The organism is Flavobacterium granuli (assembly GCF_031456055.1).
In the GTDB taxonomy this organism is placed as follows: domain Bacteria; phylum Bacteroidota; class Bacteroidia; order Flavobacteriales; family Flavobacteriaceae; genus Flavobacterium; species Flavobacterium granuli_A.
The window spans coordinates 57,672-173,014 of the sequence record NZ_JAVDTX010000005.1 but is presented as its reverse complement, the minus strand read 5'-3'; the positions used below and the strand labels follow the sequence as shown (position 1 = coordinate 173,014).

105 protein-coding genes (2 of these 105 cut by a window edge) are annotated in these 115,343 nt (G+C 33.1%); 74 read left to right on the top strand and 31 right to left on the bottom strand.

The genetic code is table 11. From position 1 onward, the window contains the following. On the bottom strand, window positions 1–267 hold the 5' portion of the coding sequence (locus J2W95_RS11740; protein ID WP_310007185.1) for a helix-turn-helix transcriptional regulator. Its footprint begins 69 nt before the window's first position; only the first 267 of its 336 coding nucleotides appear in the window; its start codon is at window positions 265–267; the stop codon falls past the left edge of the window. Window positions 268–521: 254 nt separating this feature from the next. Here J2W95_RS11740 and J2W95_RS11735 point away from each other — a divergent pair, with 254 nt between their 5' ends. From J2W95_RS11735 to J2W95_RS11700, 8 genes are all read left to right on the top strand, one after another. Continuing rightward, the gene (locus tag J2W95_RS11735; protein WP_310007183.1) at window positions 522–869 is read left to right on the top strand and encodes a hypothetical protein; all 348 of its coding nucleotides are present in this window, start codon (window positions 522–524) and stop codon (window positions 867–869) included. 218 nt (window positions 870–1,087) lie between these two features. Further along, on the top strand, window positions 1,088–1,951 hold the full coding sequence (locus J2W95_RS11730; protein WP_310007182.1) for a hypothetical protein: 864 nt from the start codon (window positions 1,088–1,090) through the stop codon (window positions 1,949–1,951). Window positions 1,952–2,118: 167 nt separating this feature from the next. Beyond that, window positions 2,119–3,708 carry a DUF6734 family protein gene (locus J2W95_RS11725; RefSeq protein ID WP_310007180.1) on the top strand — a complete coding sequence of 530 codons (1,590 nt, stop codon included), beginning with the start codon at window positions 2,119–2,121 and terminating at the stop codon, window positions 3,706–3,708. A gap of 25 nt (window positions 3,709–3,733) precedes the next feature. Next, entirely contained in the window at window positions 3,734–5,938 is a 2,205-nt protein-coding gene (locus tag J2W95_RS11720; protein ID WP_310007178.1) for a peptidase domain-containing ABC transporter, read from the top strand. A gap of 37 nt (window positions 5,939–5,975) precedes the next feature. Beyond that, complete coding sequence (locus tag J2W95_RS11715; protein ID WP_310007176.1) at window positions 5,976–7,256, top strand: HlyD family secretion protein; 1,281 nt, start codon at window positions 5,976–5,978, stop codon at window positions 7,254–7,256. A gap of 781 nt (window positions 7,257–8,037) precedes the next feature. Beyond that, a complete protein-coding gene (locus J2W95_RS11710) occupies window positions 8,038–10,065 on the top strand; it encodes a reverse transcriptase family protein (protein WP_310007174.1) in 2,028 nt (675 codons plus the stop codon). Beyond that, the gene (locus J2W95_RS11705; RefSeq protein WP_310007172.1) at window positions 10,065–10,769 is read left to right on the top strand and encodes a hypothetical protein; all 705 of its coding nucleotides are present in this window, start codon (window positions 10,065–10,067) and stop codon (window positions 10,767–10,769) included. The genes J2W95_RS11710 and J2W95_RS11705 overlap by 1 nt, the downstream gene beginning before the upstream one ends. Further along, window positions 10,762–12,447, top strand: coding sequence for a DNA-binding transcriptional response regulator (locus J2W95_RS11700; RefSeq protein ID WP_310007170.1), 1,686 nt, complete (start codon window positions 10,762–10,764; stop codon window positions 12,445–12,447). Before J2W95_RS11705 ends, J2W95_RS11700 begins: the two co-directional genes overlap by 8 nt. Window positions 12,448–12,732: 285 nt before the next feature. Here the strand turns inward: J2W95_RS11700 and J2W95_RS11695 are convergent, their stop codons facing one another. After that, window positions 12,733–13,776 (bottom strand): hypothetical protein, encoded by a 1,044-nt coding sequence (locus J2W95_RS11695; protein ID WP_310007168.1) that lies wholly within the window; start codon window positions 13,774–13,776, stop codon window positions 12,733–12,735. A gap of 387 nt (window positions 13,777–14,163) precedes the next feature. Here J2W95_RS11695 and J2W95_RS11690 point away from each other — a divergent pair, with 387 nt between their 5' ends. After that, window positions 14,164–14,385, top strand: coding sequence for a hypothetical protein (locus J2W95_RS11690; protein ID WP_310007166.1), 222 nt, complete (start codon window positions 14,164–14,166; stop codon window positions 14,383–14,385). A gap of 652 nt (window positions 14,386–15,037) precedes the next feature. On the opposite strand, the gene J2W95_RS11685 is transcribed toward J2W95_RS11690, so the two are convergent. Together J2W95_RS11685 and J2W95_RS11680 are read right to left on the bottom strand one after the other, a co-directional pair. Then, on the bottom strand, window positions 15,038–15,739 hold the full coding sequence (locus J2W95_RS11685) for a hypothetical protein (protein ID WP_310007164.1): 702 nt from the start codon (window positions 15,737–15,739) through the stop codon (window positions 15,038–15,040). Continuing rightward, window positions 15,723–16,355 (bottom strand): RNA polymerase sigma factor, encoded by a 633-nt coding sequence (locus J2W95_RS11680; protein WP_310007162.1) that lies wholly within the window; start codon window positions 16,353–16,355, stop codon window positions 15,723–15,725. The genes J2W95_RS11685 and J2W95_RS11680 overlap by 17 nt, the downstream gene beginning before the upstream one ends. Before the next feature lie 94 nt (window positions 16,356–16,449). On the opposite strand from J2W95_RS11680, the gene J2W95_RS11675 reads away from it, so the two are divergent. Genes J2W95_RS11675 through J2W95_RS11660 form a run of 4 tightly spaced genes read left to right on the top strand, consistent with a single transcriptional unit; the run spans window position 16,450 to window position 19,508 of the window. Then, window positions 16,450–16,803 (top strand): DUF2604 domain-containing protein, encoded by a 354-nt coding sequence (locus J2W95_RS11675; protein WP_310007160.1) that lies wholly within the window; start codon window positions 16,450–16,452, stop codon window positions 16,801–16,803. Further along, window positions 16,793–17,452: a putative metal-binding protein gene (locus tag J2W95_RS11670; protein WP_310007159.1), complete on the top strand. Its 660-nt coding sequence runs from the start codon at window positions 16,793–16,795 to the stop codon at window positions 17,450–17,452. The genes J2W95_RS11675 and J2W95_RS11670 overlap by 11 nt, the downstream gene beginning before the upstream one ends. Before the next feature lie 29 nt (window positions 17,453–17,481). Continuing rightward, window positions 17,482–18,000, top strand: a complete 519-nt coding sequence (locus J2W95_RS11665; RefSeq protein WP_310007157.1) for a hypothetical protein — start codon at window positions 17,482–17,484, stop codon at window positions 17,998–18,000. Beyond that, complete coding sequence (locus tag J2W95_RS11660) at window positions 17,991–19,508, top strand: E2 ligase fold family C protein (RefSeq protein WP_310007155.1); 1,518 nt, start codon at window positions 17,991–17,993, stop codon at window positions 19,506–19,508. Before J2W95_RS11665 ends, J2W95_RS11660 begins: the two co-directional genes overlap by 10 nt. A 626-nt stretch (window positions 19,509–20,134) precedes the next feature. Here J2W95_RS11660 and J2W95_RS11655 read toward each other — a convergent pair. After that, window positions 20,135–21,469, bottom strand: a complete 1,335-nt coding sequence (locus tag J2W95_RS11655; protein WP_310007153.1) for a sensor histidine kinase — start codon at window positions 21,467–21,469, stop codon at window positions 20,135–20,137. 1 nt (window position 21,470) lies between these two features. Then, complete coding sequence (locus J2W95_RS11650) at window positions 21,471–22,820, bottom strand: sigma-54-dependent transcriptional regulator (RefSeq protein ID WP_310007151.1); 1,350 nt, start codon at window positions 22,818–22,820, stop codon at window positions 21,471–21,473. 140 nt (window positions 22,821–22,960) lie between these two features. On the opposite strand from J2W95_RS11650, the gene J2W95_RS11645 reads away from it, so the two are divergent. The 5 genes from J2W95_RS11645 (at window position 22,961) to J2W95_RS11625 (ending at window position 31,233) form a co-directional block, all read left to right on the top strand. Beyond that, window positions 22,961–24,199 carry an efflux RND transporter periplasmic adaptor subunit gene (locus J2W95_RS11645; RefSeq protein ID WP_310007149.1) on the top strand — a complete coding sequence of 413 codons (1,239 nt, stop codon included), beginning with the start codon at window positions 22,961–22,963 and terminating at the stop codon, window positions 24,197–24,199. A gap of 54 nt (window positions 24,200–24,253) precedes the next feature. Continuing rightward, a complete protein-coding gene (locus J2W95_RS11640; protein ID WP_310007147.1) occupies window positions 24,254–24,955 on the top strand; it encodes an ABC transporter ATP-binding protein in 702 nt (233 codons plus the stop codon). A 119-nt stretch (window positions 24,956–25,074) separates the two neighbouring features. Further along, window positions 25,075–27,498 carry an ABC transporter permease gene (locus J2W95_RS11635; RefSeq protein ID WP_310007145.1) on the top strand — a complete coding sequence of 808 codons (2,424 nt, stop codon included), beginning with the start codon at window positions 25,075–25,077 and terminating at the stop codon, window positions 27,496–27,498. A gap of 2 nt (window positions 27,499–27,500) precedes the next feature. After that, window positions 27,501–29,936 (top strand): ABC transporter permease, encoded by a 2,436-nt coding sequence (locus J2W95_RS11630; protein ID WP_310007142.1) that lies wholly within the window; start codon window positions 27,501–27,503, stop codon window positions 29,934–29,936. Further along, a complete protein-coding gene (locus tag J2W95_RS11625) occupies window positions 29,929–31,233 on the top strand; it encodes a TolC family protein (RefSeq protein ID WP_310007140.1) in 1,305 nt (434 codons plus the stop codon). The genes J2W95_RS11630 and J2W95_RS11625 overlap by 8 nt, the downstream gene beginning before the upstream one ends. 224 nt (window positions 31,234–31,457) lie before the next feature. Here the strand turns inward: J2W95_RS11625 and J2W95_RS11620 are convergent, their stop codons facing one another. The 4 genes from J2W95_RS11620 to J2W95_RS11605 form a co-directional block, all read right to left on the bottom strand. Further along, on the bottom strand, window positions 31,458–32,240 hold the full coding sequence (locus J2W95_RS11620) for a GLPGLI family protein (protein ID WP_310007138.1): 783 nt from the start codon (window positions 32,238–32,240) through the stop codon (window positions 31,458–31,460). Window positions 32,241–32,244: 4 nt separating this feature from the next. Continuing rightward, window positions 32,245–35,043 carry an outer membrane beta-barrel protein gene (locus tag J2W95_RS11615; RefSeq protein ID WP_310007136.1) on the bottom strand — a complete coding sequence of 933 codons (2,799 nt, stop codon included), beginning with the start codon at window positions 35,041–35,043 and terminating at the stop codon, window positions 32,245–32,247. A 751-nt stretch (window positions 35,044–35,794) separates the two neighbouring features. Next, entirely contained in the window at window positions 35,795–37,045 is a 1,251-nt protein-coding gene (locus J2W95_RS11610; RefSeq protein WP_310007134.1) for a type II toxin-antitoxin system HipA family toxin, read from the bottom strand. A gap of 60 nt (window positions 37,046–37,105) precedes the next feature. After that, on the bottom strand, window positions 37,106–37,396 hold the full coding sequence (locus tag J2W95_RS11605) for a helix-turn-helix domain-containing protein (protein ID WP_310007132.1): 291 nt from the start codon (window positions 37,394–37,396) through the stop codon (window positions 37,106–37,108). 325 nt (window positions 37,397–37,721) lie between these two features. Between J2W95_RS11605 and J2W95_RS11600 the strand changes: the two genes are divergently transcribed. Continuing rightward, window positions 37,722–39,980 (top strand): acyl-CoA dehydrogenase family protein, encoded by a 2,259-nt coding sequence (locus tag J2W95_RS11600; protein ID WP_310007130.1) that lies wholly within the window; start codon window positions 37,722–37,724, stop codon window positions 39,978–39,980. Between the two features lie 323 nt (window positions 39,981–40,303). Here J2W95_RS11600 and J2W95_RS11595 read toward each other — a convergent pair whose 3' ends face one another. From J2W95_RS11595 to J2W95_RS11580, 4 genes are all read right to left on the bottom strand, one after another. After that, window positions 40,304–41,425 (bottom strand): PcfJ domain-containing protein, encoded by a 1,122-nt coding sequence (locus J2W95_RS11595; protein ID WP_310007128.1) that lies wholly within the window; start codon window positions 41,423–41,425, stop codon window positions 40,304–40,306. 182 nt (window positions 41,426–41,607) lie between these two features. Then, the gene (locus J2W95_RS11590; protein ID WP_310007127.1) at window positions 41,608–41,985 is read right to left on the bottom strand and encodes a Cas9 inhibitor AcrIIA9 family protein; all 378 of its coding nucleotides are present in this window, start codon (window positions 41,983–41,985) and stop codon (window positions 41,608–41,610) included. Between the two features lie 30 nt (window positions 41,986–42,015). Then, window positions 42,016–42,375, bottom strand: coding sequence for a DUF7222 domain-containing protein (locus J2W95_RS11585; RefSeq protein ID WP_310007125.1), 360 nt, complete (start codon window positions 42,373–42,375; stop codon window positions 42,016–42,018). 45 nt (window positions 42,376–42,420) lie between these two features. Beyond that, window positions 42,421–42,810, bottom strand: a complete 390-nt coding sequence (locus tag J2W95_RS11580) for a single-stranded DNA-binding protein (protein ID WP_310007123.1) — start codon at window positions 42,808–42,810, stop codon at window positions 42,421–42,423. A 59-nt stretch (window positions 42,811–42,869) separates the two neighbouring features. Between J2W95_RS11580 and J2W95_RS11575 the strand changes: the two genes are divergently transcribed. Beyond that, complete coding sequence (locus J2W95_RS11575) at window positions 42,870–43,088, top strand: hypothetical protein (RefSeq protein WP_310007122.1); 219 nt, start codon at window positions 42,870–42,872, stop codon at window positions 43,086–43,088. Between the two features lie 36 nt (window positions 43,089–43,124). After that, window positions 43,125–43,589, top strand: coding sequence for a helix-turn-helix transcriptional regulator (locus J2W95_RS11570; RefSeq protein ID WP_310007120.1), 465 nt, complete (start codon window positions 43,125–43,127; stop codon window positions 43,587–43,589). Window positions 43,590–44,044: 455 nt separating this feature from the next. Here J2W95_RS11570 and J2W95_RS11565 read toward each other — a convergent pair whose 3' ends face one another. Together J2W95_RS11565 and J2W95_RS11560 are read right to left on the bottom strand one after the other, a co-directional pair. Then, window positions 44,045–44,500, bottom strand: coding sequence for a response regulator (locus tag J2W95_RS11565; RefSeq protein WP_310007118.1), 456 nt, complete (start codon window positions 44,498–44,500; stop codon window positions 44,045–44,047). Between the two features lie 53 nt (window positions 44,501–44,553). After that, on the bottom strand, window positions 44,554–48,537 hold the full coding sequence (locus tag J2W95_RS11560) for a PAS domain S-box protein (protein WP_310007116.1): 3,984 nt from the start codon (window positions 48,535–48,537) through the stop codon (window positions 44,554–44,556). Window positions 48,538–48,975: 438 nt separating this feature from the next. Between J2W95_RS11560 and J2W95_RS11555 the strand changes: the two genes are divergently transcribed. The 3 genes from J2W95_RS11555 to J2W95_RS11545 are packed head-to-tail and all read left to right on the top strand — an operon-like array spanning window position 48,976 to window position 49,819. Beyond that, window positions 48,976–49,440, top strand: a complete 465-nt coding sequence (locus J2W95_RS11555) for a helix-turn-helix transcriptional regulator (RefSeq protein WP_310007114.1) — start codon at window positions 48,976–48,978, stop codon at window positions 49,438–49,440. A gap of 10 nt (window positions 49,441–49,450) precedes the next feature. Then, window positions 49,451–49,603, top strand: a complete 153-nt coding sequence (locus J2W95_RS11550; protein ID WP_310007112.1) for a hypothetical protein — start codon at window positions 49,451–49,453, stop codon at window positions 49,601–49,603. 39 nt (window positions 49,604–49,642) lie between these two features. Then, window positions 49,643–49,819: a hypothetical protein gene (locus J2W95_RS11545; RefSeq protein ID WP_310007110.1), complete on the top strand. Its 177-nt coding sequence runs from the start codon at window positions 49,643–49,645 to the stop codon at window positions 49,817–49,819. 114 nt (window positions 49,820–49,933) lie between these two features. On the opposite strand, the gene J2W95_RS11540 is transcribed toward J2W95_RS11545, so the two are convergent. From J2W95_RS11540 to dinB, 3 genes are all read right to left on the bottom strand, one after another. Next, window positions 49,934–50,392: a DUF1810 domain-containing protein gene (locus J2W95_RS11540; RefSeq protein WP_310007108.1), complete on the bottom strand. Its 459-nt coding sequence runs from the start codon at window positions 50,390–50,392 to the stop codon at window positions 49,934–49,936. A gap of 75 nt (window positions 50,393–50,467) precedes the next feature. Then, window positions 50,468–53,521, bottom strand: a complete 3,054-nt coding sequence (locus tag J2W95_RS11535) for a DNA polymerase III subunit alpha (RefSeq protein ID WP_310007107.1) — start codon at window positions 53,519–53,521, stop codon at window positions 50,468–50,470. A 22-nt stretch (window positions 53,522–53,543) separates the two neighbouring features. After that, entirely contained in the window at window positions 53,544–54,725 is a 1,182-nt protein-coding gene (gene dinB / locus J2W95_RS11530; RefSeq protein ID WP_310007105.1) for a DNA polymerase IV, read from the bottom strand. Between the two features lie 88 nt (window positions 54,726–54,813). On the opposite strand from dinB, the gene J2W95_RS11525 reads away from it, so the two are divergent. The 18 genes from J2W95_RS11525 to J2W95_RS11440 all read left to right on the top strand — a co-directional run bounded on the left by J2W95_RS11525 (window position 54,814) and on the right by J2W95_RS11440 (window position 69,127). Continuing rightward, a complete protein-coding gene (locus J2W95_RS11525; protein WP_310007103.1) occupies window positions 54,814–55,587 on the top strand; it encodes an XRE family transcriptional regulator in 774 nt (257 codons plus the stop codon). A gap of 122 nt (window positions 55,588–55,709) precedes the next feature. Then, window positions 55,710–56,003, top strand: coding sequence for a type II toxin-antitoxin system HigB family toxin (locus tag J2W95_RS11520; protein ID WP_310007101.1), 294 nt, complete (start codon window positions 55,710–55,712; stop codon window positions 56,001–56,003). A 5-nt stretch (window positions 56,004–56,008) separates the two neighbouring features. Beyond that, window positions 56,009–56,368, top strand: coding sequence for a helix-turn-helix domain-containing protein (locus tag J2W95_RS11515; RefSeq protein WP_310007099.1), 360 nt, complete (start codon window positions 56,009–56,011; stop codon window positions 56,366–56,368). Window positions 56,369–56,521: 153 nt separating this feature from the next. Next, complete coding sequence (locus J2W95_RS11510) at window positions 56,522–57,370, top strand: restriction endonuclease (RefSeq protein WP_310007097.1); 849 nt, start codon at window positions 56,522–56,524, stop codon at window positions 57,368–57,370. 160 nt (window positions 57,371–57,530) lie between these two features. Further along, window positions 57,531–58,271, top strand: a complete 741-nt coding sequence (locus tag J2W95_RS11505; RefSeq protein WP_310007095.1) for a hypothetical protein — start codon at window positions 57,531–57,533, stop codon at window positions 58,269–58,271. A gap of 180 nt (window positions 58,272–58,451) precedes the next feature. Beyond that, the gene (locus tag J2W95_RS11500) at window positions 58,452–58,994 is read left to right on the top strand and encodes a hypothetical protein (RefSeq protein WP_310007093.1); all 543 of its coding nucleotides are present in this window, start codon (window positions 58,452–58,454) and stop codon (window positions 58,992–58,994) included. Window positions 58,995–59,184: 190 nt separating this feature from the next. Continuing rightward, window positions 59,185–59,733 carry a hypothetical protein gene (locus tag J2W95_RS11495; protein WP_310007091.1) on the top strand — a complete coding sequence of 183 codons (549 nt, stop codon included), beginning with the start codon at window positions 59,185–59,187 and terminating at the stop codon, window positions 59,731–59,733. Between the two features lie 194 nt (window positions 59,734–59,927). Beyond that, on the top strand, window positions 59,928–60,314 hold the full coding sequence (locus tag J2W95_RS11490; RefSeq protein ID WP_310007089.1) for a hypothetical protein: 387 nt from the start codon (window positions 59,928–59,930) through the stop codon (window positions 60,312–60,314). A gap of 315 nt (window positions 60,315–60,629) precedes the next feature. After that, a complete protein-coding gene (locus tag J2W95_RS11485; RefSeq protein WP_310007087.1) occupies window positions 60,630–60,992 on the top strand; it encodes a hypothetical protein in 363 nt (120 codons plus the stop codon). Between the two features lie 256 nt (window positions 60,993–61,248). Next, complete coding sequence (locus J2W95_RS11480) at window positions 61,249–61,707, top strand: DMP19 family protein (protein ID WP_310007084.1); 459 nt, start codon at window positions 61,249–61,251, stop codon at window positions 61,705–61,707. 154 nt (window positions 61,708–61,861) lie between these two features. Beyond that, the gene (locus J2W95_RS11475) at window positions 61,862–62,452 is read left to right on the top strand and encodes a DUF3885 domain-containing protein (RefSeq protein ID WP_310007082.1); all 591 of its coding nucleotides are present in this window, start codon (window positions 61,862–61,864) and stop codon (window positions 62,450–62,452) included. A 180-nt stretch (window positions 62,453–62,632) separates the two neighbouring features. Next, window positions 62,633–63,619 (top strand): leucine-rich repeat domain-containing protein, encoded by a 987-nt coding sequence (locus J2W95_RS11470; protein ID WP_310007080.1) that lies wholly within the window; start codon window positions 62,633–62,635, stop codon window positions 63,617–63,619. Between the two features lie 208 nt (window positions 63,620–63,827). Continuing rightward, complete coding sequence (locus tag J2W95_RS11465) at window positions 63,828–64,382, top strand: hypothetical protein (protein ID WP_310007079.1); 555 nt, start codon at window positions 63,828–63,830, stop codon at window positions 64,380–64,382. Between the two features lie 169 nt (window positions 64,383–64,551). Then, on the top strand, window positions 64,552–65,331 hold the full coding sequence (locus J2W95_RS11460; protein WP_310007077.1) for a tetratricopeptide repeat protein: 780 nt from the start codon (window positions 64,552–64,554) through the stop codon (window positions 65,329–65,331). Between the two features lie 694 nt (window positions 65,332–66,025). Continuing rightward, window positions 66,026–66,259 (top strand): hypothetical protein, encoded by a 234-nt coding sequence (locus J2W95_RS11455; protein WP_310007075.1) that lies wholly within the window; start codon window positions 66,026–66,028, stop codon window positions 66,257–66,259. Between the two features lie 533 nt (window positions 66,260–66,792). Continuing rightward, window positions 66,793–67,653, top strand: a complete 861-nt coding sequence (locus tag J2W95_RS11450; RefSeq protein ID WP_310007073.1) for a carboxypeptidase-like regulatory domain-containing protein — start codon at window positions 66,793–66,795, stop codon at window positions 67,651–67,653. Between the two features lie 170 nt (window positions 67,654–67,823). Beyond that, window positions 67,824–68,381: a toxin-antitoxin system YwqK family antitoxin gene (locus tag J2W95_RS11445; protein ID WP_310007071.1), complete on the top strand. Its 558-nt coding sequence runs from the start codon at window positions 67,824–67,826 to the stop codon at window positions 68,379–68,381. Window positions 68,382–68,590: 209 nt separating this feature from the next. Continuing rightward, on the top strand, window positions 68,591–69,127 hold the full coding sequence (locus J2W95_RS11440; RefSeq protein ID WP_310007067.1) for an STM3941 family protein: 537 nt from the start codon (window positions 68,591–68,593) through the stop codon (window positions 69,125–69,127). A 97-nt stretch (window positions 69,128–69,224) separates the two neighbouring features. Here J2W95_RS11440 and J2W95_RS11435 read toward each other — a convergent pair whose 3' ends face one another. The 4 genes from J2W95_RS11435 to J2W95_RS11420 form a co-directional block, all read right to left on the bottom strand. Then, window positions 69,225–70,838 carry a hypothetical protein gene (locus J2W95_RS11435; RefSeq protein WP_310007066.1) on the bottom strand — a complete coding sequence of 538 codons (1,614 nt, stop codon included), beginning with the start codon at window positions 70,836–70,838 and terminating at the stop codon, window positions 69,225–69,227. Between the two features lie 509 nt (window positions 70,839–71,347). Continuing rightward, window positions 71,348–73,330, bottom strand: a complete 1,983-nt coding sequence (gene mobC, locus J2W95_RS11430) for a conjugal transfer protein MobC (RefSeq protein WP_310007064.1) — start codon at window positions 73,328–73,330, stop codon at window positions 71,348–71,350. 17 nt (window positions 73,331–73,347) lie between these two features. Then, on the bottom strand, window positions 73,348–74,583 hold the full coding sequence (locus J2W95_RS11425) for a relaxase/mobilization nuclease domain-containing protein (protein ID WP_310007062.1): 1,236 nt from the start codon (window positions 74,581–74,583) through the stop codon (window positions 73,348–73,350). Further along, the gene (locus tag J2W95_RS11420) at window positions 74,568–74,963 is read right to left on the bottom strand and encodes a plasmid mobilization protein (RefSeq protein WP_310007060.1); all 396 of its coding nucleotides are present in this window, start codon (window positions 74,961–74,963) and stop codon (window positions 74,568–74,570) included. Before J2W95_RS11420 ends, J2W95_RS11425 begins: the two co-directional genes overlap by 16 nt. 567 nt (window positions 74,964–75,530) lie before the next feature. On the opposite strand from J2W95_RS11420, the gene J2W95_RS11415 reads away from it, so the two are divergent. The 3 genes from J2W95_RS11415 to J2W95_RS11405 all read left to right on the top strand — a co-directional run bounded on the left by J2W95_RS11415 (window position 75,531) and on the right by J2W95_RS11405 (window position 77,879). After that, a complete protein-coding gene (locus J2W95_RS11415) occupies window positions 75,531–75,818 on the top strand; it encodes a hypothetical protein (RefSeq protein ID WP_310007058.1) in 288 nt (95 codons plus the stop codon). A 211-nt stretch (window positions 75,819–76,029) separates the two neighbouring features. After that, a complete protein-coding gene (locus tag J2W95_RS11410; RefSeq protein WP_310007056.1) occupies window positions 76,030–77,502 on the top strand; it encodes a MauE/DoxX family redox-associated membrane protein in 1,473 nt (490 codons plus the stop codon). Between the two features lie 110 nt (window positions 77,503–77,612). Next, on the top strand, window positions 77,613–77,879 hold the full coding sequence (locus tag J2W95_RS11405; RefSeq protein WP_310007054.1) for a DUF6520 family protein: 267 nt from the start codon (window positions 77,613–77,615) through the stop codon (window positions 77,877–77,879). 73 nt (window positions 77,880–77,952) lie between these two features. Here the strand turns inward: J2W95_RS11405 and J2W95_RS11400 are convergent, their stop codons facing one another. From J2W95_RS11400 to J2W95_RS11390, 3 genes are read right to left on the bottom strand one after another with little or no spacing between them, the layout of a single operon-like run. Further along, entirely contained in the window at window positions 77,953–80,580 is a 2,628-nt protein-coding gene (locus J2W95_RS11400) for an alpha/beta hydrolase family protein (protein ID WP_310007052.1), read from the bottom strand. Window positions 80,581–80,619: 39 nt separating this feature from the next. After that, a complete protein-coding gene (locus J2W95_RS11395) occupies window positions 80,620–82,038 on the bottom strand; it encodes a RagB/SusD family nutrient uptake outer membrane protein (RefSeq protein ID WP_310007050.1) in 1,419 nt (472 codons plus the stop codon). Window positions 82,039–82,055: 17 nt separating this feature from the next. Further along, window positions 82,056–85,085, bottom strand: coding sequence for a SusC/RagA family TonB-linked outer membrane protein (locus tag J2W95_RS11390; RefSeq protein ID WP_310007048.1), 3,030 nt, complete (start codon window positions 85,083–85,085; stop codon window positions 82,056–82,058). A 701-nt stretch (window positions 85,086–85,786) separates the two neighbouring features. Between J2W95_RS11390 and J2W95_RS11385 the strand changes: the two genes are divergently transcribed. The 13 genes from J2W95_RS11385 to J2W95_RS11325 all read left to right on the top strand — a co-directional run bounded on the left by J2W95_RS11385 (window position 85,787) and on the right by J2W95_RS11325 (window position 95,563). After that, a complete protein-coding gene (locus J2W95_RS11385; RefSeq protein WP_310007046.1) occupies window positions 85,787–86,008 on the top strand; it encodes a helix-turn-helix domain-containing protein in 222 nt (73 codons plus the stop codon). A gap of 490 nt (window positions 86,009–86,498) precedes the next feature. After that, window positions 86,499–86,963 carry a GNAT family N-acetyltransferase gene (locus tag J2W95_RS11380; RefSeq protein ID WP_310007044.1) on the top strand — a complete coding sequence of 155 codons (465 nt, stop codon included), beginning with the start codon at window positions 86,499–86,501 and terminating at the stop codon, window positions 86,961–86,963. 160 nt (window positions 86,964–87,123) lie between these two features. Next, a complete protein-coding gene (locus J2W95_RS11375) occupies window positions 87,124–87,870 on the top strand; it encodes a YiiX/YebB-like N1pC/P60 family cysteine hydrolase (protein ID WP_310007042.1) in 747 nt (248 codons plus the stop codon). Next, window positions 87,848–88,135, top strand: a complete 288-nt coding sequence (locus tag J2W95_RS11370) for a hypothetical protein (RefSeq protein WP_310007040.1) — start codon at window positions 87,848–87,850, stop codon at window positions 88,133–88,135. Before J2W95_RS11375 ends, J2W95_RS11370 begins: the two co-directional genes overlap by 23 nt. A 205-nt stretch (window positions 88,136–88,340) precedes the next feature. Beyond that, window positions 88,341–89,030: a nuclease-related domain-containing protein gene (locus tag J2W95_RS11365; RefSeq protein ID WP_310007038.1), complete on the top strand. Its 690-nt coding sequence runs from the start codon at window positions 88,341–88,343 to the stop codon at window positions 89,028–89,030. A 377-nt stretch (window positions 89,031–89,407) separates the two neighbouring features. Continuing rightward, window positions 89,408–90,271 (top strand): hypothetical protein, encoded by an 864-nt coding sequence (locus tag J2W95_RS11360; protein ID WP_310007036.1) that lies wholly within the window; start codon window positions 89,408–89,410, stop codon window positions 90,269–90,271. A gap of 158 nt (window positions 90,272–90,429) precedes the next feature. Beyond that, window positions 90,430–91,005, top strand: coding sequence for a hypothetical protein (locus J2W95_RS11355; protein WP_310007034.1), 576 nt, complete (start codon window positions 90,430–90,432; stop codon window positions 91,003–91,005). Further along, window positions 90,989–91,150 carry a hypothetical protein gene (locus J2W95_RS11350; RefSeq protein WP_310007032.1) on the top strand — a complete coding sequence of 54 codons (162 nt, stop codon included), beginning with the start codon at window positions 90,989–90,991 and terminating at the stop codon, window positions 91,148–91,150. Before J2W95_RS11355 ends, J2W95_RS11350 begins: the two co-directional genes overlap by 17 nt. A gap of 69 nt (window positions 91,151–91,219) precedes the next feature. Further along, on the top strand, window positions 91,220–91,510 hold the full coding sequence (locus J2W95_RS11345) for a hypothetical protein (RefSeq protein ID WP_310007030.1): 291 nt from the start codon (window positions 91,220–91,222) through the stop codon (window positions 91,508–91,510). 192 nt (window positions 91,511–91,702) lie between these two features. Continuing rightward, window positions 91,703–92,554: a hypothetical protein gene (locus J2W95_RS11340; protein ID WP_310007028.1), complete on the top strand. Its 852-nt coding sequence runs from the start codon at window positions 91,703–91,705 to the stop codon at window positions 92,552–92,554. Between the two features lie 164 nt (window positions 92,555–92,718). Continuing rightward, the gene (locus J2W95_RS11335; protein WP_310007026.1) at window positions 92,719–93,906 is read left to right on the top strand and encodes a hypothetical protein; all 1,188 of its coding nucleotides are present in this window, start codon (window positions 92,719–92,721) and stop codon (window positions 93,904–93,906) included. Between the two features lie 153 nt (window positions 93,907–94,059). Further along, window positions 94,060–94,875, top strand: coding sequence for a DUF5677 domain-containing protein (locus tag J2W95_RS11330; RefSeq protein WP_310007023.1), 816 nt, complete (start codon window positions 94,060–94,062; stop codon window positions 94,873–94,875). A 220-nt stretch (window positions 94,876–95,095) separates the two neighbouring features. Then, window positions 95,096–95,563, top strand: coding sequence for a nuclear transport factor 2 family protein (locus tag J2W95_RS11325; protein ID WP_310007021.1), 468 nt, complete (start codon window positions 95,096–95,098; stop codon window positions 95,561–95,563). A gap of 189 nt (window positions 95,564–95,752) precedes the next feature. On the opposite strand, the gene J2W95_RS11320 is transcribed toward J2W95_RS11325, so the two are convergent. After that, entirely contained in the window at window positions 95,753–96,424 is a 672-nt protein-coding gene (locus tag J2W95_RS11320; protein WP_310007019.1) for a GNAT family N-acetyltransferase, read from the bottom strand. A gap of 363 nt (window positions 96,425–96,787) precedes the next feature. Between J2W95_RS11320 and J2W95_RS11315 the strand changes: the two genes are divergently transcribed. Continuing rightward, window positions 96,788–97,291, top strand: a complete 504-nt coding sequence (locus J2W95_RS11315; RefSeq protein WP_310007017.1) for a hypothetical protein — start codon at window positions 96,788–96,790, stop codon at window positions 97,289–97,291. 166 nt (window positions 97,292–97,457) lie between these two features. On the opposite strand, the gene J2W95_RS11310 is transcribed toward J2W95_RS11315, so the two are convergent. The 4 genes from J2W95_RS11310 to J2W95_RS11295 form a co-directional block, all read right to left on the bottom strand. Continuing rightward, entirely contained in the window at window positions 97,458–98,408 is a 951-nt protein-coding gene (locus J2W95_RS11310; RefSeq protein WP_310007015.1) for a nucleotidyl transferase AbiEii/AbiGii toxin family protein, read from the bottom strand. Between the two features lies 1 nt (window position 98,409). After that, a complete protein-coding gene (locus tag J2W95_RS11305; protein WP_310007014.1) occupies window positions 98,410–98,985 on the bottom strand; it encodes a DUF6088 family protein in 576 nt (191 codons plus the stop codon). A 368-nt stretch (window positions 98,986–99,353) separates the two neighbouring features. Beyond that, window positions 99,354–99,530 (bottom strand): histone H1, encoded by a 177-nt coding sequence (locus J2W95_RS11300; protein ID WP_310007011.1) that lies wholly within the window; start codon window positions 99,528–99,530, stop codon window positions 99,354–99,356. A gap of 147 nt (window positions 99,531–99,677) precedes the next feature. Continuing rightward, entirely contained in the window at window positions 99,678–101,351 is a 1,674-nt protein-coding gene (locus tag J2W95_RS11295) for an AraC family transcriptional regulator (RefSeq protein WP_310007009.1), read from the bottom strand. 333 nt (window positions 101,352–101,684) lie between these two features. Here J2W95_RS11295 and J2W95_RS11290 point away from each other — a divergent pair, with 333 nt between their 5' ends. From J2W95_RS11290 to traN, 15 genes are all read left to right on the top strand, one after another. Next, a complete protein-coding gene (locus tag J2W95_RS11290) occupies window positions 101,685–102,377 on the top strand; it encodes a hypothetical protein (protein ID WP_310007007.1) in 693 nt (230 codons plus the stop codon). Window positions 102,378–102,694: 317 nt separating this feature from the next. Beyond that, window positions 102,695–103,582 (top strand): helix-turn-helix domain-containing protein, encoded by an 888-nt coding sequence (locus J2W95_RS11285; protein WP_310007005.1) that lies wholly within the window; start codon window positions 102,695–102,697, stop codon window positions 103,580–103,582. A 33-nt stretch (window positions 103,583–103,615) separates the two neighbouring features. Continuing rightward, window positions 103,616–104,815 (top strand): hypothetical protein, encoded by a 1,200-nt coding sequence (locus tag J2W95_RS11280; protein WP_310007003.1) that lies wholly within the window; start codon window positions 103,616–103,618, stop codon window positions 104,813–104,815. A gap of 204 nt (window positions 104,816–105,019) precedes the next feature. Further along, window positions 105,020–105,487, top strand: a complete 468-nt coding sequence (locus tag J2W95_RS11275; protein WP_310007001.1) for a hypothetical protein — start codon at window positions 105,020–105,022, stop codon at window positions 105,485–105,487. Window positions 105,488–105,689: 202 nt separating this feature from the next. Further along, window positions 105,690–105,959, top strand: coding sequence for a DUF4134 domain-containing protein (locus J2W95_RS11270; protein ID WP_409025129.1), 270 nt, complete (start codon window positions 105,690–105,692; stop codon window positions 105,957–105,959). A 57-nt stretch (window positions 105,960–106,016) separates the two neighbouring features. Next, window positions 106,017–106,331, top strand: coding sequence for a DUF4133 domain-containing protein (locus J2W95_RS11265; RefSeq protein ID WP_310007000.1), 315 nt, complete (start codon window positions 106,017–106,019; stop codon window positions 106,329–106,331). 30 nt (window positions 106,332–106,361) lie between these two features. Continuing rightward, window positions 106,362–108,842, top strand: a complete 2,481-nt coding sequence (locus tag J2W95_RS11260) for a TraG family conjugative transposon ATPase (protein ID WP_310006998.1) — start codon at window positions 106,362–106,364, stop codon at window positions 108,840–108,842. A 50-nt stretch (window positions 108,843–108,892) separates the two neighbouring features. Further along, complete coding sequence (locus J2W95_RS11255; RefSeq protein WP_310006996.1) at window positions 108,893–109,582, top strand: conjugal transfer protein TraI; 690 nt, start codon at window positions 108,893–108,895, stop codon at window positions 109,580–109,582. Between the two features lie 14 nt (window positions 109,583–109,596). Beyond that, complete coding sequence (locus J2W95_RS11250; protein ID WP_310006993.1) at window positions 109,597–110,211, top strand: hypothetical protein; 615 nt, start codon at window positions 109,597–109,599, stop codon at window positions 110,209–110,211. 11 nt (window positions 110,212–110,222) lie between these two features. Continuing rightward, complete coding sequence (locus tag J2W95_RS11245) at window positions 110,223–110,858, top strand: TerB family tellurite resistance protein (protein ID WP_310006991.1); 636 nt, start codon at window positions 110,223–110,225, stop codon at window positions 110,856–110,858. Between the two features lie 11 nt (window positions 110,859–110,869). Beyond that, complete coding sequence (traJ, locus tag J2W95_RS11240; RefSeq protein ID WP_310006989.1) at window positions 110,870–112,069, top strand: conjugative transposon protein TraJ; 1,200 nt, start codon at window positions 110,870–110,872, stop codon at window positions 112,067–112,069. Between the two features lie 30 nt (window positions 112,070–112,099). Continuing rightward, window positions 112,100–112,708 carry a conjugative transposon protein TraK gene (gene traK, locus J2W95_RS11235; protein ID WP_310006987.1) on the top strand — a complete coding sequence of 203 codons (609 nt, stop codon included), beginning with the start codon at window positions 112,100–112,102 and terminating at the stop codon, window positions 112,706–112,708. Further along, the gene (locus tag J2W95_RS11230; RefSeq protein ID WP_310006984.1) at window positions 112,692–113,210 is read left to right on the top strand and encodes a hypothetical protein; all 519 of its coding nucleotides are present in this window, start codon (window positions 112,692–112,694) and stop codon (window positions 113,208–113,210) included. Before traK ends, J2W95_RS11230 begins: the two co-directional genes overlap by 17 nt. 48 nt (window positions 113,211–113,258) lie before the next feature. Next, window positions 113,259–114,518 carry a conjugative transposon protein TraM gene (traM, locus tag J2W95_RS11225; protein WP_310006982.1) on the top strand — a complete coding sequence of 420 codons (1,260 nt, stop codon included), beginning with the start codon at window positions 113,259–113,261 and terminating at the stop codon, window positions 114,516–114,518. 17 nt (window positions 114,519–114,535) lie between these two features. After that, window positions 114,536–115,343, top strand: the 5' portion of a protein-coding gene (gene traN / locus J2W95_RS11220) for a conjugative transposon protein TraN (protein ID WP_310006980.1). 41 nt of this gene lie beyond the right edge of the window; the window shows 808 of its 849 coding nt (coding positions 1–808); its start codon is at window positions 114,536–114,538; the stop codon falls past the right edge of the window.

The window sequence follows — 115,343 nt, the reverse complement described above, 5'->3', positions numbered from 1 at the left end:
TAAGTGATTTAGTATAAAACTCGGTATATAAAACTCGTGTAGGTTTGTAATGTTGTTATTGTTTGTTTTATGTATGTTCGATTCGTAAATTTCTTCTCTGTTTACTTCTAAAGATTTTGCTATTCTAGTCCATTCAATATCCGAAATACTTTTTTTTCCGTTTTCTCGGCGACTATAATTACATTGAGTCATACCAATTAAATCTGCAAGTTCTTGTTGAGATAACCCTTTATTTAGTCTTACTTCTCTTAACTTAATGTTTATCATTTTTATTCTTTTCTTACAAATATATTAATTTGTATATTATGAAATATTAATTATAAGGATAATCTTTAAATAATATTTTACAGTAAAGTACTGAACCTATGAAACTTGCATAAATTCGCATAGGAATTTTAATATCTATTAAGTAATTTTATAAATCTTATTTTAATTAATTGAAGTACTATGTGCACGTGGTAGTTCAAAAAGTTTTATGGGGGAATTTTCAACACTAATATTTTTTAACAAAATTTTAAATTATGAAAACAAAAATTAAATTCGAGAACATTAAAGGAATGCTTCGTCGGGAGGATATGAAAGCTGTGATTGGTGGAGATGCATATCAGAGTGCTACTAATGGAGGAGGATATGTTGGAGGCACACTTGCAGGGACGACCTTGTCAGGTGCCCAAAACACAAATCTTGGTATAACCAATGGGAGTACATCAAATTATGCAACAACCGTTAATTATGGAGCTGGGCTTAATGGTAGTGCTGCTTCAGGGAATAATTCTACTACAGGGGGTAGCTCTACTACAGGTGCTAATACTTATATAAATGCAGCTAGTACTGGCTCTAATGGAAGTGGATCATATGCAAAACCTTAATTAAGAAAATAAGTGTTAGTTATATCGTCTTAATAGATGTAATTAACACTTATTATTTTAACCTAAAAGAATAGATTTAAAAGATACAAACTCACTTTAAAGGAAATTAAGATATTTAATGAATTACGATAATAAAATTGATTAAACTGTCTAAGTACTCTAGGTAAACAGTTATTTCTGTATTTACTAACAGTAATAACTTTGAAAAGATATTATTTATGAAAAAAATATTCCTCTTGTTTGCTTTAATTTTTGCCTTTCAATTTTGCTATAGTCAAGAAAATGAAATAAATAAGGATACTATTTCTCTTAAAGAAGTTTTAATAAAAAAAGGCTCTAATAGAAAAGAGATGAAAGCGATTATCAAAAAAATAAAGTATAATTTGAGAGAAAACTACAATCTAGGCAGTATTAATTATTTGATGAATCATTTTTCTATAAAAGACGATAGCGACACTTTGGTAAATAGCAAAACGATAAAAAAATTAGAGATAAAAGTTTTAAGTCAATTTAACATTCATTCAATGTTAATAGATGATCCAAAAAAATCTTTTGACATCGATACTTCTCCTTATGCTAGATTTGAACCTAATATATCTAATAATGATCACTTGCTATCATTATCTATTTTTTATAACAGTTTGCATGTTAATGATTTTGATTTTTTTGATATGAGTAGAGATTATAAGTATAAAATATCAAAAGAAGGAGATGTAACTACCGTAACTTTTATAGCTACTAGGTTTTATAGTGGTTATTTTTCTTTTAATAATATTAATTATAACTTGATACGAATTGCTTTTAAAAATACGAAACCTTATGATTATTACAGTTGGGGATATCAAGGTATTTCATCTGAATCTGGATTTGAATTCGAATCGCAATGGAAATACAATAAAGTAACTGTTTTGTTAGACTTTATAGAAACAGACAAAGGGAGATTATTGCTAAAAAAAATGGATGCTATGGAGGAATTAACTCAATTTGAGTTCAAGAGACACCTGTCCAATTCAAAAAGAGTGATAGATCAAGATCGTAATATTAAATTTTATACCACATTAAGTATGAGAATTTTGGATTAAGTTGGAGATTTATTATAAAATATCATTATAGTATGAGAAGTTATTTAATCTGTTTTTGTGCTAATAACAATTATAAAAAATTAACTAAAAAAGGAAGAAAAAAAGATATTTCGAAACCTTCAAAACATCTATATAACCGTAATAAATAATTAAAAAGTTTCATAAATATGCGTATTATACAAAGTATTTGGACTTCAAATACTGCCAATTTATTACAAAATAATATGGGTTGGCTATCGCCAGAATATAACCTTATGAGTTGGGCTTTGAGTTGTTTGCAACTACGGCAGTATTACCCGGAGGTGGTATTGTATTGTGATAGTGTGGGCGCAAAAATGCTTATAGATAAACTGCAACTACCATATAGCGAAGTAGTTTGTAATTTAGATGTCCTGAATAATTATAATCCTGAGTTGTGGGCTTTGTCTAAAATAAAAGCCTATTCGCTACAAGACAAACCTTTTTTGCATATAGATGGTGATGTGTATGTCTGGAAAAAATTTGACGATTTTTTATTGAAAAGTGGTTTGATAGCACAAAACAAAGATCAAATATCAGATTTTGAGAATACAATGCAATTGTTAGAGTTGGCATTTGCTTATTTTCCAAGAGAAATTATTCAAGAACGACAATCAAAAAATCCAATCCAAACTTACAATGCAGGTATATATGGTGGTTCGGATATTTCATTTTTTCAAGAATACACTACTAAAGCTTTTACTTTTGTAGACAAGAATATTCACGATCTTTCTAAAATAAGGGTTTCTGATTTTAATCTTTTTTTTGAGCAATATTTGTTTTATTGTCTTGCCAAAGTCCAAAACAAAAAAGTAACGGTGTTGTTTTCCGGAATTGTAAAAGACAATGAATATAAAGGTTTTGGGGAATTTGACAAAGTGCCTTTTGAAAAACAATATCTTCATTTATTGAGCGATTACAAGAAAAGTGAATATATGTGTGATGAATTGGCAAATAGATTACGACAGGATTACCCCGAATATTACTATCGAATTATAGCATTGTTCAAGAAAAATAAGATTCCGTTGTACAAGAACTATTATTTCTTTGATATGTATTTGCAAAAAGATTTGGTTTTGAGTGATTCAAAATTAAAATCATGCTTTTTAAATAATTCTTTCCGAGAACATCACAAAATTTCAAAAAAAATAGATTTTAAAAATGTATCATTTGATACTCTAATAAATGAAAATTCAAAAAGTTTGCTTGATGAAATACAACTGGAAGATTTTGCTTTTTTTTGTCAAAAGATAGATGAGATTGTAGGTAATAAGTTCTCTTTACTATCTGCCGATTATTTGTATGGTCGCGATCTGAATAAGACAAAGTATTCTCAAATATTATTTGAAGACAAAGAAAATATTTATTTAAAAAAAATAGTTGTTGATAATGTTTTTGAAATAATCGAAAGCAGTTATGATTGGAGTTATTATTTTGAAAAAAACTCTGATGTAAGTCTTAATATAAATTCTTTGCCAAGCAATGTAATAGCTGTAATTCATAGCTTGATAATACCTGAATGTGATGCTGTCGGGTTTTCGGTTTCTACGCTTGATGACTTAGATTTGGTAGTTTTAGAGATTTTGCAAAACGCAAAAACTGTGGCAACACTACTAGAAGAATTAAAACCATATTTCGATGAGGTCGATTTAAAAGAGTCAAAAACTGAATTTGAAATGTTAATTTTTAAAAAAATCAAAAAAGCAATTCATAATAAATCAATTCGAGTTTTAGTATAAAATTTTAAAATGCCAAGCGTTATAATTGAAAACTTTTCCTAACTATAAACAAACAGAAGCAAAAGATTGCGGGCCGACCTGTTTAAAAATCATTGCCAAATATTACGGCAAAATTATTAATACACAAGAACTTAGAGATTTATCCGAAACGACGCGGGGAGGTAGTAGCCTTATGTCGTTGAGTGATGCTGCCGAGAAAATAGGCTTTAGATCTTTAGGTGTAAAAACGAACCTCAAAAAATTAGAAAAATTTCCCTTGCCATGTATTCTGCATTGGAACAAAGTTCACTTCGTTGTGCTTTATGATATAGTTCAAAAACGCGAACATATTTCGTATAAAATTTCCGATCCCGGATTTGGACTTATTGGATATTCGAAAGAAGAATTCGTAAAATTCTGGATAGGTAATAATGCTGATGAAACAACGGATGAAGGTATTGTACTTTTGCTGGATACTACTCCTAAGTTTTATCAAAAGGAGTTTAAAACCGATGGTAAGAATGTTTTTGGATTTAATATACTGTTTCAATATGTAATACGCTATAAGTCGTTTTTGGTACAATTAAGTATCAGTTTGCTGACAGGTAGTTTACTCCAATTTTTCATACCATTTTTGACTCAGAGTATTGTAGATGTTGGGATTAATAATCGTGATATCCATTTTGTTTATCTTATTCTTTTTGCGCAATTAGGTCTATTTTTTGGAAGTACAGCTCTAGAAATTATTAGGAGTTGGATTATTTTACATCTTTCTACAAGAATTACTATTTCGTTAATCTCGGATTTTTTTATCAAATTGATGGACCTGCCCATTTCCTTTTTTGATGTCCGGATGACCGGAGATATTATGCAACGTATTAACGATCACCATCGAATTGAACGTATTTTGACTATATCATCGCTGAACGTTTTATTTTCTATTATCAATATGGTGATTATGGGAGCTATTTTGGCATTTTATAATTTACAGATTTTTACTGTCTACTTTTTCTCGAGTTTTCTATATTTTCTTTGGATTTTAATTTTTTTAAAACGCAGGGAAGTATTAGATTATAAGCGTTTTATGGAAGTGTCCCATGAACAAAGTAAGGTAATAGAACTTATAAATGGTATGCAAGAAATCAAACTCCACAATGCCGAGAAACAAAAGCGTTGGGGCTGGGAGTATATACAAGCACGTTTGTTCAAGGTCTCAATGAAAGGTTTAGTTCTTGGACAAATACAAGGGATAGGTTCTTCAATAATCAATCAACTCAAAAATATATTTATCATTTTTTTGTCCGCTAAACTGGTTATCGATGGGCAAATAACACTTGGCATGATGCTTGCAATAAGCAGTATTGTGGGTAGTTTGAATGGGCCAATCTCTAGTTTGATTGGGTTCATCTATGAATTGCAAGATGCCAAAATATCACTTGCAAGACTCTCCGAAATTCACGAGAAAAAAGATGAGAGTCAAGAGTGTATTACCCAAACGGACGATATTCCTAAAGATAGTGATATTATCATAAAAGATTTAAGTTTTAGATACATTGGTTCAGATATTGCAGTTTTAGAAAACCTAAACTTAATTATTCCGGCAAATAAAGTGACTGCAATTGTTGGAACAAGTGGTAGTGGAAAAACGACTTTAATGAAACTATTATTAAAGTTTTATGAACCAAATACAGGAGTAGTTTTTGTAGGAGGAACTGAATTAAAAAATATCAGTCAAAAGTCATGGAGAAATCACATAGGAGCAGTAATGCAAGAAGGATTTATTTTTAATGACACAATTGCAAATAATGTAGCCATTGGAGTTGATATAATTGACAAAAAACGATTGATTTATGCTGCAGATGTGGCTAATATTACAAGTTATATCAATGAATTGCCTTTGGGATATAATACAAAAATAGGAATGGAAGGCTTAGGGATGAGTACGGGACAAAAACAACGTTTACTTATTGCCAGAGCAGTTTATAAGAATCCAGAAATGTTGTTTTTTGATGAAGCTACATCGGCATTAGATACCAATAATGAAACTGTTATTATGGAGAAATTAGATATATTCTTTAAGAATAAAACAGTTGTTGTTATAGCCCATAGATTAAGTACAGTAATGAATGCTGACCAAATTGTAGTTCTTGAAAAAGGGAAAATAATAGAGATTGGTAGTCACAAAGAATTAGAGAAACAAAGAGGGAGTTATTATGACTTGGTACGGAATCAATTGCAGTTAGGTAATTAGTACAGTATATTAATAATTTTAGATTAAAAATAAAACGATGTCAAAAGATAAAGAGTTATATCTCCGTAGTGAGGAAGTTCAAGAAATTCTTACTCAAATCCCTAATTGGATGATTAGGTGGGGTATAGTGGTAGTGTCTGGGGTAATCTTCATGTTGCTTTCTATGACATGGTTTATTAAATATCCTGATATAGTTTCTGCACAAATCGTAATAACAACCAACATCCCCCCAGAGAAAGTTATAGCGAAAACTACTGGTAAAATTGAAACTATTTTGGTGGAGAACAAATCAATTGTTTTAGAAAATACTCCTCTTGCTATTATTAAAAACACTGCAAATTACCACGATGTTTTTTTGCTAAAAAGATTGTTGGATGAACATGTTAATGGGAATGATTTTGATTTTAAGCAACTTGAAAATGCACAGCTTGGCGATATAGAAAGTTCTTACGCATGGTTTCATACTGCTTATATAACCAACGAACTTAACAATAATTTGCAGCCTTACGAGGTAGAAGGAAATGCCCAAAAATCGGAAAGTGTTCAGATTTCAGTTCGTTTAGCTATTTCGCAACAACAACAAATTTTGAATGAAAGTGAACTGCTATTGCAAAAAAGCAATATAAATAGATTCGAAAGTCTATTTAATAAAGGAGTAATTTCGGCTCAAGATTTTGAAAATAAAAAACTAGAATATTTACAAGCGGAAAAAAATTATAGAAATTTGTTGAGCAATATTTCTCAATTAAAATCAGCTTTTATTGACAATTCTAAAAACAATAAAAGTATTAAAATTAATAGTGTCAAGGAAAACGTTAATTTAAAAAATAACAAAATTCAAGCTTTTTATCAACTAAAAAAAGTAATAAAAGATTGGGAGTTATCTTTTGTATTACAATCATCTGTTGCTGGTAAAGTAACTTTTTTACAAATCTGGGCAGCAAATCAAACGATTGGTTCTGGTGATGCAATTTTTGCTGTAATTCCAACATTGCAAAAAGGATATATTGGGAAATTGAAAACCCCAGCTCTTAATTCGGGAAAAATACGTATAGGCCAAGCTGTAAATATTCGACTGACTAATTTTCCTGACAGTCAATATGGAATGTTAAATGGCATAATCAAGAATATATCTTTAGCACCAGACAAAGATGGCAGTTTCTGGGTTGATGTAGTTTTACCCAAAAATCTAGAAACATCTTATCATAAAACTATTCCATTTCAGCAGGAAATGTCAGGAAATGCAGAGATTATAACCGAAGATTTAAGGTTAGCAGAACGATTATTATATCAATTTCGGGATATTCTTAGGAGATAGCACCAAGATCTAATTGAGTCGGATTATGTTTTTGTACTTTTCTTTTGATTGAATTACTCTCTTCGTAATTCGAAAAAAGAATGATTTTATATTATCTATTGAAGTGGAAACTTTAAAAAAAATATCATAAAACAAAGAGTTGTGATATTTTCTAAAGTTTTGTCTTAGTAGCCCTAACAGGGTAATTATTGAAACAATTTTACCCAAAAAACTATAAAATACCTTTTCTAAGTTACTGTTTCGAAATAGGTATATTATATTAATATTATTCAAAGCACATTAAAATATGAGAAATAGGTATCCGACGTAGAAAGGTAATGAAGATGAATTTGAGAAAAAATGGGTAGAAATAAAATACTTTAGTAAACTGAAATAAAAAAATAGAAAATTGACTGAAGTATATCAAAACTATTTAAAATAAAAGGGGAGGATATTAAACATTACCTTATAAATAAGTAAATTTCCTAAAAAATTATAATTTTACTTTAAAATAGCTATTTTTGTAACATGTCATTGATTATTCATTTTTAAAATTTTGATCTGTGCTATCTGTTATGTTTTTTATGAAATATAAAATCGGATAGTTGTTTAATTAGTTTTCTAATTAAACGAGAGGTTTAGGAGGCACTCCTTGAGGGTTTAGCTTTTTCTCTATAATATTTTTAATTTACACTTTAATTATACAAACAAAGAAAATATAATTAATGGATAATCAAGACATTTTTATATAATGAAATTAACACAAACAGATATATCATTCATTAACGACTCATTTAAAAAAATGAAAGATAAGAGTGATTTTTTAGCTTTACTAAACTATGTAAAACCTCTTATATATGGTGAAAAGACTTATTTTTTTACTGTAAATAATTTAAACTATCATATAAATAATTATAAGATAGATAAGTATGAAAGTTTTAAGATTAAAAAGAAATCAGGTAAGGATAGAATAATTCATGCTCCTAATAGTGTTTTAAAGTCTTTTCAAAAATGTTTAAATATTGTATTTCAAGCTGTTTACAAATCTCATCCTTCCGCAACCGGCTTTGTAATAGGTAAATCTATAGTTGATAATGCCAAAGTTCATATTGGAAGTAATTATGTTTTTAATATAGATTTAAAAGATTTTTTTCCAAGTATCGATCAAGCAAGATTTTGGGGAAGATTACAGCACCCTCCTTTTAACCTTAATAATGAAAATGGCAATTTACAGCTTGCTAATATTATCGCGCATTTATGTTGTCATAAACTTGAAGTAAAACGTTTTGTTGATAATGAGTGGAAGACCGTTGAGAAAAATGTTTTACCACAAGGAGCACCAACATCCCCTGTTATAAGCAATATTATTTGTCATCGACTTGATTTTTATCTTTCTGCAGTTGCAAAAAAATTTGGAGCAAAATTTACACGTTATGCTGATGATATAACATTTAGCTCAGTGCATAATATTTATAATGAAAACCATCCTTTTATATTAGAGATTCATAGAATTATTACGAATGAAAATTTCGTCATTAATAGTAAAAAAACTAGATTGCAAGAAATTACATATAAACAGGTAGTAACTGGATTAGTAGTCAATGAAAACGTAAATGTTTCAAAGAAATACATTAAGGAATTACGGATGTGGTTGTTTTTTTGGGAAACTTATGGTTTAATAAAAGCTTCAGTAAAATTTAAATCATATAGACAAAAACAGGGTATTGAGGGGGCTTTTAAAATGGTTAGTGTTATAAAAGGGAAGTTGGATTTTCTGAAAATGGTAAAAGGGGCAAATAATTTAACATATTTAAAATTATTAAAACGTTACGAAGAACTTGTTTCTGCGAATAGCAATTTACAGATAAACTTAAATAAGCAGAAAAGAATTGAAAATTTTACGATCGAAAATTTTAATTTGCAACAAAAAGCGATGCATCATCAACCTCAAAAATTAGTTGCATTATTAAGTAATTTTACAGCAGGAAGTAATTTGAAATATGCGACTCATAGTTGGGAGGAACATGAATTATATGATGAATTTATTGACAAACTTATCCTTGATTGGAAAAAAATTGAAAAAGAACTTTTTCAATTAAAGAAAACTTTTGCAGCTAAAATTGATATGTTTTTAGATTCGGATAAGGTTGAGGATATAGGCTGGGGATCAATGCATAAAAATGAAAGAATATATTTTGGATGGAAAAGTAAATCTCTTGTTAAATGGTGTCATGATAATCCAGAAAAGTCACCATTTTATTTTCCAATACCGGAAAACAGAAAAGTATCTTTTGACGGAATTCAAACTAATTATTTTTATAATATAACAGAAATATTTAAACGTCAAATCGAGATTAGGGAAGAGAATAACCATTTGCATAATCTTTTTATGGAACTACGAAAAAATCATTTAGGCTATGATTTTAAATTAATTCCTGTAAATACAAAAGGGATAACATTTTTTACAGATGTTAACACTTTAAGAAACGCGATAGTTAAAATTTTTGAAGGGATAAAAAAAAGACCACAATTCCCTAAAGTAAAAATTGTTGTTGAACATTTGGAAAGATCAATTGAAATTAGAATTATTCATGTGGATTCGATTTGCAACCGTCCAATACATGATAATAAAATTTTGTTTGCCAATACGGGAGACTTTGCAGATTTGAATAAATATTTTAATAATTTATGTGATTGGTCTATAGAGTCGAATTTCAGCGACGGAAAGTCATATAGAATTAATTATATTGATTCAAAAACTGGTGTAGACAAAATATCGGTTGTTAATAAATGTGAAGGGTTTACCTTTCTCTTAAGATTTTATTTGTAATGAAAAAAATTCTAATATTAGATGATAGAATTAAAAGGCAAGAAAGTTTTTTAAATGATAGTAATTTAGCTAAGGACTTTTTTGTAAAGTATAGTGATTTAGTAGATAATCTACAGGATAGCACGTTTGAAAAATTTAAACAGAAATTAGCTGTTGAAGATCAATATGGTTTCTTAAAAGATTACGCTTGTGTAATTGTACATAGATCGGCATTTTCAAAAGAAATAGTGAACAAAATATTTGCATTTTGTAGCAAGAATAATATTAATCTAGTATATTTTTCAGGAGGAATTTCTTCAACTAACCTTCAGGGCAATGATAAATTTTCTTTTTTAACTATAAACTCTAAACAGTTTTATTCTTCAAACTTAACTATGTTTTTGGAGGAATTTAAACAAAATGGAAAGGATAATTTAGGACTATTAGCTTTTGGAGAACAATATGAATTAAATATTTTATTAACTTTTTCATATAAATTGTCATTTTTTAATGCCTTGCAATTACTTAAAGAGGATTGTGTAATTGATGAATTTGTTCAAGCTTACGATATTGATAATGAGTTAATAATGAATATTTTGAAAAATAAATTCGATTGGTTTGATGACGATAATGCTGATAATCCTTTAAAAACTTTGACTGTTGTAAAGGATGCAAAAGAACTCATTGAAAAGATAGTAACTGAAAAAGTGAGATTTAATGACTAAAATACTTAATATAAATCCAGAGAATATAAAAACGATTTTTAATAATGAAAATTATAAAATTATTGACTTTTCGTTTCCATCTATTTCTTTTGATCCTAAGGAATCCTCAGATTTTAATATTGATTCATTTATTTGCAAAAGAGTAATTAATGAAATATCAAAAATTGAATGCGATTTAATTGTCATACCAGTATCATTAACTGTAAATTTTTTAGAGTTTGTTGGTTTAAGATTAGCATATCATATAAGATTAACAAGTACCCAGAATCAGTATAAGCCAATAATTTTTTTAAGTGATATTAATTTGAATGAATTATTGAAATTAAATGATTTATGTGAGATATTATATGCAAATGGAAGTTATCTTTTAAAAACCAATGAAGCTGAGCTTGTAGCTTTAATTGAAACAGGTAAACTTAGGGATTTAAGTCAAAATGATTTTAAAATCTTTGTAAATAAGATAAATTTTTCATCACCTGAAAACTATTTATCAAATCATTCGATTGCTAATGAATGGGGAATTTCTAGATGGGCAGGTGTTTTAAAAGTCAGTGATGAGAAAATAACTCAAGTAAAAGAAAATGTTGAAAGTTTATTATATTTTAAGTATCTGCAAAATAAATATCCGCCATCAATTACTATAGTATCAAATTATTTGTGTTCGGGGAGAGGAAAAGTTGTTTATATTGATGATGAATGGAATAAGGGATGGAAGACTGTATTGGAAAAGTTTTTTTCATTTAGTCAACAAATTGATTTCTCTGTTTTAGAAGAGAATTTTAAAGATAAAACCTCTTGCGATATTGAAAGAATTGTAAAAGATTTTATCATTAGTGAAAACCCTGATTTAATTATTTTAGATCTGCGTTTGAATGACAATGATTTTACACATAATACTTTAAAATTATTTACGGGGTATAAGATATTGGAGGCGATTAAGGCTTTGAATCCTGGATATCAGATTATTATTTTTAGTGCTACTAGTAAAATTTGGAATCTTTTAGAGCTACAAAAGAATGGAGCTAACGGGTTTATTCTTAAAGAGGCGCCAGAATTAAATGTTGAAACCAATTATGCAAAAAAATCCATCGAATTTTTAAAGAAACATGTTGAAAAAGCATTGAGCAAAACAAAGCATCGCAGCATTTGGCAATTAATGCAAAAAGCAAAAAACGCTACAAATTATAGTAATAGTAATTATATTTCCGAATCAGCTATATCCATTGAAATTGCTTGGGGATTAATGGTTTCTGGTAATTTAAATTACGCTTATTTATCACTATATCAAGCTATTGAAAAGTATGGTGAAAGTGAATGGCGATCTTCTGATAATAGTATGATTGAAAGCTCTGGTGCTCTTATTAAAATAATTGAAATTACTTCTCCTGCACCGGCTTATTCATCAACATGGATGCTAAAGTATGTATTTAATAGAACTGGAAGTTATTTTAAGATCGAAAATGTAATAATAACTCAAGAGGAGAAAATATCCGCATTGGTGCAAGTTTCTGCGGTATGCGCTTTTAGATTAGGAAAAGATGATGTTTACCTTCAAAAAATTGGAATGCTTAATCAACTTAGAAATGATATTGCGCATAGAGGAAAACAATTAAATAGTTATACTGAAATAGAGGAGCTATTAAATCTTTTATATGAAATAAGAAATACAAATATTTAGTGTTGAATTTAGAACAGTCGAATATAAGCATGCAATATTTACTCTATCGTGATTAAAAAAGGGACCATCACGGTACAGAATTCGAACCTTTTATTGGAAGATTTAAAGATTTTAAATTAAGTTTAAATAGATATTCATGATTTTCATTTTGCGTTATGATTCGCCCCCTTTTGGATATGATTTGAAGAAATTTTCAAGAAAATAGTAATCATTACTTTGTCTTTTTGCAGACATTAAAGTATGAGAAAAGATCTTCTTATACACTTTTTAGAACAGTATTCTATATTATTTTTCATTCTTCAACTTCTTCAACTCTTCTTCGAGTTTTTTTATTTTTTTCTGATCCTTCAACTCTTTCTTTTCAAGTTTTATCTGTTTCTTTAACTTCTCCTTTTTGAGTTTATTTGTTGCTGTCGGATCTTTAGGCTCTTTTGTTTTATTTTTTTTTGGGTAAACTTCTTTACCACTTAATGTCAAATCTGCTCTCAAACCCAAACTAATAATTGATTGATTTCCACTGAATCCAGCTATATTTTGACTTCTTTTAAATGAAGTTAAATTCATTTCTCCATAAAATTTAGAGATTTCTAGTCTCACTCCAAAATTAGTTCCATTAAAAGCTAATTTTTCAGTTCCTAAAAATTCATTTCTAATTTCAGTATTTTTATCTAGACCATAATCTCCACCTAATCTTCTCGTTGCTAATCCAAATGACATTATTAATTTTATTTTTTCGTTGGTATTAAACAATACAGTATTTAATAACAAGTAGTCTACATTTAATTCAAATGAATTAATTGTTGTTGGCACAGATAATGTATCTTTTATCCAAGTTGTATTATTAACTCTAAAACTTGAATTTAATCCAATTCTTTTTTTACTGAAAGTTGGTAGATTGTCTCCAAAATTTTTATAAAAACTCTTTGTTCCTAATCTAATATAAAAATTACTTATTTTATTAGAACTATTTTCAGGTATTAATAGATTTGAACCAAATATTGTTGTATTAGAAGAATCAATTGCTATTATTTCTTTGTTTTGTGAATAAACTGTAAAATTTACATCTCCATATATAAGGCCTCTTTCGAACTTTAAACCTATTGTGCCGATACCTGCGGTTGCCTCTTTTGTAGAGTTACTTGATGGGGCAGAAAAATTAATATTTGTATCAAAAGAAACTTTTACAGAATCTATTTGACTACTACTATCTTGATTAGAGTCAATAGAAACATTAACTGAGTTTTTCTGGGTACTTGTATCTTGGGAATAAATAAAAATGCATTTAATAAATAAAGCAAAAATAAAAAATAACTGGAATTTTGTTTTCATACATTGAGTTTTAGTTATGTATAAATATTATTTTGAGAATGTTACCTTAAAATCCACTAACATGATAATCTCCACAATTTAACTTTGTTGAAAAATATTTTAATAAATTTAACAAAAAAAATAGCATTAAAAATAAAAATAGTTTTTTTGTAACATTTTAATTTAATATTGTGATACTTGTGTTTAATCTTCTTTTTTACTATTCAAAACTATTAAGAAAAAAACATTTACATAATTACTACAATATTGATCGATGAGAAAAAATATCATATTTTCAAATTTATTACGATACACTTATTTATGACTTGATAAAGAAGATACAAAATTGTTTTTTTTAGAAATTGAACTTGGCAGCTACAAGATTTGATTCAAAAGGAGTGATTCATTATGTCAACTACAGGAAGTAAACAAAATTCGAAGTTTGAATTATTTAAAACTATAAAGAAAAGGAATATTATATTGTTTCCTGATAAAGGAGGGCATTCTGATTGGCCGGAGAAGGCGAGTGAGTTAAATGAAATTGGTTTTAAAATAACATTTAGTGAATTGATAGAGCAAATCAACTTTGGAAATGGTTTTGATTGGGAGGATTTTTATTTGAATATATAAACACAAGGTGAGTCGTTACGGTTTGCCTTTTATTTAAATTAGTTTGAGAACTTTTGAAATGAAATAGCAAAAAAAAACACTCTAAAATATAGAGCGTTTCAATGCTGGTTAAGTAGATGTTAAGTAAAACATCTGTTAAGTCCTGTAAACAGGCAATTAAAGTGATCCTCCTGGTACAGAATTCGAACCAATTTTATGAAGATCTGAACTTGTTATTGGTAGGAGAAAATTAATCTTTTTTGCAATAATTTTGTAAAGAGTTGGAGGGGATTAAGCAGTAACCTGTCAATATTGTATTATTTATTTTAATATAAGTATGGGGCTATAGAGACTAAGTCAAAGATATTATTAAAAAAATAGAAGCTAATGTATAAGATTGTACAAATGGTACTAATTGTAAACTATTTTATGCAGGTTTTTATTTTAAAAACATTTTTTTTGGAAATCAGTATTTCCTTCCAGTAAGGAATTAAAGTGATTAAAAGAGAAACAGAAGGAAATATTTGACATATGCTGGTAATACAAACGCCATGGTTTGAGAAATATAAATAAAATATTATCTATAAAAAAAACTACAAATTACCTTTTAACTTGGAAGTCTATTTTTTAAAGATATTTTAATTTAGGAATATTTAGGCAAGTTACTATATTTTTAAAGCAGACCTTTGGAACGTAACCATTCATAAGAGGCATAAACATCCTTTTCAGGAAATCTTCTTTTCTTGTCGGACCAACTGTAGAAAAGGCTCTTTAATTCATCCCATGATATTTCGCTTCCTCTTGCATTTAATTCAAGATGACAAGCAAATACCGTAGTTGCTAGTTCCGTATTATCTGTACTCATCTTTCTAAAAAGCTGTATTATATACTGGATTCTTTCATTGGTAGCACCAAAGTAATTCTCGTAATATTTTTTGTATCCTTCAGAGTTCTCTAAAGGTACATACTTACTTCGTTTATAACCTGTATTTAGTACTTCCTCAACAGCAAACCAATTATTTTTTTTGAATTCGTTTGCTATTGTATGCATAAATTTATTATCAAAGGGACCTGCAGCCTGCTTCTGGTAACGCCCCTCCAAATTCATCCTTGCAGCGTTTTCACATAAATAAACTAGTTTCTGGAATTTAATCCTGCCCAGTGTCGGTTCATTATTTAATTGGTATGCTATTTCTGCTGCAAGGACAACCCTCTTAAAGTAGACATTTTTGGGTTTATTTTCTTCTTCATAATTTTCTAATGCTTCGCGCTCATTATATTCCTGAACATTTTTGGGCATTATATATCCAGCCAACATTAGTCCTTTTTCAAAATCTTCAAAGGAGAAACCCAATTCTTTATTGATTGATTTCATCTATGGCTTTTTTTATTTTCTCAATTGCTCGTTCCCGCGCCTTGCGGATGGAAGCCGGTTTTAGGCTAAGATCCCTCGCCAGTTCCTCTATAACGGTATCCGGTAGGTATTTATGATGTCTCTTATATTCGAGATCCGTCAAAATTATTCTTTTTTCCTTACTATTCAGTTTGCTGAATATAAAAACTGCTAAATCTTTCTTGTTTTTCAGCGATTCTATACTTGAAGCTGTCGGATCCACTGATTCTAAAATGTCATCGAAATAGGTCTTGTAGTTGCTTTCCTCATGTTTTTCATCCCTATGAAAATTATTGAATAAACTTGTTGATATCTTACATAAATATACGATAATCGCTTTGCGTTTATCATGTAATTTAACTTTTTCTATGTTAAAACTTTTGTATTTTCTAAACCTTTCAAAGGTATCATGTGCAATCTGAAGCCCTAAATGTTTGTCTAGTTTACGCTGTTTACATGTAAGTTCACACCTTGACTTAACTTCAGGTAGAAACCTTCTCAAAAACTCTTTATACAACAAATCGTCGTCTTTACTAGAGCACAATTGTTCCAGTAATTCCACATCGGTAAGAAGATTTATTTGAGTGTTAATTGGCAAGGTGTTTTAATTTATACTACAAAGCGTGACAAAATGTTAATGTCACGCTTTGTAGTAATAGTAGTAGTACAATTATATGTAAAATATTTGAAACATGAATGATAAAGACAAAAAAAATGAAGTCGGTGAGAATCCGTCAACAATCAATGGCAACGGCAACAATGGTAACGGGCCTAAAGAGGACAAGAAAATTTCCATAACGGTGATTGTTAGTGGAACGCCTACTGAGGTTGAGGCAAATCCAAAGCAGAAGATTAAGGTTATTGCCCAAAAAGCATTAGAGCAAACAGGCAATACGGCGAGACCACTGAGCGACTGGACTGTAAAAACTAGGCAGGGAGAGGTGCTTGATTTAGATAGGACCGTTGAAGACTATTATTTTAAAGATGGTGACCAGATAATAATGAGCCTGCAGGCGGGTGTTGGAGGGTGTGACAATGGTTTCTGATTCGAAATTTCCAGGTAATGCTTTGCAGATTGCAGATCCGGAAGTCTCAAAAATTAAATTTGAGAGGGAACTTAACCAGTTCATGTCTAATGCAGCATATAACCGTGAACGGGGCATTATTCTAATTCGTGCCACGTTTCCGGATATAGTGCTGGCATTTACAGCAGCCAATGCCCATCCGCGTGTGATCATCTTTTGCGTTAAAATTAATTTCACCAATTATGACCTGGAAGCTCCGTCAGTCGAGTTTGTAGATGCCCTTACGGAAGCACCTGTCTTATTTACCGACCTACTAAGCCACATGCCAAGGAAAGTTGCAGGTGGGCAGCAGGATCAGCAACAGGTAAATATTACTTTAGGCGCGCCTCTTATACAGGCGCATCCACCCCACATGAAGCCTTTCTTGTGTTTGCCCGGGGTAAAGGAATACCACAACCATCCGGCGCATTCGAACGACCCATGGCTGACGCACCGTGGCTTAGGTGAAGGCACTCTGGGCTTTCTTATTGATCAACTACATAAATATGGTACCGATCCCATAGTAGTATATATGAATAAGAACTATAATGTGCAGCAGCAGAATGGCCTATTGCAAATACAAGCTATAGGGATTGTTGCTAGTATTGACCCTAATCGCATCCCTTTATGAAACAGGTAGGATTTTTAGATATTGAAACGGTGTACCTGCCAAAAAATTGTGCCCAAATAGCAATTGAAGCGCTTTATAGAGCCGGGACACGTGGTGTGGAGGGTGTTGCTTTGTTTGCCGGAGTTAGAGAAGGAAATACATTCACTATAACTCAAACTATTATTCCCTTGCAAAAGGCAGGTTCTGTTGAAGATGGCTTGATCTATGTGGTTTCAGGCGAGGAATTGGAACGTATAGGCTTAGAGCTTTATGATAATGGGTTGCAATTATTTGCACAAATACACAGTCACCCTGGCGCAGCTTACCATTCCGAAACAGATGATGCCTTTCCAATCGTTACTGTTCTTGGCGGAGTTTCTATAGTCGTGCCAAACTTTGCAATGGGCGGCGTAAAAATTTCAGAATGGGCAATTTACAGGTTGCTCCCAAATACAGGATGGACTGAGATTAATGGTAAGCAAAAAGAAAAGCTTTTTGTTATTAATGATGATATCCCAGCACCGAAACAGGTGTCAGTTAAATGGTATAAATTTTGGTTATGGCTTTAGCAAATTTTTTTGATAAGTCCGCTTTGGCGGCATCGTATGTATTGAGCAACTATGACCGTTCGGACTTTGAACGGAGATTAGGTGAATCTAACGTTGAAATAGTTTACGATTATGCTGCTATAAGCTCAAACGAGGGAAAGGCAACATTAGAAATGACAATAAAATTATTAGCTAGGATGTATCCCAATCTAATAATAACAGGGATTGGAATAGATGTTGATACGTATCGGGTGCAATTGGAAGGTATGGCGCAAGGCATAAATCCTCACATAGATCTTTCCAACGATCAGCCAACTGCATCTGTTTGTATAGGCAATACTGCTATTGAACGTGATGTACCTGTTTTCTACATTGGTTCAGATAACTGGGCTATTAATTTTTCCGATGCAAAGCCTGTAGGATCAGGATTGTCAGAAAATCCCTTTGCAGCTGGTGCGGTAGCATGCTACGGAGCAGCTAATATATTCAGACATGTCTTTAAAGACCAATTGAAGAACTCACAATATGATACTGACTTTAGTCTTTCACTACTAGACTATGAATTAAAGGAACGTAGTGGAAGTGACAATGGGTCTTCAATAGGAAAGAAGAAAATTTGTTTAAAAGAAACAGCTTTAATAGGGCTTGGGGCAATCGGGAATGGAACAATATGGGCACTTTCAAAAATAGCATTATTGGAAGGGACAGTGTATCTTATAGATCCTGAGGAAGTAGAATTATCTAATATTCAAAGGTATGTTCTTGCAAATCAAGGCGATATAGAAAAATATAAAACGGATCTTGTAATGACACAACTGGAAAATTCCAGGTTAACATTAGTTCCTCATCGCGGTGACTGGGCTGATTTTCTGAACAATCGAGGTAATTGGAAAGTTGATATGGTATTAGTGGCAGTTGATAGTGCTGAACACAGAATTAGCATACAGGCTTCCTTACCTAAGCATATCATTAATGCGTGGACCCAGTCTGATGATCTTGGGATTTCAAGGCATTTTGATTTTGAAAAGGACGCCTGCTTGGGATGTTTATATCCTCCTGCAGCGGGGATTAAGTCCGAATCGCTTTTGATGGCGGAATCATTTGGATTGCCCCATGAAGAAGTCTTAATTAGACAAATGTTATATAATAATGATACAATCGATGAAAAATGGATAAGTAAAATTGCTGAGGCTAAGTCAATGCCACTGGAGGCATTAGTCCCTTATGTTAATGCACCTGTCAGGGATTTTTATAGTAAAGTGGTTTGTGGAGGAATAATGTTAGGCGAGGTGAATAAACAGGCAGAGACACCTATGGCCTTTCAGTCCGCATTGGCCGGAATTCTGTTGGCTGCCGAGTTGATTATTGAAAACGAAAACTTAAGGTTAACGCCATTGGAGAATGTGACCAAACTTGACCTTTTAAGTCCTGTAAAAGAGTTTCTAAATGAGATGGTTTTAAAGCCAAGTAGTTCAAGATGTATTTGTCAGGATGACGACTTTAGGAAGCGATATCAGAGTAAATATTGAAAATGTAATCTATAAGAGATTGTCATATTTGGATGTTCATGAAAAAGGGTAATTAAATATTTTCAATCATACAAATGGTTTTATGAGAGAACTTAAACGGTTTGGTCTTATTAGAATATCAAGTCAATATAGGGTAATTGTACTGCGATGGGCCTTTTAACCCCTGTCTTCTTTTTTGAAAAGCTTAGCTGCTTAAACTTTGCACTTTAGTGATAAGTAATAATACCTAATCTACTGGTCAATTAGTTAAAATACATTTTTGATGGGATAAGTATTGTTCTTCAAAAAGATTATTATCTAGGAGAAAGTTATGGAGCCTGTAAATGGTTGGTTGGTAAATGTTTACTCAAATAAGTAAATAAAGAATTATTTCATTAATTTTTAGGAGTGATGATATTATAGAGTAAAAAACGTTCTCATGAGATTGTTTACTTATTTAAGATTAGTTGCTAGACCACGGTGGGATTTGAAGCTAATTTAATTTGAATTTATAACTTACTTAATTTTTTCAAATCATGAACAAAATGGTTCGAAAACAGGTTCGTAAGGACCACAAAACTTCTCAAGAAATTGAAAAGTTTGTGGGGGTTACATTTTCCTAAAAAGGCTTCATTTTTTTATTCCATTTAATTATCAACTAAACAAATCACAAAAATGGTTTTATTATCTTCATTTCTATACGCCAGATAACCTCCATGGGCTTCCACGATATTTTTGGATAAAGTAAGTCCAATTCCAGCACCTTCTTTTCGTGTGGTAAAAAAAGGCAAAAATATTTTGCTTTCTATCTCATTTTCAACACCATTTCCATTATCGGTAATCATAATGAATGTTCTCTTTTCTTTGACTTCGGCTGAAACTACGATCTGTTTTTTTTCAGTATCAGCTAAGGCATGAATGCAATTTGTCAAGAGATTGATTAATACCTGTTCCATTTGTAGAGGATCAACATTCAGTCGGCGGTCAAAAGCAATATTGTTTATGACAACTATTTGCTCCTTTTTGAAGATAGGAGCCATAATCTGTAAACTATTCTCAATCAATTGCGACAATTCAATTTTTTCTTTTTGTGGTGATGGCAACATGGCTAGTTTGCGATAACTCTCTACAAATTGTTGCAAATGATCACTTCTCCTCAACATCGTGGCAACACTAGTTTTCATATCATCTAAATCTTCTGCCGAAATGTCTTCCTGTTGAACTAAATCCTGTAGATTTTGAGAAAGTGATCGAATAGGGGTAATCGAATTCAAAAGCTCATGTGAAATAACTTTCATTAAATTAATCCAAGCCTCTTTCTCTTTTTTCTCAATTACATTTTGAATAGAGTCTAATAAAACAATAAAGTAATCGTGATTAAATATTTGACTCCTAGAAGTTTGCATCACAAACGTTTGTGTATCTTGTTGATTAACACGTATTTCTAATGATTGTTTTATTTCTTTAAAATCCTGATCTTCAATAATTTGACATAAAGAAGGCAGATGGTTTTTTAGATAATTCCATTTGGAAATCTTTGGAACCTCAAAATGTTTGGAAAAATAATCATTCATTAAAAAGATATTCCAATCGTCTTCTCCTCTTTGCAGAATAATAATCCCTGTTTCTATATTGTTTAAAATTGAACTATAAACAATGTCTTTTGAAACTTGTTCATTTTGTTTGTTTTTCAGATTTTCATACAATTTGAATAAGGTTGAATAGTTTTGATAGGATTTATGCTTTGAAAAATCTGATGTAAAATCATTTTGCAAAATAGAAGTAATTGTTCTGTCATAAACTGAAAAGGCATTTTTTACATAAAAATACATTTCAAGGATCAATAGAAAAATTATGAGAAAACCGAATATTGCCGTAAAAACCAATCCTTTTTGAAAAAGAAAGATCGAAATTCCAATACCGGAAAGAATTAGAATCAATCGAAGAAAAAGAAGTTGGTAGGTTTTCCAGGATTTAAACATATTAGTTAGTGTTGATGTTATATTTTTCTAATCGTCGGTATAATGAAGCTCTTGACAATCCTAATTCTTCAGCTGTTTTACTGATATTATTATTGTTCTTAATCAGTATTTTTTCGATGGCCGATTTTTCAACAGCTGAAAGCTGAATATCTTCTTGATTTTCTTCGTAAGTAGTTATTTGTTCCAAATCCAGATCCGAAACGGTAATATGGTTGTTTTCACAAAGAATTACGGCACGCTCAATTCTGTTTTCCATTTCTCGGATATTGCCATTCCAAGCGTGTTTTTCAATTTGCTCTAATGCTTTTTCATCAAAAGTAATTTCATCGCGTCCATACTTCTCAATCATTTTTTCCAAAAGATAGTGTGATAAAGGAATTTTGTCTTCGTTTCGTTCCCGCAATGGTGGCAACACAATTTCCATGGTATTAATACGATAATATAAATCTTCCCTAAAGTTTTTATTGGTTACTTCCTCTTTCAAATTCAGGTTGGTAGCCGTTATGATGCGGACATTTAAAGGTCTTGCCTTCGATTCTCCCAATCGGGTCACTGTTTTTGTTTGGATGACCTGCAAAAGTTTAGACTGCAGATGCAAGGGAACGTTCCCAATTTCATCTAAAAAAATGGTTCCGTTTTGAGCCATTTCAAAGCGTCCGGGAGTATCGGTTTTGGCATCAGTAAAAGCTCCTTGTACATAACCAAATAATTCACTTTCAAAAATATTGGTGTTCAAGGAACCCAAATCAACATGAATAAAAGGATTGTTTTTTCGCTCTGATTGTCGATGGATATGATGTGACAAAACATATTTACCTGTTCCATTTTCGCCAAGAATTAAAACATTAGCATCGGTTTTGGCTACCTTATCTGCGAGGGAATATGCCTTTTTTATAACATCTGAATTGCCAACGAAGAATTCTTCAATTGTCTCAACATTAATTTGCTTCTTTTGTTCTTTTCGGCTTTTATCAACGCCTTGTTTGACAACGCTAAGCAGTTTTTCGTTTTCCCAAGGTTTTAAAATATAATCAAAAGCGCCTGATTTTAATCCTTCTACGGCCGTTTCGACTTTACCAAAAGCGGTCATCAAAATAACAACGGTTCTTGGCGAAAGTGTTTTTATTTCTTTTAATAAATACAAACCCTCTTTGCCGTCCTCAAATCCTATTCTGTAATTCATGTCCAGTAAAACCACGTCGATGGTGTTTTTTGCCAATAACTCAACCACATTTTTGGGGTTATTGAGTGTAAAAATGTTTTCAAAATGCTTTTTAAGGAGCATTTTGGAAGCAAAAAGAATATCTTCTTGATCATCTATGATTAATATAGAGGCGTTGGTCTTTTTCATTGTTGTTCGGTTTCGGACAAAAGGTGTTCATTATCGAACACTTTAAAAATTTAATTAAAAATATAGCCTTAAAAATAAAGGGATTACGATGTTTAAATTTCTGGCACGATAATCCCTTTAGGTTTATCAAATTATCAGCAATGGACACCATAATTACACGTAAAACTAACAAAAATAAGTATCTTTTAATCGGTTTGCCAATTATCTTAATCTTTGGGTATGTCATCTTTACTTCGGCAACTAAGAAAAGAAGTCTTACAATAAAGAAAGACGAAATCACCATCAAAACAGTTGAAAATGATTTTTTCGAAGATTTTATGTCTTTTCAGGCGAAAGCTGTTCCTTTAAATTCAATGTTAGTTAATATCATTGAAGGTGGAGCGGTTCAGGAAATATTTGTAGAAAATGGAGACATGGTCATAAAAGGGCAACCGCTGGCAAGATTATATAATCCTAATGCAGAATTGGCTTATATGCAACAGGAAACAGCAATTATCGAACAAATCAATAATTTGAATAAAGCCAAACTTGATTTGAGAAATCAGGAATTGAATTTAGAAAAAGATTTGATTGCAATAGAACACGATTATCTGGATGCTAAAAGTTTATTCGAATTGAACCAAAAACTTTTTGACAAAGAGATACTTTCTAAAAACGAATGGGAAAAGACTCAAGAGAATTATCGTTTTCAAAAAGAGCGGATGAACATCATCAAGCAAAGTGTCAAAAAAGAAAAGCTAGCAAATCAAGTTCAGATTGGACAGCTCAATCAGTCGATTAGTTTTATGAATAAAAGTTTGGATATATTAAGAACAAACAAAAAGAATTTCCTAATCACAGCGCCAATTTCCGGAAGGCTTTCTTCATTCGAACCAATATTGGGTAAAACCTATGCACAAAACACCAGTATTGGTTCTATTGATGACAGGAAAGGCTATAAATTGGTCGCTGATATTGATGAGTTTTATTTAGATAAAATTGCTGAGAAACAAAAAGGAACAGTTGATTTTGATAATAAAGCCATTGAAGTCCAAATAACCAAAGTAATTCCAGAAGTTAAAAACGGAAGATTTCAAGTGGAATTGGATTTTGTTTCCTCTGAAAAACTGGATTTGAAACAAGGATTGAGTTTTGGCGTGAAATTAAATCTGTCGGAGAAAACAAAAACGCTAGTTCTTTCGAAAGGAAGTTTTAACGAAGAGACCAGCGGGAAATGGATTTTTGTCGTCAGCGGAAACAAAGCTGAAAGAAGAGAAATCAAACTAGGGAGAGAAAACCCGCTGTATTATGAAGTACTCGGCGGTTTGAAAGCAGGTGAAAAAGTAATTACTTCCTCGTATAAAGATTATAAGGAAGTAGAAGTCTTGAATTTCGAATAAAGAAAAAGAGCATAGAGTAAAGAAACAAGAATAAAGAGTAAAACAAATAATATTATGATTCAAATTAAAAACCTTTCAAAAGTATTTAGAACAGAAGAAGTAGAAACAATGGCACTTAGTGAAGTTTCGCTAACCATTAATCAAGGTGATTTTGTCTCCATCATGGGACCTTCAGGAAGTGGAAAATCTACTTTATTGAATATTGTAGGATTGCTGGACAGTGCCACTGGCGGTAGTTATCAATTGCTTAATCAAGAAATGATTGGGCTGAAAGAAAAAGAAAAATCGAAAGCCAGAAAAGAAAATATTGGATTCATTTTTCAGAATTTCAATCTGATAGACGAGTTATCAGTATATGACAATATCGAATTGCCATTAATTTACAACAAAGTTCCTTCTTCTGACAGAAAGAAAAAAGTAGAAGCAATTGCCGACAGATTAGGAATTTCACATCGATTGAAACACTATCCGCAGCAGCTTTCTGGAGGACAGCAGCAGCGTGTTGCCGTTGCAAGAGCTTTGATTAATGATCCAAAAATTATTCTTGCCGATGAGCCTACAGGAAATTTGGACAGTAAAAGCGGAAACGAAGTGATGGAATTACTGACCGATCTGCATGCCAATGGAGCAACAATTTTGATGGTTACACACTCCGATTATGATGCTTCTTTTTCCCAAAAAACAGTTCACATGAAAGATGGAGTAATACTTTCAGAAAAAGCGAATAGTCGTAATGTAGAAGTTTTTAAAGTATAGAAATGCTAAATATCCTTGTATCAATCATTACAGCCGTTATTGAGCTGCTTCACAAAATACTGTTGTAAGCATATCAAACGTCTCATCAATCAAATCAAAATTTAATCAATCAAAAAAGTATGATTCTCAACTGGATTAAAATATTTATTTATCACTTAAAGCAAAGCAAGCTGTTTTCTTTTCTCAACGTTTTGGGATTGAGCATAGGTATTGCAGGAGTGATTTTCGCCACTTTATATTGGAATGATGAACAGAGTTATAACGCTTGGAATCCCAATAAAGACAACATTTATTTAGTTGCCAATCAAATGGACGCAGAAACTTTTTGGGCTTCAAGTTCAGCACCAATAGGAGCTACAATAAAAGAGAAAAGTTCAGAAGTAACATCGTATTGTTATTTAAGTGGAAATTATGAAAGCGATATAATTCGGTTTAAAAATAAAAAAGTGCAATCGAACAAAATCGTATTAGCTCAAAAGAATTTTTTTGATTTTTTTCCTTTTGAATTTATAGAAGGCAATGCAAAAATAGCCTTACCTGATGAAAATAGTATTAGTTTATCAGAAGATTTAGCTTCGCAGATTTTTGGAAAAGAAACTGCTTTAGGGAAAGAAGTTCTTTTTCAGAATAAAAAACTTATTGTAAGAGGTGTTTATAAAATGGATAAAAAATCTTCTTATAATCCTTCCTGTGTTGTTAATTTTATAGATTTAAGACTTAGAAAATCTATTGACCAATGGGGGAATTTTCAGTTTGTATTATTTCTTAAAGTTAATAATCCTAGTAAAGTTTCATTAGTCGAAAATGATTTGCAAAAACTTTATTACGATAATCTAACGGTTCGATTTGCTAAAGAAAATGGAATTACTCCAGAGCAATACATTGAAAAATATGGAGCTACAAAACCCTTTTTAGAGCCTTTGTCTACCATTCGGCTGCATACTAAAACTGGTGGACTAATCGAGGAAAATGGTAATTTTCAGTTTTTGATGATTATGGTTGGATTATCTATTTTAATTCTGTTGCTCTCAATTGTAAATTATATCAATTCTGCCACAGCAAATGCTATAAAACGTGCCAAAGAAGTTGGCGTAAGAAAAGTTATAGGTTCTTCGAAAATTAATATAATTCAGCAATTTGTTTTTGAAACAGCAATACTATCGCTGTTTTCAATTTTAATTGCTCTTGTAATTGTTGAACTGTCGTTACCTTATTATAATGATTTTTTAAATAAAACTATCATTGTACAAGGCAGTCAATTTTATTTACAACTTATTATAATATTTGTTATTACGGTTTGTTTGGCAGGAGTTTTTCCAGCAATATATGTTTCTAATTTTGAAACTTTAAAGGTTTTGAAAGGCAATTTTGGAAGAAGTAAAAGTGGAGTTTGGTTACGAAATGGAATGTTGATTTTTCAATTTGCAATTGCAACTTTTTTCATCATCGGATCCTATATTGTTTATCAGCAAATAGACTATATGAATAGAAAAGATTTAGGTTTTAAAGCCAATCAAATTTTAAGTATTTCTTATCGTAATGTATATGGAGAAGAAATAACGGATAATTTTAGATTTGATCGCTACTTAACAATCAAAAATGAATTATTACACATTCCTGGTATAAAACAAGTTGCAGCAGGTGGTTTTGCTTTTGGAGGATCTGCAAAATCAACAATAGCGTATCAATATAAAGATTTAAGTGTGGATGGAGATAATATTCCGATTGATTTTGGAATGTTAGAAATGATGCAGATAAAAATTGTAAAAGGGAGATACTTGAGTCCGAAATTTGCTCAGGATACTATTAATACAATGCTAATAAATGAAACTGCAGCGAGATTATTAAAAGAGAAAAACCCAATTGGAAAAAAGGTGAGTTGGAATGGTAAAGAGATTACTATCGTTGGAGTTGTAAAAGATTTCAACATAGGTAATCCAAGCGAAGCCATTCCTCCAATGTCATTTTTTCATTTTAAAACAAATTCGTGGTTAACTTTTGCCTTAAACAATATTTATATTGATGCAGATTCAGAAACTATGGATCAAACTTTAGGGGATTTGGAAAATTTTTGGCTAAAAAAGGTAGATCCTGATTATCCATTTTCATATGATTTTGTTGACAAAGAATACAAAAGATCGTATAGCAGTTATGTAAAGCAAAAAAATCTATTCTCGATATTAAATATTGTGGTGATATTGATTGCGCTTTTTGGTTTATTCTGTCTGGCCTCATTTTCTATCGAAAGACGCATAAAAGAAATAGCCATAAGAAAAACTCTAGGTGCTGAAACCAATGTGTTACTGAAAGAATTGTCAATACAATACATCGTTTTCTGCATATTTGGATTTTTAATTACCTTATTTCCAACTTATTATTTACTCAACAAATGGTTGGAGAATTTTGCTTATAGAATTGATATTTCAATCTATCCATTTATAATTGGATTTATTGCTTTACTAGCCTTAACCTTAATAGTGGTGCTTTCGAGAGCATATCAAGCCACGAGAGTAGATGTTCTAAAATACCTAAAATACGAATAGCCATGATAAAAAATTGGACAAATATATTTCTTTACCATATCAAGAATAATAAGCTTTTTACGGCTTTGAATATTTTGGGTTTAAGCATTGGAATCGCAGGATTGATTTTCGCGATTCTTTATTGGAATGACGAACACAATTACAACGATTGGAATCCTGAAAAAGAAAATGTTTATCAGGTGTTGAGCATAGTTGGCAAGGACATGATTTGGCCTAATAACGTTGCTAGTTATGAGCCCTATTTTAAAAAAGAAATTAAGGAACTCGATTCATACTGTTATTTTGAAAATTGGTATTCAAATAGAATCATTAAGCACAAAGACAAAAAAGGAATTTTTACAATAACCAATACCCAAAAGACTTTTTTTGATTTTTTTCCTTTTCAGTTTATAAGAGGAAACAGTAAGACTGCTTTAAATGATGAAAATAGCATTGCGCTTTCCGAAGACGCTGCAGTCAAGCTTTTTGGCACAGAGAATCCAATAGGAAAGGAAGTTTTATATTTGGATAAAAAGCTGATAGTTCGAGGTGTTTATACTATTCCAGGCAAATCATCCCTTGCTCCTCAAGCTTTAACATGTTTATTAGATACAAGATTAAAAGAAGACTACGACCAGTGGGGAAATTTTAATTATGGTTTAATGCTTAAAATTAAAAATCCAAATAATAAAGCTGTTGTTATACGAAAAATGGAACAGTTGCTTTATGTGAATAGAGTGCTAAAATGGGCCAAAGAAGAAGGTCTTACTCCCGAAGAATGGAAAAAGAAAAATGGTTCAGAAAACACAAAAATAATATTAGAACCTTTAAAAGACGCAAGATTGCATTCCGTAGTTGACGGATATGCAGAGGGCAGAGGAAATTATCAGTTTTTGATGATTATGATGGGGTTATCTGTTTTAATATTAATCCTCTCTGTTTTTAATTATGTCAATTTAGCGACTGCCAATGCGATAAAAAGGGCTAAAGAAGTAGGTGTCAGAAAAATTTCAGGTGCATCAAAAGGCAATATTGTACTGCAGTTTCTTTTTGAAATTGTATTGATTACTTTCTTTTCCTTACTCTTATCCTTGGTAATTGTTGAATTATCATTGCCATATTACAATGAATTTTTAGATAAAAAATTAGTAATCTACGGCAGTCAGTTTTATTATGAATTAATAATTATTTTTATTCTGACAGTGATTATTGCTGGAATATTTCCAGCCATTTATGTTTCTAATTTTGAAGCTTTGAAAGTATTAAAAGGCAACTTTGGGCGAAGTAAAGGAGGTGTTTGGCTGCGCAACGGAATGCTGATTTTTCAATTTGCTATTGCTTCCTTTTTTATCATTGGATCATATATTGTATACGAGCAAGTACATTTTTTAAGCACTAGAGAATTAGGATTTAAAGGAGAACAAGTACTTCAAATAAAATACAGAAAACCCGATTTTGACTTTAGGGAAAAAAAAATATCAGAAAAATTATTTACCAGGTACGAAACTCTCAAACAGGAAATTGCCAAGATTAATGGTGTTACACAAGTAGCCACAGGTGCTTTCACGTTTGGTAACAGTGATAATTCATCTTCAAGTTTTACTTATCATGATATCAATATTCAAGGTCAAAATATGGCTGTTGATTTTGGAATGCTCGAAATGTTAAAGATAAAAATGGCTCAAGGACGTTATTTAGACAGCCGCATTTCATCAGATACTATTGATGCAGTAATGGTTAATGAAACAGCTTTGAAATTGATGAAAGAAAAAAATCCAATTGGAAAAACTGTCACTTGGAACAGCAACAAACTGAAGATTATTGGGATTGTGAAAGATTTCAATTTATGGGGACCAAAAGCTGAAATTCCTCCAATGGTATTTTTCCACCTCAAAACAATAGATTGGATGAACATGAATGTCAATAACATATTTGTGAAAGTCAATCCAAATGAAATAGAAAATACCATTCCTGCCCTCGAAAAATTCTGGGCTAAAAACATAGATTCTGATTATCCGTTCACTTATGACTTTGTTGATAAAGCTTATGCGTGGACATACAAGGAATTTGTAAATCAAAAAAATCTGTTTTCATTGCTAAATATTGTGGTTATTCTCATTGCCTTGTTCGGATTATTCGCCTTGGCTTCCTATTCGATAGAAAGAAGAATGAAAGAAATCGCCATTAGAAAAACACTTGGTGCAGAAACCAATGTTTTGCTAAAAGAACTATCAAAACAATACATAGTTTTTTGTGTAATTGGATTTTTGATTGCTGTATTCCCGGTGTATTATTTACTCAACAAATGGCTGGAAAATTTTGTTTTTAGAATAGATATAACGGCATTGCCATTCATTCTTGGTTTCATAATACTATTAGTTTTAACACTGATAATTGTTCTGTCAAGAGCTTATCAGGCAACGAAAACTGATGTTTTGAAATATTTAAAATATGAATAATAAAAACTTTTTAACGGCAGCTTTTTTAATATTTTGTGCTTTAGTAAGCGGCCAGGAGAATCCCTGGTCACTTACAAAGTGTATGGAAATGGCTTTGCAGAATAATATCGAAATAAAAATCCGACAGCTCGAAATTATAAGAACGCAGAAGTTGCAAAATTCAGTTTTAAACCGGATGTTGCCTGTTGCCAATTTATATGGGGAGCAAGGCTATAATTTTGGATCAAGTATTGACCCTTCGACTAACGGTAGGGTAAGCTCTAATTTTCAAAATGATAATTTCTATCTCAATGCCAAAACGAATCTGATTGATTTTAATGCTTTTGCAAATGCAAAAAAAGATAAGATCAATATTGAATTAGCCAAAGCAGAAAAAGAAGTTATAGAAAATGAATATAAACTGCAGATTTTGGAAAGTTATTATCAGGCACTTTATACTCAGGAATTACTGAAAATCCAAAAAGAACAGCTCAAGCAGGCTTCTTTCAACTTAGAAAGAGTAACCAAAGAAGTAACCATTGGGAGTAAGCCTAAAAGTGATTTGTATGATATGCAGCTAAGCTTTTCGGAAGAAGAAAACCGAAATTTAGAAACGGAGCAGTTATATGGAATTAAAAAGACACAGTTGTTTCAATTGATGAATGTTATGGATGTAGCAACTGATGATATAGTTTTGGAACCTTATTTAAAAGAAATAACTGCCGATATTGCTGAAAATGCGTCCTACAATCCTAAAATAAAATTTGCAGAACTTAATTATCAAAGCAGTTTGAAATCGATAGGAGTGGAGAGAGCTAATAATTTGCCTGTATTGTCAGCTTATTATGGATTCTCTACTTTTTATTATAAAACGCTGAATCAGGAAAACTCAAACTCGGATAGCTTTCAAAATCAATTAGCCGACAATAAAAGCCAACAAGTAGGTATGCAGCTGAATGTTCCCGTCTTTAACGGTTTTAGGAATAACAAAAAAATTGATGCCTCCAAAATTGAAAGCGAAAAATCAAAACTTGTCATAGAACAGGAAAAACAGCAATTGGATAAGCAGGTTGCTCTGGAAGAGCAAAATAAAAAGAATTATCTGCAGATTCAGAATAAATGGATTGTGAAGCTGCAGTATGCCAAAGCTTCTTTAACCACTACCCAAGCCAAATTTGCCAGTGGAAAAATAGAAGCCATTGTATATTCATCCGTGAAAAACCAATTTCTTTCTGCAGAATATGAAGTTTTGAAAAATAGCCTTCAATTGCAATATATTGACTTGAAAATAAGTTTGTTGAGAAATAATGTTTTGTAGTTATGACTTATGTAAAGTTATCCTTGTTTTTCCAATTTTCTGTTTTAAAAAAAGAAAGATCGTGTGTTCTGTTTCCATATTTTGGTATGAGCTCTACTTTATATTTATTCTGATAAATGCAATTCTGTGACTTCTATACTATTGCTGGCTCCATTGATATATTTTGGAAATCTCAGGAACCATTTATATTAGTCTTTGTGTAAGAAATAAGTTTTAATAGCTAGTTATAAAGAGTAGGCTTGTAATGTTTTTTTTGCCCATTTTCCCCAGTCTTTCAAAGCATCCAAAAGTATTTTGTTTAGTCCTTTATTGTCAGTAGGTTTACCTTTAATTGGTGGGGCTAGATCTTTGTCAGAAACTGGAATTTCTGTAACTTTTGTAGCAAACCATGTCATATTTTCGTGTGGCATAGCCAATCCTAAAATTGTTCCAGGTAATCCTGTAAAAGATTCAGGGCCGCCAGCAAATGGAATTTGAATAGTGTAATAGGCAACAACATAAACAGAATCGAGAACTATAGCATTTGCTCTGCGGCATTCATAACCTGCAATTTCTCTTGTTTCATCGGTAATTTTCCAATCAATTTTGCGTAAACTGTCTTTAACTAAGTATAAATCATCATAAGCATTTTTTTGTGTAATACTGGTTCTTGTATCAAGATCTGTGGCGATAACATTTTTTAAATTAGCCATTGCATCGTCACCAATCCAACTGTTGCCTGCTGATTGATTTGTTTCATCCCATTTGTATAAACTCTTGTTTTTTGAAAAACTGAGAATGCTTTTTGTAGTTTTAAATTGTGGATTGGTTTTTTTATAACTTTCAAAAGCAGCTTGATAATAACTATCAGTTTCTCCTTTTATTTTTTTTGTAATCAAAGCATACATATTCGATTTTTTCTCAAATTCGATTACGCCATTTTGTACAAAGTGGTCATTTTGTGCAAAAGTATTGCAGTTTGTCAATACAATTATTAAAATTAAGATGCGATTTATTATTGTTTTCATGGTTTTAGTTTTGTTTAATTTCTCCTCCGCCCATTTTGCTAAAATCCCAGCTTACAGAGAACATAAAGTATCTTTGGATAGTGGTATAAGTACTTTGGTTGATATTTCCATTGAATGCAGAACGATTAAATCCTACATTTTGGTTCAAAAGATCTCTTCCCGTTATAGAAACTCTTAAATTATCGGTTTTTAAGAATTTTTTGGTGATAGATGCATTCCAAATAAAACGTTCAAAAGTTTCCTGAATCACTTGCGTTTTTCCATTATATTGATAATTACCATCTGTGCTAATTTCTAGTTTGAAAGGTAATTCTATATTGGTCCAGAAATTTCCATTAAAACCCCAACCATTACTATCACTATTTTCGTTAATGCTTGCATCAGCAACGTTGTAAATAGGTCCGAAGCTGGTATTAAAATTGTATTTTTTTTCTTTATACTTTGATAAGTTTAAATTAAAGGAATAACTTGAATTTTTAGTTTGATTCAATTTTGTATTAATGTAATTATAGTCTACATTTTTGTTGGCGCTGAAACCAATTCCTGCTGTCATGTCTATGGCTTTGATTGTTTTGCCAAAATTACTATTCAAAAAATAACTTGTTGTAGCTTTGTTTTCTAGGTTTACAAATTGTGATATACTTTCTCCTCTATCATTTGTAAACACATTACTTATTATTGGATTTAGCGTAAAATTATACGATCCATTAACCGAAAAATATTGATTGCTAAGTACTTTATACGAATAATAATTTCCTCTAAAATTATTTCTAAAAGAAGGATCTAAATTTGGATTACCCAAAATCGTATTTAATTGGTTTTGATTATTTCGTATCGGTTGTATTTGTTCTAATGTTGGCTGATCGGTGTTTCCGTTATACGATAGACGCAGTACTTCTCTTTGTTTAAAATTATATTGATAGTTTATCTGAGGCATGTAGTTGATAAATTTTTGCTTAAAAGAACTATCTGTATAAACATCATATTGTTTGAAGTTTACACCACTAAATTTAGAACCAAAAGAAAAAACAGTTTTATTTTTTTTGTAATTAAAAATCGCTCCAAGTTGGTTTATCGTTTGGTCTAATTCATAATTATTACTAAAGATGGAATCCAAAACATTATAATCGCCATTTGAAGACTGATTAAAAGATTTACGATCAGCTTTTCCGCTACTAGCGTTGAATCCATAATTAAGAATTGCAGATAGACTTTTGGATAGGGGTTCGGTATAGATTAAATTTGATTTAAAAGCTGTATTGCTAATATTGTTGACTTTATTTTGATCGACTACTTTGGTGCTATCTGGACTAATTACGGATGTTGTAAAAAATTCAGCTCTAGAATTTAAATAACCATCACTTTTGCTATCTGTACTTGATTGGCTTAAATTAAGAGATAATGTTCGGCCCGTTTTTTTAAGTTTTTTGGTTAATAAAGTATTTATATTAAATGTTTTATCATCAACATCGTTTGTAGTGGTCTGGTTCAAATTATTCAATTGGTTACCTTGTTCGTCAGTACCTTTTCGCATTTCTGCTTCATTTGACTTACTGTTTTTAAATAATCCATCTACATTTAATTTTAAAGTTAAAGTAGTATCAATTTTAATTTCATAAGCTAGATCAAGTTTATTTTTAGTCATGTTTTTTTCAAAACTCTTGTCTGAAGTATTATAAATGCTGCTAGAACTTAAATTTTGCTGGTTAATATCATTGCGATTTCCTGAAAGTTTGATATCGCCAATTTTATAATTTGCATTGATAGATTCTTTATCGTTGTTCCATTTATTGTCAAAATGTATTCCGCCAGTTTGAGCTACTGGAATTCCTTCACCATTAAATTGTCCATCCCAACTTTCAAATTCATCATTTCCATTGTTTGAAAAATTAATACCGCCGTCATCAGTTACTTGATAACTGCTTTGGCCATATTTATCTTTATCTCCCCATCCTAATCCTACTTGTCCGGTATTACCTAAAATGCCATAAGCTGCTAATTTTTTCTTATCCCAAAACTTATTAAACATGGCTTGGCCTTTGTAAAAATTATCAGTTCCTCCTCCGAGTTCTACTTTACCGAAATGACCATTTTTTTTGTCTTCTTTAAGTTTAACATTTAGAGTTTTGGTTTTCTGACCATCATCAATTCCTGTAAAAGCGGCTTGATCACTTTTTTTGTCGTACAATTGTACTTTATCAACCATGTCAGCACGTAGATTTTTTGTAACTAAAGTGGGATCATCACCAAAAAATTCTTCACCATCAACCAAAACTTTGGTTACAGTTTCGCCTTGAGCGGTAATTTTTCCATCTTTATCAATTTGTATTCCTGGGAATTGTTTTATCAGATCTTCCACTTTTGCATTAGGTTCTATTTTAAATGCTTTTGGATCAAATTCTAACGTATCACCTTTGATTTTCATGGCGGCTCTATTACCTTTAATAATTATTTCGGATAGTAATCTTCCTTTATCAGCCAAATTAATTGTACCATAATCTTGGATTAACTTTGTGGAATCAACAGAAAATTGATCTACAAAATCAGCATATTTGGGATAAGAAACCAGCAAAATAAATTTACCGGCTTTAATATTATTCAATTCAAAATAACCATTTTCTTTGGCTCGGGTAAATTTTACTAAAATGGAATCTTGTGCTCTTAACAAAGAGACTGATGCATTCGTTAAAGTAGAATTGTTTATAGTATCTGTTATATATCCTTTAACTGTGCCTGATGTTTGTGCCTGTAGAATATTTGATAAAAAAAGAAAGCAACATAATAATAGAATTGTTTGTCTCATTAATTGGTTGTGGTTTTTTGAAAAGAGGCATAATAGTTCTATTCTATTTTTTTGAAAAATAGAAATAAAATGCACTTGTTGTGTAATTTGTTTTTTAAGTAAGCAAGATTGTAGATTCTAAAATAGAAATTGAAATAGCACCTTTTGATACAGGTTGGCTGAAGTATAGTGACTTGATTTTATGAAATTCATGATTTTTTTGCGAGGTTTTGGTTGTTGGCGGTGTAAATTTTAACGATTTTAATTAGTGATTGTTTCTATAATAGTTAAATGTGAATATGGTTCAAAAATAAATAAAAATACTACAATATTAAAAAAAACTTTGCTTTTATTGTTATGATTAATTATTTACATTTAGAATCATGTTAATTTGTGCTAGTCAATTAAAACCGGAAAGAGGTGGTCAGTTTGACCTTTTTTTTAATTTATGTGGAGTATGGATGTCGTCAAAAGCTTTTTTTGATATTGCCAAACCTTTAGCCTCGGCTTTTGTTTTTTTCATTTTTATAATTGGATAAAAATTTAATATCAACCCAATAATCAAGTAAAGTATAATAAAACTCAATGCAATTCTTGAAGAAAGAGGACTTCTTGTTTATTAACTTATTTTTTGTTCAAATCATATGTAATTTTTTGGACTGCGTCAGGTATTTTTATTAGACCAAGGACTTCACGAATCCAATGCTTATCTATTATTATGTTTTAGACTTCTTTGATGTTTTCTTTAATCATAATTATTCATGTTAAATATCTAAATATGAAATGCTTTTATCATCAATTCCTGCTCATTTCTTGAAATTCCTATTTCTTTGGCTGTAGCTTTCCAGTTGCTTGTTACCTTCAGCACTTCCTGTATGATAGTTTCCATTTGTTGTTTGTTTAAACGGAAATATTCACCAACGCTTTTTGCCAATTCAAAATCAAGATCATTATTTTCGGTATCAATGTTTAAAGCTAAACCGTCTTTATCAATAGATGGATTAAGGTCATATGCAGGTGAAAGTATCCAACCTTCTTTTGTTAGTATGAAACCGTGGTTTCTTAAATGATCGTCCGTATTAGAAATGGCAATATTGAAGATTATTCTGCGCCATAATTGGTGTAAATTAGCTTCAATGTTTGCTCCATAGTTGCTAATGAATTCAGCTATATCTAAATAACTTGCTGGATTATCCCGGATAGTATCTTCATTATTTCTGGTCATTGTCATAGCGGATGCAAAGTGTATTCTTTCACCTTTTTCCCGATCGAAGCGTTTTGTGAAAAATGTGTGGTGTTTTCCCATTATTTTTTCTACACGACAAGGAGCCATTTCTACTCCAGCTTTTATTGCCAATTGATAAGCTAAGAATTCCCAAGCTGCTTTATCTGTTGTGTCAGTTTTAGATGGGAATTTGGCAATCCAAAGACTTTTGTCAGCATCTAAGACATTGGCTTTTGGTCTTGCTCCGCCTAAGGAGGAACCTGGAGCCATTAAAACGGATAGCCATCTTTTTACTTCATCGTTATCATCGTCATTTTCAAAATTAGTCGCTGCGTTTTGCAATTCACCAATGGATGACCATGGTGGGGTAGAAGCTGTTTTATTGTTGTCTAAAAAGTCTCCATTAGGATCGGTTTTGAAACGTAATGCTCCCATACGGCTTTCATCGAATACTCCTAAAAGAAAATCAATGTCGCGCAGCGTTTTAGGTTTTTCATTATTTTCTCTTGCCAACTGTGCTTCTCTACGTTTCATTAGTGTTCGCCCCCAAGTGTCGGGCATACTATCTAGGAATATGCCAAAGTTTTCTTTTTGGTTTGGATATTGTGGACCACCGTATAATTGAATATCAGGGTCGAGGATAAATTTTTGTTCTGATTTAAGCCACTCATTATTGTATTCAAAGCTGAATGCTTTTTTACCTTTAGCTTGTTGTGCCGATAGGATACCAATGATTTTTGGTTCGGACATTTCTTTCCAATGGGCGTAAACGTAGATGTCGGTTTTGTTGGTAGACATTATGAATGGTTCTATTTTTGGTTGGTTAGAGTTTAGTTGACTGTTCTCGGTATGACACTATTATTTTAGTAGTTCAAGATCTTGCAGTTTTCTTCCTAGTTCGTCATCTGCAGCTAGTTTTAGAAAATCATCTTGAAGCCCTAATACTCTTAGTACATTAAAATAAGCACCAATAGCAACGCTAGGATTACCTTTTTCTATTTGATATAAAGTAGTCCTCACAATATCTGCTCTTTCTGCTACTTGAACAGCAGTTAGCTTTCTTCTTTTCCTAGCTAGCTTTATGTTTTCTCCCATCTGTTCTAATGTCATTTGGTGCTTAGGAAAAATGGTTTGTTTTTTTCTGCTCATCTTATTAAATGTTCATTATTATGAACAAAAATAGTGTTTATGTTCATAATAACAAACATTTTTGTGTTTTTTAATCTTTGAAAGTTAGGGCTGTTCGATCTTTTATAACTATTTGTTTTAATTACTATTTTTAAGAATTATTGGTTTATTATCTTCTGAATCTTCTCTTTCTATTTGCATTTTACTTCATATTGCGCAGCAAAGCACAATTGAAATGCACGCTAAAGTTGCTGTATCAAGAGATAATTCCATTGTAATATTCCATAACTTTAGTCGTTAAATTTCAGTAACTTAACGGAGGTTAAATTTTTATTTAGAGTGAACTATGGAAAATCCAAAACTTAAGGCCTTCATTCCTTTTTTTTATCTCGTATGGTCAGATGACATTTTAACTCAAAAAGAATTTTTTACTTTACAAGAGTTCATCAATTTTCAGAATTGGATTTCCCAAAAAGAAAAAGAATTACTTTTTTCAAAAATAAATATTTTGGATCCGCCGTCGCGAGAAGAACTTACGGATTGGAAATATGAAATCGAGAAAGTAATTCAGTTAAAACCTTCAATCAGATCCATTCTTGGTATTTCCATTGTGCTTTCAAAAAATGACAAAATCATAAAGGATCAGAAACCAGCTTTTATAAAACTTGAAAATGATCTCGGAATTTTAGGAGAAGAAGCTATTGGGAATTTTAGGGAAACTACAAATATTTTTACTTCAAATTATCAGTCTGTAAATCGGTTCAGTACAAAAAAACTAACACAAATTCTGGATGGAAAACAGGCTGCAATTATCAAGAAAGTAAAATCAGTTATCAGCCGACCGGAATTTGCATATGAAACTTCAACTGATACTGATGTCTATAGAGAAAAAGTATATGATTGGTGTAAAATCCTTGCCAAAGAAAATTTTGGAAATAGGGCTTTCCCAAAGAAATATGGTGGAAGAGAAAACATAGCTGATTATTTTGCGATCATGGAAACTCTGAGTTATCACGATTTGAGTTTAGTTATCAAATTTGGCGTACAATTTGGACTTTGGGGAATGAGCATACAATCTCTTGGTACGGAAAAACATTTTAGTAAATACTTAAAGGATATTGGTACACTGAAATTGCCAGGTTGCTTTGCAATGACGGAAACTCATCATGGATCGAATGTCAAAGGACTTGAAACAACGGCAACCTATAATCACAATGACCAAACATTTACCATTCACACGCCGAATGAAAATGCACAGAAAGAATACATTGGGAACGCAGCAAAGCATGGTCAAATGGCTACAGTATTTGCAAAATTAATAATTGAGGGTAATGATTATGGTATTAATGCTTTTATCGTTCCGTTGCGCGATACAAACGGTAAAATACTGAAAGGTATTACTATTGGTGATTGTGGGCTGAAAATGGGGCTTAATGGCGTTGATAATGGGACAATCCGTTTTGGAAACGTTGTTATTCCAAAAGATAATATGCTTGATCGGTTCGCCTGGATAAATGAAAAAGGGAAATTTGAAAGTCCAATTCCAAGTGACAACAGACGGTTCTTTACCATGCTTGGCACATTGGTAGGCGGAAGGATTGGAATTCCGAGATCTGCATTGGCTGCAGCTAAATCAGGATTAACAATAGCAATTATATATAGTGACCAGCGCAGGCAATTTGGACCTGAAGGAGGATCTGAAGTTCCAATCTTGAATTATCGTATGCACCAACGCAGATTAATTCCATTGCTTGCAAAAACATATGCGATACATTTTGCGCTGCAATATGTAACCAATCGTTTCATAGACAGAAAGGAGTCTGAAATGCAGGAAATCGAAGCCCTTGCTGCCGGAATGAAAGCCTATGTAACTTGGAGTACAAGGGATATTCTGCAGGAATGTCGAGAAGCCTGTGGCGGAAAAGGATATTTATCAGAAAATCGTATTGATACTTTAAAAAATGATACTGAAATTTACACCACTTTTGAAGGAGACAATACCGTATTGATGCAATTGGTAACCAAAAGCCGCCTATCTGAGTTCCGGAAATCTTTTGGTGAAATGAGTACTATGGGGATTATTAATTACGTTTATGAGAATGCGAAGACTCTAATTTCTGAAAAAAATCCGATTGTAACCCGAAAAACGGATGATGACCATTTACTTGATAATGAGTTTCATTTGAATGCTTTTGAGTATAGGGAAAAAGCAACATTGGCTTCATTGGCAAAACGGATAAAAAAACTGATTGATAGCGGACTTGAGCCTTATGATGCATACAATGTGGTACAGCATCAAATGGCTGATGTTTCCCAAGCTTATCTGGAACGAATAATCCTTGAACAGTTTCTAACTGCCATAAAATCTATCAAGGATAAGAAGTGTAAGGAAGTAGTATCGAAGTTGAGTCAATTATATGCACTCTCGCAGATTGAAAGAAATAAAGGCTGGTATCTTGAAGATGGCTATATGGAAGCTGTAAAAACAAAGGCCATTCGTAAAATGGTAAATCAGCTTTGCTGGGAAATAAGGCCGGATGCAGTTTCTTTAGTAAAAGGGTTTGATATTCCTGAAAGTTGCCTTGCTGCACCAATTGCTTTGTAATTAGTTAGTTTATTAAATTCGTTAATAGCTTTTTAGTTCAAAGCTGCAACTGAAGGGGGGTACAGCCACCTCTTTGTTGTTCTGATATCTAATGTGTACATTGCCTTGGTTTTTGTATTTTTTTTATTCCAAACGCTAAAGATCTTGTGTTTCTGTGTCCATTTTAGGTATGAACTCCAAGCTCTTTACAGAGGATAAAGTGTTCTTAAATATTATATATTAAATAAAAACAGCAATAATAAATCTTTTGAGAAGCAAGCAATCATTATAGTTTCTGGATCATGCTATACGGAAAAACCGAAGAAACTTCGGTTTTTCCGCTTTTAGGTTTTTATAACTTTCTCCTTCTTCATTCGGGAGCTAATTTGGTAGAGATTTTTTTTCATAAGATTCAGAATGACCTTATGATGTTTTGAATTATTATTTTTCATTCCACGGCATTGGGTTACTTCCATTTTAGAAAGAGAGACCTCTATGGTTTCAATAGGTTGATTATTTATACGGGCAGAGAACAGCAGGGCATCATTCTTTTTGAAATATTCATTAGTGAATACGCAGTGTTTTAAATTGTCTCCCTCCTGCATAAATTCCGTTACATTTTCAAGTACTGTAATAGTGATGTCTGCTTCTGAGAAAGAAAGCCCGAAAAACTGTTTTTTTTCCTGCGCGTATAGAATCTGTGCCTGCTCCATTTCGGAGCGCATTTTTATAAGATATTCTTTTCTCTGCAACTCTTGTTTTCTCTGCACCAATTTATCATGGGCTGCGTTTAAATCACTCGGACATACAAAAAGTGGAGAACTGAGGTCTTTTTTGAACCATCGTAGTAGGTCGATATAATCCTCCCAAATACCAAAATCGCAAACGGCATAGTTGCTTTTCAAGCCCGTTTTTACCGCCTGCCAATTGCGTTGGATATGTTGATTCGGAGACTGTAGATAATAGCGGAGTAGGGAAGTCTGCCCAGATTTTAGCAGCGTTTCAGCGCAGGAATCTTTTAAAAGTGCTGTAAGCAAAACTTGAGGTGCTATATCATAAAATGCTTTTTTAAAACCGTTTCGTCTTAGGATAGGTAGTACTTTAATCTGTGGATACACTTTATATGGATTGATACGGTATTTTTGCGAATTCTTAAAATCCTTTGGGCGAATTTCAAGCGAAGCATAATATTGCCATGAATCATAAGCATGCGAAAACGCATTGGTACTGAGTGACATTGTTCGTACTTCTCCTTTTGGGTTTATCCAATGCTGCATTACTTCTTTATGGCAATAGGTAGGGAGACAGTTTTTTTTCATCTGTTTGTGTGAGCATATTATGCGTACTACTTGAAATTCAGATACCGTAGTCACTACTGCGTAATATTCTATTTCTTTAAAATGCACTTGATTGCATCCATGCATTTTTAGTTTTCCATTACAGGCAGTACATTTTATAAATTTCACTGATTGTTTTTCAGATTCAGGTTTCCAAGAATGCGCACAGTCAAGACAATGAAATTTTCCTCTTGAGAGAACGCCCCATTTAAGAAAAATTTTCTGCTCTGCCCATCTCTGTATCTTTGATGTGATAGGCTCAAGGGATTGGCTTAGGGCAGTGATTTGCTTCTCTGCGATAGTATTTGCTTTCATAAGTCAAAGAGTGTTAGGGTGGTCTGTGCGGGTTTTATTGTTTGTTTTACTGCAGTTTCGTGCACGATGCTTTGAGTGGTCGCTACAGGAGTGAATAAATCAGCCTTTTCAGACTGTTTTATCACTGCTTTGAAGTTCATTGGTGCGGGTGAGGAAATAGAATCATCAGTATAATATTTGACCGCCAAGGCATAGATTTCTGAATCTGCAAAGGCACATAGGCCGGTTTTTTTTACTTCGTTGAAAATATAATTTAGACAGTTGTCTATGTTCTTGGAAACCTTGCTAAGGCTTGAAGCAAAGGCAGTGTCGCTTAGCGCAGTTTCTTGCAGATAATTTTCTAAAATGGATTTAAAAGGGTCAGAAGCTTTCATAATAGGAAGTGTTTGATTTAAAAAAAATAATTATTCGAAAGTGTTTCTATAGATGTCATAACAGTATTCTTCAAAGCAAAGCCAACATAAAAAAGTATAGTGAGGCAGTTTGTAACGGTTTGCAATAGGCTCTCCCAATGACTCTTCCAAATCATTTTTAAAGGCTTCTAAATCTTCGAGGTGTTTAATGTAAAATGCTTTGCAGTCATTATGATATATAAATTCGCTTATCATACCGCTGATGCAACCACTATGTTGCAAATCTTCGAAGAACGATTTTAACTGCTCTTTTTTAGTACCGTTGTAGCTTTCTGTGTGGCTTAAAATTATTTCGTTAAACTCGGCGCTTACTTCATATTCTCGGTAGGCTGATTTTTTAAAGGCTTTCATACTATTGTTGTTTGGCGTTGATGTTTTAAAAATTGATACATAAGATTAAAAAGGCAGGTCGTCGGGATTCTCTGAGGACTGTTGCTGTTTGAAGTTTACAGGAATGGAAACGGAGGGTTCTTTTTTGGCAAAGACCAAAATTTTAAGGCTATTGATGTGAAAAGTCAAACTGCCCAAAGCCTTACCGTCATTAGAGCTGTACACACTCAGTCCAATACGCCCGAAGAGTTGAACTAACGCTCCTTTTTTAAGCCAGTCAGCAGATTTAGCATTTAGCCAATAGGAACAGTCCACATAGGTTACAATGGCTTTAAATTCTGTGCTCCCTTTTGGTTTGTAACTGTCATTGATGGCAATGGAGAAATTAACCACTTGTTTTTCATTTCCGATTTTATGCACTGTGGCATCTTTTGTAATACGTCCTGTGATTTCCATGATTCAAAATTTTAATGATTACTTTTTTTAAAATTTCTTTCTCCTTGTTTTTTGCAAAAATGTTTTCAAAAGAAAAAACGGTAAAAAAGAAAGCAAGAACCAAGTGGCCGCTTTGGAGGATACGGAGTGCTATAAGTCCCGAAGGGTGGGGAAGCGAAGCGGAGCCATTATGCGCATGCAGTATACTTCGGGCACTATCTTGGCTGCCTTTTTATGCCGTTTCGAATGAAAATGTTATCCTAATTATTTCTTCATTTCACCTATTATCAAACATTTAACATTACTGTGTAAACAAAATTGTTTACTTTTACATCATGAAAACAACACTTGACACTATTAAGGGAATTCATCCGGGTTATGTTCTGGAGCGTGAGCTTAAGAAACGTAAGTTAGGCAAAGGGCAATTTGCGATTTCAATGGGAGAATTTCCGCAGACCTTAACGGCTATTACCAAAGGCAGGCGAAGAATGAATATAGCATTGGCAATGAAGATTGAAAAGCTGCTCTCCATTGAGGAAGGATATTTCATGGTTCTGCAGGTATATTATGATATAGAGCAACAGAAGAAGAAAGAAAATAAAGATATAGAAAACGAGCATCCAGATCTGGGAAAGCTTCGTTCCGTTCTTTTTTGGGATACTGATATCAAAAAGATAGACTGGCAGAAACAAAAAAAGGCGGTAATTAAGAGAGTTTTTGAGCGCGGGAATGAAACTGAAAAAAAGGAGATTATCCGTTTTTATGGGCATGAGACCGTTAATGCCATTATAAGATTATAAATCAATAATTATGGCGATACATTTTAATACGGGTGTAACGCTTTTGAAAGCTATTTTAGAGGATTTAATGCAGGAGCAAGGAGGAAGAACCATCAATGCACTAGGCATATATCATTGGTGTCACGCAATGATATATTCTTGCCATCGGAGCTCCCACCCGGATTGCGATAAGTGATAAATTGATGGTGAGCATCGGTAGTAGTGTTGTTGTTCCAGCGGGTTACTACTTTTTTTGGTAAGGTTGGTATGTGTTTTTGTCAGAGGATCATACATCCTTCAATTGCTTTCCCGCTAGTAGCGTATTTTATTGCTCTGCGTGGACAAATATCCATTTAGGTCAAAAATAAGACTTGTATTTGCAGGGAGGTTTATCCTGAGTTGATACAAACGCATTAGTGAAGGTTTTCTAAAAATAACTTTATAGTGTCTTTAGATCTTAGTAGTAATTTGATAAATTAAACTTTTTCAGAGAACACTTGTTTAACTAATTTTGGAAAATAGGTCTCAATAATTTCAATAAGAGCCTCTTTACTTATAGGCTTTTGTTTAAAATCTGCGATTTCTGCTATGGATTCTGCTTTGGCTTTGTCCGCAGGGTTAAATGAACTACTGAGCATCACAACAACGATATCGTCTTTGTTTTCCAAATCCAAACTTTTATAGGCTTGTATAAATTCCCAGCCATCCATAACAGGCATATTGATATCCAATAAAATCAATTGAGGTAGCGGGAATTCATTAACTGCGGATTCAAATTTACCTTGTTTGCTAAGATAGTCAATGGCTTCTTTACCATTTAATGTTACTTGGATATGTTCAGTAATGTTGATTTTTTGTATGATTCTTTTGTTAATGAAATTGGTGGCAAAATCATCATCGACCAATAAGATACAGTCTAATTTTTTTTCCATTTTTTCCATTGTTTGATAGTTGTTTTTGTATTTAAGTTATTTCTTGTGTGGTATTAATGTAGTTCAATAGGGAATGTCCATTTGAATATACTTCCTTGATTAGGTTCCGATTCGACCCAAATCTTTCCTTTATATTGTTCTATGATTTTTTTGCAATGTGATAATCCTATTCCAGTTCCTTGATAGTCATTGCGATTTTTCAATCGTTTAAAAATCACAAATACCTTATTAATATCTTTCTCTTCAATTCCTATTCCATTGTCTGCGATTGAAAACAGCCAGTTATTTTCTTGTTTTACAGCCGCTATTTTTATTTTTGGTTGTTGATCTTTTTTTCGAAATTTATTGGCATTACTAATCATATTTTGGAACAGTTGCCTTATTTCGGTAGTATTACCTTCGATGATAGGCAGGCTTTCATATTCGATAATGGCATTGCTTTCTTTTAGGCTGGAGTTCATATCCGAAAGGACATTGGCAACAATTTCATTACAGTTAATACTGCTGGTTTTTCTTTCCTTCCCAATTCTAGAGTAATCTAATAGTCCTTTTACCAATAATTGCATACGGGATGTTGAGCTATTAATGAATTGTAAATACTGTTTTTGGTCCTCATCTAAATTTTCGACAAGTTCCTGTTGAAGCATATCTATGCATTGAATTACGGTGATCAATGGCTCCTGTAAATCGTGTGATGCAATATAGGCAAACTGTTCCAATTCAATATTTTGAAATTCTAGTTGTCTGTTTTTTATCAAAATTTCTTTTTGAGTCCCAATACGGTCATTAACATTTCTCATGGATTTTTCTATGAAAATTGGATTTCCATTTTCATCATATACTAAACGGGCATTTACTGAAAAAAACACTATGTTTTCTTCTCCATCTATAAATCGAATGTCAGAATCCCTAACTTGCCCTTCATTTTTTAATTTATTCAATAAAGACTTTCTGTCTTGTTTGTCATAATAAAAATCAAAAACTGAATTTTCTAAAGCGTATGAGCAAGGTCTAAGAAAATGTTTTTCAAATGAAGGACTGACATCAAGAACCGTTCCGTCCATAGTTGTTCTAAAATAAACGTCTTCAAAATTTTCAAAAATAGATCGGAATTTTGCCTCGCTAATCTTTAGTTTTTCTTCTGCCTGAATACGAGCTGTAATATCTCGGAAAGATCCAACCACAAATTCGGGATTATTGTTTTCATCCAATAAAATTTTGGAGTTTATGGAAACATTATATGTTTTGGAATTGATCAAAAATTTAGCATCATAATTTTTTATTTCCCCATTTTGCATAAGCTCATTTAGAACTATTTGCTGGTCTTCCGGATTATGATAAAATTCTTGAATTGATTTCCCTATTATTTCTTCTTGTTTTAAATCAAAATAAGTGCAAGACGGGCTAATGTCTATTATTTTATAATCCTTGGCCGATGCCCTAAAAAATGTGTCTCGCACACTTTCGAAAATGGTTCTGTATTTTTTCTCGCTTTCCTTGATTTTTTCGGTTACTTCGAGCAGCTTTTTTCGATTGAGGATTCGTTCGTTTACGTTACGCATGGTTCCTTCAAAGTAGGCAGGTTCACCATCGGAATTGTAAATTACTTTTGCATTGACAGAGAAATAGATAATTTCACCATTAGGCATTAAAAAACGCTCTTCATAATCATTGACTTCCTGTTTTTCTAAGACAGTTTTATAAAAGCTTTCACCCTCTGCGCGGTCAGCATAAAAGTCGTAAGCGTTTTGGCCAATCACAGACTCCCTGCTCATCTTGAAATGTTTCTCTACCGAGGGACTTACGTCTAATAGGGTACCTTCTATGTTTTTTTTGAAATAGACATCATCAAAAGATTCATAAATAGAACGGAATTTCTCTTCGCTTATTTTTAGCTTTTCTTCGGCCAATTTTCTTTCCATCGATCTGGAAAGAATATCGGATAATGCTTCCAACAATTTAATTTCTTCGTCTAAAAAAAGATTTTCTTTTTTTAGTTCTTCCGTAGTAGAATAACCAATTTTGATATAGCCACAATTCTCCCCATTTACGGTAATCGTTTCTTTAAGGAAATAATCGCTTTGTTGATAATTGGCAGAAAAATATTCATCTCCAAACATTTGGATATGACAATTGGCAATTTCAGGAAATTGTAATGCTTTTGGGATAGCTTGAACACAAGCCTCCATTTTTTCCAATTTAGAAAGTACTTTGTTGCTAATGATTTTTGAAATATCAAATAAGCAACCGAGTTCTTTAATCCGTTCATTAAGAGAATAGTTATTCTTCTCTAACTGTATTTCTTTTAATTTTAATTCGGTAATGTCGGTGATAATGGTGGTAATCCCAATAATTTTACCCTTGTTGTCTTTGATTGGGGAGTTAGAAATGTTCAGATATTCTTCTTCTGAATGTTTTTCTTCGAAAGAGTACGTTTTACCTTTTAACACTTCCAGAAATCTTGTGGTGATTTCTTCTTTGTGGACAGCGTTTGAAAATAATTCAGGATGATTGTCACCCATTTTTATTTCGGCTCCTTGTACGTTTTTCATATAACGCGTATGTGTCGAATTGAAATTTATATAATTTAGACTAGTATCCAATGAGAAAATGCTGATTCCGTTCGGGCTTTCAATGGTTGCCTGAAGAATGCTGTTATTAAGGCCCAGCTTCTCTTGGCTTGCTTTTATCTTATTTTCGGCTTCTATTCGTTCGGTTATGTCAATACCTACGACTGTTATTCCTTTTATTTTTTTTTGGTCATCATAAATAGGGCTTACTTTTATTTGCCAATACTGTGTCTGATTTGGAAATTGGTCTTCAAAAATCACATCTTTTCCGTAAAAAGCCAATTTGCAAAAATTAATGTAGCGTTCTTGGTTAGCTTTGTCTTTTATACATTCGAGTATTGATTTTCCGATTTTTAACTCAACGGAATATGCTTTTTTCATTACCTCTTTTTTGAGGGAATTGCAGCTTAGTATTCTGTAATTTTTATCCAAGGAATAGATAAAGATGCCTTTTGGGCTTTCGATTGTGGTTTCTAAAATGTTATTCTTTAGATTGAGTGTTTGCTGACTTATTTTTAAATTAGTCTCTTTATTTTCTTTCTCTTTTAAAATAGCTTTTAAAAACAGGACAGAGACCATATTTACAAACAAGAACAATTGCAACATGAATAAATCACTATTCCAACCACTAAAAACAAATCCGCCCAGCAGATGGCCTGTACAATATGTGGCTATGATTGTGATAATTAAGGTCACTAGTGTAATGACTTTCATCCCAAATCGGCAGGCTGCCCATATCAATAAAAAGAAAAGAATGGATTCGTTGTTGGCACGTGTTTCAAAAATAAATATTGTTGCGAATAGCGTAAAAAGAATCAGGATAAAGGCTTCCGCTTTTTTTGCTGCTGTCCATGTGATAAAATCTTTCGTTTTATATAATAAAGAGAGTACGAATGGGGTAAACACAATAATGCCTAAAGTATTTCCCCTGAGAATGTTGCTCCAAATTAAAATACAATTATCCAATGAGAAAAAGGATGTCATTGCAAGTGGAATAAAACCAATGCTAACACTTGTAAAAGTTCCCAGTAAACCAGCTAAAGTAAAAAATATGACATTTTTTGCACTATCAAAAGGGTATTTGGTTTTGCACCACAATTGTGTCAAATAAGAAACAAGAAACGTATTTAGGTAGGCTATAATTGGTCTTATGATACATAAGGACAAAGGTTTAATAAGTTCATCAAATGTTGAGGCATTTTGAAAATCGTTTTTATATAAACTAGCGGAAAACATAAGACAGCCTATTACCACTCCAAAAATTGCTTTTCGTCCTAAAAGTAGGGATGCGGCTATTGCAAAACCAATAGCTGGGAAAAAAGGAAGTATATTAATATCGGTAACAAATATATATAGGGATAATTTGGCAATTAGAAAATATAGTATTGCTGTACTGACAACAATTTTAGTTGTTGAATTTAGAAATGTTGGAATACTGTAATGCCCGGTATTTGTATTTTTACCCATTTTATCTATTTTGTAGATTCTTTTTATAAAATCTGTTTGTTTTATTCTTTAATTATAATAAAAAAATAAAACATTTTATAGGTTAAAGATTATTATTTTTAATAAAAAATGTATTTTATCGATATAATTTACTTTTAAACGTTGCAAATTTAATACTAAATTTTAAGGAATTAATAAATTTGCCCCTTTTAAGTTCAAAATCAGGTGTTTTTAATTAATAAGTAGTCTTTTTATGAGGCATTGAATCGTAATGAATAAAATAAGATGCTGAAATTGTAAGATGTTTATTTTGAGTCAGTTGTATTGTGGTCTGCATTTTTTTGCAAATGATCTTAAGGTAAACAGTTGGTGTACTTGTTTTTTGGTTTTTGAAAGAATGAAATAAAACAAACATAAATGAAAGTTTTAAAATAAGATTGAATACAATTTTTTTTTGTTATGAAAAAAACACTTGACACTATTAAGGGAATTCATCCGGGTTATGTTCTGGAGCGTGAGCTTAGGAAATGTAAGCTTGGCAAAGGACAATTTGCGATTTCAATGGGAGAATTTCCGCAGACCTTAACGGCTATTACCAAAGGCAGGCGAAGAATGAATATAGCATTGGCAATGAAGATTGAAAAGCTGCTCTCTATGGAGGAGGGATATTTCATGGTTCTGCAGGTATATTATGATATAGAGCAACAGAAGAAGAAAGAAAATAAAGATATAGAAAACGAACATCCTGATCTAGGACAGCTTCGTTCCGTTCTTTTTTGGGATACAGACATCAAAAAGATAGATTGGCACAAACAAAAAAAGGCGGTAATTAAGAGAGTTTTTGAGCGCGGGAATGAAACTGAAAAAAAGGAGGTTATCCGTTTTTATGGACATAAGACCGTTAATGCCATTATAAGATTATAAATCAATAATTATGGCGATACATTTTAATACGGGTGTAACGCTTTTGAAAGCTATTTTAGAGGATTTGATGCTGGCGGAAGATCTACGGCTAGCAAGTAAAAAAGAGATTACTGCTATGAAACTCGATGTGGTGCAAAGAACAGGAAGGAAAAAAGACTTTTAGGATATTGATCAGTTAAAAGATGATTTTACCATCAATGAAATGTTTGCCCTGCATGAAAAAAGGTATCCTTATACCCATGAAAGAGAGTTGCTGATAGAGAAATTCACAGATTTCACTCAAGCTGATGATGATTTTGAACCGCTGTGTCTCAGGGGGAGACACTGGGAACTCATTAAACTTGATATGATTGATTTTATAGGAACATTGGAGGACTGATGCTTTTTCTTTTCTAGGTTATGTATTTTTTTCTTAATCCCATCTCGATTCCATAATGAACTCTTGACCTAATTCAGCTGTTAAATATTCTATTGAGATATAATGGTTAGATTATTACATTTTTTGTTCAATAGGTCTATTTAATTTTGAATTAATAATGGATAAAGTAAGGGGATCAAACTGTCCGGCAAAATAAGCATCCAATACTTCTTGAAATACAAGATTTGTATTTTTTGCCGAAGCAAAAAGAGTCATGGAAGAGCGTAATTTAAGAGCATCTAAATCTCCAAATATTGCTTCCGCAGATTTATGTTTCAAACGAAGTAAGAGTGTTGTAATTTCTATAAAGTGTTTACCCAATATAGGATGCTGCAGAAATTCTTCGGCTTCTTTTAGATCGCTAATTGCATAATAATTGGCAGTATCGCTGTGACCCAATCCTTTTATTTGGGGAAAAATGAACCACATCCAATGAGTTTCTTTTTTTTCTTTTTCAATTTCAGAAAAAGCGGTGAGATACATTTTGTTTTGTGCCTCTAAAAAACGCATTAAAGTAGTAGTAGAGTTAGCCATTTTGATAGTATTTATTGAAAATAAAGTTATTAATAAAATTACAAAAAAAATCAGGGTATAGTTTATAAAATTACATCAAGAATGCATTTTATGCCTAGGGATATTAATCTCATGTCCCTGTGGATAAGGAGCACGATGGGTACTGCTGACATCTTCCTTGATTTGGCTTTGTGTTTTGAACTGGTCTTTGGAATCCATATATCTAGGGTCGGCGATAAAAGGCATTTTGGCCATTTTGGTTATGGTAATGGTGGGAAAATGAAAATCCACTTCTACTGTGCCCAGGAGCAGATAACAGCCACCTCCTAGAAAAGGGTATTGACTTAGACTGTCGGGAAAGTGAGCCGTATCAAAATAGGAACCTTCATGGTCAATCCAAGTTCCAAAATACATGGTTCCTCTTTTGGTAGGCACCTGTTTTCTTGAAATGAGATAGGCCAGCATTCGTACCTGTTTTTTATGACAGGCGAGAAGATCCTTGGCCATTATGTCTCCGCGTGATTTAGTCTGCAAGAGATCAAAGGGGGTACAGGAAACGGGGAAACTTAGTAGTTCAATTTCGTCAAAAGCATCTTCAAACTGAGAACGCTCCAGAGTTGGGAGTTTGTATTCTTTGACTGGCTCCTGTATCAACAATAGGTTTCTGTTTTCGGGTTTAAAATTGTTTAAGAGTAAACTGGCGATGACCAACAACTGGTTTTTGGATTTACCAGTAAAGCGAAAAGCCCCAATAAAAATCAATATTTTAATGCCTTCAATGCCCATTGGGATACGGTTAATAAAATCTTCTAAAGACTGAAAGTCACCATTTTTGTTGCGATCCGATACTATGAAATATGCCATTTTGGATTCCAAACTTTGCAGGTGCATAAAACCCAAATAAACGTCGGTGCCATAGAGCGTGGTTTCGTATTCGCTTTTGTTTACACAAGGATTATTGATGGTGGCTCCGGCCATACGCGCTTCGTGCACATAGACTTCGGTTCTGTAAAAGCCACCCTGATTGTTGATTACGGCCACCATAAACTCAATAGGGTAATAAACCTTAAGATACAGGCTTTGATAGCTTTCCACGGCATAGGAAGCAGAATGCGCCTTACAGAACGAGTAACCCGCAAAGGATTCAATCTGTCTGTATATTTCCTCACTAAGAGCCAAGGGATGTCCTTTTTGAGCACAGCAGGCGAAGAAATTGTCCTTTACCTTTTGCAGCGCCTCTTTGGAGCGTCCTTTGCCACTCATTGCCCTACGCAGAATATCGCCATCAGCAGCGGGAAGACCACCGTAGTGAAGGGCAATTTTAATGACATCTTCCTGATAGACCATAATGCCATAGGTTTCCCCAAGCTGTTGTTTAAATACTTCATGAAAGTATTCGAATCTGTCGGGATGGTTGTGACGGAAAATATATTCTTTCATCATACCGGATTGTGCCACACCTGGACGAATAATGGATGAGGCAGCGACCAATGTTTTGTAATTATCGCATTTGAGACGTCTCAGTAATCCACGCATGGCTGGGCTCTCAATATAAAAGCATCCAATGGTTTTGCCCTGTGCCAAATAAACATTGGCTAAAGCTTCGTCTTTAGAGAGAGAAGTGTCACGGATATTCACTCGGATTCCCCTGTTTTTCTCAATGAGTTTCATGCTGTCATCAATATGTCCGATACCGCGCTGGCTCAGGATGTCAAATTTTTCGAAGCCGATATCTTCGGCAATGTGCATGTCAAAAAGAACAATTGGAAATCCCTTGGGAGGCATTTCCAATGGAGTATAATTGGTAATGGGCTCTTCGGAGATTATAATCCCACAGGAATGCATACTTCGTTGGTTTGGGTATCTTTCTAACAACATACCGTATTCCTGCACCAATTTCACAATACTGTTGCTGTCGTGTAATTTCATGGGGTTCTTGGCGAGTCTGTCGAGTTCTTCTTTAGGCAATCCAAAGACTTTGCCCACTTCGCGAAAAATAGATCGGTATTTGAATTCCACATTGGTGCCACAAAAAGCCACATGGTCCGCTCCATAGCGATTAAAAATATATTCTAAAATGACATCACGTTCTTTCCAGCTCCAATCAATATCAAAATCGGGAGGACTTTTGCGGTTGAGATTCAGAAAGCGTTCAAAATATAGATCAAGTTCTAGTGGGCAGATATCTGTAATCCCCAAACAGTAGGCAACGATGCTATTGGCACCACTACCGCGACCAATGTGCATAAATCCACGGCTGTTGCTGTATCGAATAATATCCCAAGTGATTAAAAAATAACCACTGAACTGCAGTTGGTCAATTACTTTAAGTTCTTTTTCAACTCTTGCCTTTGCCAGAATGTTCTCTTTGCCGTAGCGCCATAAAAGTCCTTGGTAGGCCAGGGTGGTTAATAGAGCCAAGTCTCTTTGCTGATTGGTGGTATAAAACTTTTTATTTCTGGGGGTATTGAATTCAAATTTAAAATTGCAGGCCTCCATTACTTTTTGAGTATTGGAAATAATTTCGGGATACTCTTCGTAGGCCTGTAAAAGGGACTCCAAGGGTAACATAACTTCAGAGGTTTTGCAATAATCAGACGAAGTCAGTTTGGATAGGATGCTGTTGGTATCTATAGCACGCAAAATCTTATGCAGGTTGAACTCTCTTTTTGTTCGAAAAGTAACGGGTTGGAAGATAACCATTTTCGAAATTTTGTTTTTCCATTCCAACAGAAATAGCTTGGGAAGTTCTTCAGGTCGAATTCCAATGTACTCATTTTCCATAAGTGTTGCAGGGGCCTGTTCCAAAGAATACACTATAGATACATCATTGAATTCAGGTGCGGTAATAGGCAAGGGCTCTCCACTGAAATTGTGTGCAGTAAGAAAACGGTTCATTTCGGCGAGTCCATTGGAATTTTTGGCCAGACCAATATACCGCAATTGGTGTCCACAACGAAACTCCATGCCTACAATGGGTTTAATGTCTACGGCATTACATCCTTTTATGAAATCATATATTCCAGTTACGGTATTGATATCGGTAAGAGCCATGGCCTTAACTCCACAGTTGACAGCCTGCCCAATGAGTTCTTCAAGGGGAATGGTGCCATACCGTAAGGAATGAAAAGAATGACAGTTGAGGTACATGGGCTGGATTTATGTTTTAATGCTAAGATTTACGTTTTAAAATTTCGTCTTTGGTGTTGGGTTTAAAGGATGCACCGGCACAACGCATGACTGCATCAAAACCATAGCGGCTCTTCATTTTGTCCATGGCGGCATAAAGGGACAGCATTTCCTGAGTGTCTTCAAAGAGATTGATTTGATAGGTTCCCCTGACCAGTCCGCTAAAACGGATGCCTATTAAACGAAGACGCATGCGGCGCTGATAGAGTTTGTCAAAGAGATCGGTTACATTTCTGGTTAGGATATGATCTGCTGAGGTATAGGCTATTTTGCATTGTTTGGTTTCGGTGTCAAAATTGGCATAGCGTATTTTAACCACTATCGTTGAGGTTAGCCACTGTTCGGAACGGAGTTGAAAGGCAAGCTTTTCCACCATGCCCATTAATACCGATTTGAGTTTTGTAATGTCGATAGTGTCCTGGGAGAAAGTATGCTCGGTGGAAATGGATTTTCGCTCAGTATAGGGTTCTACGGGACTGTTGTCAATGCCATTAGCTTTTTTCCAAATCTCCAGACCATTTTTGCCAATCATGCGCTGGAGCACTTCGGCTGGCATTTCTGAGAGTGTTTGTATGGTGCGAATTCCGATTCGGGATAAAAGCTGAAAAGTGACATTACCCACCATGGGGATCTTTTGGATGGATAGAGGGTTTAAAAAAGACCGTACATCATTTTCGGATATTTCTAAATTTCCTCTTGGTTTGCCTTCCCCTGTGGCTATTTTAGAAACCGTTTTATTGACAGACAATGCAAAGCTAATAGGCAATCCAGTTTCTTTAATTACGGATTGTGCCAGTTCATTCGTCCATTTATAACTGCCATGAAATTTATCCATACCAGTGATATCAAGATAGAACTCATCAATGCTGGCCTTTTCCATTATGGGTGCTTTTTCCTGAATCACTTGGGTTACATCATGGGATAATTTGGAATACAATTCCATATCCCCTTTGACAATCTTGGCTTGTGGGCAGAGTCTCATCGCCATATTAATGGGCATTGCCGAGCGCACACCAAAATGACGTGCTTCATAAGAACAGGAGGCTACAACACCGCGATCACCACCACCAATAATTAGTGGAATCCCTTCTAATTGGGAATTTTCCAATCTTTCACAGGATACAAAAAAGGTATCCAAATCCATGTGTACAATTGCCCGTATCATTTTGTCTTTGTTTTTGTAGAAAACAAAATTAGTACAGGTTGTAACATTTTTTAATATATTTGCTGTTACAAATTGTAACAAAATCGTTATGTCCTTATTTTCAGACAACATCAGAACCCTACGGGTAAAGCAGAAGATATCGCAAGAGAAACTTGCCGAGAATCTTTGCATTACAAGGGGTAGGTATGTGAAGTATGAAGATGGCACCTCAGAAGCTCCGTATGATATTTTAAAGAAAATAGCGCATTATTACCATATCAGTATTGATTTATTGTTATCGGTGGATGTACGGAAAATTGACACCCAGGATTTATTGAAATTGGAAAATAATCGATTGGTGCTTCCCATTATGGTGGATAGGGAAGGGGAGAATTTTATAGAAGTCGTTACTCAAAAAGTGAAGGCTGGTTATTTGAATGGATATGCCGATCCCGAGTATATTGAAAGCCTGCAGCAAATCTCACTTCCTTTTTTAGGAGTCGGCAAGCACAGGGGATTTCCGGTGGAGGGGGATTCGATGCCTCCCCATGAGGATGGTTCTATTATTATTGGTCGTTATGTAGAATCACTAGGCGAAGTACTTGATGGCAAGACCTACATATTCATTACTAAAAATGAGGGAATGGTTTACAAGCGTTTAAACAAAAACAAAAAGAACGTACTTGTTTTGGAATCCGACAATCGGCTTTATCCCAACTATGAAGTCAAAGCCTCAGACATATTAGAGATTTGGGAGTATAAATGCAATATTGGGCAAAACGACAGGAAAATCAAAATTTCAGAACCTGTAAATGTAACAGAAATGTTCTTGGAATTAAAGAGGGATATTTTTGAAGTGAAAGAAAGTATAAAGAAGAAATAATTTATTATTCAAATCTAAAGGTAGTACCAAGACGATAGTAGTCATGAGCCCATTGTAAAAAAAACACCAAACAACTTCCCGTTTTGGGAACTTTTATTATCTTTGTAAAAAAATAGAAACGCTTGAGAGTAATTGCAAAAAAAATATTGAGAGATTTTTGGGAATCCCATGCAGATTGTGAACAACAATTAAAGGCTTGGTTTCAAGAGGCCAGTAAAGCTGAATGGAAAAATCCAAATGAGATAAAGCAAGAATACCCAAGCGCGAGTATTTTGAATGATAGTCGAGTCGTTTTCAACATAAAAGGAAACAACTATAGATTAATCGTCAAAATAAATTATGATTATCAAATGATTTGGATTCGATTCATTGGGACGCATTCAGAGTATGACAAAATTAACGCTAACGAAATTTAATAGCTATGGAAATTAAACCTATAAAAACAGTAAAAGATTACAATCAAGCACTTGAAAGACTTGAAATGATTTTTGATGCAAAAAATGGCACATCAGAAGGAGATGAACTTGAAGTGCTTGGGATTTTGATTGACCAATACGAAAATGAGCACTTCCCAATTGGTTTGCCAGACCCAATAGAAGCTATTAAATTCAGAATGGAACAGATGGGCTATAATCAAAATGATTTGGCAAACATTGTTGGCCTAAAAAGCCGTGCAAGCGAAATTCTAAATCGTAAAAGAAAGCTATCTCTTGAAATGATTAGAAAACTACACAAAGTTCTACATATTCCAACTGATGTTCTAATTCAAACTTATCAATAATCACGACTGCTAACAGGCTACTACAACGGATTTGGGCAATCGGCTCAATGGAAAGTTAATTTAAATTTATGAATAATTTATTATGCAAATCTAAAGGTAGTACCAGAACGTTACCTGCAATATATTGATAACCAAAATCTTAATTAGAACACAATGTCTGAAACCAATAACTTAGATTGGAAAAAATATGAGGCGATTACTAAATACATTTATGAAACACTAGGTAAAGAATCTGGTGTCAAAATAAAGGGCTACGGTAATAATTGTAAAGTTATTGGCAAATCTGGAGTAAGCCATCAAATCGATGTATTAACAGAACTTTCCGATGGAATTCATACTTACAAGACAGCAATTGAATGTAAATATTGGCAAGAAAAAATCACCAAAGATATTGTGATGAAAGTATCAGAGATTATTGAAGATGCTGGTATTAACAAAGGTGTAATTGTTTCCAAAAATGGATTTACTCAAGATGGAATTAGCTTTGCCAAATATAAAAATATTGGGCTTGTTGAATTGCGAGAAACTGAAGAATTGTTGTATGAAAAATTACCTAAAACTGTTGATATGGGTATTGATTTTCAAATTAAATCTACATTACTTCGTCCTGAAATATTGAGCATTGATATCGATGCAATTGACAAAGTTCAAAAAGAAAAGGAAACAATTGAATTAAGTAAAACGGTTATTATTTTATCTAATGGCGATGAAATTCCTTTCGATTATTATGTAAAAATGTTTCAACAAGAACTGCATAAGCAAAAGAGAATATTCCAACCGATTATGAAAGGTTATAAAATTTCAGAAGGAAGTTTATTAAATAAAAGAACTAATACATCTGTAAAAATTAAAGGGATAATTTTTACAGGTGTATTAACAGAAAGGAACACGGATTTAAAATTTTCGTTAGTAGATCAAGTTTGGTTAATAATGAAATCTATTTTTGAAGAAAGGACTTTTAGTATTACTAAAAACGGAATAATAACAGAAAACAAAAAATAATCACCTAAGAGATACTGCAGGTAACAGCCACTACAACGGATTTGGGCATTGCGCTTAATGGAAAGATGGTTTTGTATTTGGGATGATTTGGCAAATCCGAAAATAGGGCTTAATTTAACCCCAAACCCGCTGTAGTGCCAGAACGTTATAGCCTATATTTATGACCAAAGTATTAAAATTCACATTTTTTATTTTATTTCCGTTAATTGCTAGCGGACAATATGACTTTGAAAAATATCCAGCTATAAAATTTAAAGCTTATAACAATTGGAAAACTAATGAAACTGATAAAAAAGCTGAAAACTCAATATCCTTTTCTGACTTTTTTAAAAATGGCGAATCTTTAACAATACAATTGAATTCATTCAAAGAACATTGGTTTGAAAATTCTGTTATCAAAATTTCCAAAAACAATATAGAAACTCAAAATTTTACAGAAAACATAGGTTTCAATCCTATTGCTTTAGATAGTGTTAGAATTGCTGACTTTAATGGAGACGGATTGAGTGATATAAAAATTATTGTTCCGTATATGGGAAATGGCACTGCATTAATGAATGTCAAAGTCATTTATCTTTTTCAACAGCCAAACCAAAACTTTTTGAAAGTTTCATTTGATGATAAACAAAGTGATAATCGTAGCGAAAGAGATTTTGATAATGATGGAAATTACGAAATCATAACAATGAAGTTATCGAGTTATCAAAACCACAGTTATTGGAATTTTAATTTTTTCAATTTAGTAAATGGAAAGCTTATTAATGTAAATGAAAAACATAAGTATCCAATATTAATCCAGTTTCTCGAAAAAGAAAATTATAAAATAACTAATAAAATTAGTCGTGAGAAAATGAAAAGCTTTGCGCTAAAGTTACCAGAGGGTTATGACATTAAACAGTAAAAAAATACAGGCTATAACAGCTACTACAACGGATTTGGGCTATTGGCTTAATTGAAAGTTGGTTTTGTATTTGGGATGATTTGGAAATCTGAAAACAGGGCTTAATTTAATCCCAAACCCGTTGTAGTACCAGAACGTTATAGGCAATTGTAAAAAAAGATTCCGCTCAATCAAGAAACAATGGATGAACTTCAATATCGATTATCAAAAAATCAAAAGAATGAAATAGCTCAAAATCTAATTGATATTTTACAGAAAGATGCGGACATTTTTGACGCTACAGTAACATTTATTTATGAATGGATTAGTACTGGTCGTGCTGGAAAAAGAAAAGCTTTTTTCGATGTCTGGGATATTGTTTTAAAAGATTATCTACCAACAACAAGACCTATTTTATTTCGCACGGACCGAAGAGTTAGTAAGAACGGTAAAATTGCAAGTTTTACTGGACGACTAGAATGTGTACGAAGAATGAGTAAAGGTAGTGGCTTTTTAATTATTTGTGATACTAAGGAAGCTCTTGAATATGATGAACGTCTTGGCAATTTGGGTAGTTACAGACGCACATTTTATCCTCTTGTCAATGTTTTGATTAAAGCAAGGGGTTCTGGAAGAAGCGGATTTTCTGAAAGATTCTTGGATGAATTTATTGGTGAAGATGAATATATAATGAGGATTAATCTAGATTTTTCTTCCAGTTTTAAGTGTATGAAAAATGTTTGATAAAATATTAAAACAACTGCCCATAACAGCTACTACAACGGATTTGGGCTATAGGCTTAATGGAAAAATGGTTTTGTATTTGGGAGATTTGGCAAATCCGAAGAATGGGCTTAATTTAGTCCCAAACGCGCTGTAGTACCAAGACGTTGTGCGACATTGCTAATTTTTACGGTTAAAAATCTAACTAAATATGGAAAATCTCCAATTAATTTTGACTAGTACTTTTGTGTCCGGAATAGTTTCGGTACTTGTCTCATACATCATTTCTATTAAACTCAAAAAACTCGATTTCAAAAATGAGTATTATAAAGAAATATTAAAGAAAAGACTAGTTGCATATCAATATATAGAAAGTCAATTGGCAGTTCTTAAAACAGTTGTACTAGATGAAAGTGATAATAAACCTTATCATATGATGTTTTCTTATAGTGATGTTGAATTTTTCGATTTCCAAAAAAATATGGTTATGGCTATTAGTTTTAGTCTGTGGATAGATGATGAAACTACTGAGAATTTGGAAAAGTTAAACGAACTTTTTTACAACTTAAATATAAAAACTGCTGGAAAATCTAATGCTCAGCTAATAGATATAGGCAAAAAATATTATCAGCTTATTTCTGATTTAAGATTTCAATTAGAAAATTCAACAAAAAGAGGATTATATAATTTACACGATATTGGAAAAGCATTTAAAACTAAGAAAAAAAATACAACAAGAAATATTCGTGAATTAAAGTAACGTCGCACAACAGCCACTACAACGGATTTGGGCATTGGGCTTAATGGAAAGATGGTTTTGTACTTGGAATGATTTGGCAAATCCGAAGAATAGACTTAATTTAATCCCAAACCCGCTGTAGTGCCAAGACGTTATGCTCGATGCTACTCAAATTGCATTAGAAATATTAATAAACTATTCATAGAAAACTGTAAATGGAAACTGAGAGAACAAAAAGAAAATATCAATCAGAATTAAAATGGGGGAGTTATTATTTTATTACCGCTCTATTTTTTTCTTTTAGTTATTCCTTAATAAAATTTTTAATTATTAATCAATTTAAAGATGAGTCAAATAATTACATAGCGCTTTTTTCTTCTTTTGTTTTTATTTGTTTCTTCATCTTTGTTTTTATTTATTTTTTATCAAAATGTATCCAAGAAATTAAGAGCGAAAAAAGAGTTAATTTTTTTTTGAAATTAGGCATTGCCCTGCGGATTTATTTAATACTCTATATTTTAGCTTTTTTTTCATTTATTAACTCTGTAGAAGAATTTATCATTCCAAAATGTGAATTAGAAATACAAGAAGCAAATGGGTAATTTTAACAATTGAAACTCATGAATAATAATCGAATCGGTAAATGAAACTGAATACCGAAATAACTACGCTAATTTGAGTTTAAGTAAAAGATTTTGGATAAGTTCTTAATCGAATCAAAAATAAATAAAGCACCAAGCATAACAGCTACTACAACGGATTTGGGCAATAGGCTTAATAGAAAAATGGTTTTGTATCTGGGATGATTTGGCAAATGCGAAGAATGGGCTTAATTTAGTCCCAAACCCGCTGTAGTACCAGAACGTTATGCGTCAGTTAGATAAAACCACATTGCATCCAATAAGAAATTTAAAAAAATGACGGGAAACATTGATGAAATATTAAGTAAAAAAGACAAAATAATTGTTGGTGGCTTAATACTGTTTATTTTTACTTTAATAATTGTGCTAAGTTTTAGTGGTTATTTCGATGATGACGTCAGAAATAAAGTTTTAAAAGAGGAATTTAACGGTACGATCACTGAGAAATACATAGATTATAAAGAGCACGCATCACCTATAATTAAACTTTCTAACGGAACAGAAATTTATAATTATTTCCCAAAACAAAAAGTTGTTTTACAAATTGGAGATAGCATTGTTAAGCAACATAATTCAGTTTATATTTTATTATTTAGGAATAAACAATTCATTCAAACAATCGATTTATTGAACAAATAATCTAACATTTTTATCGTGATTATGGATACGTTTCTAATCGGAAAACCGAAAGTCCAAAATCACTTTTGATTTTTAATTCCTCCTAAATAAAATAACCGAACGCATAACAGCTACTACAGCGGATTTGGGCAATTTGCTTAATGGAAAGTTGGTTTTGTATTTGGGATGATTTGGCAAATCCGAAGAATGGGCTTAATTTAGTCCCAAACCCGCTGTAGTGCCAGAACGTTATGCAACATTATAAAAAACTGCTTTTATGAAACATTTGATTAAAATTCAACTTTTATTTTTACTATTAACTTTATCAAGTTGCGCACAAAAGAATTCATCTGAAAGCGGAAAAGTAGACACTTATGAAAATGTAAAAAGTCAACTAAAAGGAACCGAAGTTGAAAAACTAAATCCAAAAGCAAACATTGAAGAATTAGACATGGAAGTTAATAATGGAGGCTTTAATCAATACTTTATAAATTCTGGTCAAAATTGTTATGAAACTTTAAAAGCGTTAAAGAAAAATGGAAAAGTTGAAACTGCCAAACTTCTTGAAAGTGCAATTAACCTAATCAATCCGAATCATATATCTGAAAATGATTTGATAGAAAAGCTAAGAAAAAGAGAAGTTGAAGAATTATATGACGACAAAATAGACGCCGAACTAAATAAACTTGACGACGAATTTTATAAATACAAAGACGGAAGTTTAACGGTAGAATAACGTTGCATAACAGCTACTACAACGGATTTGGGCAATAGGCTTAATGGAAAGTTGGTTTTGTATTTGAATGATTTGGCAAATCCGAAGAATGGGATTAATTTAGTACCAAACCCGCTGTAGTACCAAAGACGTTGGCAGTAATTGTAACCGAAAAATGACTAAAGAAGAATTTAAAACATTTTGGACTTTAACGTATCCTGACACGATACCAATTTCGTATTTATTTAAAAAAGATTATTCCGAAAGATGGTTTAGAATTCATAGTTTGCCTGATTCAAAAAGATATGCTGAAAGTGAAAATGAATGGAAAATTTTATTGGAAAGACAAAATCAAATAATCACTGATATTTTTGGCGAAAACGAAAAGATTTTACTCGTAACAGGCGAATATAATTGGGACGAAAATGCAACCTTTAATGCTGACGAAGAAGCCGTTTTTAAACCTTATGATTTCATATTACTTGACAATATTGACTTGTTTGACTTTAAATCGGAAGACTACAATAAAGGAGACTTTTACAAGCCTGCTTTTGCCGAAACAATTTGGAATTCAAATCAACACGACAGATTGCTTAAAGAAATTGCAAACGACAATTTGAGAGCGTTTTTTATTTCAATTAACAAAAGCATAATCGTTGCACCTTATGATGGTGGAATTGATTTTGTTTTTAAAAATATACAGACTAAAGACTTTTACAAAAAACAGTATGAAAATTGGTTGTCTGAAAGAGTAGATGGACTTTAACTGAACGAATAACAACTACTGCCAACAGCCACTACAACGGATTTGGGCATTTAGCTTAATGGAAAGTTGGTTTTGTACTTGGGATGATTTGGCTAATCCGAAAATAGGGCTTAATTTAGTCCCAAACCCGCTGTAGTGCCAGAACGTTAGTGGTAATTTTAATCACAAATATCATTTTAAATGAAAAATATTAGATTCATAATAGTTTTATTTCTTTTTGTCACAAATACAAACTCGCTTTTAGCACAAGAAGGCAAAGTAGAACTATATGTTGAAGATCTTTCCAAAATATCAGAGCAAAAATTATTGGAGAGGCAATTGTTGGAGAAACAATTACTTACGGGTAAATTAGAATTGAATGGAATTAAAAATTTTCCATTAGATAATATATATAATATAAATAAAAACATAAAAAGTCTAACAATCGAGAATTCATTTGAATTAAAAAATCTATCTGAAGAGGTAAAAAAGTTTAAATCTCTAGAATACATATCCATTAGTAAAGTAAGCTTAACCAAATTTCCAATTGGATTTTGTGATATAGATAATTTAACATTTTTTAGTTATGACAGCAATTTTACTACAATAATCCCAGAAGAAATAGGAAAATTAAAAAACTTAAAAATACTATACTTATCAAGAATGCCCCTAAAAAAGGTATCCACAGCAATAGCTACTCTAGGTAATCTCGAGAGATTAAGTATTGATGGAACTGCTAGTACTTATAGTATGGCAGGTGTTATTTACAAATTTGATGGAATAGATTACATCCCAAAAGAAATAGGGAATCTCAAATCATTAAAATATTTAGGGTTAGAAAAAAATAATCTCGAGGAAATCCCTAAAGAAATTGGACTCTTAAATAATTTGACCGTCCTTGCCCTTGATTATAATAATTTAAAGACTCTGCCAATGGGAATTTATAATTTACAAAATTTACAAAATTTATTATTATCTAATAATGCCTTCGAATATCTTCCTGAAGATATAGGGAATTTAAAAAGTTTAAAAAGATTGAATTTGGAGAATAACAAATTAAAATTTTTACCTAAAAGTATTGAAAATTTAAAAAATCTAATAAGATTGAATATTAAAGGAAATGAAATATCAGAAGCGAAGATCATTGAATTAAAGAAAAAATTGCCTAATACCGAAATAATATATTAAACAAAAACTACCGCTAACACACGCTACAATCAATTTGGGGATTTGGATTAATGGAAAGATTGGTTTGTATTTGGAAGATTTGGCAAATCCGAAGAATGGGCTTAATTTAGTCCCAAACTGCTTGTAGCGCGGGAACGTTAGCGGTAATGCGTCGGAAAACTAGAACTATTCATAACTTAAAAGCCTACTTGGAATTTTACAAATCCTAATGGAAAAGAAACTCAGAATATATACTCCAAACAATTCATTTAAGGTTGATAAGCGTTTACTAAGTCTATTACTTTTATGGTCTATTGTATTTTTAATCTATTCAACGAAATCTAAATTTCCTTCAAATGAAGAGAATCTGGAATTACTTGGATTTGTTTTTGTAATCATTACTTTTCTATATTTTCTTTATTTTATGATAAGCAACTTTTTTTTATGCGAAACCACAAATGGAGAATATAGTGGCAACTTGATTATAGATTCCGAAAAAATTACTTGTAATCTTGATGTTTATGCAATTCATGAAATTGAAAAAATAAGCATTTTAAGTGATTATTTTCACGGAAAATTTAACGGGAATACAGGAGCTTGGGAACGCAAAAAATCAAATGGTGTTAAAAATTATATCGAGATATATAAAAAAGATGGAGAGTATAAAAAATATTTTTTTCTTCAGACTAAAACAGAAAATATAGGAATGTTTTCAGATGAACTTAGAACTTATTATCGATTTGGAAAATTAGGAGAGCAGAATTATAAAAATATCGTTGACTAATGGCACTACCACTAACAGCCGTTTGGCGTGATTGGGGTTTTAGGCTGAATTTAAAGATGGTTTTGTATTTGGAAAATTTGTGTTTAACCGCAAAATCTCGCATCTTTATTCCCCAACCACACCAAGCGCCAGAACGTTATATGATATGCTTCTACAAAATTCTGCTAAAATGAAACAAAACTTCTTGATTTTTATTTTTCTTTTGATTTTCCAACTAACATTTGCACAAAGTGCAGATGAATTAAATCAACAATCAAAAGCATTAGTGCAACAAGGAAAATACAATGAGGCCTTCCCAATTTTAAAAAAATCTGCTGAATTAGGAAATGCTGAAGCTCAGTATAATTTAGGATATTTTCTGCAAAACGGAGTAGCCGGAGTTAAAAACGAAAAAGAAGCTGTTGAATGGTATAAAAAATCATCTGAAAATGGTTTTAATGATGGCCATTATGCAATGATGATGGCTTATGGAAACGGACAAGGAATCGAACAAAACTCAGAAAAAGCATTTGAATATGCAATGAAGTGTGCAGTAAACAATGACACAACTTGTATGTGGAATGTTGTAAATTGTTATTTAACTGGAAACGGTGTAAAAGCTGATATTACAAAATTTAAAGAATGGATTATTAAGCTCGCAAAACTTCCAAATCCTGAGAATCTTACTTTAAGTGGAAATATAACTTCTGCTAGATTGGAATTAGCAAATTTTTATAGAAACGGAAAGTATATTGAAAAAGACAATTACCAAAGTTATTTATGGTATTTGATTTATAATGAATATAAAATTGATTTCAGTATTATACAGCAAGATGAGACCATTAAAGAAATTAAAGAGCTTGAGAAAAATTTATCAAAAGCGCAAATTGAAAACGCACCTAAAGATGCAGAAAAAATAATAGGACGAAAATTAAATAATTTAGGTCAATTGTACAAAAACACATTATAAGCACATCATATAACAGCTACTACAACGGATTTGGGCAATTGGCTTAATGGGAAGTTGGTTTTGTATTTGAATGATTTGGCAAATCCGCAGAATGAGCTTAATTTAGCCCCAAACCCGCTGTAGTACCAAGACGTTGTGGGAGAGTTTCACAGCCAATTCGTTCCGAATTGACTCTTTCGTTTTCAATCAAAAATAAAAGCAGAAACTTGAAAAACACAACGGAGACAGAACGACGAATTTGGAAAATTGGAATCTGCCAAACTTACACAGAATTTGAAACGTAATTTTGAGAGCGAGATTTTGCAGAAACGTGAAAACTCAATCTGCCAAACTTACGCTGATATCCGAAATTGGATTTGATAAAGCAGAAAAGTGAATCAGTCGATATTTTGCAGAAACTTGAAAATAAAACTTAAAACTGAACCGCCGAAAGCGGAATATAGAAACCGAAAATAATGCTCTAAAAACGGATCAATATGAAAACCTGAGGAGTAGCAAAAATTACGCATAAATTTTAGTCAAACCTAATGTTACCCTTATGGCTTGAAGAATTATAAACTTGAAATTAGACTTTCAAAATATTACATTTAACATTTGATTATGCTGGAGAAAAAAATAGACTATTCTTAAAGTAAAATATTTAAATTAACTTTACTTGTATTCTAAAGAAAGTCAAACTACATAATTAAAGATTATGAAAGACTACAATGAACCCAGCGAAGAAACTAAAAATGAGTGGGAAAATGACCCAGATAACTGGATTTGGGGAATGTTTTATTATAATCCGAAAGACAAAAGATCTTATATTCCAAGAAAACCAAAGGAATTGGGATGGCATTCTAATTATGCAGATCCGGACAACATTATTATAATAGCAATTATAGTTGCAATGATAATGATATTGGTTTTAATCAAGCATGACAAGTAACAAACACTATTGCTAACTTTTACTTGTCGACAAAACTAAGAATGCAGTATCTTCTCTCACTTTTGATAAGAAGTCAGCTCAAAATATTCACTATTATATTTCGGGCAATAATAACTTAAGAAAGTCTATAAAAGAATTTTGCAATTACATATAATTTTGAATTACAAAAATCGACTTTTTAATTTTTCTCCACAACTTTTATGATTGATTCCTAAAGCACAAATCATAGCAACCGAAAAACCCTCCCACAACAGCTACTACAACGGATTTGGGCAATTGGCTTAATGGGAAAATGGTTTTGTATTTGAATGATTTGGCAAATCCGAAGAATGGGCTTAATTTAGTCCCAAACCCGCTGTAGTCCCAAGACGTTGTGTGTCATTCCACATATTCGCACCAAATTGACACCTTCAGCTAACAAAAAAAAGTAGGGATTTGAATAAATATTAGGACAAATCATTGATTAAAAGTCATCGATTTTCAAAACATAAAAAAACGTTAGTTAGAATTTTGTCGAAACAAAACAAACAAATATGAGATTATATATTTTTCTTTTTCTAGCAATAACTTTAAATTCTTTTTCACAAGAGAAAATAATAAGCGGAGAAATAAAAGATTCTGAAAATAAAACTTACTTACAATATGCTAATATTGGTATTGCTAATAAAAACATAGGTACTGTATCAAATTCTAACGGTAAATTTTCTTTAAAAATTGATGAAAAAATTAATGAAAATGATATGGTCTCCTTCTCTTATGTTGGTTATCGAACCAAAAGCATAGCATTATCAAAACTTAATTTATCAAATAACGTAATTGAATTAGAACCAGAAAAAAAACAATTAGAGGAAGTCGTAGTCAAATTTGTAAAGCCAAAACCTAAAATAATAGGTAGAAATTCAAAAGGATTAGGACTTATGCATTGCAACTTTTACACATATTACGAAAAAGATGTAGATGATAGATTAAGTAAAGAAGTTGGAATGAAATTCAAACTTAAAAAAGATTGCAAAATAAATGATTTAAATTTCAACATAACTTCTAATGAATTTAGTTCTTTAAAATTTAGATTGAACTTTTATAAAATTGAAAATGGATTTCCTACTGCATTAATTGTTGAAAAAGATATTGTTTTTGAAATTAAAGATGAATTTAAAGGTTGGTACAGCTTAGACTTAAAACCTTATGAAATTTATTTGGACAAAGAAAAAGAAGATATTGCAATTACAATTCAATGGGTTGAAAGCAAAAAAGCAAATGAAAGAAGTAAATATTTTGGGATTTCTACAGCAATGTCAGCCACTGAAACTGGATTTTTTAGAGAAAAAGCAATGGATGGTTGGAGAAAAAGCGGGCAAAGCTTAAGTTTTTATTTAAATACAATGTGTAAATAAAAAAAAACGCCACACAACAGCTACTACAACGGATTTAGGCAATTGGCTTAATGGGAAGTTAGTTTTGTGTTTGGATGCTTAGTGATAACCGAAAAATAAATCTTAATTTAGTCCCAAACCCGCTGTAGTACCAGAACGTTAGCAGTCATTAAAACACCTATAGAAAATCAATGAGAAAATATTCCTTAATCATTTTTATACTTATTTCACTAATTTCCTGTAAATCCTCCAAAACTTACTATGAAACCGGCGAATTAGAAACTAAAGTTAGAATTGTTAATAAATTGAAAAATGGCCAATGGAGAAATTATTATAAAAGTGGAAAAATCTATGAAATAGGTAAGTTCAAAAATAATAAAGAGATTGGTCTTTGGAAAATTTATCATGAGAATGGGATTTTATGGCAAATTGGAAAATTCAAAGAAGGCAAACAAGATGGTCAATGGCTTTTTTTTCATGACAACGGAAATAAAGAGGGAATTGGTAATTTATCATCTGGTAAAATGATTGGAAAATGGGTATGGTATCATTCGAATGGTAAGATTTATACAGAAAGATTTTACGAAGACGGAAAACTAATCGAAATTATTTCATGTTTTGATGGCAGTGGAAATATTTTAGAAAAAGGCACCTTAAATAGTGGAAATGGAAGCTTGAATTCATATGATTTGAACGGCAATCTATTGGATGTTCAAAATTTTGAAAATGGAATAATAATTAAAAAATAACGACTGCTAACACACGCTACAACCAATTTAGGCATTTGGCTTAATGGAAAAATTGGTTTGTATTTGGAAGATTTGGCAAATCCGAAGACTTGGCATCTTTAATCCCAAACTGCTTGTAGCACGAGAACGTTACCTGCTATTTTGCAATAAAAAGACCGTCTAGCAAAGGAGACAAAAAAACATTTTTAAGAGCAAGAATAATTGAATACATGAGCAAAATAGAATTTAAAAGTAGTAAGAAGATTTATTTATCGATTTTAGGTTGTGTTATTCTTACTTCAGCATTTATTCCATTATATTTTTATCCCACTTATTTTATTTCATCTGTTTTTAGAAATGTATTTTTTATCAAAATCATTGGACTTATTGGTTTTTTATTGCTTGGCTGGGCGACATTAGTTCTTATCTTCAAAGCATATGAAAACAAAATTAGCCTCACAGTTGATGATTTTGGAATATTAGACAATTCAAATTTGGTTAAGACTGGATTAATTGAATGGAAAGACATTGAAGAAATTAAAATAAACAACAGATTGATTTTAATTGATGTGAATAACCCTGAAAAATACATTGAAAAAGCAGAGAGCAAATTCCAGGCATTCCTTATAAAATCAAATATTAAAATCTATGGTACTCCAATTACAATTTCATCAAGTTTATTGAATTGTGATTTAAATAAATTGGAGAAAATATTAAAGAAAGAATTTAAAAAATATAATCTCGATCGCTCGAAAACTGCAATATAATCTGTAAAGACAACTAGATAAATAAAAAAACAGCAGGTAACAGCTACTACAACGGATTTGGGCAATTGTCTTAATGGAAAAATGGTTTTGTATTTTTTTAACCTACGATTAAGTCATCATCATAAATTATTTCATCGTCTTCTGTTTTTATAAAAATGTGGTATTTACCGGTTGGTAATTCAAAATTTATAGTTCCATTTTTAGGAATCATCAAATAACTTTCAATTGGAATTGCCAAATTCTTCATTAAATCAAATTCTTTAAAATCAACTATTTCAACTAAGACTTGTTTATTCTTATAGTCAGAGAATTTGCTTCCCCTTATAATTGCTTTTTTGAATGCAGCATTGGGATATATTATTTTCAAACTTGGCTTCATATTGTTAACCAAAAAATAATCCGCAGAGGATTTTACTTTCGTTGTATCATTAAAATATTTACAAGGCATTAAGGTCAAGTCTTGTTTGGTATCTGCACAAATAACAGTTTGATTGATAGTTATTGGGTTTATTCCGGACAGTTCTTTAAAATATTCTGCCAACCATTTTTTCTTTTCATTTTTCTTTTCAATATGGGAATGCCCCACATAAACAAAAATTTTAGCCTTTGGATCTTTCTCCAAAATCTTTATAACATTTTTTGCCTGGCCCAATTCCCTATCAATTCCCTTATCAAAATTTTCATGCCCTGAAACAGTAAAGCCCAATGCGATTGCCTTTCTGATGAAATGAGCAAAATAGGGTTCATCTGTATAAATACCATTCTTATAGTTTGGAGTTGACTCCTTTTCTGAGCTTTTACTATTAAATCCTTCTAATGATAAATAATTATATCCATTCCCTTTAAGCGTTTCTAATAATTCCATCGCAAACAATCTATGTTTTGGATAATAATGATCTTCATTAAGCATAATCACTTGGTTTTCTTTAGCAATTTCGGAAATCTTTCCAAAAACAGCATTGTCTTTGTAAACGTCATCTTTGTTCGATAAATCGATAATCAAAGAATTAAATTTTTCTTTGCGTTCTTTTTCGTAACCTACAATTAAAGTATCATATAGTTTGTTATTAGAAATAGACGCATTAACCGTTGACAGGAATTGGAATTTATCATCTTCTCCACCTACAGATTTTATAGGCGCACTTTCCAACTTTTTACTTGCAAAAAGCGGATTGGGATGAACATCAGGAAAATTATTCATAAAAATGGATATAAATGATATTTTCCTTGTATTCAATGAGTCGATAGCTATTTTATTCAATAAATCATTAACGAATATCGAAGAGTTGTTGTCCTTAGCAGAAGTGGTTTTTACCAATCCTAAAACTTTTCTTTTCCCCTTTTGCTTTTCTAAAAATAAAGTATTATTTACCGTATCAGATATTACAGTTTTAATATTGTTTGATTTAACACTCGATGACGGAACATTTTGGTAGAAAAAGTACATCTCTAAGCCTTTTTCCTTGGCAGCAGCAACTAAAAAAAGGTCTTTAGATGATAATTTATTGCTCTTTAATAATTGTCTAAATTCTTTTTCTTTATCAAAAGAAATTTCTCTGAATTGAACATTTTTATCAAAATCAATCCCCACTTTCAAAGAATCATTGTAAAAATAATTTCTGTTAAAATAATTGTTATCAGACAATTTGCTTTTATTGGAACCACAAGAAACGAAGAAGAACAAGAGTAATACAATAAAATACTTAATCATGAATGCAAGGGGTTTTATATGAATTATAATTATTTTTTACTTTAGTTGAATAAAATCAACCAGATAACAGGATTTAAAACCCATTATTAATTGAACCAAATATATCATAAAAATTAGTTAAAACGCAAATAAATACCTATAAAATGAATTTGCTTTTCATACAAAATTTTTAATATTATGTCAATACTTTGCATAACAGCTACAACGGATTTGGACAATAGACGCAATGGAAAGTTGGTTTTGTATTTGGGATGATTTGTTTCGCTTGTTCGTTATCGCTCGGGTGGCAAATCCAAAAATAGGGTTTAATTTAGTCTCAAACCTGCTGTCGTACCAGAACGTTGGGTTCAATTTAACTACTCTACTATGAGGTTTTAAATTTCTAACTTTATAGTTTAAATTACTTATTGTCTAACCACATTTTTCGATATTATGAATTAATTGTAAACTAGAATGTTTTTAAATCCGATGAAATTGATTAAAATCTGTATCGAATAAGAATAGTATAACTATTTTTTTATCACCAAATAAGCCAACGCTGGATCATTCAATAACCTTTCCATTTCAGAGTGAATGATATCTTGAATATCCTGTTTTATCTGCAGATAATTTCGTTGTACCATAGCATTGTCCAGTTTACGAATTTCGGCAATATCGATATAATTCTCTTCTTCTTTTTTAAGAGCTTCATGGTCATTGACTATTTCTGAGTGGAACGTTTTTAATTCAATTTTACTATGGGGATCATCAGCCACCATGCCCACAAATTCTCCTGAGCTTAAAGCAGAAATTTTGGAAGGAGGGACGGCTGATTCCAATTGTTTGGAACGGCTAATAGAAGTATCCCCACTATTAATGGAAAGGCTTTGTCTGTCCTGCATAATCTTTCCAAACCGCTCCGATAGTTGTTTTGCGGTATCACCGGTTACCTGTCCGCTGACGATATTTCCGGTGATATTCATAATCACGTCGGCCTGCTCGCGGCCATAGTCTTTTCGGAGTTGGCTAAAGTCCTGAATTCCCAAGCAAGTTGCTACTTTATTACTACGGGCTGTCGCTATCAAGCTATCCATATTGTTGAGATAAATAGTTGGGAATTCATCAAATATCAGACTGCTTTTCTGCTTGCCTTTTTGATTTACCTGCTTGACTAAACGGTTTACATATAACGATAAAACAGCTCCGTATATTTGTATTTTTTGAGGGTTATTCCCCATGCAAACAATTTTGGGTTCTAAGGGATTATTGATATCCAATGTAAAATCATTGCCTGATAAAACATAATAGAGTTGGGGGGAGGAAAGCCTTGCCATGGCTATTTTGGCGGAGGCAATCTGGCCTTCCAATTGGTCCATAACATCATTGAGGTAGGCATTGACAAAAGGATTAATCAATACTTCTATTTCTTTTTCGGCCCGTAATAATGTGAACAGGCTGTCATAATCCATCTGCATGAGTTCGATGACATGGGGGAGCGTGCAGAACTCTCCGTCTTTATATTTTTTTAGATACCAGATAATGGCTGAGAGAAAATTTATTGGTGATTCCACAAAGAAATCTCCCTGTTTTTTAATCCATTCTCGATTTAGTCCCAACAGAATTGTGCGGGCGGATTCGGACGCATCGGTAATATCGGTCATAGACGATGGATCTAATGGATTACATCTGTGACTGCGGGTTAGATCATCAAAATTGATTACATAAAATTTTGGGACAATAGGATAGAGGTGCTTGTATTTTAGCCAGGTATTGTAAGCAATTTTGGAAAGGTCATCGAACTTAAAATCATAGATGAACATACTAAAGCCCTTGCGGATGTGCTGGGTAATGACGTGCCGGATTACAAAATAGGATTTACCCGATCCTGGAGTGCCCAAAACCATCAATGCCCGAAAAGGGTTAATGATGTTGATCCAACTGTTTCTCACTTTATCTTTCAAATAATACCGGGCTGGCAGGTTAATGGAATATTCATTTTCCAAGAGTCTTTCTTCCTGCGGGAAGGTTTCATTTTCTTTATTAAAAATATCTTTATCGTTGAGTTTCCTACCAATGATACGCGAAAGTAAAGTACCTCCCGTGAGTAGAAGAAGATATCCAATTGAAGTAACCAAAATATACAAAATCAATGCATTTGATATTTCTATTTTAAGCATCAATAGAACATAGCTTATCCAATAGATAAATATGCCTAGCCCTATATAGAGGAAAGCTGTTTTGTAGTTTAGTTTTTCATCTTTTCTTCCTTTGGAACCTAGTAAGGAAATAATTAGAAAACCAAGAGCAAACATCTTGGATATATAAAAATGGCTAAATAATCCTGTCTTGTAAATGTTGCCTAAAATAGTATCACTGAATTCGCTCACTAATTCCCAATGCCTAAAAGCGATATAGCCATAGTAGTAGAAATGAAGACCTAAAAGCACAATACTTATAAGTCGTGTCATATCCAAAATTTTTCTCAAAGCCTGCTCGTTTTCTCCTGTCTGCATACCCATAATTTCAGTTTTTATTGATTATCGGATTGTCCTTTTCTTTTCCTTTTTTTTCGTCTTTTCTTTAATTGGTTTGGAAGATAATTTCCAACATATTCAATCTGAAGTAGCTCATCGATTAACTTAGCGAGTGCATTATTTGATATTGGAAGATCCTGCTTTTTCTCTGAAAGTATTTTGGGTGAATATGATTTCACAGTTTCGCAGCGTTCCTGTATGGCTTTGGCTGAATATTCCTTTCCCAGAGCGCTACCGTTAAAAACAGATTTTGTGGTATGGTCCACATAGGTTATACCATAGAGAATCCCTTGGTCATTGCTTCTTAAAACGATGTGTATACCTTGCTTTTCCAAGTCTTTTGTAAGTTCTGCAAGAGTTGTTTTTTTGTTTAAAAAAGCTAGGTCGATTGCATTTTTTATTCGTTTAGCGTGTGTTGGTGATTTGACTTTGTTTGCCTTAAATTTTTCTTCCAGGAATTTCAAAGTAGGCTTAAAGTAAAAATCACTTGCCTTAATTGGAACGCCAATCGGTTTGCCTTGTGAATCCAGTATTCGATATACCAGTCCATTTGTTTTAAATATTCGTGAATTTTCGCTTCCTCTGTCTGCGTAAACATTGTATTGTCGTAATACGGCATTGAGTTCGGGAAGACTTGCAAAGGCATAGGTGAAAAGCACTTTCCCTAATACGTTGGCAATTGCCTTTTTTGACTGAATTTGTCCATACTGAATTTTACCAATAGTAATGGGCAACAGTTCTGTATTGTTCTTTTTTTGACCGGCCTCAGCCCTAACCAATCCAAATAATTTTTCAATTTCTTTCCGGGCTGTTTCAGATTGGTTCTTTCCAATGTTCTGCATGTCTATTCGCTTACCGTCCGCTTTGACCTTTATTGAAACAATGTGGATGTGGGGATGTCCTGCATCGTGATGTTGGTAGACCAGATACGGCTGCGAACCAAAGCCTATTTTAGTCATATAGAGTTTAGCAATTTCCGTAAGTTTTTCTTTTGACAAACCAGTTTCTGAAGGATCAAAATTTAGTGAAATATGCACACTGTTTCGAGTTACATTTTCATTGAGTTCCAACTGTTTTTGAAGAAAGTTTAATTTAAAAACGCTACTCATTTGATCTAAATCCATTGGGTAATTTCCTTCAGCAATACACTGTGCGATACTGTTGGAAACTTTATTTTCATTGTAATTAAAAATGCTCCTTATCGAGTGTCCTGTCTTTATGATTGCAACCATTTCTCACAGAGATTTTGAATGTGTTTTTTAATTAGGTCCATGGAATTAAACAGTACCTTTTTTTCCAATTCATTAGTAATGATCCAATGTTTAAATTCCTGAATTTGTGTAAGGGTATGGAGTTTTTTTACCGCTTGATTAAAGTTGTTTCCAATGGCATTTAGCTCGCATCTGAGTTGTATTAATTCCATTACTAATTCATCGAGTGACTCATTGCGATATTTCATTACAACAGGTTTTTGCAAAAGATTTTTTCTTGCGAAATCACTTATTTTGGGGCAGGTTGATTTCTTAAAACGTTTGTGCAGTACTTCAAATTCCTCTGTTGTTAATCGCAGATGCAGCCATCTGGTTCTGTTTTTGTTTTGCTCTTCCATCATATATCTTTTTCATTTTTTGCAAACTATTTCTTTCAGTGTCACTGCCCACGAGTTCCGAGTAAATGGGCAGCAAGATATCGGTTGTGATACAACCGGACATCTTGCCGATTGCAGGAACGTGGCAATCTTCTGGTGATTTTAAATAATTTTGATCTTTTGGTATTCTTCAAAAATTGATTCCTTATCCATTTTGAAAATTTCATTTTAAAGCTATGTTTCGAATTTAAATACTCTAGGAAAGGGCACGCTGATGATTTCCTGGTCTATTGATGCATAGAACTCGAATCCAATTTCTATATCAATTAAGTAGAAACAAGTGTGCTCTTTATAAAGAAAAAAAACATTCTGAAGAAACAAAGTCCTGACCGCTTTTGGGAAGGTTTTTGTTACTGTCTTCAAAAAATTGAAGTGTCTATAACATTCTCTATATATTACTTAAACCTTTACGTAAGGCTAAGATATGTAAGCCTTTTGAGTGCAGCCCATCATGAACATATTTCGCTTAGGATAAGTTCAGTATGGGTTTATACCTTTACACTATAAAACATTAATTTAAAAGTGGAAATTATGATTACAACAAATGATGTGGCCAAGGTATTTGATACCGTTTTGAGTATCCCAGGGATGAATGAGGTAGTGAAGATTGATTTGAAAATTTCACGAAAAAATGTGTTGTTATTGAACCATGTAATTGAACGAGGACTGGCAATGGAAAGTGATACTCCTGGTTTGCTGGGGAGCTTGTCTGAAGATGGTTTGTCAGAGCTTAGAAATGTTTCCGAGGAATGTCTTCAAAAAGCAGGCCTTGTTGAATTAAATCAAAAGCTTACGACCTTAAGTGAAGCTTGTAAATAGCTAGAGAATTACTAAAAAGAGATTAGTGCTTTCCAGATATATATCTTATTTGGGAAGCATTTTTTATGCAAAATAGTAAATGGCTTATTTCTGAAAAGTTTTGGCTTGGTTTTGACACTCATTTTTGAAAGGATCCCATCTAAATTTGTTTCGATTTACTGGATGAATAATTTCATTTTTAAATAATTGGGGATTGCTAAAATTTAGAATTATGAGACCTAAAACCAAGAGTATTATTATAGAACTAGTTTGTCTTTTGTATGTTCTTTTGTTTGTTTATGCTGCAGTTAGCAAATTATTGGATTTTGAAAACTTTCAGGCACAATTGGGACAGTCTCCTCTTTTAAGTCCCTTTGCCAATTTTGTATCAGTTGTCGTAATTTTTATTGAATTTATTATCGCTTTTTTATTATGTATTCCAAAATTACGAAACATAGCCTTGTGGGGAACGCTTGCCTTAATGAGCATGTTTACAACATATATTATAATTATACTAAATTTCAGTTCGTTTGTTCCCTGTTCCTGTGGTGGTATTCTGGAAAAATTAGGATGGACACAACATTTAATTTTTAATATAGGATTTGTGTTTTTAGCAATAGTTGCTATTCTCCTGCAATCAGTAAACAATCGCATTCTAATTCAGTTGTTGATTTTAGTTTTAGGAAGTGTTTTGGTTATTATAGGATTGTTTCTTTTTTCGGAAGATATCATGCAAAAAGAAAACCCGTTTATCCGACGTTTTCCACAAGCTACTGCAGCCAAAGTGGCAAGTATTGATTTGAGAAATCCATCGTACTACGTTGCCGGTACTGACAAAAACAAAATCTATTTAGCCAACCGTTTGGCACCTCTCCAGATTCTTGAAATCGATTCCAATCTCAAGAGGAAAAAGAAATACACCATACAGCTTGATCGTGAAAATTTTAATTTTAAGGCAGTCGAGGTTCGGGTAAACGCTCCTTATTTTTATGTGATTGACGGAACAGTCCCTGTTATTTACAGAGGATTGATTTCCGATTGGAAAGCGAATGTTATCAGTGAGAAGAAATTCTATTTTTCAGATATAGTCTTTATCAATGATAAGCAACTGGCTTTTCGAACCCAAAAGCCTCCCGCAGGAGAAAATATACTGGGGGCTTCCTCGGGCAATGATGATCCGGAAATCAAATATAATCCACTAGTATTGCAAAAACAGATGGACGGAATTTTTGATACTGATGGTACTTTGCAGTATAGTAAAACATTGCATAAGTTGATTTATACCTACTACTACCGCAACCAATACATTATTACAAATGAAAATCTAACAGTAGATCATCGTGCCAATACTATTGACACCACTACCAAAGCAAAACTGAAGACAGTAAGGTTGAAGCAATCAGGGGATATAAAATTGGCAGCACCACCGTATATGGTTAACCGTCATACAAGCGTTCAGGGGAAATTACTTTTTGTGAATTCGCAGTTGCGAGGCAAATACGAAGGGGATGAAGTTTGGAATCACGCTACTGTAGTAGATGTTTATGATCTGTCAAAACAGTTTTATCTTTTAAGTTTTTACGTGTATGAAGAAGAAGGAGGGAAGATGAAAAACTTTTTCGCTGCAGACTCAGCATTATATATTGTTTCAGGGCACTACCTACTCAAATACGGATACGGAAAAAGAATCCAATCAAAAATTTAATAAAGCCCTATAAATACCATTAAAAAAATACCGGCCGGTGACAGGAGTAACGATCGAAAACCTGTAAAAAAGAGTAGATCAAAATTCTATTAATTAAAATTTTTACTATTATGAAAACAACCATTTTAAGAGCATTTGTGTTGCCAATCGCAGCATTTGCTTTAGCCAGTGCTGGTGCAGTGAGTACCAACACTTCGGATGTAAGTAAAACTGATGTTTTGATTACAGCTTACATCCACAATCCACCAGTAGACAACTGTCAGGAAGTGAAGGATGTGAATTGTAGCCCAGGTACTGGTCCTGCTTGTCTTAGTGGGGCCTTTACACTCTATGGCGGAAGTGAAAGTTCCTGTAATGTACAATTGCAACGCAATTAGGTAAATCATTTTTTTAATGAAAAGTAGTGCAGTTTCTTAAAAAAGAAATTGCACTATTTTTATATAATTTTTGTCAGTCAACTGGAATTTCTTTCGATATCCATTTCGGCTCAGGATCCCCTTTCAACAAATGGTCAAACCAGGCCATCATTCGCTTGCTGAGATCTTTTTGGTTATCTGGATTCTCCAGTGAATGGTCTTCGTTAGGATAAACCAGCATCTCAGTTGTAACTTCCAATTTTCGCAGTGCCAAATAATAGCTAATACTCTGATTCCAGGGAACGACCCTGTCGTTTTTCCCGGTCCATAGCAGAAGCGGCGTTCTCACATTTTCGACGTGCATAATGGGAGAGTTACTGATATATGTTTCTTTGTCCTCATACAGCGATTTTCCAATGCGGTACTGCTGATTTTCAAATCGCCACATATCGGACTGGAAATAACCATTTTTACTGATATTAAAGTACATGGAAATGAAATCACTCACTCCGGCTCCGGAAACGGCAGCCGCAAAAATATTGGTCTGCGATATGATAAAATTGGATTCATACCCCCCGAAAGAATGACCATACAGACCGATCTTATTTTTATCCACCAAACCTTTCCCCACAACGGCATTGACCCCGGCCGTAACACAATCAACGGCAGAACTTCCCGGATTACTCATTCGGTAGATGATATCGGGCATCAACACAAAATAACCGTTCAAGGTATAATTGGTTATATTAAAACCATCCCGATTCAAAAAACTGGGGTTGACATATTGAAATAGCTCATCGGACATCACATCATAGATATGCACCACCATCGGGTATTTTTTCGTAGGATCATAATCGGCTGGATAAAACAGAGCCGCTTTTAATTTTTGCCCTTTGCTGTTGTAATAAAGCAATTTTGATTTTCCAACGAAATACTCATTTTGCTGTTTGTTGGATTGAAACAGAATTTTGGCAACAAGATCATCCTTTTTCCTGAATTCAATTTGTGGTGGCTGGTTAAAAGTTTGATTCTGGAAAATATAATCACTGTTTTTACTCTTGCGGATTTCATCGATTTTACTAGCCCCATATACAAGAGGTTTTTCTCCTGATTGACTGTTGTAAATAAAATATCCTGTTGACCAGTCTTGGGTATTTCTCGCTTCGAGCAGCAGATCTTTGGACAGATCAAAAAATACTGATTCTCTTCCGTCGTAGTTAGTCTGCGAACGCCGGTTATATTCAGCTAGTGCTATTCTGTAAACCATATTTTTCTCTCGTCCTTTGGTTAGTCGGATACAGGAAGAACCATCAATAGCCACCTGCCAGATATCATTGGCATCATATAATAAAACATTCCTGCCGTCAGAGCTCCAGCCCGGATTGCCATAGGCCTCAAATTGATGGGGAGCATCGGTTAAACTGTAGTTGTCCCAGCGGGTTGTAACCTTTTTGGTCAGGTTAATATATGTTTTTGCCACAGGATCATACATCCACCAATTGCTTTGGCGATAATACAATATTTTATTACTGAAGGGGTCAAAGCCCATCTGGTTAGGATCAACGGATTGTTTTTTGAGTATCAGCTCCTTGGAACCATCCTTTAGATTGGTCAGGTAAAAATCCGCCTCCTCATAATATTTGGATTGGAGGCCGTAGGAAAATTTATTATATAAGACGGCACATTGCTGCTGCCCGCTCAACATAATTGCCGGCAGCTCATCGTCGCTGATCTGTAAATACAAACCCGTATCAGGATACCAGAGAGCCACTTTGGGAATATCTCCCTCAACCTGCTGACGTTGTCTGTCTGTATAAAGCCATTTATCGGTGCCGTTCCAAATTTCGGTGACATTTAGATTTTCTGTAGCATTAGGGGCCTTCTTTTTGGCTAGCATAAAAAATACTTTTGTCCCGTCATCGGAAATAGCGAATCTTGTACTTTTGAAAACTTCCATATTCTTTGAATCTGCTTTGGCAGCATAATCTAGTGAGAAAAGTTTTTTATCGGCAATTCTATAATATTTCACGAAAATTGCTTTGTGAACTGAATTTGTTTCCTGTAAAAAAGCCACTGATTTGGTGTCTTTATCCCACATCAGGTTAAAAAAAGAACCGTTGTCTGCTGTTGATACCACCACACGCGAATATGGCGTAAAATGAATAATCCCCAATTGATGATGTCCCGACTGACTGCTGGCATATACCAACGCATCTTTGTTGCTATTCAATATATATTCACAAACACCGCCAATACTATCAATGACCTTCCCATCTGAATCGCGGATATTCATCAGGCTTTTTTCACCGTATCCTTTGTTCAGGGTGATTATATATTGTCCTTTATTTGCCAATTCATACCGCTTGACATTCTCAAATACGGCAATTTTGCCTTTGCGAAGCTGTAATACTTTTAATTTGGATTCCTGAGCTAGAAAAGCAAAAATCTGTTCCCCTCCAAAGTGGCTATCACTCCCATTCGGGAAGACGTAACGTTTATTTTTGTCAGTGCTTTGCACAAATAAAGTATCAATGTGGTTTTCATAGCGCATCGCATAACTCGCCCATTTTCCATGATCGGAAATGGCTTTTACCTCGAGCGTTCCCCATCTTCCATAATAGTTTTCAGTCAATCGCTTCTTTTGTTGTGCCTGCCCTATACAGGGGCAGGACAGCAACAATAAAAGAAATGCCAAGACTAGGCTTGAACCTTCGAAATCCATTTTTCTTTTGAATATATTCATGGCTTTTACACTGATTTTTTAGTATCCCGGATTTTGTGGATTCAGGTTGGGATTCGAATTGAGTTCAAGCGCCGGCAAAGGCCATAGGGCATCGGTGGTATTCCAGCCTGCTTTCGAAGCGGACAAAGTCTCATCGAGTTTTCCGGTTCGTTTCAGGTCAAAAAAACGCTGCCCAAATTCAGTAAAGAGTTCAAAACGCCTTTGATTAAGGACATCGGTTATGATTTCTTCCCCAGTCACGGCACTTGTAGGCGATAGTCCCGCAGTAGTTCTAATCAGATTTAGGTCTTCTTTGGCACCAATCAGATCGCCCTGATAGGCTCTGGCCTCAGATCGAATCAGATATTGTTCGGCCAGACGAAACACAACGGAATATTCCACGGAGCTTGGGGTGGTCGACGCCTGTTTGTATTTAGAGGCATGATACCAAGTGGAGGTTCCATCTGTCACCTCGGTAATCCAATGTGTTTTTCTCTGATCGCCCTCTTCAAAAGCATTCACGAAGTCAGACTTAAGCGCCACATTCGGCGGAGGCCCTGAAGTAAAAATATAAAAACTCCCCTCAGCGGTATTGCTATCGGCAGTGTTCGGCATAAATTGCCAGATCGTCGTACTGCTTTCTTTAAGGAATATTTTATCCAAATCCGTTTCCCAGATATATTGTGGATCATTGAGGACGGCAGAGGCAGCATTGGAAGCTTCGGGATATAGTCCCATATACAAATAAACCCGTGCCAAAAGTGCATTGGCAGTACTGCGGTTGGGAATAATACGCTCAGGCGAAACATAATCCTCAGGCAATAATTCAATAGCTTTGTTTAAGTCCATTACGATTAGGTTGTAGACTTTCTCGGTAGACAGTCTTGACACTTTACTGTTCTGCGTATAATCCGTTGTGTTGATATAGGGAATATCACCATAGAGATTCAGAAGATAAAAATGAAGTAAGGCTCTTATAAAGAGGGCCTCACCCTGCAATTGATTTTTATCCGCTTCCGTTATGGCAGTGGAAATATCCAATCCTTCAAGAACTGCATTGGCACTATAAATCTGGCTGTAACTCCTGTTCCAGATATCGCTTACCCCAAGATCGCCGGGAAATAGCGAATTGGTATAAAAATAACTCACAGAGTATTGGTAGTAATAATCAAATTCATCGGCGTAGAGGCCAAGATTACAGGATACACCGTTTGAATTTCCAGCCAATATCCCGCCATCTCTCATTTTGGCATACAAGCCCGCCATTGCAGCTTTGGCCGTTCCCGCATCTTCGAATACTGTTTTGGTTGTCAATTGCGAAGCAGGAAGATCCACTTCCACAAAGCTGTCGCAGGAACCCAATGTTAGACATAAGGCTATTAGAAAACGGCTATTGTTATTCAAATATTTAGCACTTTTATGAAGTAGCTTTTTAAAAATAGTAAGTCTATTGATCATGGCTGTATTTGTTAAAATTAAAAAGTAAGCTGAACTCCTGCGGTAACTATTTTTAGCGGTGGCAGATAGGCAGTATATTTAAATTCGGGATCCCCACCTTTGTAGGGCGTGAACGTCAATACGTTTTGTCCCAATAGTGACAGTTTGCAGTGTATCCCAGTGAAAGCCTGCAATGGCAGGTCATAACTTAGCGCAATGTTTTTAAGGCGGATGTAGGATGCATCCACAATAGGGGCATTACTGTCCAGATAATTGTAATAGGCATTTACGGCATCTCCATTTTCCCCAGTAGTATTCATCTGAAAAGGAACCTGATCTCCAGGTTGCTGCCATGCATTTGTCATATCCGAATGCTGATTGAAGAAACTGCCTCCGGGGACATTGGGATTGTAATCGTAATTCTGTTGCTTTACAAACTGGAACAGAAAATCCAATTGCCAGTTTTTATATTGAAACTGGTTTTCCAGACCTCCAAAATACTCTGGAGTGAGATCCATAACTGTTTTTTTATCCCCTAAGGAGGTAATCATCCCGTCGTTATTGACATCTTCCACTTCATAGAGTCCCGTTTGTGGATTGACACCCTTGAACTGATAGGTCTTTACAATGCTCGTGGATTCCCCTATAACGTATTTATTGGAATAGGTGGAGCCTTCGAGTCCCGGAAAAGAGAGAAGTTTATTATTGGAAGCGGAAATATTAAAATTGGTGGACCATTTAAAATTGTTTTTTTCTAAGTTTATGGTTCGCAGCGTAAATTCCAGACCCGAATTTTGAACCGTTGCATTCAGATTTGCATTTATGGAACTGAATCCCGTGGTGCCGGGCAAAGGAATTCCCACCAGTTGATTAGAAGATCGATTTCGATACCAAGCTGCCGTAAAGAACAGGTGATCCTCGAAGAAACCGACTTCTATTGCAGCTTCGAGTTTTTGGTTGGTTTCCCAACTGAAATCCGGATTGTACAGCCGTGTGGGATCCAAGCCTATCATACCGTTATAGTTTAGACCCGAAGAGCTATAGGTGTCCAGGTATTGGTAATCTCCTATTTGGTCACTGCCTGAGCTCCCATAGCTTGCCCGAAGCTTTCCGAAACTCAAAACGGTACTTTCTTTTAGAAAACTTTCTTTGGAAAACAACCAAGCTGCACCTACAGCCCCAAAAGTGGCAAACTGTTTGCCTGGCCCAAATCGGCTCGAACCATCCCTTCTTCCGGTTAAGTTCACTATATATTTTTGATCCCAGTTGTAATTAATCCTTCCAAAAAAGGCTTGGTATTTGTACAGGGTTTCATCGCTCACATAAATAGATTTTTGCGTAGCGGAAGCCAAATCGGTAATCAAGCTGTTGCTAGCAAATCCAAGGCCAAATTGATAGAGTCGGGAGGAAGTTTGTTGTTGCGCGGTACCACCCACCAGAATGTCAATTTTACTGATACCGAAGTCATGGTTCCAGCGTAGCTGTGGTTCCACAATCCAGGATTGCCTATCGGTATTGTTAGAAAACAGTGATGAGTAGCTGCTTCCAATTTGGTAGGCAGGATCATACATCGTGGAAGGCAATAGCCGCTGTTCTGTATTCTTTAAATCCGTAAACCCCAAATTGGCTTTGATCTCCCAGCTGGGTGCTATCTGATAACTAAGCACAGTATTGGCCACAAGGTCATTTGTTTTAGCTGTGGTGATGGCGCGAAGTGCCGCCAGAGGATTTCTAAAGGTGCTGTTTTCAAAATTCAGACTGCCGTCTGGGGCATAAAGAGGAGGTGCATTGGGAGCCAGATTTCGAGCGGTTCGACTGATATCGGTTTCAGGCTGTACATTGTCTTGGGACGTATAGCCGGTTGAAAACGTGAGTTTGAATTTTTTATCCTCGCTACTGTGATTCATACTAAAATGTACTGCTGCTTTGTCATATTCAAAATCTCCAGGAAGTACTGTTGTTTCCGTGTGGTAGGTGCCACTTATAAGATATTGGGTCAAATCAGAACCACCCGACACGGATGCCTGCATATTTGTAATTACGGAAGTGCCTCCCAACAATTCCTTTTGCCAGTCAGTATCGCTGTTTTGATCCCATGTCCCATTAATATCGTACGCCCAATCGGGATAAGTCGTAATGCCGTCATTGGCAAAACCCTGTCTTCTCATTTCCAAATACTGCTGGGTATTCATAAGATCTATCATTTTGGTGACTTTCCCAATTCCCGAGGAGGCAGAAACCGTTACGTTGGTTTTTCCTGCCTTGCCTTTCTTGGTAGTTATCAGTACCACTCCATTGGCTCCGCGCGAACCGTAGATAGCCGTTGCATCGGCATCCTTGAGGACTTCTACACTTTCAATATCATTGGGATTGATACTGTTTAAGGGACTCGTGGGGGTAGGTATGCCACTGCTTGTATTGCTGTACCCAATGATTTCCGAAGAATAGGGAACTCCGTCGATGATATACAGCGGGTCATTTCCTTCTTGGCGCAGGCTGTTGAGTCCTCGTATTTTTATCTGAAAACCGCTTCCGGGAGTTCCAGTGTCCTGCGTGATATCGACACCCGCCATACGTCCTTGCATAGTGGCTAGCACATTGGTAACGGGCTGTTTTTCGATGTCCTTGGCGGTTATTTTAGAAATGCTTCCCGTGCGTTCACTGTTCTTTACAGAATAATAGCCAGCATTGATTTTTACCTCCTGCAGTTTGGTCGTATTTTCCAGTAAGCTGATATTAATGGTGCTGCGTCCCTGCACGGAAACCTGCATCGTTTGGTATCCGATATACCTAAAAATTAAAATGTCTTCCGGTGAGGCAGAAAGGGAGTAGTACCCACTATAATCGGTAACAGTGGCAATATTGGATTTCCCTTGTATCGAAATAGAGACACCCGCTAAGGGATTAACTCCATCGGTCACAGTTCCCTGTATTTGATGCTGTTGGGTAGGGATAGTAGATTGCCTCAAAGGATTCGTGGCTTGAACAGGCGAAAAAGACAGCATCGTTCCCGTTAAAAATAGGAAACAAAACGCCCTTCCACCCATAGAAAATGAAAAATTATTCATAATATTGGGTTGGTTAATTTTATTTAATAGTTCAATTGACTTTGGTCCTCTATTAAGTTTGTCGACGAGGTAGAGGATCTTTTTTATTGTATATTTTTTAGGTTATATCATAGGCTCATTTTTTTAATTTTTAATCATTTTTTACTCTACATTCAATATTCTGCCATCTGTAATGGACATTCTATATTTTAAAAAATTAACCTGCACCTTTATTATTAAAAAATTCAAAATTAAAAATAGATAGGTGTGCTGTTCAAAGAACCGTGCGGTGCAGGTGTTTTTATTAAGGATGAGTTTATACAATCATAGGCGTGCGGTAGGGTTGATTAGTGTTAACTTTTGAATCAATAATTTAAATAATGCATTGCGAGGCTTGCAAGTGAATGGATACCGCTAAGAATGAAGTTGAGTTTAGCTTAAATATTGGGCATAAATAATGGCATGGAACTCAGCTTACTGCTCTTGAGGTACTGGTATACCGTGCAACAATAAGTGAGCCCACGCCATGGGACGTGAGCATCTTACTTATCATCTAGTTGCAAAAATTACCAGTTTTCAAGAGCTAGATTCTAAGCGAATGCTTCAAATATTTTGATATGAAGAATCGCAAATATATAAATTCAAAACAAATATACGAAAAGTTTCTTACAATCGGACATCTGTCCGATTAAATTTAATTGTTAGTATGTTAATTTGTTTACATGAGTGATTTAAACAGGAAAATATGCGACTATATTGCAATTGAGTGGATTGGAAAGAATCAACCCAAAACAGAGTTTGCGTTAAATCATAATATTGACGAAAAAACAGCTCGGAGGATTTCTAATGATAAAGGGTATACAATAACTCTTTATACTTTAAATAAAATTTGTGAGGCTAGAAATATAAAACTTTCAGAGTTTTTTAAATTGATTAATAAATGACTTAAATAAAATTTGATCTTCGTCAAATACCACTACAAAAAGATGCTTTTAAGCATCTTTTTTTTGTTTTATAATGATACACCAATTCGGGATTAAAAGCTGTCAGTATCGGAGTAACCGCGAAAATGATGAAAAGGACACTTTCTAGGTACTCTATAATTTGAGGTATGGTATGAAATAATAGGGCATGTTGTATTGTGGTTTGTGGGCTTTACCTGAAAGGAGAATTTTATCAGCAATGAGGGATAGAGATTATAGTGGCAGTTGGAGAAATAGAAGGAGGAGATAGAAAGATGCTGAGAGGTGTCTTTTTTGCTTTGTGTCGATGTAGCATATATGTCAGTTGGGTATTCAAATAAAAGTCCTTTTGATTATTTGTAATAAAAAGTTTATATCTATATTTGTTTTAAATCCGCCACTCAATAGTGAGAATCTAGTAGTAGCTTTGTAGTGAGTATATAGAAGTTGGCTGCAATTATCAGAAAACAAAATGGTAAAAATAAAAAAAGCAGAATATAGTGATGTAGAAAATATCAAACCATTATTTTTAAATATAATGGAATATCATTCGACGTTTAATGAAATATTTGAATATGACAACGACGAAATTAGTCATATTTACCCATTAATTTATAAGTACATAGACGAAAATAATTCTGATATATTCATTGCGGAAATTAACAATCAAATTGTTGGATATATAATTTGTACCAAGATTGAAAGACCTAGGATTTTTAAACTAAAAACAAAAGGAAGAATTGATGGTTTATATGTTTCTTCTAATATTAGAAATTCAAATATTGGTAGTAAATTATTAGATACAGCGGTAGAATGGTTTGGAATTGTAGACTACATTGAAATTGAATATACAAATCAAAATAATCTAGCGGAGAATTTTTGGAAAAACAAAGGTTTCAAATTGATTAATAACTATTGTATAAATAACTTCCGGTAACAGCTAATACAGCGCGATTTAGGCAATTGGCTTAATGGGAAGTTGGGTTTGTATTTGGGATGAATTGTCAAATCTGAAGAATCGTCTTAATTTAGTACCAAAGCCATTGTAGTACAAGAACGTCGTAGGCAATTGAAAAACATCCAAAAAATGACGACCTATGTTTAAAATTAAAACCGAATTGCTCGAATATGGAGATATAATTCTTATCAAATCAAATAGCGAAGTAAGTGAACGCGTAAGAAAATTGTCAGGCAGTCAGTTTTCTCACGCTATGCTTTATGTAGGTTTATCATCCTATATTGATTCAGATGGGAAAGGTGTACAAGCAAACAATATTCAGCGAAAGTTATTCGAATCAAGTGATGATGCCAAAGTTTTAAGAATTAAGGATTCTTCTTCAAAAGACAAATTAATTCACATTACTAATTTCGCAAGAACAAAAATTGGAACTGAATATTCTTTTCGAGAAGCTTTCACTGCACTTAAAGATTCGTTTGACCTTGAAGCACAAGAACCTAATCGACAATTCTGCACGAGGTTTGTGTCTCAAGCATATCAATCAGCAGGAATAAATTTAACCGAAAACCCTAATTATTGCCTACCTGATGACTTATTAAACTCAAAAGAACTATTTGAAGTTTTAGATATAACTCGAGAAGCTAGTAAAGCAGAAATAGAATTTGCAGAAAGCACAAGTATATTGCAAAATCAAGTTGAAATCCATAACAATATTTTCAAAGGTATTAGAGATATTTCAGGAGCTGACATTCAAACTTTTGACCAATTAGAAGAATTGCTTAAATTGAATATCGAGTATGATAAAATAATTACAAAATTAGTAACCGAATCGGGATACTTAACTCTTATGGATAAAGACTTCGATGAAAATCCTCAACATTATTGAAAATTTTTATGGTCAAGATAGTTTAAATGCAGCAATTACAATTTTGAGAGTTGACGAACCTTTGTACGATGGCTATCACCAAATGTTAAAACACTATAGCGTTTTAAATGAAAAATTTCCTAGAGAATATTTTCAAATGCAGATTCAGTTAATGAAAAGATTAATCGAGTATAGCAAAAGTAGACTTATCGCTGCCAATGAAATATGGAAAAAATTAAATCCAAATAAAAATTTTGGAAGTGATTTTGAAAACAGGTATTTTTAAAATCATCTGCCTACAACAGCTACTACAACAGCTACTACAACAGATTTGGGCGGGAAGTTGGTTTTGTATTTTGGTCACGATAGCTATCGGGATCGACAAAATCCGAAGAATGGGCTTAATTTAGTCCAAAACCTGCTGTAGTACCAGAACGTTAGTGGCAAATTCCGCGGAACACCGAAAAATTAGAATTTCAAAATGACATCTTATGATTTTTATTGTTATATTTTCATTAGTGATTTTAACAATTTTTATTCTTTTAAAAATAAAGGAAAAGAAATTATTAGAAACTGTTACAAAATCCCATCGAGGAACAAAAACAGAAAGAGAATTAGTACTTAAACTTTTAAAAGCAGGATTTCCAGCACAAACAATTTTTCATGATTTATATTTAAAAAATGAATATGGAAATTACTCTCAAATTGATTTAGTACTTGCAACAAAAGTTGGCATAATTGTTTTTGAAGTGAAAAAATACAGTGGTTGGATTTTTGGTTTTGGAAATCAAAACAAGTGGACACAAGTTTTAGCTTATGGTAAACAAAAATATTATTTTTATAATCCAATACTTCAAAATAAAAAACACGTAGAAAATCTAAAAACGAAACTTGCCGATTTCCAAAACATACCATTTTTTTCCGTCGTTGTGTTCTTTGGAGATTGCGAGTTTAGAGATGTCAGTTTTATTCCAAAAAATACTTTTCTTACGAAATCACGAAGAGTAATAAAAGTTGTGAAAAAGATTATTGAAGAGAATGAATCTACAATATATAAAAGTAAGCGAGATGTAGTTAATATTTTATCCGTTGCTGTCGAAAATGGAAATAGTGAAAAAATAACTGAAAAGCATGTTGAGAACATAAAGGATATGCTAGGAGAAGACAGAATATTTCACTAATTTAAAAATCTGCCACCAACAGCAGTTCCTATGTAAAGCATCGTAAAGTTATTCACAACTTTTGAGAGGGTTATATGTTGCGTTATAGAAGTCTATTTTAGGAGATTAGAAATTGAAGCATTCTTGATTGCCAATCATCAAACAATTATAACAAACTCTCTAAGTAAGCGAAAATTAAAAACTGTAATGGAATATCTCGAGCAAGCACGATAGGATGACCTGCCTTTAACAGCCTGTAATCAAATCTCCGAGATTTCGGTAACCGGAAGTTGTAGTTTCACGAAGAAAGTTTATCTTCGACAGGGAGAACACCGCTGTAGTACCAGAACGTTACCATCCATTTAAATAAACTTCATCAATATATCGACTTTATCCACATGGAAAATCTAAAGAAACTTCAGGAATTAAATTTGAATTCATGTTCAATTGAAGAAATTGATCAACTTCTAAATAATATTGGTCCTTTGCCAATTATGAGAACAGAATACAGTGAAGGAAAAATTTTTGATCGGGCACAAAGGAACAAGGATGAAGAGCCTGACTTTACAACTGTAAAAAGAATGTCTTATGTTCCAAAAGAAAATAACAAAGACTATTTAAGAGCAAGTACTCCCGACCATACAATGTTTTACGGTTCTGTTTTAAAAGACCATTACACGACAGATGATGTTGGATATACAAGAATGACAGCATGTTGTGAAACCAGTGAACTTTTAAGAGATAACAAAATTCCAGAAGGTGAAAGAATTATTACTTTAGGGACATGGCAAGTTCAAGAGCCTATAACATTAGCAACTATTTTTGACCCTACTAAAGATTATGAACTAGATTATTTGAATGAAATAAAACAAGATTATCTGATTAGTATTGATAGAAATCCAGATTTAAAAGAAAAGGGATTAGCATATTTGAAATTTTTAGCCACTGAGTTTTCTAAAGATGTAAAATCAGGAAACAATCACGAATATCATATTTCAGCCTTGTTTACAAAAATAATTTCCAATACGGGAGTTGATGGTGTACTTTATCCAAGTGTCAGAAGCGCGGGCATTGGTTTGTGTGTTGCCTTACATCCAAGAGTAGCAGATAAACTAAAATTAATCATGGTTAATAAATGCTATATTAAAAAGAAAGATAACAAAGTTTCAATTGGATACTTAAAAAGATGTAATGTTAATCCAAGCTCTGAAACTTTTGAGCTATTAGAAATGGAAGAATTTAATTTAATATATCAAAAATAAACGGTTGGTAGACATGCTACAAGTGATTTGGATAATTCGCTTAATTTGAGAATTGGTTTGTATTTGGGATGATTTGGCAAATCCGAAGAATGGGCTTAATTTAGTCTCGAATCCCAGAACATTTTGAGTAATACCAACAAAACTTATCAGAAGTAATTATGGATAAAATAAAAATAGGTCTATTTGACATTTTCGTATATATACTACCTGGAGCAATAATATTAATAAGCTTAGATTTAATTAAAAATCCGCATGTATATTATGCCGAATATATTTTTAATTGCTCAAAGAACTATACAATATTTCAAGTAGCAATTCTTCTATCTGTTTCTTATGTAATTGGTTTTTTGAATCAATATTTTTCATACGAAGTCTTTAAAATTTTAGCCCCTAACATATGGAAAAATAGATTTACTGGAAAAGAAACAAGCATAGGTAAACTAGAAGCTAAAATTGTAATGATAAGACACTTTTCGCCTGAAAACTTTAGTACACTTAATACTTGGCTTGTATTTCGTTCAATGTGTTATAGTCTATTTGTAGCAACTATTTTACTTTTTTTTACTGTATTAGTTAGGGCAATACAATCAAATTGTTTTAATGAACAATGCTTAGATTTATTTGTAATTGGTTTTTCCTCTTTCTTGTTCTTAAGAAGATCTGTTACATTCCACGAATGGATACATGGGACTATTGACCATTCGAGCGCCAAAATGAATGAATTTTCAAGATGAGATACTGCCTATAATAGCTACTACAACGGATTTAGGCAATTGGCTTAATGGGAAAATGGTTTTGTATTTGGATGATTTGGCAAATCCGAATAATGGGCTTAATTTAGTCCAAAACCCCATGTATTACCAGAACGATGTCGTATAAACCTATGAAAAGCTTTCGTCTTAAAAAAGGGGGCAAAATTGATATTTTAAATTATTAAAACAAAAATATATGGCACCATTTAGACCTATCGACGTGATTTTTCCGCAGAATCGTATTAAAAAAGTTATAGAAGTTTTACACGATGGAACAGTAAATTCACCAAATGAATTTTCAATTGCTAAATTGGAGCTTAAAAATGGTAATACTTGCTATGGTTTGAGATATAATGTAAACGAATGGAATGAAAACAATCCTGACTTGGGCTATCCAACTTGTAGACCAGGAAATCCAACATGGTTTATTTTACCAGATGAAAATGATTTACTAAAAGTTATGAATAAAGTGTTTTTAAGTAAATGAAGAAAGTTTATGCAACACACCACAGTAATTACAACGGATTTGGGCAATAGGCTTAATAGAAAGTTTGTTTTGTATTTGGGAGATTTGGCAAATCCGAAGAATGGCTTAATTTAGTCCCAAACCCCATGTAGCACCAGAACGTTGTGGGCAATGCAAAAAAACAATCCGTCCAAATTGAAACCAATATGAAAAATGCATAAATACTTAGAAATTTTTAAATCCAATTTGACGGTAATTACATTAATTTTCTATGTATTAGGCTATACTTATCTAGCTATGTATTATTTTCAATTTGATATTTCAATAGTAAACTACATTAATCTGCAAGATATACTCTTTACAGCAATCAATTCCCTAGTAGTATTAATATTGACATATCTATTCGTAGAATTTGGCTTATATATAATTGGAATTTTTATTCTTAATACTATTTTCCAAATATTTATTAAACGCAAATTTTTAAAAAAACTTGGTAATAACCCAAGAGTTCAGAAATACCTGAAATTTAGAAATGAAAAATATTACTCCGCTAACATAGAAGGCACTACGCTTTTCTTATTAGTACTAATTACTTTCTTATTACTATATTTTAGTGATGAAAAGGCATTGATTTTTTCGCTATTTATTCCGTTTTTTATAATTAAGCTATACCGAATCACTCCTAAAGAAAAGGGAGAAATGCAAATTCAGTTAAATCAATTCTTTTTAGGCCTTTTAACCTTTACATTTATCCTATGTTTTGCGTATTGGGGTTACAAGGATGGAACAACTACTAAAAACAGTAAGAATGGACAACAAATAGAATTCAGAGAACAAGGCATTGCATACAATACAAAATCCGACAGTTTAAACTTTATTGGAGAAACAAATGAATATTTATTTCTTTACAATAATAAAAATAGAGAGACCTTAATTTTTAGCAAATCTGGAATAAACTGCCTAAAAATAAAAGATACTTCACCCACAAATGATGAAAAGAAAGCTCAAGAAATAGAAGCACAAAGAAAAATGAATGATTTTTTTGAAAAGATTAAACAGAAATAAGCGCTGCGCACAACAGCCGTTCGGATAGATTGTGGTTTTAGGCTGAATTTAAAGATGGTTTTGTATTTGGAAAATTTGTGTTTAACCGAAAAATCTCGCATCTTTATTGCCCAACCTCGCCAAGCGCCAGAACGTTATAGCCAATTACCAAAAAACTGCATAAAATGGAAAATTTTCTTTTAGATAAACAAACTTTGACTATTAAAGCAGTTTACAATGATACAGAAATTTCAAATAGTGGAAATTTACTACATACTATTAAAGGCATTTCGATAATTCCAATTCATTTTAAGATAGAACCTCTGGTTATAAAGGAAAATTTAATACAAAAGTCTGATAATAAAAATAAAGTTCAGAAAGAACTTTATCAAAATCGCTACTATACTAACATTATAGATTATACTTTAGGAGAAATTTCATTTGCTGCAAATTTTTTAACTGATTCTTGGTCAAAGCTTATTTGGAAGTTAATGATTGAAGAAAAAGAAAATTTTCTAACAATATCACTAACAGACGATGCGATAATTGAACAAATAACAAAAGAAAACACACAACTATTTAACGAAAAAAATACGGTAAAAGAATTTTGTAAAATCCATAATGTCGACATTCAAAGTCTAGTTCAATATGCAAAATTCGAACAAATTGAATTAGAATTAGAAGGAGTTACTGCGAGGCTTTCATCTGAAATAATATTTTTTAGGAAAAAACTATTTACTGAACTATTTATTCAAAAAATCGATGCGAAGATTTATGAATTTGAAGAAATACAAATGAATATAATGCCTTTTGCAAAAAAAGAAATATATTCGAAATGGAGAAATAGTCAATTAAGAGATATTGAACTAGTCCAAAAATATATCAAATCACCTTTTACTTTTGATGATTTAGATCAGTTTTCAAACTATCAAACAATTAACAGATTTGCAGTAAAAAATCATCAACAACAAGATTTGATTTCTGAAACATTTTATTGGATGGAAAATTTCCCAAAAGCAAAATCAAGATTTGTAATTGCAGTTGAATATTACAATTCTAATGGAGATTTGAGAGATAGTGTTGATAATTTAAGATTATCTTTAGAAATGTTATTAAAAGAACTTCTTCAAAATGAAAAAAGTTTAGAAAATCAAATTTCAAATATAAGTAATTATCAAGAGTCACTTGGAATTGGAAAAGAAATCAGAAATACATTCCAAAAAACTTTAGAATATTACAATAAGTTTCAAAATGAAAATGTTAAACACAATGATGGAATAAATAATGTTCACGAAGTTGAGTTTATTTTTGGTTTAACGATGATATTCATAAGAATGTTGATTAAACCAAATAATAAATTTAATCTAAAGTAACCGTCTATAACAGCTTGCCGAGATTGGGGTTTTAGGCTGAATTTAAGAATGGTTTTGTATTTTAAAAATTCGTATTTAACCGAAAAATCTCGGATCTTTATTCCTCAACCTCGCCAAGCGTCAAAACGTTATGCGATATATTATAGAAACCATATGGGTAAATTAGGAACTATTGAATATCTTGGCAAGATACAAACTACACTAAACAAAACTATTGGCCTAATAGACAAATCAATAATTGATTTACCAAGTCATAAAGATGATGTTTCAATGTCATTTTCTTTAATGGCAGGTCCAATATTAGAAACAAGTCATTCTCTACTTATTTTATCTAATGCAGGGAAATTAAGAGACAGCTACGCTTTATCAAGAATGATATTTGATTTAACTTTAAATCTAGGATATTTTGGGGTAAAAGGAGAAAGTGCTGTAAAACTATCTCTTCAGCATTATCACCAAAAAGCATTTAGAGATTTAGATCGAGAAATCGAAATTAAAGGGTTGAAATTTGGAATAGGGATCAAAGATATTGATAAGACAAAAATAGATGCGAAACTAAAAGAAGCATTAGACTTTTTTACAAATAATAAAGGTTTTGAAATTAGATCTTGGACGGGAGAAAATGTTTTTAAAAAAATTGAACTGATAATTGAAAAGTATGGAAATGATATAGGAATGATTTTAATTATCAATTTATTTTTTATTTACAGACATTCTTCTGAAATAATCCACGGAACAATGTACGGTAGTTTGTTCGCTAGAGGAATGACTAAACCCGAAAATGAACAACCCTCAGATGAAAAAGAATTAGAAATATTTCAATTAACATATATTAGTTTTAATTTGATTTGTGCACTTTTATTAAATTATGTTATGTTCGGGATTATTCACAAGCATTATCCAAGAGATAAGGAATATCAGGAGTTAACTGAAATAATTGAGGAATATAAATTAAGTATGTCTAAATAAAAATACATCGCATAACAGCTACTACAACGAATTTGGGCAATTGGCCTAATGGGAAGTTGGTTTTGTATTTGGGGTGATTTGCTTCGCCTGTTCGCTATCGCTCGGGTGGTAAATCCGAAAACAAGGCTTAATTTAATCCCAAACCTGCTGTCGTTCCAGAACATTGGCAGCAAGCTGTGAAAATCTGCGTAATTATGAAAATTATTCATAATTTAGTAATATGAAAAAATATCTTATCCCGATCTGTATTGCAATTATTACAATATCATCTCAAGCAACTGCACAAAATATTTATGAGAATCCAACTCTAAAAGAGCAGATCAAAAAACTTGATCTGGCTCATGCTCGAGCTATATTTGAGGGCGACGCCGTAGCTTTGGATAGTTTGATGAATAATGATGTAACTGTCAACCATCCAACGAATCGAATTGTTAAAGAAAAAAAAGAATTGCTTAATTTAATTAAACAAGGGACAATTCGATACACGTCATTTGAAAGAACTCCTGAACAATTTCTATTTTACAAAGATATGGTTGTCGTAATGGGAAGCGAAATTGTTGTGCCAACAAAGGGAGCGCCAAATGCCGAAAAGAAACTAAATCGTAGATATACAAATATCTGGATGAAACAAAATGGCAGATGGCAATTGACTGTTCGACATGCCAATAATGTTTGCATAAATTTTTAATATTCAATTCTTTGAGTTATTTCTTTGCAACTGCATTGAAGCGGCGAAACGTTACCTGCAAGACTAAAAAAAACTACTTTCGTTCCTTAAATAGAATGTATGCCGACAGAAGAACAGCCGAGATTATCACCGAAATGAGTAAGGTTAATTAAATCTCAGTTCATACTTGAGCTCTTGACCATTTGTCAGCTATATTTTTTTATCAATAATTTGAAAGGGTTGAGCAATAAAATACTCTATATCTACTGGGTTTTGAAAACCTAATTTTTGAAAATATTGAAAAAGCTTGTATTGTGATTTTTCAAAGTCTTTTTCAAAACTATTATAGTCCATTTGTTTATCCCATTGTTCCAAATCTTCAAAAGCTGTTTTTTTAATAACTCCACTGTGTTGTATTGGAAATCCCTTTACTACCCATAAACCACAGGAATCATAAAATCGTTCTGTCATACTTTTGATAATCATTCTACCAATTCCTTTTCCTCTATAATTGGGCACGATTTCTAAACATTCCAGATAGCAGATTGTGTAGTTTACTGGAATAGTATCTATAAAATTAGCTTCTATTTTCTCCCAAAAATCTTTCCCTTCTTCAAGTTCAAACAATACGCTGCACATATCTAAAATTGATTCTGAAGCATCTATAACATCAAAAAGCGGATAACCATGATCTATAGCTAAACCGAAAAGGATTTGACTAATTTTACCTTTTGCAATTACTTCGGATGACTTACCATAAATGTCTGTAATATAGGCTTCAAATTCTATTTTGTTTATAAAGTCATTTGGATTATCCCCCAAGGGTTCATCTCTTAGAATATCATTAAATGAATATTTTATTGCAAGACTATGGTTTTCCATCATTTATTTTTTTGAATCAATTTTCTTCCTCTTAGAAGTTTATTATTAAATAGACTTACATTTTGGAGTCAGATTTTAAAGATAGAGAAAAAAGCTATTCTTTTGGAGATATACAGGGTTTTTGAATAAGAAAATTCTTCAAAGACAAAGTTTTGCAATAGATTGAAATTTCTTGATGGGAAACCGTATTTTTATTTTAAGATTGAACATTAAAAAAAAGTAACTATGAAAAAATAGTTGTATAGTAAGTTAAGGATTATATTTGTATAAACTATATTAGGATTTATTTAATAACAGGTATAGTTTTTTAGGATGTGAAAACCTGCCATTAGTAGCAAAGTGTACTAAAAACAAAAAAACATAATGGAAAAATACTTAAGACAATTAATTTCAATAGAATTTGATGATAAGAAAGATATCTTTAGCGGTTTTCTTATTGACTGGACTGAGGATTGGATTTTACTGAAAAATAATCCTGTTGATTTTATCATTGATGGCTATACAATATTAAGAAACAAGAATGTAAAGTCGATTATTCAAGACAAGGATCATGAATTCACAGAAAGAGTAATTAAACTTAAAGGTTTGAATACTAGCGCTGAAGAAATAATTCCGTTAAAAGATTTGTCTTCAATTATAAATTTTCTAGCCGACAAATATGAGATTTTTCAGATTGCAAAAAAATCAGATAAAGCCGTTTATCTTGGTAAACTCATAGAACTAAATGAGGAAGAACTGGTGATAGATTTTATGGGAACTGAAGGAGAGTTTGAAGGCGAAATGAGTTTTAAGCTCAACAAAATAAGAGTTATAGAATTTGATACGGATTATATCAATTCCCTGAAACTAGTGGTCAAAGAAAAGTAAAGAATTTTGCTGAAAACACTAAAGATTGAGCTTTATGATAGGGCAGAGGAAAAGTAAAAAAGCCCTCTGTAAAAATCCAAAGGGCTATAAAATTCTATTTTATTTTTTGAATGATGAATTCTAAATACTGGTAAATCACTGCAGTTGAGTAACTTAATTTTAAAAATTATAATTTTTCAACCCATTTATCTATTTCAGCAAGTAGTTCGTTAAAGTCGGGTTGACTTTTATAATATAATTTTGCAGTTTTTTTATATCGTTCTATAAATCGTTCCCTAAGTTCCTTGTTCTTTAATGAAAAAGCTTCATTATCAGCAATGGGTATTTCGTAGTCTTTGGGTGGAAAGCGAGCTGCTTTGTGTTTTTGGTATTCTTCTGTACCTATGAATGCTTTAACCTTATCGTCTTTTAACAGGCTGTAGACATCATAATACTGACGCATCAAATTTTGCCTTTCTACTTTGTCTTCCTGTTCTTGCCTAAATTTGGTTGCAATTGTTTGTAATTTTTCGACAAAGGTGTAGCCAATGTGATAGCAGGCAATGCCTACAGCCCGATTGTCAATTATGTCTACTTTTTGTAGTATTGCTTTTTCGTATGCCCAAGACGATATTGTTAGCGGATTGTTTGGTGTTACCGTGTCAAATCCTACTTCCAGTAAAATTCCTTCTTTTACTCCTTCAATGACCTCTGTCATACTTTCATAATGTAATCTTATACCACCGCTACGATATTGTCTTTGGTCGTCAAATGCTTCATCTCTTTTTACAGCAATGATTCCATTTATTTTTATTTCATTTGTCAATCCATCATAAAAGTCTTTTCTTTTTTGAATATTTCGGGGATTATTGTTGTTTGGGTTTTCATTTATTTCCATTTCAGCCGGTGGTTTGATATGGATGTCGATGTCTTCGGAAAAGCGGTGTATGATTTCATACCCTTTGGATAGAGAAGTACCTCCTTTGAGTTCAAATTGATACCCTTGCTGTTTTAGCCCGTATAGTACATGCATAATCCAATAGTCTTTTTCGATAAGCCCAGGTTCAATATTTAATTCTGCCCCTACAATGCGGAGTAGATCACGGAAGTTTTTGTGGTTGTGTAAGTAATTAGACATATTATGCTGCTAAAACTGATTCCAACATTCTTTTTGCTTTTGCACTACCATATTCCTGAAGTGATTTTCTAAGTTTTTTAGCATCCATTGTTTTTGCTTTGGAACACACTTTTGACACTATTTCTTTTGGGTCTTCAGCTAATTGGTCGAGATTGTTTAACAAGTCAACCAATAAAAATTCGGGTGAGGCTTTTAATGGGAAATGAGGTTTTACCCTAAATGAAAATGTCTTACCGCCGAGATCGAAATCCCCATGGCGTTTGTGATTGTAAACAGTTTTACTGTTGTATAGTTGAGTGGTTCCTACGCCCAATGAGTTATAAGCATTTAAGGAAGTTACTAGAAAACGTTTGTCTTTGAGAAAAGAACGCACCAATACTTCTTCTTCGGGAGGTGTCTCTCCAAAGACTGTTACTTCGGGATAATAGTATAACCCTTGAGATAACTTTTGTAAAGTACCTTCCTGTACCAACTCATCCAAATGACGGTCAACGGATTTTGACCACTTGGATAAATCAGCCCTGCGGTATACTTTTCCTCGTTTTAAATGTTTTTTTAATTCCTGTAACTTATTCATGAGCCAAAGTTAGTTAATATTATTTAATTGCATATATTTTTATTGAAAATTCATGCAATATTTTTTTTGCATAACGCTCTTATCTTAGCACGACCACAATTTAACAATATTTGAATTACCGCTATAACAGTAAAACATTAATTGGATCTCTATTTTTAGTCCATTTTCAATAAATTACATATAATTTACTGTCACAGCAGTAAAAAATAGTATTTTAATGCTTAAAAATCTTATTACAAAATATATTTTAAGTTAATGAATAAACCTGTACATTTATTTCAGAACGGGACAGAATACTGCATCTTATGTTTTAGAGGAAGACAAAAAAAAAGCCCTTTGAAAAATCCAAAGGGCTATTAGTTGAAATCTTATTTTTTTGATTCTTCTACTGAAACTTTTCTGAATTCTTTTAAAAGTTTCTCAAGTTCCAAAGTTGATTTACGAGCTCTTGGCCCTGCAGCTTTGACACCTTTTTCGATAAGTGATTCTGATTCTGTTTTGAATGCTTCGAATTCGGCGTTGATTTTTGCAACTAAATCTTTCATAATCGTATTGTATTAAATTAAGTCGCAAAAATAGAATTTTGCTGTAGAGATATGAATAAATAGTTGTTAAAATTTATCTTAATTTACTGATGTTTTATTTTATGGCATTTGAAAAACCATTCTGCTTTTCGTAAATATTTGATACACTTACTGCTGTCCTTCTTTTAGTGCTTCAATGAAAAAATTGGTTGGCATCCCTGTTTTTGCTAAAAAAGCATTTGCAAAACGTTGTGTACTGCTAAAACCAGCTTCCTCTGCCAGGGCTTTGTTGGTATAGTTTCTTATTCTTTTGTCATCATTTAATAATGAAATTAAATACTCTATTCTAAGTTCGTTGATATATTCCGTATAACCTTTATCTCTGTAATGAGATATTATTTTGGAGATGTATTTGGTGTTGGAATCAAATGCAGCAGAGAGTTTAACCAAAGTCCAATCTTTCTCAAGAAATTTTTTGTCCCGCTCAAACTTTTCCAATTGTCGTAAAACAGTTGCTACTGCATCAGCATTGATATCCAATATTTCTGGTTTTTCAAGTTTTGGTTTGGCTTTCTTCTCGTCTTTCATTTTCAGCATTAATTCATTAAATTTTTGCTTGTATAAACTACGGTTTTTAAAGTGTCTATAGCTGAAGAATGTCAAGATGATAAAAAGTAGTATAATAATTGCTACAAGGATGGCATCATTGTATTTTCTTCTAATAAGCTGTTCCTTAATTTTTTCTCTTTCAGTAAGAAGTTCTTTAGTGTCATATTCTTTGTTTATCTTACTTACGAGATATTTAAAGGTTTCATTTAGGACTTTATCGGCTTTAAGTAATTGATCTATATAATATAATTGAGATTTAAGATCGTTTGTTTTTTTAAAGTATTGTATAAGTATTTCATAAACTTCCCTAAGATCTGGTCGCATGTACTGTTTATCTTTGAACGCTTGATCCACCTTTTTAAAATAGGGTAGTGCCAACTCTGGTTTTTTAAGATCCCAATAACTCTTACCTATGTAAAAATTACCTACTGATTCATTGGCGAAATCTTTATTTTCAGCTATTTCACCAAGTGAAGATTCAATGCTCTTGATTGCTAATTGATAATTTTGTTTAAAGTATTCATTGATTCCTTCAGAATGCCTGAAATAAGGAAGCATTTCTTTGGTGTCTAATCTATTGCTTTCAGATACACCAATGCTATTTGTTTCAGTGCATAATCCATAGTTTCCAATTTTGTTGTAACAAAGTCCCAATGAATGTAAGGAATTCAAATATGGTCTAGAGTCGTCGGCTTTGAAGTAAATTAGACATTCTTTTAATAATGAAATAGCTTCGTCATAAAATCCCAAATAGTATTTGACTTGGGCTATACAATATTTCACTTTATATTTTAAGTAGTCATCATTAGTTCTGGAAATATAATTATTGGCAATTATATAATTGTCTAAGGCCTGTTTTTGTTGTTTTTGGCTGTAAAACACTGCACCTTTGGTAAGGTAGGACGATCCAATTAGAGCATTATCATTTGCTTTTTTTGCAGCAAAAACCAAACTATCTGAATATATCAATCTTAATCGATCGTTTGATTGATGCATAGCATTTTGATATCCATTTACCAGTTCTTTCCAATTTTGTTCTTTTTTAGCCTTTGCAATATAAGTGTCGATGTAGACCGCTGTCTTAGAATTATCTTTTCTTAAGTCATAAATTCTTTGATCGAGGTAATTGAAATCTTTGTTTTGGAGTGAATCAGGTATTTTACATCCATTTTTTTGTGCTGTAATGAATTGCATTGTTATTAGTAATAACAGAAGTAAATAATTTTGGTTCATAACGTAGGTAGTTTGAGGGGTAGTATACTTTGCTGTTAAATAATCCAAATGTGAAGACTATGTGAAGGATATGTTATCAAAGCTTACTCAAATTTAGTACAAACTATTTAAATATAAGTAATTATTTATAAAAATGAGGTGTGGATTTCGTGGAAATCAATAGTCAAAATCGTGGAAACCCATATCCTTAGTGTTGCGGGAGAATTTATGAGGCAATAGATTTGCTTCGAATTCAAAAGCAAAATGTTTGGCAAAGTGCTAAATAAAAGTTCTGCTTACCCGGGTGAAATGAACTGAGAGATAAGTCTCGGTCACATTTAATCAACATTAATCATGAAAAAATTTCTATTATGCTTCGTTTTGACATTTCTTGTAATTTCCTGTTCAACTGAATCAGATTTTAACCCATCTGAAAACAGCAATTCTAATGGAGTTGCGCTAAAATCTAGTTCTAAAATTCCAGAAAATAAAGCCAACCCTTTTGATGCCAAGGGGAAGGAGTACTATGACGTGCTAACTATTTATTTCCAAAAAAACACTAGGGCAAAGACTCTTACAGAAACGACAGATCAGATACAGTTTTTATCTAAAAACTATGTTAGTTCAGCTCTTAGTACTCAAAGACTTGTAACCATAACTCTTGAACAGGTTAGTTTGATAATGAATGACCCTGAGAATCAATTGATGGCAATCATCGACAGCTGTGCTTTGAGTGCTGCGGCAAAAGAAGATTTAATCAGTTTTATCAAGGTCCTATTAGAACAGCAAGGTCAAGAATATTCTGAGGTGTACGATGCGATAGTAATGTACGAAGCCAGTGTAATAGAAAGTACCACGTTGGAGGAGAACGAAAAGGAAACTATTTTGACAGTATCATCTGTTTCAAGATATGCACTTTATGCTGATTCAGAACATAAAGACAGAGATTGGGAAATTTTGGTTGCTAATAGAAAAGCCCAAAAAAGTTTCAATTCCTATAAGACTACCATTGTTTCCATGATTGCATTATTTAGAAAGTTTGTTTAATACAGTATATTTTGATTACTGATAATCCATTTTGTAAAATGAAACCACGAGTAGTTCTTTACCTCTTGCTGATTATTTTTAATCTTGTTAGCCTTTATTTCATCATAGTACTATTTAGCTATGATGAAATAGTAGGTTATCTTATTGATGGTGGAAAAAAAATAGATAGTACAAGGAAATTGGCTTATTTGTTTTTTATGACCTCATTGTCAAATTTATACTTTTTGTCTATATCACTGATGGAATACACTTTTAAAGATAAAATATAGATGATTTGGCCTTGAGTTATTTGAACTCTACATTGAACTTATGAAAGTATGATTAAAGATTTAATAAATATCGAATTAAAAGATACTCCCATTGAAGGCATGCACATTCATGTTGTCAAAAAGTATGTGATCACTACAAAAAGTAATGAATCATTTAATATCAATAATTTTTCTATTTTATTGATTAAGTCAGGGAAGTTTAAAATTCAATTAGGGGAAGTTGCCAAGGATTTGTCAGCACAGGATTTGGTTGTAATTCCTAAAGATTCATTTTGTACTTTACTGGAAATACAGGATAAGCTACAATTTTATTTGGTTTCTTTTACTTCCGAATTCGCATTTCAAAATTGTTTTAAAAAAGAATTAGTGGATGTGTTTTACCTTTTTACGACAAAGCCTTCCATAAAAATCAGGCTTGATGAAAAAGATTTTTTAGTGTTATCCCTTATCTACAAACTTATTTATTTCGTAAACAAAGAGGCAAAAATTCATGGCTTAGAACGTGAACTGCAGCGTATCAGTTTTAATTTGTTTTTGCATGAATTGCGGTTTATCTATGCAAAATATACCTCTGAGACTTCATTGAATTTCAGTAGAAAAGAAAGATTAACTATTCGGTTTCTAACTGTATTGGCTATTCATTGTAAAAGACAGCATAGTGTGTCTTTTTATGCAGGAACTTTATTCGTCACTTCAGGCCATTTGAATAAAATAGTAAAACAAGTAACAGCCAAACCTGTGAAAATTTTAATAACGGAAGCTATTATAGCTGAGGCTAAAAGTATGCTGGAAGATTCGCAATTCCCTATTGCCATAATTGCTGAAGAATTAGAATTCAGTAATGCTTCAAGTTTTAGTGTTTTTTTTAAAAGGCACACCTCTTTCACACCATCGGAATATCGTTCGAATACGAACGAAAGATTTAAGAATCGCTAGTTTTCGTTGCATGTAAATTAAAACAATAGCATGATGATAAAAGTATACCCTTTAGAATGGTTAGATTCTTTAATACTGCAAACTTTTAATCCAAAAAATACAACTGTTAATTCTATTTCGGAGAGTGATTTATCCCTTATTTCGCAAGATATTTTTAAAGAATCTCAAAAGATTCAGATTCAACTCAAGAATGAGGTTTTCTCTTTACGAAAGAAAAGACAGATTCGCCTTTTAGTTCGAAAATATCATTCCACTCTTACCTTCCTTTTGGATAATGTAATCGAAAATCGAAAAAATAGCATATTTCAAGCCTCCGATCTCTCTGGAACAATCGATACCATAATTGATAGCTTGGACGAGCTACTTTCTTTTGTCGAAACCCGTTTCTCAAATTATTTAAGCCTTGATGAACGAGTACCGATCACTTATCTTATTGTCACCAAGAAAGAAGTAGAGTTAAAATTGGATAATCTAAAAAAAAAGAAAATAACCAATGAGTGTCATCGCAATGTGATGGAAATCGTATTGGATATCCTTTATAAAATAGTAAAAGAAGAACGGGGTTATAAAGTGACTTACAGACAAATTCTCTATCAGAAAGAGCTTTTAAAATTGGTGGATGGCCTTAACTATTCTGAAAGTATGTCCAGTATCTATTGCACATTTGATGTGTTGTTAATAAGCTTGAATTTCAATAATATAGAATATATTAATTATTTGATTACTCGAATATCAAATGATTTAAACAGTCAAGAAACAATTGCAGAAAAAAGAAGTAAGTTACTGTGGCATTTTAAAGAGTTTAGTCAACTTTACTCAAATGAGAAAATTATGTTTGAGCCTAGTCAGCAAAATATAAAAGAGGTTTTAAATAATTGGTTTAAGCATGAAATTGCTTATTTGAAAGGAGGGATGGAATTCACCCAGGAAACAAAATCTGACTTCACATCAAAACAAATCAGTACAACCGTATCTGAAGAGAATAAAATAGAGTGTGTTTTGTCAACGGATCAAATGGGTTTGATTTTAAGGGCAACAGATGAATCAAGAATTATAAAAGCCCGATCTATGAGTCAAATATTCAAAACAATTGTGCCTCATCTATCAACTCCCTATAAGAAAGACCTATCCTATCAATCGGTAAGGAGTAAATCTTATAATGCAGAAGAAAGAGATAAAGAGATTGCCATTCAGACCTTAGAGAAGATCATTAAAAAGATTAAAACCTACTAACAACATTCTTAAAACCAAAAATATAACTTGTATTAATCATCAGTATTTAGTGATGAACATTGGGGTACAAAAGGGTACAGGTAAAAGTTGTACTTGTAGACAGCGGTTTCTAATTGTTCCTTTGACTTGTAAAATAAATCATTACACATGGTCACTTTTTTATGGAGAAGGTGAAAGGAGAATTAACAATTAATAAAGAAAGTTATGTTTACGAATATTTCATGGGGTAATTATTGTACAGCAATTGGCGTACTATTATTGGGTTGGTATACATTTTTAGGGTTTCGTTTTTATTATAAGGAACTCAAACAAATTGTCTCAGGAGAACGAGATTTGAATTTTCCAAACATGCGGAGCATAAAGAAAAAACAATCTTGTATTGAGTCACACTCCGATTCGTCTCCATTGTTCTCAGAATCTTTTGGAGTTTCAAAAGTGATAGACGAACTAACAAGCATACTTCTAAATGCAATCATAGAAAGCAAGGAAAGAAACTTATCCAAAGAGGAGTTTCAAATGTACTTAAAGCTAATCCTTAATGATTATCCGGATGCTAAAGATTCTATTTTTCGTTCGACAATAAACACGCTTATGGTCTCAGAATGTGAAAAGCACCCACAGCTAATTTTAACTTATGCCGAGGTGGATGGTTTGTGGGATGAGACCATTTAATGAATATAGTGGAGGGACTATCCCTGTTTGCTCTGGTGCGGTATGGCTTAATGTGACAGGAAATAGAGATTCGTAACAGCGGTGTTCCTCTGCTTTATATCAAAAATAAATTCAAACTTAAAAATGATGTACTATGAAAAAATGCGATTGGGAATTAAAGAATTTGGGGAAGGGAAAAATGCGATTGTTTTTTGGTTTAGTGATGATGCTTGCATGTTATTTTTCTGTTCACGCCCAAGATGGAGTGGCGGGTATTAATGAAGCGAATCAAAAGGTGAGAAGTTACTTTGATGCCGGGACAGAACTGATGTATGCTGTTGGGGCTTTGCTGGGGCTAATTGGCGCAGTAAAGGTTTACCAAAAATGGAATGCAGGCGATCCTGATACTGGAAAAGTGGCCGCGGCCTGGTTTGGGAGCTGTATTTTTTTGGTGGTGGTGGCCACTGTGATCAAATCTTTCTTTGGAGTTTAGAATGATATAGAAATCTATTTTAACTAAAAAAGTAAAAGCAAATGCGCAATAGAAACGATGAGTAACAGTGTTTATCAAATCAACAAAGGTATTAATCAAAGTATTGAATTTAAAGGTCTCAAAGCTCAATATATCTGGTATTTAGGTGGAGGAGTAGTTGTACTAATGATCCTTTTTGCGATGATGTACATTATGGGTTTACCTTCTTTTATCTGTGTTGCATTAATAGGGGGCCTGGGGACAGCATTAATTGTGAAAATTTACCAGATGAGTAATAAGTATGGTGAGTATGGTTTAATGAAAACTTTAGCAAAAAAGCAAATTCCAAAAAGTATTAAAGTGTACAGTAGACGAGTTTTTATGATGGGATAGCTATAAAATTAAAGATATAAAGTAAAAGTGATGGAAAAGAGGATGGATGATATTTTACCGATTATGGATGTGCAGCATGATTGCATTTTGTCCAAGCAGGGAGATGTAACAATTGTGTTTAGAGTTGAGCTTCCAGAGATTTTTACTTTATCGGATCAAGAATATGAGGCTTTTCATCAGTCTTGGATTAAGGCTATAAAGATACTTCCTAAGTTTTGTGTTTTTCACAAACAGGATTGGTTCATTGAGAGTAAATATAAGGCTGATTTCGCCAATGATGACAGTAGTTTTTTAACCAGAAGCAGCGAGCGTTTTTTTAATGAACGACCTTTTTTGGACCATTCGTGTTATATTATGCTTACCAAAAAGCCGATGGGAAGAAAGAATTCCAGTTCGTTATTTTCGAATTTGATTAGAAGTTCACCGGTGCCAGAAGAAACTTTAAAGGATCAATTGCTTCAAGATTTTATCGACAGTGCCGGGCAATTTAAAAGGATCTTGGAAGATAGTGGTTTTGTCAAACTCAGCAGACTTGGAAATAATGCTTTGCGTAGTCAAAGTCGTAAAATTGGACTTATAGAGCAGTATTGCTTTTTATCAGAAAGAGAAAGTTCTTTTGTTTTTGGAGATGTGACTTTTAACGAAGGATTGCAGGTCGGAAATAAGCATTGTCAATTATTTACCTTGGGGGATGCTGCCGATCTCCCTGCCTTATGTGGTTCAAGAATAAATTATGACCGGTATTCCACCGATAAAACAAAGTTCAGTATTGGGTTCGCTTCAACATTGGGTCAATTGCTATCATGTAATCATATCTACAATCAATATTTATTCATTGATGATGCCCAAAAAACAATTCAAAAACTGGAAAGCAAAAGACTTCGATTGCAATCACTATCGGCCTACAGTAGAGAGAATCTCATTGCAAGAGATGCTACTAATGATTTTTTGAATGAAGCCATTTCACAGCAACGACTCCCCATAAAAGCGCATTTTAATGTACTTGCTTGGACCGAGGATAGAGAAGTTCTGAAGGATATCAAAAATAAGGTGTCGTCAGCGTTGGCTCAAATGGATTCCGTCGCGAAGCAGGAAACCGTAGGTGCCGCCCAAATTTATTGGGCGGGTATGCCTGGCAATGAAGCAGACTTTCCTATGAATGATACTTTTGACACTTTTACTGAGCAAGCTGTCTGCTTTTTAAATATGGAGACGGGATATCGCTCTTCCCTTAGTCCTATAGGCATTCGATTGGGCGATCGGCTTACTGGTAAACCGGTTCATGTTGATATTAGTGATGAACCTGTAAATATGGGAATTTGTACCAATCGTAATAAGTTCATATTGGGGCCATCAGGGAGTGGAAAATCTTTTTTTACCAATCATATGGTAAGGAGCTACTATGAACAGGGAACACATATTGTTTTGGTTGATGTAGGTCATAGTTATAAGGGATTATGCGATATGGTAGGCGGTTATTACTTTACATACGATGAAAAGAATCCGATCAGATTCAATCCATTTTATATTGGAGAGGGAGACAGTTTGGACACGGAAAAAAAGGAAAGCATTAAGACTCTTTTGCTGGCTCTATGGAAAAAAGATAATGAGACTTTCAATCGCAGTGAGTATGTCGCTTTGTCAAATGCCTTGCAATTGTATTATGAGAAGTTGGAAACCAATACAGTTCTGTTTCCTTGTTTTAATAGTTTCTATGAATTTTTGAAAGATGATTTTGTTCCCATTTTGGAAGGAGATAAAGTAAAGGAGAAAGATTTTGACATCAATAATTTTCTTTATGTTCTTCGCCCTTATTACAAAGGAGGGGAGTTTGATTATTTACTAAATGCAACTGAAAATCTGGAACTATTAAAAGAAAGATTCATTGTTTTTGAATTGGATAACATTAAAGATCATCCTATACTTTTTCCAGTAGTGACCATCATAATCATGGAAGTTTTCATTAGTAAGATGCGTAAACTAAAAGGTGTTCGGAAAATGATATTAATTGAAGAGGCATGGAAAGCAATTGCCAAGGAAGGAATGGCCGAGTATATTAAATATTTATTTAAAACAGTCAGGAAGTTCTTTGGAGAGGCCATCGTGGTGACACAAGAGGTGGAAGATATCATTTCATCCCCTGTAGTCAAGCAGGCTATCATTAACAATAGTGACTGCAAGATATTACTTGATCAAAGTAAATACCAAAATAAGTTTGATGTGATCCAAGAATTACTGGGATTAACAGAAAAGGAAAAAGCATTAGTGCTTTCCGTTAATAAAGCCAATGAACCTGGTAAAAAATACAAAGAGGTTTTTATATCACTTGGTGGCATGCTATCCAAGGTCTACAGAACGGAAGTCTCTTTAGAAGAGTATCTGGCATATACTACAGAAGAGACCGAGAAAGTAAAGGTACATGCATACTCTAAAAAGTTTGGTGGTGATATAAAGAAGGGAATTGCAGCACTGGCTTTAGACTTGCGAGAGCAAGCTTTAGTGCCAAAATAGAATCGATACATGGGAATATTTGTAGAACGTGAATTTAATGAAAGGGAAAAATGAAAACAAAGACAAAAATGGTTACCTGCATGTTGTGTTTATTTCTGGTAAGCGTTCCAATGAAACCAGCTGAAAGCGTAGTGGGTCTTCCAATAGTGGAGATTGTGAGGGCGGCTCTAATTGCGGCAATTAAAGCTGTTGATCTTCGCATACAGCGATTGCAGAACAAAACCATTTGGTTGCAAAATGCACAGAAAAAAATCGAGAATATCTTGTCTAAACTTAAACTGGATGAGATTTCAGAATGGACACAGAAACAGCGTGATCTCTATAAAGAGTATTATCAGGAGTTGATGAAAGTAAAGTCAATTATTACCTATTATCAGCGGATCAAAGATATTACCCAAAAACAGGCTAACCTGATTGAAGAGTACGAAAGAGCTTGGCATTTATTTCAGAAAGACAAGCATTTTAATGCTGATGAACTGGATTATATGCAACGGGTCTATTCCGGTATTTTGGAAGAAAGCGTAAAAAATATAGATCAAATCTTTCTTATACTGGATTCTTTTACAACCCAAATGAGTGATCTTAAGAGGTTAGAAATCATTGATGCGGCTGCTGACCAAATCGATTCCAACTATGATGACTTGGCTCTTTTCAATAAGCAGAATGTACTGTTGAGTTTGCAGAGAGCTAAAACGAGTAACGATGTGAATGCTGTCAAGAAGTTCTACGGTATTCCGTAAATAAAGCAATTAAGATGAAAAGGATAATTGTATTACTATTTATAGCCAATCTGCTTACTGGAGAATTACAAGCACAAGGGAAACAACAAAAGATGTTGTTATTACAGATAGCAGCACTTAAGGTGTATATAGAATATGGTCAAAGAGGGTATGCAGTAGTCAAGAAAGGTTTGAATTTTATAGGAGATGTGAAAAAGGGCGAAGTCAATTTACATGCTGATTATTTTACTTCTTTAAAGAAAGTAAATCCAGAGATCAAGAATTATGTAAGAGTAGGAGAGATTATTGCTTTGCAAATTAAGATTTTTAAAACCTACAAAAAGACTTTGAAAGAATTGCAAAATGATGATTTATTTCATGGGGATGAACTGGATTATATAGAGCGGTCTTTTGATCGGTTACTTGAAAATTGCAATACTACCTTAAATGAACTTTTGGAAGTTACTACCGATGCTAAACTTGAAATGAAAGATGATCAAAGGTTAGAGCATATTGATACTTTATATAAGACGATGATGGATGATTATTCATTTTGTCAAAGCTTTTGCAAAGATGTAAGAATATTGTCTTTGTCAAGGACAAAGGAAATTAATGATGTTAAATCGGCTCATGCTTTGCATGGTTTGTAAAACAGTATAAGATGAAAAAGGTAAAACTACTAGTTGTATTTCTTATGATGGTCTTGACACCTGTCAAGGTAACAGCACAATATCAGGAAATGCAACAGCTACTGTTAAATGTTGAAAAATTGGCTCAATTCAAAGAGATTTTGTCTGATATGAAAAAGGGATACGTAATCTTAACAGGAGGTTACAAAGCCGTTAAGGATATGACCGAGGGTAATTTTAATTTGCATAAAACATTTCTAGACGCTTTGATGCAGGTAAGTCCGACTGTCAAAAACTATAAGAGAGTTGGGGATATTATCAATTATCAAATTCTATTGATAAAGGAAAGTAAAATCGCTTTGAAGCGGTTTGTCAGCAGTAAGAGTTTTACGGAGCAGGAAATCGCCTATTTTGAAAAGGTCTATGATAATTTATTCAAAGAAAGTCTCAGGAATTTGGACGAGTTAGCAACAATAATTACTGCTAATAAACTCAGGATGTCTGATGATGAGCGATTGGAGGCTATCGATGCTATCTATTTTGAGATGCAGGACAAGTTGTTATTCCTCAAAAAATTTAATGAATCTTCCAATATTTTAGCTATACAGCGTGCTAAAGAGCGTAATGACGTAAATGCCTTGAGTGGTATTTATGAATTAAAAAACTAATAATCCAAGACATGTCAAAATTTATTAAAACAGTGGCTTTTGCTTCTGTAGCACTACTATTGCCTATTGCGAGCCATGCACAAAGTGTAGGGGATGAAATGAACAGTCTTCATATGATATTGGATCAGCTTTATGATGAGATGATGCCGTTGTGTAATAATTTATTGGGAGTGGGACAGGGAATTGCAGGTTTTGCCACGATTTGGTATATCGGTTCGAGAGTGTGGAGGCATATTGCCAATGCGGAACCTATTGATTTTTATCCACTTTTCCGCCCTTTTGTGATTGGCTTTTGTATTATGATTTTTCCATCGGTGCTTTATATGATTAATGGAGTTATGAAACCGACAGTGACGGCAACAGCTGCAATGGTTGATGGTTCCAATAAGGCAATTGCTTTATTACTTCAAAGAAAAGAGGAAGCCATTAAAAGTACCAATGCCTGGCAAATGTACATTGGAGAATCGGGTGATGGTAATCAAGATCGTTGGTACAAGTATACTCACGATAATGCGGATCCGCAGGAAGAAGGAATGATTGATGGAGTAGGAAACGATATCAAATTTGCTATGTCAAAGGCCTCATATAGTTTTAGAAATTCAGTAAAAGAATGGATGAGTGAGGTCTTGCGAGTACTCTTCGAAGCAGCCTCCTTATGTATTGATACCTTAAGAACATTTCAGCTTGTGGTACTTTCTGTTTTGGGACCACTTGTTTTTGGGATTGCTGTTTTTGACGGATTCCAGCACACACTGACGGTCTGGCTGGCCCGATATATCAATATTTATTTATGGCTGCCAGTGGCCAATATTTTCGGAAGTATTATAGGAAAAATACAAGAGAAGATGCTGGAGATTGATATAGTGCAAGTTAATAATTATGGTGATACATTTTTCAGTAGAACAGACATGGCCTATCTCATTTTTATGATTATTGGTATTGTAGGCTATTTTACGGTTCCTTCTGTAGCAAATTATATTGTCCATGCGGCAGGTGGTGGAGCCTTAGGACAGAAAGTAACCAGTGTTTTTGGTAGTTCTACCACTTCTGTAGTCGCCAGAACCACTCAGGGAGCAAGCATGGTGCTGGACTCGATGGGGAATGCAGCGGGGAGAATGTCCCAAAGTATGTCTTCTTCTTCTCAAGCTTCCCCATATTTTGAAGATAAAGGAAATTATATGGGAGATAGACTAAAAGGGAATACTAAATAAACTAAAACGGATAGAGACATGTTTACTAAAATGAAAAATATAGATACGGCGTTCCGTTATGTGAGAGGATTTACAATGTTGGTTGTTGTTGGGTGTATTATTATCTGCTGTTACACATTGTACAGCAGTTTTAGTGCACTAACGGTGATGGAAGATAGGGTTTATATTTTAGCGAACGGTAAAGCAATTGAAGCTTATTCTTCTGACCGAAAAGACAATATCCCTGTTGAGGCAAGAGATCATGTAATGACTTTTCATAAATACTTTTTCACCCTTGATCCGGATGATAAAGTAATAAAGGATAATGTAACTAAAGCTCTTTATTTGGCAGATGAGAGTGCCAAAAGAATTTACGATAACCTAAAAGAGAACGGATACTATTCAGGAATCATTTCAGGGAACATCAGTCAGACGATTACTGTTGACAGTATCAATTTTGATATTAACAAATATCCGTATCACTTTAAATGTTACTCCAAGCAGAAAATTATACGTACTACCAGCATTTTAGACCGTAGTCTTATCACTGAAGGTGCTTTACGCAATGTTTCCCGAAGCGATAATAACCCGCATGGGTTTTTAATAGAACATTGGAATACCATTGAAAACAGGGATTTAAAGGTTGAAAACAGAAAATAATACAATGATGTGGACTCTATTTAAAAAGCTCAAAAAAGAACCAATAATTAGTGTTGAAAATAGCCATAGCAGGTTTGATATACCCATGAAGTTCTATTTGTTTGTCCAAGACAAATGGTCTAAAAAGATGAGTGATATAGCATCAAGGCTCTCTAAAAAAAAGTTGGTGTGTTCATTAGGGTTATTTGTAATTCTAGCTGGAGGTATTTGCATTTATGGTATTTCAAGAAGCTTTATTAATACAGCCAAAGACTGTATCAAGATCATCCCCATTTCTGAACCTATGGATGCAATTGGCAAATCCTTTGTTCTTAATCCTAAACCATTTCCAATAAGCCAAAAGGAATTTGAAAGAATCGCTCGGTTTAGAATGTATTTGGACAGTCTCGGCAGAAGCCCAATTGGGAAGAGGGCCTTCGACAGTATTATTGGGTTACGACCAGGACTAATGGACAGCCTTGTTTTTATTGAAAATTATTATAAATCGAATTGTAAAAATTAAAACATGGAACAAAAAACAGTATCATTAAGAGAATTAAAGCAGCGTAAGATGCTTATGATTTTACCCGCGTTGACATTACCTTTTATTACCCTTTTATTTTGGACTCTTGGCGGAGGAAAAATAAATTTGGTTAGTGCAGGTCCTGAAGAGAAAGGAGGTTTTAACATTGATCTTCCCGAACCCAAATTCAAGGTCGACTCCGATTTAGATAAGATGAGTTACTACGACCAGGCTGCACAAGATTCTATGAAATTGCAGGAACAAATAAGGAAAGATCCCAACTATTCGGAAGACACATTTTTGAAAGGGGAGGAATCATTTAGTACTGATAGCTTACCTGATTATAAAAAAATAAAGCGGGGTAGAAGCGCTTTAAATACAAATTCCTTTAAAGATCCAAATGAAGAGAAGGTGTATCAAAAATTACGAGCTCTTCAAGAGGCAATCAGTAAGCCTCCATCTCCAATAGGGCAAGATCAAGATATGAGTGAATTTGAAGATTCTGGATCTTCAAGTATGCCATCAGGAGATGTGAAAAGTCTAGAGCAAATGATGACAGCCATGAATCAACCACAAGAGCCTGACCCAGAACTTAAGCAATTAGGGGGGATGCTCGAGAATATATTAGACATTCAACATCCTGCCCGTGTTGAAGAAAAGTTAAGGCAGTCTTCCATAAATCAAAAAAATAATGAGTTTTCAGTCGATAAAAAACACAGCGAAGATAATGTCTCTTTACTGCAGGGATCTACTCAAACTCGTAGTCGTGATCAAGGAGTCACAGTAAAACATAATTTTTTTTTTTCTTTTGAAGAAGATTCAAATTCCACAGATGCGCAAAATGCGTTGGAGGCTGTTGTCCATGAAACGCAAACTATAGTTGATGGTGCTACCATTAAATTACGTTTGAGTCATGATGTTTTCGTAGGAGGGGTACAAATTCCAAAGAATAGTTTTCTTTTTGGTATAGCCTCTTTAAAAGGAGAACGATTGGCAATTAAAATTAGTAACATAAAATATAAGAACTCCTTATTCCCAGTAGAGCTATCCGTATATGACATGGATGGTATTGGTGGGATATATATTCCAGGCGCAATTAACAGGGATGTAGCCAAAGCTTCAGCTGATCGCTCCATACAGGCTTTGGGAGTAGCAAGTCTAGATGATTCTTGGGGAGCACAGGCTGCAGGAATGGGTATCGAGGCGGCTAAAAGCCTTATGAGTAAAAAGGTCAAACTTATTAAAGTAGTTGTAAAAGCGGGGTATCAAGTGTTGCTTTATGATGAGAAACAAAAGAATTCTAAATAACTCTAAAAAATAAAAATATGAAAAATAGTATTTTATGGTTTATGGCTTGTCTTATCTTGAATACACTTTCGGGATTTGCACAGTTTAAGAACAAAGATGATAAACGTTCTACAATTGAATCCAGCGATTTACAAATTGGGTATTCTAAAACAACAAGCATTGTTTTTCCATATGCCATTAAAAGTGTGGATAGGGGTAGTGGGGAAGTTTTGGTTCAAAAAGCCAAGGGAGTTGAAAATATTTTGCTAATAAAAGCGGGGCAACCAAATTTTGCGCAAACGAATCTCACAGTTGTAACAGCGGATGGTAAACTGTATAGCTATGTTTTAAATTATGAGGAACATTGTCCGATTTTAAATATTGTTGAAGGCAGGTCAAAAGATTCTAATCAAGAGGTATTGTTTTTATCTGAAAAGGAAAACCAAAAGCAAATTCAAGAGTATGCTTCCTTGGCATTGTCAAAGAAGAAAAAAATCAAAGGTTTAAATGAGAATCGATTCTACGTCAGGCTTCAGGTCAATGGTATATTCATTCATGAAGATGTTATGTATTTCAGATTAGTACTCTGTAATGCATCAAGAATTAATTACGATATTGATCAGTTGCGTTTCTTTATTCGTGATCAAAAAAAATCCAAACGAACGGCATCCCAAGAAATAGAAATCCTGCCTTTGTTTGCTACATCGGATGTGAAGACAATCCCTGATGAGTCGGAGGTTACTGTTGTAATTGCATTGCCCAAGTTTACAATTCCAGAAAAAAAGTACTTTGCTGTTCAGCTTATTGAAAAGAACGGAGGAAGAGACATTGAGCTTGATGTTAAAA

Coding starts and splice junctions, on each gene's coding strand:
- J2W95_RS11690 (WP_310007166.1), top strand. CDS start 14,164: ATGTCAACTACAGGAAGTAAACAAAATTCGAAGTTTGAATTATTTAAA.
- J2W95_RS11310 (WP_310007015.1), bottom strand. CDS start 98,408: ATGTCTAATTACTTACACAACCACAAAAACTTCCGTGATCTACTCCGC.
- J2W95_RS11645 (WP_310007149.1), top strand. CDS start 22,961: ATGGACACCATAATTACACGTAAAACTAACAAAAATAAGTATCTTTTA.
- J2W95_RS11590 (WP_310007127.1), bottom strand. CDS start 41,985: ATGAAAGCTTCTGACCCTTTTAAATCCATTTTAGAAAATTATCTGCAA.
- J2W95_RS11375 (WP_310007042.1), top strand. CDS start 87,124: ATGTTTAAAATTAAAACCGAATTGCTCGAATATGGAGATATAATTCTT.
- traJ (WP_310006989.1), top strand. CDS start 110,870: ATGTCAAAATTTATTAAAACAGTGGCTTTTGCTTCTGTAGCACTACTA.
- J2W95_RS11445 (WP_310007071.1), top strand. CDS start 67,824: ATGAGAAAATATTCCTTAATCATTTTTATACTTATTTCACTAATTTCC.
- J2W95_RS11390 (WP_310007048.1), bottom strand. CDS start 85,085: ATGAATAATTTTTCATTTTCTATGGGTGGAAGGGCGTTTTGTTTCCTA.
- J2W95_RS11350 (WP_310007032.1), top strand. CDS start 90,989: ATGAATTTTCAAGATGAGATACTGCCTATAATAGCTACTACAACGGAT.
- J2W95_RS11295 (WP_310007009.1), bottom strand. CDS start 101,351: ATGAACCAAAATTATTTACTTCTGTTATTACTAATAACAATGCAATTC.
- J2W95_RS11300 (WP_310007011.1), bottom strand. CDS start 99,530: ATGAAAGATTTAGTTGCAAAAATCAACGCCGAATTCGAAGCATTCAAA.
- J2W95_RS11380 (WP_310007044.1), top strand. CDS start 86,499: ATGGTAAAAATAAAAAAAGCAGAATATAGTGATGTAGAAAATATCAAA.
- J2W95_RS11700 (WP_310007170.1), top strand. CDS start 10,762: ATGACTAAAATACTTAATATAAATCCAGAGAATATAAAAACGATTTTT.
- J2W95_RS11450 (WP_310007073.1), top strand. CDS start 66,793: ATGAGATTATATATTTTTCTTTTTCTAGCAATAACTTTAAATTCTTTT.
- J2W95_RS11340 (WP_310007028.1), top strand. CDS start 91,703: ATGCATAAATACTTAGAAATTTTTAAATCCAATTTGACGGTAATTACA.
- J2W95_RS11600 (WP_310007130.1), top strand. CDS start 37,722: ATGGAAAATCCAAAACTTAAGGCCTTCATTCCTTTTTTTTATCTCGTA.
- J2W95_RS11305 (WP_310007014.1), bottom strand. CDS start 98,985: ATGAATAAGTTACAGGAATTAAAAAAACATTTAAAACGAGGAAAAGTA.
- J2W95_RS11455 (WP_310007075.1), top strand. CDS start 66,026: ATGAAAGACTACAATGAACCCAGCGAAGAAACTAAAAATGAGTGGGAA.
- J2W95_RS11250 (WP_310006993.1), top strand. CDS start 109,597: ATGAAAAGGATAATTGTATTACTATTTATAGCCAATCTGCTTACTGGA.
- J2W95_RS11280 (WP_310007003.1), top strand. CDS start 103,616: ATGATAAAAGTATACCCTTTAGAATGGTTAGATTCTTTAATACTGCAA.
- traM (WP_310006982.1), top strand. CDS start 113,259: ATGCTTATGATTTTACCCGCGTTGACATTACCTTTTATTACCCTTTTA.
- J2W95_RS11435 (WP_310007066.1), bottom strand. CDS start 70,838: ATGATTAAGTATTTTATTGTATTACTCTTGTTCTTCTTCGTTTCTTGT.
- J2W95_RS11710 (WP_310007174.1), top strand. CDS start 8,038: ATGAAAGATAAGAGTGATTTTTTAGCTTTACTAAACTATGTAAAACCT.
- J2W95_RS11715 (WP_310007176.1), top strand. CDS start 5,976: ATGTCAAAAGATAAAGAGTTATATCTCCGTAGTGAGGAAGTTCAAGAA.
- J2W95_RS11325 (WP_310007021.1), top strand. CDS start 95,096: ATGAAAAAATATCTTATCCCGATCTGTATTGCAATTATTACAATATCA.
- J2W95_RS11425 (WP_310007062.1), bottom strand. CDS start 74,583: ATGGTTGCAATCATAAAGACAGGACACTCGATAAGGAGCATTTTTAAT.
- J2W95_RS11410 (WP_310007056.1), top strand. CDS start 76,030: ATGAGACCTAAAACCAAGAGTATTATTATAGAACTAGTTTGTCTTTTG.
- J2W95_RS11440 (WP_310007067.1), top strand. CDS start 68,591: ATGAGCAAAATAGAATTTAAAAGTAGTAAGAAGATTTATTTATCGATT.
- J2W95_RS11575 (WP_310007122.1), top strand. CDS start 42,870: ATGTTTTCAAAAGAAAAAACGGTAAAAAAGAAAGCAAGAACCAAGTGG.
- J2W95_RS11670 (WP_310007159.1), top strand. CDS start 16,793: ATGGTTTCTGATTCGAAATTTCCAGGTAATGCTTTGCAGATTGCAGAT.
- J2W95_RS11725 (WP_310007180.1), top strand. CDS start 2,119: ATGCGTATTATACAAAGTATTTGGACTTCAAATACTGCCAATTTATTA.
- J2W95_RS11290 (WP_310007007.1), top strand. CDS start 101,685: ATGAAAAAATTTCTATTATGCTTCGTTTTGACATTTCTTGTAATTTCC.
- J2W95_RS11510 (WP_310007097.1), top strand. CDS start 56,522: ATGTCTGAAACCAATAACTTAGATTGGAAAAAATATGAGGCGATTACT.
- J2W95_RS11650 (WP_310007151.1), bottom strand. CDS start 22,820: ATGAAAAAGACCAACGCCTCTATATTAATCATAGATGATCAAGAAGAT.
- J2W95_RS11465 (WP_310007079.1), top strand. CDS start 63,828: ATGGAAAAGAAACTCAGAATATATACTCCAAACAATTCATTTAAGGTT.
- J2W95_RS11565 (WP_310007118.1), bottom strand. CDS start 44,500: ATGGAAAAAAAATTAGACTGTATCTTATTGGTCGATGATGATTTTGCC.
- J2W95_RS11550 (WP_310007112.1), top strand. CDS start 49,451: ATGGCGATACATTTTAATACGGGTGTAACGCTTTTGAAAGCTATTTTA.
- J2W95_RS11560 (WP_310007116.1), bottom strand. CDS start 48,537: ATGGGTAAAAATACAAATACCGGGCATTACAGTATTCCAACATTTCTA.
- J2W95_RS11365 (WP_310007038.1), top strand. CDS start 88,341: ATGATTTTTATTGTTATATTTTCATTAGTGATTTTAACAATTTTTATT.
- J2W95_RS11610 (WP_310007134.1), bottom strand. CDS start 37,045: ATGTCTACCAACAAAACCGACATCTACGTTTACGCCCATTGGAAAGAA.
- J2W95_RS11285 (WP_310007005.1), top strand. CDS start 102,695: ATGATTAAAGATTTAATAAATATCGAATTAAAAGATACTCCCATTGAA.
- J2W95_RS11630 (WP_310007142.1), top strand. CDS start 27,501: ATGATAAAAAATTGGACAAATATATTTCTTTACCATATCAAGAATAAT.
- J2W95_RS11245 (WP_310006991.1), top strand. CDS start 110,223: ATGAAAAAGGTAAAACTACTAGTTGTATTTCTTATGATGGTCTTGACA.
- J2W95_RS11385 (WP_310007046.1), top strand. CDS start 85,787: ATGAGTGATTTAAACAGGAAAATATGCGACTATATTGCAATTGAGTGG.
- J2W95_RS11525 (WP_310007103.1), top strand. CDS start 54,814: ATGTCCTTATTTTCAGACAACATCAGAACCCTACGGGTAAAGCAGAAG.
- J2W95_RS11275 (WP_310007001.1), top strand. CDS start 105,020: ATGTTTACGAATATTTCATGGGGTAATTATTGTACAGCAATTGGCGTA.
- J2W95_RS11415 (WP_310007058.1), top strand. CDS start 75,531: ATGATTACAACAAATGATGTGGCCAAGGTATTTGATACCGTTTTGAGT.
- J2W95_RS11335 (WP_310007026.1), top strand. CDS start 92,719: ATGGAAAATTTTCTTTTAGATAAACAAACTTTGACTATTAAAGCAGTT.
- J2W95_RS11675 (WP_310007160.1), top strand. CDS start 16,450: ATGAATGATAAAGACAAAAAAAATGAAGTCGGTGAGAATCCGTCAACA.
- J2W95_RS11580 (WP_310007123.1), bottom strand. CDS start 42,810: ATGGAAATCACAGGACGTATTACAAAAGATGCCACAGTGCATAAAATC.
- J2W95_RS11735 (WP_310007183.1), top strand. CDS start 522: ATGAAAACAAAAATTAAATTCGAGAACATTAAAGGAATGCTTCGTCGG.
- J2W95_RS11400 (WP_310007052.1), bottom strand. CDS start 80,580: ATGGATTTCGAAGGTTCAAGCCTAGTCTTGGCATTTCTTTTATTGTTG.
- J2W95_RS11475 (WP_310007082.1), top strand. CDS start 61,862: ATGACTAAAGAAGAATTTAAAACATTTTGGACTTTAACGTATCCTGAC.
- J2W95_RS11265 (WP_310007000.1), top strand. CDS start 106,017: ATGAGTAACAGTGTTTATCAAATCAACAAAGGTATTAATCAAAGTATT.
- J2W95_RS11615 (WP_310007136.1), bottom strand. CDS start 35,043: ATGAGACAAACAATTCTATTATTATGTTGCTTTCTTTTTTTATCAAAT.
- J2W95_RS11660 (WP_310007155.1), top strand. CDS start 17,991: ATGGCTTTAGCAAATTTTTTTGATAAGTCCGCTTTGGCGGCATCGTAT.
- mobC (WP_310007064.1), bottom strand. CDS start 73,330: ATGCAGACAGGAGAAAACGAGCAGGCTTTGAGAAAAATTTTGGATATG.
- J2W95_RS11625 (WP_310007140.1), top strand. CDS start 29,929: ATGAATAATAAAAACTTTTTAACGGCAGCTTTTTTAATATTTTGTGCT.
- J2W95_RS11545 (WP_310007110.1), top strand. CDS start 49,643: ATGTTTGCCCTGCATGAAAAAAGGTATCCTTATACCCATGAAAGAGAG.
- J2W95_RS11360 (WP_310007036.1), top strand. CDS start 89,408: ATGGAAAATCTAAAGAAACTTCAGGAATTAAATTTGAATTCATGTTCA.
- J2W95_RS11395 (WP_310007050.1), bottom strand. CDS start 82,038: ATGATCAATAGACTTACTATTTTTAAAAAGCTACTTCATAAAAGTGCT.
- J2W95_RS11495 (WP_310007091.1), top strand. CDS start 59,185: ATGGAAAATCTCCAATTAATTTTGACTAGTACTTTTGTGTCCGGAATA.
- J2W95_RS11540 (WP_310007108.1), bottom strand. CDS start 50,392: ATGGCTAACTCTACTACTACTTTAATGCGTTTTTTAGAGGCACAAAAC.
- J2W95_RS11405 (WP_310007054.1), top strand. CDS start 77,613: ATGAAAACAACCATTTTAAGAGCATTTGTGTTGCCAATCGCAGCATTT.
- J2W95_RS11480 (WP_310007084.1), top strand. CDS start 61,249: ATGAAACATTTGATTAAAATTCAACTTTTATTTTTACTATTAACTTTA.
- J2W95_RS11695 (WP_310007168.1), bottom strand. CDS start 13,776: ATGAAAACAAAATTCCAGTTATTTTTTATTTTTGCTTTATTTATTAAA.
- J2W95_RS11505 (WP_310007095.1), top strand. CDS start 57,531: ATGACCAAAGTATTAAAATTCACATTTTTTATTTTATTTCCGTTAATT.
- J2W95_RS11485 (WP_310007087.1), top strand. CDS start 60,630: ATGACGGGAAACATTGATGAAATATTAAGTAAAAAAGACAAAATAATT.
- J2W95_RS11260 (WP_310006998.1), top strand. CDS start 106,362: ATGGAAAAGAGGATGGATGATATTTTACCGATTATGGATGTGCAGCAT.
- J2W95_RS11500 (WP_310007093.1), top strand. CDS start 58,452: ATGGATGAACTTCAATATCGATTATCAAAAAATCAAAAGAATGAAATA.
- J2W95_RS11620 (WP_310007138.1), bottom strand. CDS start 32,240: ATGAAAACAATAATAAATCGCATCTTAATTTTAATAATTGTATTGACA.
- J2W95_RS11685 (WP_310007164.1), bottom strand. CDS start 15,739: ATGAAATCAATCAATAAAGAATTGGGTTTCTCCTTTGAAGATTTTGAA.
- J2W95_RS11535 (WP_310007107.1), bottom strand. CDS start 53,521: ATGTACCTCAACTGTCATTCTTTTCATTCCTTACGGTATGGCACCATT.
- J2W95_RS11635 (WP_310007145.1), top strand. CDS start 25,075: ATGATTCTCAACTGGATTAAAATATTTATTTATCACTTAAAGCAAAGC.
- J2W95_RS11330 (WP_310007023.1), top strand. CDS start 94,060: ATGGGTAAATTAGGAACTATTGAATATCTTGGCAAGATACAAACTACA.
- J2W95_RS11370 (WP_310007040.1), top strand. CDS start 87,848: ATGAAAATCCTCAACATTATTGAAAATTTTTATGGTCAAGATAGTTTA.
- J2W95_RS11345 (WP_310007030.1), top strand. CDS start 91,220: ATGGCACCATTTAGACCTATCGACGTGATTTTTCCGCAGAATCGTATT.
- J2W95_RS11655 (WP_310007153.1), bottom strand. CDS start 21,469: ATGTTTAAATCCTGGAAAACCTACCAACTTCTTTTTCTTCGATTGATT.
- J2W95_RS11730 (WP_310007182.1), top strand. CDS start 1,088: ATGAAAAAAATATTCCTCTTGTTTGCTTTAATTTTTGCCTTTCAATTT.
- J2W95_RS11490 (WP_310007089.1), top strand. CDS start 59,928: ATGGAAACTGAGAGAACAAAAAGAAAATATCAATCAGAATTAAAATGG.
- dinB (WP_310007105.1), bottom strand. CDS start 54,725: ATGATACGGGCAATTGTACACATGGATTTGGATACCTTTTTTGTATCC.
- J2W95_RS11640 (WP_310007147.1), top strand. CDS start 24,254: ATGATTCAAATTAAAAACCTTTCAAAAGTATTTAGAACAGAAGAAGTA.
- J2W95_RS11555 (WP_310007114.1), top strand. CDS start 48,976: ATGAAAAAAACACTTGACACTATTAAGGGAATTCATCCGGGTTATGTT.
- J2W95_RS11270 (WP_409025129.1), top strand. CDS start 105,690: ATGATGCTTGCATGTTATTTTTCTGTTCACGCCCAAGATGGAGTGGCG.
- J2W95_RS11605 (WP_310007132.1), bottom strand. CDS start 37,396: ATGAGCAGAAAAAAACAAACCATTTTTCCTAAGCACCAAATGACATTA.
- J2W95_RS11460 (WP_310007077.1), top strand. CDS start 64,552: ATGAAACAAAACTTCTTGATTTTTATTTTTCTTTTGATTTTCCAACTA.
- J2W95_RS11585 (WP_310007125.1), bottom strand. CDS start 42,375: ATGAAAGCCTTTAAAAAATCAGCCTACCGAGAATATGAAGTAAGCGCC.
- J2W95_RS11255 (WP_310006996.1), top strand. CDS start 108,893: ATGAAAACAAAGACAAAAATGGTTACCTGCATGTTGTGTTTATTTCTG.
- J2W95_RS11515 (WP_310007099.1), top strand. CDS start 56,009: ATGGAAATTAAACCTATAAAAACAGTAAAAGATTACAATCAAGCACTT.
- J2W95_RS11570 (WP_310007120.1), top strand. CDS start 43,125: ATGAAAACAACACTTGACACTATTAAGGGAATTCATCCGGGTTATGTT.
- J2W95_RS11320 (WP_310007019.1), bottom strand. CDS start 96,424: ATGGAAAACCATAGTCTTGCAATAAAATATTCATTTAATGATATTCTA.
- traK (WP_310006987.1), top strand. CDS start 112,100: ATGAAAAATATAGATACGGCGTTCCGTTATGTGAGAGGATTTACAATG.
- J2W95_RS11355 (WP_310007034.1), top strand. CDS start 90,430: ATGGATAAAATAAAAATAGGTCTATTTGACATTTTCGTATATATACTA.
- J2W95_RS11470 (WP_310007080.1), top strand. CDS start 62,633: ATGAAAAATATTAGATTCATAATAGTTTTATTTCTTTTTGTCACAAAT.
- J2W95_RS11420 (WP_310007060.1), bottom strand. CDS start 74,963: ATGATGGAAGAGCAAAACAAAAACAGAACCAGATGGCTGCATCTGCGA.
- J2W95_RS11315 (WP_310007017.1), top strand. CDS start 96,788: ATGGAAAAATACTTAAGACAATTAATTTCAATAGAATTTGATGATAAG.
- J2W95_RS11705 (WP_310007172.1), top strand. CDS start 10,065: ATGAAAAAAATTCTAATATTAGATGATAGAATTAAAAGGCAAGAAAGT.